Annotated in this window: 112 protein-coding genes, 1 tRNA gene and 5 pseudogenes (2 of these 118 cut by a window edge); 78 read left to right on the forward strand and 40 right to left on the reverse strand. The window is 44.9% G+C overall.

Annotation, left to right across the window (positions count from 1 at the left end):
• Positions 1–247 carry the 3' portion of a tRNA (guanosine(37)-N1)-methyltransferase TrmD gene (gene trmD / locus XZ46_RS04185; RefSeq protein WP_006621428.1) on the forward strand. 452 nt of this gene lie to the left of the window's left edge, so 247 of the gene's 699 nt are visible here — the last part of the coding sequence; its start codon lies beyond the left edge, outside the window; it ends in the stop codon at positions 245–247.
• A gap of 56 nt (positions 248–303) precedes the next feature.
• Entirely contained in the window at positions 304–657 is a 354-nt protein-coding gene (locus XZ46_RS04190; RefSeq protein WP_006621427.1) for a hypothetical protein, read from the forward strand.
• A 9-nt stretch (positions 658–666) separates the two neighbouring features.
• On the opposite strand, the gene XZ46_RS04195 is transcribed toward XZ46_RS04190, so the two are convergent.
• Entirely contained in the window at positions 667–2,085 is a 1,419-nt protein-coding gene (locus XZ46_RS04195) for a glutaredoxin family protein (RefSeq protein WP_006621426.1), read from the reverse strand.
• 376 nt (positions 2,086–2,461) lie between these two features.
• On the opposite strand from XZ46_RS04195, the gene XZ46_RS04200 reads away from it, so the two are divergent.
• The 3 genes from XZ46_RS04200 to XZ46_RS34960 all read left to right on the forward strand — a co-directional run bounded on the left by XZ46_RS04200 (position 2,462) and on the right by XZ46_RS34960 (position 6,799).
• Positions 2,462–4,225, forward strand: coding sequence for an alpha-amylase family glycosyl hydrolase (locus XZ46_RS04200; RefSeq protein WP_008057264.1), 1,764 nt, complete (start codon positions 2,462–2,464; stop codon positions 4,223–4,225).
• A 111-nt stretch (positions 4,226–4,336) separates the two neighbouring features.
• Positions 4,337–6,406 carry a cation:proton antiporter gene (locus XZ46_RS04205; RefSeq protein WP_008057262.1) on the forward strand — a complete coding sequence of 690 codons (2,070 nt, stop codon included), beginning with the start codon at positions 4,337–4,339 and terminating at the stop codon, positions 6,404–6,406.
• Between the two features lie 237 nt (positions 6,407–6,643).
• Positions 6,644–6,799 (forward strand): hypothetical protein, encoded by a 156-nt coding sequence (locus XZ46_RS34960; protein WP_006669093.1) that lies wholly within the window; start codon positions 6,644–6,646, stop codon positions 6,797–6,799.
• Positions 6,800–7,417: 618 nt separating this feature from the next.
• Here the strand turns inward: XZ46_RS34960 and XZ46_RS04210 are convergent.
• Positions 7,418–8,488 (reverse strand): IS4-like element ISAtsp3 family transposase, encoded by a 1,071-nt coding sequence (locus tag XZ46_RS04210; protein ID WP_006667986.1) that lies wholly within the window; start codon positions 8,486–8,488, stop codon positions 7,418–7,420.
• Between the two features lie 936 nt (positions 8,489–9,424).
• Here XZ46_RS04210 and XZ46_RS04220 point away from each other — a divergent pair.
• The 4 genes and pseudogenes from XZ46_RS04220 to XZ46_RS28200 all read left to right on the forward strand — a co-directional run.
• Positions 9,425–9,496 (forward strand) — tRNA-Gly (locus tag XZ46_RS04220).
• A 309-nt stretch (positions 9,497–9,805) separates the two neighbouring features.
• Positions 9,806–10,501 (forward strand): annotated as a pseudogene (locus XZ46_RS04225) (IS630 family transposase); the annotation flags it as partial.
• Between the two features lie 165 nt (positions 10,502–10,666).
• Positions 10,667–11,543 (forward strand): IS630 family transposase gene (locus tag XZ46_RS31620; protein ID WP_157883423.1). Its coding sequence is split into 2 segments (ribosomal slippage): positions 10,667–10,996 and positions 10,998–11,543, totalling 876 coding nucleotides; the frame shifts between segments, so codons are not numbered across the junction.
• Positions 11,544–11,561: 18 nt separating this feature from the next.
• Positions 11,562–11,705 (forward strand): annotated as a pseudogene (locus XZ46_RS28200) (IS1 family transposase); the annotation flags it as partial.
• A gap of 85 nt (positions 11,706–11,790) precedes the next feature.
• On the opposite strand, the gene XZ46_RS04240 reads toward XZ46_RS28200, so the two are convergent.
• From XZ46_RS04240 to XZ46_RS04260, 5 genes are all read right to left on the reverse strand, one after another.
• Positions 11,791–12,756: a cation diffusion facilitator family transporter gene (locus XZ46_RS04240; protein WP_228116479.1), complete on the reverse strand. Its 966-nt coding sequence runs from the start codon at positions 12,754–12,756 to the stop codon at positions 11,791–11,793.
• Between the two features lie 90 nt (positions 12,757–12,846).
• Entirely contained in the window at positions 12,847–14,307 is a 1,461-nt protein-coding gene (locus XZ46_RS04245; RefSeq protein ID WP_006621409.1) for a DASH family cryptochrome, read from the reverse strand.
• A gap of 63 nt (positions 14,308–14,370) precedes the next feature.
• Complete coding sequence (locus XZ46_RS04250) at positions 14,371–15,276, reverse strand: succinate--CoA ligase subunit alpha (RefSeq protein WP_006669086.1); 906 nt, start codon at positions 15,274–15,276, stop codon at positions 14,371–14,373.
• A gap of 98 nt (positions 15,277–15,374) precedes the next feature.
• Positions 15,375–16,520: an ATP-grasp domain-containing protein gene (locus XZ46_RS04255; RefSeq protein ID WP_008057300.1), complete on the reverse strand. Its 1,146-nt coding sequence runs from the start codon at positions 16,518–16,520 to the stop codon at positions 15,375–15,377.
• 10 nt (positions 16,521–16,530) lie between these two features.
• Positions 16,531–18,147 carry a glycosyltransferase family 2 protein gene (locus XZ46_RS04260; protein WP_228116480.1) on the reverse strand — a complete coding sequence of 539 codons (1,617 nt, stop codon included), beginning with the start codon at positions 18,145–18,147 and terminating at the stop codon, positions 16,531–16,533.
• 435 nt (positions 18,148–18,582) lie between these two features.
• On the opposite strand from XZ46_RS04260, the gene XZ46_RS04265 reads away from it, so the two are divergent.
• The 4 genes from XZ46_RS04265 (at position 18,583) to pirA (ending at position 21,575) form a co-directional block, all read left to right on the forward strand.
• Positions 18,583–19,596: an RRXRR domain-containing protein gene (locus XZ46_RS04265; protein ID WP_006621405.1), complete on the forward strand. Its 1,014-nt coding sequence runs from the start codon at positions 18,583–18,585 to the stop codon at positions 19,594–19,596.
• 78 nt (positions 19,597–19,674) lie between these two features.
• Positions 19,675–20,061: a type IV pilus biogenesis protein EbsA gene (gene ebsA / locus XZ46_RS04270; RefSeq protein ID WP_006621404.1), complete on the forward strand. Its 387-nt coding sequence runs from the start codon at positions 19,675–19,677 to the stop codon at positions 20,059–20,061.
• Positions 20,062–20,138: 77 nt separating this feature from the next.
• Positions 20,139–21,206, forward strand: coding sequence for a phosphotransacetylase family protein (locus XZ46_RS04275; RefSeq protein ID WP_035758720.1), 1,068 nt, complete (start codon positions 20,139–20,141; stop codon positions 21,204–21,206).
• A 216-nt stretch (positions 21,207–21,422) separates the two neighbouring features.
• Positions 21,423–21,575, forward strand: coding sequence for an arginine synthesis PII-interacting regulator PirA (gene pirA, locus XZ46_RS35200; protein WP_006669082.1), 153 nt, complete (start codon positions 21,423–21,425; stop codon positions 21,573–21,575).
• A gap of 103 nt (positions 21,576–21,678) precedes the next feature.
• Here the strand turns inward: pirA and XZ46_RS04280 are convergent, their stop codons facing one another.
• The 4 genes from XZ46_RS04280 to gcvH form a co-directional block, all read right to left on the reverse strand.
• Complete coding sequence (locus tag XZ46_RS04280; RefSeq protein WP_006621401.1) at positions 21,679–22,017, reverse strand: type II toxin-antitoxin system HicB family antitoxin; 339 nt, start codon at positions 22,015–22,017, stop codon at positions 21,679–21,681.
• 161 nt (positions 22,018–22,178) lie between these two features.
• Positions 22,179–22,499: a type II toxin-antitoxin system HicA family toxin gene (locus XZ46_RS04285; protein ID WP_006621400.1), complete on the reverse strand. Its 321-nt coding sequence runs from the start codon at positions 22,497–22,499 to the stop codon at positions 22,179–22,181.
• Between the two features lie 179 nt (positions 22,500–22,678).
• Entirely contained in the window at positions 22,679–23,446 is a 768-nt protein-coding gene (locus XZ46_RS04290) for an RNA polymerase sigma factor SigF (protein WP_006621399.1), read from the reverse strand.
• 290 nt (positions 23,447–23,736) lie between these two features.
• The gene (gene gcvH, locus XZ46_RS04295) at positions 23,737–24,126 is read right to left on the reverse strand and encodes a glycine cleavage system protein GcvH (protein WP_006621397.1); all 390 of its coding nucleotides are present in this window, start codon (positions 24,124–24,126) and stop codon (positions 23,737–23,739) included.
• A gap of 18 nt (positions 24,127–24,144) precedes the next feature.
• On the opposite strand from gcvH, the gene XZ46_RS04300 reads away from it, so the two are divergent.
• From XZ46_RS04300 to XZ46_RS04325, 6 genes are all read left to right on the forward strand, one after another.
• Positions 24,145–24,975 (forward strand): alpha/beta hydrolase, encoded by an 831-nt coding sequence (locus XZ46_RS04300; RefSeq protein WP_008057290.1) that lies wholly within the window; start codon positions 24,145–24,147, stop codon positions 24,973–24,975.
• A 96-nt stretch (positions 24,976–25,071) separates the two neighbouring features.
• A complete protein-coding gene (locus XZ46_RS04305) occupies positions 25,072–25,422 on the forward strand; it encodes an SH3 domain-containing protein (protein ID WP_006621395.1) in 351 nt (116 codons plus the stop codon).
• Positions 25,423–25,628: 206 nt separating this feature from the next.
• Positions 25,629–26,000 carry a hypothetical protein gene (locus XZ46_RS04310; RefSeq protein ID WP_008057286.1) on the forward strand — a complete coding sequence of 124 codons (372 nt, stop codon included), beginning with the start codon at positions 25,629–25,631 and terminating at the stop codon, positions 25,998–26,000.
• Between the two features lie 60 nt (positions 26,001–26,060).
• Complete coding sequence (locus XZ46_RS04315) at positions 26,061–27,188, forward strand: cupin-like domain-containing protein (RefSeq protein ID WP_008057285.1); 1,128 nt, start codon at positions 26,061–26,063, stop codon at positions 27,186–27,188.
• Positions 27,189–27,378: 190 nt separating this feature from the next.
• On the forward strand, positions 27,379–28,197 hold the full coding sequence (egtC, locus tag XZ46_RS04320; RefSeq protein ID WP_008057284.1) for an ergothioneine biosynthesis protein EgtC: 819 nt from the start codon (positions 27,379–27,381) through the stop codon (positions 28,195–28,197).
• Positions 28,142–29,404: an SUMF1/EgtB/PvdO family nonheme iron enzyme gene (locus XZ46_RS04325; protein ID WP_008057283.1), complete on the forward strand. Its 1,263-nt coding sequence runs from the start codon at positions 28,142–28,144 to the stop codon at positions 29,402–29,404. Before egtC ends, XZ46_RS04325 begins: the two co-directional genes overlap by 56 nt.
• A 523-nt stretch (positions 29,405–29,927) precedes the next feature.
• Here XZ46_RS04325 and XZ46_RS04330 read toward each other — a convergent pair.
• Entirely contained in the window at positions 29,928–30,842 is a 915-nt protein-coding gene (locus tag XZ46_RS04330) for an alpha/beta fold hydrolase (RefSeq protein ID WP_006621390.1), read from the reverse strand.
• A gap of 28 nt (positions 30,843–30,870) precedes the next feature.
• Positions 30,871–32,439 (reverse strand): hypothetical protein, encoded by a 1,569-nt coding sequence (locus XZ46_RS04335; RefSeq protein WP_035758717.1) that lies wholly within the window; start codon positions 32,437–32,439, stop codon positions 30,871–30,873.
• 588 nt (positions 32,440–33,027) lie between these two features.
• Between XZ46_RS04335 and psaA the strand changes: the two genes are divergently transcribed.
• The gene (gene psaA, locus XZ46_RS04340; protein ID WP_006670108.1) at positions 33,028–35,283 is read left to right on the forward strand and encodes a photosystem I core protein PsaA; all 2,256 of its coding nucleotides are present in this window, start codon (positions 33,028–33,030) and stop codon (positions 35,281–35,283) included.
• An 80-nt stretch (positions 35,284–35,363) separates the two neighbouring features.
• On the forward strand, positions 35,364–37,589 hold the full coding sequence (psaB, locus tag XZ46_RS04345; protein ID WP_006621387.1) for a photosystem I core protein PsaB: 2,226 nt from the start codon (positions 35,364–35,366) through the stop codon (positions 37,587–37,589).
• 84 nt (positions 37,590–37,673) lie between these two features.
• Here the strand turns inward: psaB and XZ46_RS04350 are convergent, their stop codons facing one another.
• On the reverse strand, positions 37,674–38,381 hold the full coding sequence (locus XZ46_RS04350; RefSeq protein WP_006670106.1) for a riboflavin synthase: 708 nt from the start codon (positions 38,379–38,381) through the stop codon (positions 37,674–37,676).
• 311 nt (positions 38,382–38,692) lie between these two features.
• On the opposite strand from XZ46_RS04350, the gene XZ46_RS04355 reads away from it, so the two are divergent.
• Together XZ46_RS04355 and XZ46_RS04360 are read left to right on the forward strand one after the other, a co-directional pair.
• Complete coding sequence (locus tag XZ46_RS04355; protein WP_006619830.1) at positions 38,693–39,199, forward strand: bifunctional nuclease family protein; 507 nt, start codon at positions 38,693–38,695, stop codon at positions 39,197–39,199.
• An 8-nt stretch (positions 39,200–39,207) separates the two neighbouring features.
• Positions 39,208–40,332, forward strand: a complete 1,125-nt coding sequence (locus XZ46_RS04360; protein WP_008057426.1) for an aldo/keto reductase — start codon at positions 39,208–39,210, stop codon at positions 40,330–40,332.
• Positions 40,333–40,362: 30 nt separating this feature from the next.
• On the opposite strand, the gene XZ46_RS04365 is transcribed toward XZ46_RS04360, so the two are convergent.
• A complete protein-coding gene (locus XZ46_RS04365) occupies positions 40,363–41,145 on the reverse strand; it encodes a helix-turn-helix domain-containing protein (protein WP_006670104.1) in 783 nt (260 codons plus the stop codon).
• A gap of 146 nt (positions 41,146–41,291) precedes the next feature.
• The gene (locus XZ46_RS04370; protein WP_048894928.1) at positions 41,292–42,362 is read right to left on the reverse strand and encodes an IS4 family transposase; all 1,071 of its coding nucleotides are present in this window, start codon (positions 42,360–42,362) and stop codon (positions 41,292–41,294) included.
• A gap of 380 nt (positions 42,363–42,742) precedes the next feature.
• On the opposite strand from XZ46_RS04370, the gene XZ46_RS04375 reads away from it, so the two are divergent.
• From XZ46_RS04375 to XZ46_RS04385, 3 genes are all read left to right on the forward strand, one after another.
• Positions 42,743–43,465: a hypothetical protein gene (locus XZ46_RS04375; protein WP_008057424.1), complete on the forward strand. Its 723-nt coding sequence runs from the start codon at positions 42,743–42,745 to the stop codon at positions 43,463–43,465.
• Between the two features lie 65 nt (positions 43,466–43,530).
• Positions 43,531–43,977, forward strand: coding sequence for a hypothetical protein (locus XZ46_RS04380; RefSeq protein WP_008057423.1), 447 nt, complete (start codon positions 43,531–43,533; stop codon positions 43,975–43,977).
• Positions 43,978–44,071: 94 nt separating this feature from the next.
• On the forward strand, positions 44,072–44,842 hold the full coding sequence (locus XZ46_RS04385; protein ID WP_228116481.1) for a hypothetical protein: 771 nt from the start codon (positions 44,072–44,074) through the stop codon (positions 44,840–44,842).
• A 65-nt stretch (positions 44,843–44,907) separates the two neighbouring features.
• Here XZ46_RS04385 and XZ46_RS37935 read toward each other — a convergent pair whose 3' ends face one another.
• From XZ46_RS37935 to XZ46_RS04415, 7 genes are all read right to left on the reverse strand, one after another.
• Entirely contained in the window at positions 44,908–45,105 is a 198-nt protein-coding gene (locus tag XZ46_RS37935; protein ID WP_369076468.1) for a hypothetical protein, read from the reverse strand.
• Between the two features lie 212 nt (positions 45,106–45,317).
• Entirely contained in the window at positions 45,318–47,246 is a 1,929-nt protein-coding gene (locus XZ46_RS04390) for a hypothetical protein (RefSeq protein WP_008057421.1), read from the reverse strand.
• An 83-nt stretch (positions 47,247–47,329) separates the two neighbouring features.
• Entirely contained in the window at positions 47,330–48,730 is a 1,401-nt protein-coding gene (locus XZ46_RS04395) for an ABC transporter substrate-binding protein (RefSeq protein ID WP_008057420.1), read from the reverse strand.
• A gap of 56 nt (positions 48,731–48,786) precedes the next feature.
• The gene (locus tag XZ46_RS04400; protein ID WP_008057418.1) at positions 48,787–49,914 is read right to left on the reverse strand and encodes an RNA-guided endonuclease InsQ/TnpB family protein; all 1,128 of its coding nucleotides are present in this window, start codon (positions 49,912–49,914) and stop codon (positions 48,787–48,789) included.
• A 191-nt stretch (positions 49,915–50,105) separates the two neighbouring features.
• Positions 50,106–51,521: a serine/threonine-protein kinase gene (locus XZ46_RS04405; RefSeq protein WP_008057416.1), complete on the reverse strand. Its 1,416-nt coding sequence runs from the start codon at positions 51,519–51,521 to the stop codon at positions 50,106–50,108.
• An 88-nt stretch (positions 51,522–51,609) separates the two neighbouring features.
• Complete coding sequence (locus tag XZ46_RS04410; protein WP_006670096.1) at positions 51,610–52,548, reverse strand: LysR family transcriptional regulator; 939 nt, start codon at positions 52,546–52,548, stop codon at positions 51,610–51,612.
• A gap of 61 nt (positions 52,549–52,609) precedes the next feature.
• A complete protein-coding gene (locus tag XZ46_RS04415) occupies positions 52,610–53,605 on the reverse strand; it encodes a LysR family transcriptional regulator (protein WP_008057411.1) in 996 nt (331 codons plus the stop codon).
• A gap of 121 nt (positions 53,606–53,726) precedes the next feature.
• On the opposite strand from XZ46_RS04415, the gene XZ46_RS04420 reads away from it, so the two are divergent.
• The 3 genes from XZ46_RS04420 (at position 53,727) to XZ46_RS04430 (ending at position 56,568) form a co-directional block, all read left to right on the forward strand.
• Entirely contained in the window at positions 53,727–54,440 is a 714-nt protein-coding gene (locus XZ46_RS04420) for an NnrU family protein (protein WP_048895370.1), read from the forward strand.
• 48 nt (positions 54,441–54,488) lie between these two features.
• On the forward strand, positions 54,489–54,872 hold the full coding sequence (locus tag XZ46_RS04425) for a thioredoxin family protein (protein WP_008057407.1): 384 nt from the start codon (positions 54,489–54,491) through the stop codon (positions 54,870–54,872).
• Positions 54,873–54,978: 106 nt separating this feature from the next.
• Positions 54,979–56,568 carry a polysaccharide deacetylase family protein gene (locus XZ46_RS04430; protein ID WP_008057406.1) on the forward strand — a complete coding sequence of 530 codons (1,590 nt, stop codon included), beginning with the start codon at positions 54,979–54,981 and terminating at the stop codon, positions 56,566–56,568.
• 37 nt (positions 56,569–56,605) lie between these two features.
• Here XZ46_RS04430 and XZ46_RS04435 read toward each other — a convergent pair whose 3' ends face one another.
• On the reverse strand, positions 56,606–57,244 hold the full coding sequence (locus XZ46_RS04435) for a transaldolase family protein (protein WP_006670093.1): 639 nt from the start codon (positions 57,242–57,244) through the stop codon (positions 56,606–56,608).
• A gap of 17 nt (positions 57,245–57,261) precedes the next feature.
• Positions 57,262–57,642 (reverse strand): hypothetical protein, encoded by a 381-nt coding sequence (locus XZ46_RS04440; RefSeq protein WP_228116482.1) that lies wholly within the window; start codon positions 57,640–57,642, stop codon positions 57,262–57,264.
• Between the two features lie 225 nt (positions 57,643–57,867).
• On the opposite strand from XZ46_RS04440, the gene tkt reads away from it, so the two are divergent.
• The 3 genes from tkt (at position 57,868) to purH (ending at position 62,378) form a co-directional block, all read left to right on the forward strand.
• Positions 57,868–59,877, forward strand: coding sequence for a transketolase (gene tkt / locus XZ46_RS04445; RefSeq protein WP_008057402.1), 2,010 nt, complete (start codon positions 57,868–57,870; stop codon positions 59,875–59,877).
• Between the two features lie 298 nt (positions 59,878–60,175).
• Positions 60,176–60,685, forward strand: a complete 510-nt coding sequence (gene rnhA, locus XZ46_RS04450; RefSeq protein WP_006621371.1) for a ribonuclease HI — start codon at positions 60,176–60,178, stop codon at positions 60,683–60,685.
• Between the two features lie 145 nt (positions 60,686–60,830).
• Positions 60,831–62,378: a bifunctional phosphoribosylaminoimidazolecarboxamide formyltransferase/IMP cyclohydrolase gene (gene purH / locus XZ46_RS04455; RefSeq protein WP_006621370.1), complete on the forward strand. Its 1,548-nt coding sequence runs from the start codon at positions 60,831–60,833 to the stop codon at positions 62,376–62,378.
• A gap of 74 nt (positions 62,379–62,452) precedes the next feature.
• Here purH and XZ46_RS04460 read toward each other — a convergent pair whose 3' ends face one another.
• The 4 genes and pseudogenes from XZ46_RS04460 to XZ46_RS04475 form a co-directional block, all read right to left on the reverse strand.
• On the reverse strand, positions 62,453–64,321 hold the full coding sequence (locus tag XZ46_RS04460) for a glycoside hydrolase family 9 protein (protein WP_006621369.1): 1,869 nt from the start codon (positions 64,319–64,321) through the stop codon (positions 62,453–62,455).
• Between the two features lie 133 nt (positions 64,322–64,454).
• A complete protein-coding gene (rpaB, locus tag XZ46_RS04465; protein ID WP_008057398.1) occupies positions 64,455–65,216 on the reverse strand; it encodes a response regulator transcription factor RpaB in 762 nt (253 codons plus the stop codon).
• A 110-nt stretch (positions 65,217–65,326) separates the two neighbouring features.
• A pseudogene (locus XZ46_RS04470) lies at positions 65,327–65,722 on the reverse strand (zinc ribbon domain-containing protein); the annotation flags it as partial.
• Between the two features lie 156 nt (positions 65,723–65,878).
• Positions 65,879–66,814 (reverse strand): RNA-guided endonuclease InsQ/TnpB family protein, encoded by a 936-nt coding sequence (locus tag XZ46_RS04475; protein WP_198449141.1) that lies wholly within the window; start codon positions 66,812–66,814, stop codon positions 65,879–65,881.
• Positions 66,815–67,214: 400 nt separating this feature from the next.
• On the opposite strand from XZ46_RS04475, the gene XZ46_RS04480 reads away from it, so the two are divergent.
• Entirely contained in the window at positions 67,215–67,442 is a 228-nt protein-coding gene (locus tag XZ46_RS04480) for a YlcI/YnfO family protein (protein WP_006670089.1), read from the forward strand.
• A 99-nt stretch (positions 67,443–67,541) separates the two neighbouring features.
• On the opposite strand, the gene XZ46_RS04485 is transcribed toward XZ46_RS04480, so the two are convergent.
• The 4 genes from XZ46_RS04485 to cimA form a co-directional block, all read right to left on the reverse strand.
• Positions 67,542–69,341, reverse strand: a complete 1,800-nt coding sequence (locus tag XZ46_RS04485) for an SLC13 family permease (RefSeq protein WP_008057390.1) — start codon at positions 69,339–69,341, stop codon at positions 67,542–67,544.
• A 159-nt stretch (positions 69,342–69,500) separates the two neighbouring features.
• Positions 69,501–71,585: an elongation factor G gene (locus tag XZ46_RS04490; RefSeq protein ID WP_008057388.1), complete on the reverse strand. Its 2,085-nt coding sequence runs from the start codon at positions 71,583–71,585 to the stop codon at positions 69,501–69,503.
• A gap of 384 nt (positions 71,586–71,969) precedes the next feature.
• Positions 71,970–73,703, reverse strand: coding sequence for a biosynthetic-type acetolactate synthase large subunit (ilvB, locus tag XZ46_RS04495; protein ID WP_008057386.1), 1,734 nt, complete (start codon positions 73,701–73,703; stop codon positions 71,970–71,972).
• A gap of 164 nt (positions 73,704–73,867) precedes the next feature.
• Positions 73,868–75,529: a citramalate synthase gene (cimA, locus tag XZ46_RS04500; protein ID WP_008057372.1), complete on the reverse strand. Its 1,662-nt coding sequence runs from the start codon at positions 75,527–75,529 to the stop codon at positions 73,868–73,870.
• Between the two features lie 393 nt (positions 75,530–75,922).
• Here cimA and XZ46_RS04505 point away from each other — a divergent pair, with 393 nt between their 5' ends.
• Entirely contained in the window at positions 75,923–76,888 is a 966-nt protein-coding gene (locus XZ46_RS04505) for a glycosyltransferase family 2 protein (RefSeq protein WP_008057367.1), read from the forward strand.
• A gap of 176 nt (positions 76,889–77,064) precedes the next feature.
• On the opposite strand, the gene XZ46_RS04510 is transcribed toward XZ46_RS04505, so the two are convergent.
• On the reverse strand, positions 77,065–77,826 hold the full coding sequence (locus XZ46_RS04510; protein WP_006670086.1) for a peptidoglycan-binding domain-containing protein: 762 nt from the start codon (positions 77,824–77,826) through the stop codon (positions 77,065–77,067).
• 70 nt (positions 77,827–77,896) lie between these two features.
• Here XZ46_RS04510 and XZ46_RS04515 point away from each other — a divergent pair, with 70 nt between their 5' ends.
• The 5 genes from XZ46_RS04515 to XZ46_RS04535 all read left to right on the forward strand — a co-directional run bounded on the left by XZ46_RS04515 (position 77,897) and on the right by XZ46_RS04535 (position 81,921).
• Positions 77,897–78,202: a LapA family protein gene (locus XZ46_RS04515; RefSeq protein WP_228116483.1), complete on the forward strand. Its 306-nt coding sequence runs from the start codon at positions 77,897–77,899 to the stop codon at positions 78,200–78,202.
• Positions 78,203–78,286: 84 nt separating this feature from the next.
• Positions 78,287–79,882, forward strand: coding sequence for a hypothetical protein (locus tag XZ46_RS04520; RefSeq protein WP_008057365.1), 1,596 nt, complete (start codon positions 78,287–78,289; stop codon positions 79,880–79,882).
• A gap of 88 nt (positions 79,883–79,970) precedes the next feature.
• Positions 79,971–80,294, forward strand: coding sequence for a hypothetical protein (locus tag XZ46_RS04525; protein WP_006621354.1), 324 nt, complete (start codon positions 79,971–79,973; stop codon positions 80,292–80,294).
• Positions 80,295–80,399: 105 nt separating this feature from the next.
• Entirely contained in the window at positions 80,400–80,660 is a 261-nt protein-coding gene (locus XZ46_RS04530) for a hypothetical protein (protein WP_008057363.1), read from the forward strand.
• Positions 80,661–80,757: 97 nt separating this feature from the next.
• A complete protein-coding gene (locus XZ46_RS04535; protein WP_008057362.1) occupies positions 80,758–81,921 on the forward strand; it encodes a cupin domain-containing protein in 1,164 nt (387 codons plus the stop codon).
• Positions 81,922–82,009: 88 nt separating this feature from the next.
• On the opposite strand, the gene XZ46_RS04540 is transcribed toward XZ46_RS04535, so the two are convergent.
• A complete protein-coding gene (locus XZ46_RS04540) occupies positions 82,010–82,873 on the reverse strand; it encodes a hypothetical protein (protein WP_008057361.1) in 864 nt (287 codons plus the stop codon).
• Positions 82,874–83,014: 141 nt separating this feature from the next.
• On the opposite strand from XZ46_RS04540, the gene XZ46_RS04545 reads away from it, so the two are divergent.
• The 3 genes from XZ46_RS04545 to XZ46_RS04555 all read left to right on the forward strand — a co-directional run bounded on the left by XZ46_RS04545 (position 83,015) and on the right by XZ46_RS04555 (position 85,677).
• On the forward strand, positions 83,015–83,404 hold the full coding sequence (locus XZ46_RS04545) for a NirD/YgiW/YdeI family stress tolerance protein (RefSeq protein WP_006617600.1): 390 nt from the start codon (positions 83,015–83,017) through the stop codon (positions 83,402–83,404).
• A 132-nt stretch (positions 83,405–83,536) separates the two neighbouring features.
• The gene (gene rppA / locus XZ46_RS04550) at positions 83,537–84,214 is read left to right on the forward strand and encodes a two-component system response regulator RppA (RefSeq protein ID WP_008057360.1); all 678 of its coding nucleotides are present in this window, start codon (positions 83,537–83,539) and stop codon (positions 84,212–84,214) included.
• A 20-nt stretch (positions 84,215–84,234) separates the two neighbouring features.
• Positions 84,235–85,677: a sensor histidine kinase gene (locus XZ46_RS04555; protein ID WP_008057359.1), complete on the forward strand. Its 1,443-nt coding sequence runs from the start codon at positions 84,235–84,237 to the stop codon at positions 85,675–85,677.
• Positions 85,678–85,688: 11 nt separating this feature from the next.
• Here the strand turns inward: XZ46_RS04555 and XZ46_RS04560 are convergent, their stop codons facing one another.
• Together XZ46_RS04560 and XZ46_RS04565 are read right to left on the reverse strand one after the other, a co-directional pair.
• Positions 85,689–87,086, reverse strand: coding sequence for a hypothetical protein (locus tag XZ46_RS04560; RefSeq protein WP_228116484.1), 1,398 nt, complete (start codon positions 87,084–87,086; stop codon positions 85,689–85,691).
• Positions 87,087–87,103: 17 nt separating this feature from the next.
• The gene (locus tag XZ46_RS04565; protein WP_006621346.1) at positions 87,104–87,403 is read right to left on the reverse strand and encodes a putative quinol monooxygenase; all 300 of its coding nucleotides are present in this window, start codon (positions 87,401–87,403) and stop codon (positions 87,104–87,106) included.
• Between the two features lie 768 nt (positions 87,404–88,171).
• Between XZ46_RS04565 and rplC the strand changes: the two genes are divergently transcribed.
• The 33 genes from rplC (at position 88,172) to XZ46_RS04725 (ending at position 109,820) form a co-directional block, all read left to right on the forward strand.
• Positions 88,172–88,861 carry a 50S ribosomal protein L3 gene (rplC, locus tag XZ46_RS04570; protein ID WP_006670976.1) on the forward strand — a complete coding sequence of 230 codons (690 nt, stop codon included), beginning with the start codon at positions 88,172–88,174 and terminating at the stop codon, positions 88,859–88,861.
• Between the two features lie 19 nt (positions 88,862–88,880).
• Positions 88,881–89,513: a 50S ribosomal protein L4 gene (gene rplD / locus XZ46_RS04575; RefSeq protein WP_006621342.1), complete on the forward strand. Its 633-nt coding sequence runs from the start codon at positions 88,881–88,883 to the stop codon at positions 89,511–89,513.
• On the forward strand, positions 89,503–89,814 hold the full coding sequence (locus XZ46_RS04580) for a 50S ribosomal protein L23 (protein WP_006621341.1): 312 nt from the start codon (positions 89,503–89,505) through the stop codon (positions 89,812–89,814). The genes rplD and XZ46_RS04580 overlap by 11 nt, the downstream gene beginning before the upstream one ends.
• 181 nt (positions 89,815–89,995) lie before the next feature.
• On the forward strand, positions 89,996–90,859 hold the full coding sequence (rplB, locus tag XZ46_RS04585; protein WP_006621340.1) for a 50S ribosomal protein L2: 864 nt from the start codon (positions 89,996–89,998) through the stop codon (positions 90,857–90,859).
• Between the two features lie 152 nt (positions 90,860–91,011).
• Positions 91,012–91,290 (forward strand): 30S ribosomal protein S19, encoded by a 279-nt coding sequence (gene rpsS, locus XZ46_RS04590; RefSeq protein ID WP_006617591.1) that lies wholly within the window; start codon positions 91,012–91,014, stop codon positions 91,288–91,290.
• Positions 91,291–91,499: 209 nt separating this feature from the next.
• A complete protein-coding gene (gene rplV, locus XZ46_RS04595) occupies positions 91,500–91,850 on the forward strand; it encodes a 50S ribosomal protein L22 (RefSeq protein ID WP_006621338.1) in 351 nt (116 codons plus the stop codon).
• Between the two features lie 107 nt (positions 91,851–91,957).
• The gene (rpsC, locus tag XZ46_RS04600; RefSeq protein WP_008057354.1) at positions 91,958–92,686 is read left to right on the forward strand and encodes a 30S ribosomal protein S3; all 729 of its coding nucleotides are present in this window, start codon (positions 91,958–91,960) and stop codon (positions 92,684–92,686) included.
• Between the two features lie 110 nt (positions 92,687–92,796).
• Positions 92,797–93,216, forward strand: a complete 420-nt coding sequence (gene rplP, locus XZ46_RS04605) for a 50S ribosomal protein L16 (RefSeq protein WP_006618093.1) — start codon at positions 92,797–92,799, stop codon at positions 93,214–93,216.
• Between the two features lie 53 nt (positions 93,217–93,269).
• Entirely contained in the window at positions 93,270–93,485 is a 216-nt protein-coding gene (rpmC, locus tag XZ46_RS04610) for a 50S ribosomal protein L29 (protein WP_006621336.1), read from the forward strand.
• A gap of 120 nt (positions 93,486–93,605) precedes the next feature.
• Positions 93,606–93,854 carry a 30S ribosomal protein S17 gene (gene rpsQ, locus XZ46_RS04615; RefSeq protein WP_006621335.1) on the forward strand — a complete coding sequence of 83 codons (249 nt, stop codon included), beginning with the start codon at positions 93,606–93,608 and terminating at the stop codon, positions 93,852–93,854.
• Positions 93,855–93,910: 56 nt separating this feature from the next.
• A complete protein-coding gene (rplN, locus tag XZ46_RS04620) occupies positions 93,911–94,279 on the forward strand; it encodes a 50S ribosomal protein L14 (protein WP_006621334.1) in 369 nt (122 codons plus the stop codon).
• Between the two features lie 3 nt (positions 94,280–94,282).
• Positions 94,283–94,639: a 50S ribosomal protein L24 gene (gene rplX / locus XZ46_RS04625; RefSeq protein ID WP_006670296.1), complete on the forward strand. Its 357-nt coding sequence runs from the start codon at positions 94,283–94,285 to the stop codon at positions 94,637–94,639.
• Between the two features lie 129 nt (positions 94,640–94,768).
• Positions 94,769–95,314: a 50S ribosomal protein L5 gene (gene rplE, locus XZ46_RS04630; protein ID WP_008057353.1), complete on the forward strand. Its 546-nt coding sequence runs from the start codon at positions 94,769–94,771 to the stop codon at positions 95,312–95,314.
• A 23-nt stretch (positions 95,315–95,337) separates the two neighbouring features.
• Complete coding sequence (rpsH, locus tag XZ46_RS04635; RefSeq protein WP_006621331.1) at positions 95,338–95,739, forward strand: 30S ribosomal protein S8; 402 nt, start codon at positions 95,338–95,340, stop codon at positions 95,737–95,739.
• Between the two features lie 68 nt (positions 95,740–95,807).
• Positions 95,808–96,347, forward strand: a complete 540-nt coding sequence (rplF, locus tag XZ46_RS04640; protein ID WP_006621330.1) for a 50S ribosomal protein L6 — start codon at positions 95,808–95,810, stop codon at positions 96,345–96,347.
• 3 nt (positions 96,348–96,350) lie between these two features.
• Positions 96,351–96,713, forward strand: coding sequence for a 50S ribosomal protein L18 (gene rplR / locus XZ46_RS04645; RefSeq protein WP_006621329.1), 363 nt, complete (start codon positions 96,351–96,353; stop codon positions 96,711–96,713).
• A 50-nt stretch (positions 96,714–96,763) separates the two neighbouring features.
• The gene (rpsE, locus tag XZ46_RS04650) at positions 96,764–97,294 is read left to right on the forward strand and encodes a 30S ribosomal protein S5 (protein WP_006618084.1); all 531 of its coding nucleotides are present in this window, start codon (positions 96,764–96,766) and stop codon (positions 97,292–97,294) included.
• Between the two features lie 77 nt (positions 97,295–97,371).
• Positions 97,372–97,842: a 50S ribosomal protein L15 gene (gene rplO, locus XZ46_RS04655; protein ID WP_006621328.1), complete on the forward strand. Its 471-nt coding sequence runs from the start codon at positions 97,372–97,374 to the stop codon at positions 97,840–97,842.
• Between the two features lie 52 nt (positions 97,843–97,894).
• Positions 97,895–99,211 (forward strand): preprotein translocase subunit SecY, encoded by a 1,317-nt coding sequence (gene secY, locus XZ46_RS04660; protein WP_006621327.1) that lies wholly within the window; start codon positions 97,895–97,897, stop codon positions 99,209–99,211.
• A complete protein-coding gene (locus XZ46_RS04665) occupies positions 99,211–99,789 on the forward strand; it encodes an adenylate kinase (protein ID WP_006621326.1) in 579 nt (192 codons plus the stop codon). The genes secY and XZ46_RS04665 overlap by 1 nt, the downstream gene beginning before the upstream one ends.
• Before the next feature lie 221 nt (positions 99,790–100,010).
• Positions 100,011–100,235, forward strand: a complete 225-nt coding sequence (infA, locus tag XZ46_RS04670; protein WP_006618080.1) for a translation initiation factor IF-1 — start codon at positions 100,011–100,013, stop codon at positions 100,233–100,235.
• Between the two features lie 502 nt (positions 100,236–100,737).
• Positions 100,738–100,851, forward strand: a complete 114-nt coding sequence (gene rpmJ, locus XZ46_RS28205) for a 50S ribosomal protein L36 (RefSeq protein ID WP_006618079.1) — start codon at positions 100,738–100,740, stop codon at positions 100,849–100,851.
• A gap of 349 nt (positions 100,852–101,200) precedes the next feature.
• Entirely contained in the window at positions 101,201–101,584 is a 384-nt protein-coding gene (gene rpsM, locus XZ46_RS04675) for a 30S ribosomal protein S13 (RefSeq protein WP_006621324.1), read from the forward strand.
• 90 nt (positions 101,585–101,674) lie between these two features.
• Positions 101,675–102,067, forward strand: coding sequence for a 30S ribosomal protein S11 (gene rpsK / locus XZ46_RS04680; protein ID WP_006618077.1), 393 nt, complete (start codon positions 101,675–101,677; stop codon positions 102,065–102,067).
• Positions 102,068–102,207: 140 nt separating this feature from the next.
• Positions 102,208–103,152 carry a DNA-directed RNA polymerase subunit alpha gene (locus XZ46_RS04685; protein WP_006621323.1) on the forward strand — a complete coding sequence of 315 codons (945 nt, stop codon included), beginning with the start codon at positions 102,208–102,210 and terminating at the stop codon, positions 103,150–103,152.
• Between the two features lie 103 nt (positions 103,153–103,255).
• Complete coding sequence (gene rplQ, locus XZ46_RS04690; protein WP_006621322.1) at positions 103,256–103,606, forward strand: 50S ribosomal protein L17; 351 nt, start codon at positions 103,256–103,258, stop codon at positions 103,604–103,606.
• Between the two features lie 56 nt (positions 103,607–103,662).
• Entirely contained in the window at positions 103,663–104,499 is an 837-nt protein-coding gene (gene truA, locus XZ46_RS04695) for a tRNA pseudouridine(38-40) synthase TruA (protein ID WP_006621321.1), read from the forward strand.
• A 15-nt stretch (positions 104,500–104,514) separates the two neighbouring features.
• Positions 104,515–104,973 (forward strand): 50S ribosomal protein L13, encoded by a 459-nt coding sequence (gene rplM / locus XZ46_RS04700; RefSeq protein ID WP_006621320.1) that lies wholly within the window; start codon positions 104,515–104,517, stop codon positions 104,971–104,973.
• Positions 104,973–105,383 carry a 30S ribosomal protein S9 gene (rpsI, locus tag XZ46_RS04705; protein ID WP_006621319.1) on the forward strand — a complete coding sequence of 137 codons (411 nt, stop codon included), beginning with the start codon at positions 104,973–104,975 and terminating at the stop codon, positions 105,381–105,383. The genes rplM and rpsI overlap by 1 nt, the downstream gene beginning before the upstream one ends.
• 195 nt (positions 105,384–105,578) lie before the next feature.
• Positions 105,579–105,830, forward strand: coding sequence for a 50S ribosomal protein L31 (gene rpmE, locus XZ46_RS04710; RefSeq protein WP_006621318.1), 252 nt, complete (start codon positions 105,579–105,581; stop codon positions 105,828–105,830).
• A 344-nt stretch (positions 105,831–106,174) separates the two neighbouring features.
• On the forward strand, positions 106,175–107,290 hold the full coding sequence (prfA, locus tag XZ46_RS04715) for a peptide chain release factor 1 (RefSeq protein WP_006621317.1): 1,116 nt from the start codon (positions 106,175–106,177) through the stop codon (positions 107,288–107,290).
• A gap of 197 nt (positions 107,291–107,487) precedes the next feature.
• The gene (locus XZ46_RS04720; RefSeq protein ID WP_006621316.1) at positions 107,488–107,898 is read left to right on the forward strand and encodes a response regulator; all 411 of its coding nucleotides are present in this window, start codon (positions 107,488–107,490) and stop codon (positions 107,896–107,898) included.
• Positions 107,899–108,110: 212 nt separating this feature from the next.
• A complete protein-coding gene (locus tag XZ46_RS04725; RefSeq protein WP_006621315.1) occupies positions 108,111–109,820 on the forward strand; it encodes an ABC-F family ATP-binding cassette domain-containing protein in 1,710 nt (569 codons plus the stop codon).
• Positions 109,821–110,018: 198 nt separating this feature from the next.
• Here XZ46_RS04725 and XZ46_RS04730 read toward each other — a convergent pair whose 3' ends face one another.
• Positions 110,019–110,207 carry a hypothetical protein gene (locus XZ46_RS04730; RefSeq protein WP_006621314.1) on the reverse strand — a complete coding sequence of 63 codons (189 nt, stop codon included), beginning with the start codon at positions 110,205–110,207 and terminating at the stop codon, positions 110,019–110,021.
• A 454-nt stretch (positions 110,208–110,661) separates the two neighbouring features.
• On the opposite strand from XZ46_RS04730, the gene XZ46_RS04735 reads away from it, so the two are divergent.
• Entirely contained in the window at positions 110,662–111,384 is a 723-nt protein-coding gene (locus tag XZ46_RS04735; protein WP_006621313.1) for a response regulator, read from the forward strand.
• Positions 111,385–111,441: 57 nt separating this feature from the next.
• Here the strand turns inward: XZ46_RS04735 and ccmS are convergent, their stop codons facing one another.
• Positions 111,442–111,876: a beta-carboxysome assembly chaperone CcmS gene (ccmS, locus tag XZ46_RS04740; protein ID WP_006621311.1), complete on the reverse strand. Its 435-nt coding sequence runs from the start codon at positions 111,874–111,876 to the stop codon at positions 111,442–111,444.
• Positions 111,877–112,178: 302 nt separating this feature from the next.
• Here ccmS and XZ46_RS38515 point away from each other — a divergent pair.
• Positions 112,179–112,760, forward strand: a pseudogene (locus tag XZ46_RS38515) (calcium-binding protein); the annotation flags it as partial.
• Positions 112,761–112,921: 161 nt separating this feature from the next.
• Here XZ46_RS38515 and XZ46_RS38520 read toward each other — a convergent pair.
• A complete protein-coding gene (locus tag XZ46_RS38520) occupies positions 112,922–113,812 on the reverse strand; it encodes a hypothetical protein (RefSeq protein ID WP_498366211.1) in 891 nt (296 codons plus the stop codon).
• On the opposite strand from XZ46_RS38520, the pseudogene XZ46_RS38525 reads away from it, so the two are divergent.
• Positions 113,742–115,343, forward strand: a pseudogene (locus tag XZ46_RS38525) (Calx-beta domain-containing protein); its annotated part runs 300 nt beyond the window's last position; the annotation flags it as partial. The gene XZ46_RS38520 and the pseudogene XZ46_RS38525 sit on opposite strands and share 71 nt — an antisense overlap.

Genomic DNA, 115,343 nt, shown 5'->3' on the forward strand with positions numbered 1-115,343 from the left:
GCGCCTGCGACCGGGTACTGTGGGTAAGGTTGAATCCCTCAAGGCGGAGAGTTTTGAGGATGGACTACTAGACTATCCCCACTATACCCGCCCGGCTGAGTTTCGGGGAATGCGTGTCCCTGATGTTTTGCTCTCTGGTAATCATGCTGATATTCAACAATGGCGACGAGAACAACAACTTCAACGCACACAACAGCGCCGTCCTGACCTGTTATCGGGTCTGGAACTTCCTAAGCCGGAAAATTGAACTGACAAAACCCCTAACCCTCTCTTAAAGGCGATCGCAACTATCTGTGAAATCCCATGAATCACTCACCTGAGCAATATATTACCGCCATCGATCGCGCTTTGAGTCAGGATAATTTCCATCAAGCCGCAGATTTAGCCTGCGAAGCGTTTAAGTCTTATCCTAACTCGGACAAAATTAAACGATATATGCAGCTTTTTGGACCGAAAACCTTGGAGTTTCACCGCTTACCACCTAACCCTGAGATGTCTTTGAATTTTAACTGGGTTGTCCAAAACCGCCAGGGCTACCGAGGTAGATGGGTAGCCCTCAAAGGCGGGAATTTGGTGAGTGATGCAGCCTCCCTAGATGAGTTAAAACAAAAACTGGGCGATCGCGTTAAGTTTTTGTTCTGTACGGTGGTATATTGACGGGTGGCTCTATCCTAAGACCAGTAATTCGGGTTTAGCAATCATCACTAATCCAAAGAATACCATAAAGGCTCCCGCAAATAGTTTCAGTAATCGCCCTTTTTCTTCGGTTAGACGATAGGATGAAAAAGAGTAAATAAAACTGATGAGAATCCCCAATAGCGGCAGAATATAGACTACAGCATAAAAAGCCGTCCAGAGACTATAACACAGTAAAACATTAGTCTGACAATAGTTGACTAGGGTTGCCATATATACAGTGGGTAAAATGGCTGTACATCCTAACTCTACTAGGTTGACGAAAATTGCTAATAAAACTGTAGCCAATAAGGCGGCGGCAAATTTTCGGCGATCGCTTTTAGCTGATTGTAATTGGTTGACGATGTTTCGGGCTTTTTTGGTAATCTCAATTTGCTGTTCTTGGGATAAAGACAGAGACACAGATTTTTTGAACCAAAAGAAGTCTTTAATGTTAATTAAACCAGCAATGGTGATCACAGCACCCAATATAATCATCACTATTTGACCATATCTATCGATGAAAATTGAGCCCACTAATACCATAGCCATGATAAACACAAAATACATGACTCCTGATGTCACCACAAAGGTGGAACCTACTATCGCCATATCTCGCCTACTTTTAGTATAGGTCAGCAGGGATAATAGGATAATTAACACTGTAAAAGCACAGGGGTTAAAGCCGTCTGCTAAGGCGATGATAAATACAAATAGGGGAAAGGGTAAAGCCGCAGCAAATCCTCTAATTACTGCATCTGGGGTAAATGCGATCGCCAAAAATAGACTAACCATAATTACACCGGTTAGCCCCCCCAACCATAATCTCTTCGTTTCGACTGGTTTATCTTTAATGCTGAAAATTGGGTAGGTGACTACATAAGCTAGGGGTAAAAATGATAAAACCCAGACAGGTATACCTTGTGGTGGAGGCGTTGTAGTGGGTGTCGGCTGTACATTAACCGTTTGACCGGGAATGATCACAGCAGTTCCTAACTCGGCTTGAATAGCATTAATAATTTGGTTCTGATAGCCTATATAAGCCTGATAGGATGGGATAAATTCCAACTCTCCTGGGTCTGGAGAAAAACCGATAAAGGATTTATCACCAATTATAGTTCGGGGAACCGCGCGACTACTGATGTTATTCTCATCAAGAAATTCTTGGAATTTTTCCGGCTGGTTGTCAACATCAACCATGGTTAGGCTGATATTGTCATTCGCTTCGACTACGGGGAGTAAAAAGGCTTTTTGTTGACGACAATAGGGACAGTTTTCGCTGGTAAAAAATAACACATCTACGGAAGTCCCATCATTGGCGGATATCGCTCCGGCTGTTACGGTTAGTATTCCCAGTAATAGGGAGAAACAGAAGATGAGAGTTGGACGCAACCAGTTTTTCCTCAACATAAGACTTAGCCTGTTAATTGATCAATGCTTCAAATGGCGATCGCTCCTCAAGTGGCGGACGCTTCAACCAAAATTGCTGATCCCCCTAGACGATTATGGAAAAATCGGTTATGCTTAAAAGCTGGGGATAGTTAGCCTACTACAAACGGTAGCATGATCAGGCCAAAGCATCTACTAAGAACTTGACGCAAATTTGCACTGACTGTTCTCTGCATTTACTATAACTTAATTTACTGTTAAAATGCTAAATTTTAACCTTTCTTAACCTAGGCGCAATTCTCAATATCCTCAGCCCCAGGAGAATTAAGTTGATATTTAATCATCTACTGTATACTGGCTAATTGCTCTCAACAATCGAATCCACAGAGGAAACAATATGAAACCCACGCGATCGACTTATAGTGATTATCAATATTTTTGTATGCGCCTCCAGCCCTTGCTAGAAATCGCTTACGAACCCGCCACAATTCCGAGTATTTTAGACCGTCTATTTGCCGTAATTGGCGAAAATTTATATATTCCCACTGGCTATGAAAACCCCAACAAATGGACAGAAAACAACGTGACATTAATCACCTATGGGGATAGTATTTACAGCCGTCATACTGACCGAAAACCCCTAGAAGTTTTGGCAAAATTCTTAGGAGAAAACCTGAAAGATACCATCACCGGTGTGCATATTTTACCCTTTTTTCCCTATACGTCCGATGATGGATTTGCGGTCAGTGACTATTTAAGCGTTAATCCTCAACTCGGAGACTGGGAAGATATCAAAACCATTGCTCGTCAATTTAACTTAATGGTAGATGTAGTGCTTAATCATGTTTCCAGTAAGCACGATTGGTTCCAACAATTCCAAGCCGGGAAAAAACCAGGCTGTGATTATTTTATAGTGGTTGAACCGGGCAAAAACCTATCAGAAGTTGTCAGACCCCGCAACAGTCCAGTATTAGTCAAAGTAGAGACTGTTGATGGAGAAAAGCACGTTTGGGCGACTTTTAGCGAAGATCAGATTGATGTTAATTTTGCCAATCCTGATGTCTTAATTGAGTTTTTAAAAATCATCAGATTTTATATAGTCAGCGCCAAAGCCAGATATATTCGCCTAGATGCCGTGGGTTTTCTGTGGAAAGAAATCGGCACATCTTGCATTCATTTACCCCCAACCCATGCGATTATTAAACTACTGCGGGAACTGGTAAATATGATAGATCCAGAAGTAGCTGTGATTACGGAAACTAACGTACCAAACCGGGAAAATCTGAGCTATTTTGGCAATCGAAATGAGGCGCACATGATTTATAACTTCAGCTTGCCGCCACTGTTGTTAAATGCGATGCTTCAGGGTAAATCAGACCATCTCAGAACCTGGATGATGAGTATGCCACCGGCACCCCTAGGCTGTGCTTATTTTAATTTTACGGCTTCCCATGATGGCATTGGTTTACGTCCCGCCGAGGGTTTACTTTCCGATGAGGAATATCAAAGCCTGTTGACGACTATGGAGAAATTTGGCGGTAAAATTAGCATGAGGAAAAAGCCAGATGGTAGTGAGAGTCCCTATGAAATTAATATTTCCTTATTTGATGCGATGAAAGGCACAGTTAAGGGAGAGGATACCTGGCAAATTCAGCGATTTATTTGTTCCCAAACTCTGATGATGTCTTTAGAAGGGATTCCCGCATTTTATATTCATAGTTTATTGGCTACTCCCAATGATTATGAAAGGTTACAACAGACGGGAATGAATCGGTCAATCAATCGCTATAAGTGGCAGATTGAGGATTTACAAAAGGATTTAGAGGACCCCCATTCTCCTCGATCGCTTGTATTCCGCGAAATCTGTCGGCGCATTAAAATCCGTCGCCAACAGGGTGCTTTTCATCCTAACGCTACTCAATACACCCTACAATTGAAGCGATCGCTATTTGGGTTTTGGCGACAAAGTATGACCAGAGACCAAAGCATTTTCTGTATCTTTAATTTGACCGATAAACCCCAACAACTGAATTTAAGAGATGTCAACCTGATCTGTATCGATCCTTGGTTAGATTTAATCAGTGGGGAGATGATTACCGACATTTACTCTAAATACATATTACAACCCTATCAAGCGGTGTGGATTACTAACAAATTCTAGCAGAGGTTGATGATAGTTGGCGATCGCTCACAATTTTGAGAGTTAATGGTGCAATCTGTGATAACCTAACAAAACCCGCCTAAAACCCGCCTAACTTACTTAACAGTTGATATGGAACAATTTCTAAACCTGATTCCAGAGAGTCCCATAGTCCCATTTACAATTCTGATCCTAGTCAGTTTAACCATTCCTCCCATTTTCGAGCGTCTTCGACTCCCCGGTTTGGTAGGTTTATTATTTGCGGGAGTAGTATTAGGACCCAACGGAATGCAAGTTTTGTCTCCTGACTCCGAAATCATGAAATTGCTTTCGGATATCGGCAAAATTTACCTGATGTTTGTCGCGGGTTTAGAAATTGACCTAGAAGAGTTTAGACGCAAACGAAATAGATCCCTATCTTTTGGTTTGATGACCTTTGCTTTTCCATTAACAGTAGGAACTGTAATTGGTTTATCAGTTGGCTATAGTCTAAACACATCAATTTTGATGGGGTCTTTACTAGCTTCTCATACCTTATTAGGTTATCCTATTGTAGCACGATTAGGAGTGGTTGCCAATGAAGCGGTAGTCGTCACTATTGGAGCCACAATTTTTACTGATATTGCCGCTTTATTGGTTCTGGCTATTTGTATTTCCATTCATGGGGGAGATTTTTCGGCGACTTCCATAATTGTACAATTAGCAGCTTTAGGGATTTATACTGCTATAGTTCTGTTTGGTTTAGATTGGGCTGGAAAAGAATATTTTAGGCGTACAGGGAATGAAGAAAGTAATCAGTTTCTGTTTGTCATGCTGGCAGTTTTTTTGGTCTCTGTAGGCTCACAAATTATCAATGTTGATCAAATTGTCGGTGCATTTTTAGCAGGTTTGGCGGTTAATGATGTGATCGGTCATAGTCCGGTAGAGGAAAAAGTGGAGTTTGTAGGTAGTACCCTATTTATTCCCTTTTTCTTTGTGGGGATGGGATTACTCATTGATGTTCCGGCTTTTATTCAAAGTTTAACAACTGGTATTGGCTTAACTTTAGCTATTGTTTTAGGCTTACTAGGTAGTAAGTTAATGGCTGCTACTGGGATGAAATTACTGTTTCGTTATAACTGGAACGAAACGATGACTATGTGGGCTTTATCCGTTCCCCAGGTGGCTGCTACCCTCGCCGCTGCCTTAGCCTCTGTGCGGGTAGGGTTGATATCTGAGCAAGTCTTTAATACGGTGATTGTGCTAATGTTGGTCACTTCAGTTTTGGGACCAATATTAACCGCTCGTTTTGGGAGTCGATTATCTATCCCTAAACCTAATTTACAAGCACCCAATGAGGCTTGGATACCTCAAAAAAAATCAGAAATAGGCTTAGAAAATCCCGGGAATAAATTTACAGTTATTGTGGCTGTATCTAACCCTATGTCGGTGCGGTATTTAGTGGAAATGGCGGGTTTATTGGCGCGTCATGAGTCGGGTTTAGTGGTCCCGATCACAATTACCCAAGCTCATCTACAAATGGATGAACCTCAGTTAGATGTTACCTTGCGTCAGAGCGATCGCCTTTTGGAAAAAGCCGCACAAGTGGCTCAGGAGTTTGGTGTCAAAACTGAAACAAGACTCCGCATTGATGATGATATTGCTGAAGGAATTAGCCGCACCGCTAGGGAATTTGACGCGAGTTTAATTGTGATTGGTTGGAATTATAACACTAGCTTACGAGCCAGACTTTTGGGGAACTTGATTGATAATGTATTTTGGTCTTCCCATTGTCCGGTAGCGGTCTTAAAGCTATTGGAAGCACCTATTGACATTCATCGGATTTTGGTTCCGGTTAAAAATATCACCCCCCAGGCGATTAGAACTATTCGGTTTGCTCAACTGTTTGCTGATAGTAACCAAGCTGAGGTAATGTTATTGCAAGTTTGCGATCGCCGCACTTCTAGGGAACAGGTGAATGAGTTGGAGTCGGAATTATCCACAATTCTAGCATCAGGACCCCAGGTCAAATCTGATATTCAGGTCTTAGTCCATGACAATGTATCTGATGCGCTTCTGAAAGCCTCTCAGTCCTTTGATTTGGTGGTATTGCGATCGATGCGTCGTCGCACCGCTGGGGGTCTGGCTGTAAGTGATGTCACCACGGAAATGATTAAGAGTTTGACCTGTTCCTTTATCCTATTTGGTGAACCACACTCTTGATTTTTGGCGAGGAACCTGCTACAATGACTCTCAGGTGTGCGAGACGTTCAGGTATGAAATAAGGTTGAGATGCCTAAAATAACTACTTGGTAGGGACTTCAACCCCTAGGTTGGATATAAGGAGCGCACTCCTGACCATCCCTATAACTTTTTATATGTCCCGACGCTTGGAGAAATCTAAGCAAGGCAGGGAACTCAAGGTCATAAACAAACTGAGAAATCAGGGAGTAGAGAGTAATGGCGATAGCCACCCCCAATTTTGGGATTCACACCCCAGTTGAAGCGGGGAACGGAAGGCGTGAAGTAGAACCTACTACCAGAAGCGACCACTGCCAACTATCTATGATTAGGGAAACCGAATGTCCGGCTTTAACCATCGTAATCACTAAGTAGCAAAATAGGTTGATACGCTGCGTTCAAAAGAACAAGGGGAAAAGTAGGAGTTTGTCTGTACTACCTACACAGACCTTTAAAAGTACCCCGGTGGAAAGGACAAATCTAACGATAGAATGCCCGTATAAATGGAACGTTGTAACCCCTCTAAGACTCAGCCCACAACAAGGCAGTAGTGATAAGTGTAAACGCCAGGTGTGAGACGTTCGGGTATTAAATAGGGCTGAAATGCCATAAATCACTAGCCGGTGAGGATTCCAGCCCCGAGTTTGGATATAAGGAAACCTCTCCTGATAATCCTCATAACTGTTTATATGTCCCGACGCTTAGCGAACTAAGCAAGGCAGGGAACCCAAGGTCCTAAGCGAACTGAGAAATCACAGAGCAGAGGGTAACGGCGATAGCCACCCCTAGTTTTAGGACTCACAACCCTAGGACTAAAGCGGGGAACGGAAGGCTCCGAGGTGTAACCTAATACCGGAATCGAGACCACTGCCAACCATCCATGATTAAGGAAACTGAATGTCCGGCTTGAACCATCGTAATACACTAGCAGCGAAATAGGTGGACACGCTGCGCCCAAAAGGGCAAGGGGAAAAGTTGGGGGTCCTTGCGACTCTAAGTACAGGACAAAAGTTGTAGAGCCTGGTGAAACCGCCCTGAAAACAAAGGCAGATTAGAGAAAGTGCGGCGTAGAAAATCGAAGCCAGTGCGGAAAAGACTCTGGGAGCGTCGTCCGTGAGCCTTCAAAGGAATGGGTGAACCTTGGTGAATCCACAAACCCACCTTCATAGCCCAAGTAAAAGCCAGGCTAAGCAAAGCCAATAAACGGCTCAAGCGCTCAGGGTCCTTAAAGTGAGTCGATTCGAGACAGAAGCCCCGAGTCTTCAAGGCTCCGAAGAGGTTTTCAATACCCCAACGCCGAGCATAGTCGGGGAGGGCCGTTTCGGGGCAAGCGTTAGTGATGAGAATCAACAACTCCCCCGAATCAGCCAGACGAGAGCCAATGACGTAAACCTGCCGTCCCCAAACCCAACGGCGACCCGAAAGCTGGCGAAATTCTCCGGGTCGCAGAGAATCAAATATTCGTTCGCCGCTACGCCGAGTTCCTCCTAACTTAGGACTAATCAGCTCGCTGTGGCGGATGCGTAGGCGGAAAGGAACCTCGGGGTCGATGAGAAGATACGAGAGCCAATCTCGCCCCACAAATTCCCGGTCAGCGGTCAGACAAGCCACCTCCACGTCAGGAAATAGTGCCTCGAAGCGGTCGAATAAGTCCATGCGTTCGCCACTGTTGCTATTGCCCTTTTTGTCAAGCATCGTCCACAGCAGGGGAAAGGCAATCCCCTCGTGGACGACTGCCAACATCAAGATGTTGAAATGGGTTTGACCGAAAGACCAACAGGTGCGGTCGAGACTAAGAGTCCAAGGTTGGGGAATGTCAATGAGGCTAACGACGAAACGGGCAATCTCTGCCCGGTCAAATTTGAATTGCCGAAAAAAACGTTGTAATCGCTGGTAATTTGAGGAAATTTGCACAGGATTTGCGAATACAGTCGCTATTTCCATCAGATTAACCGTCTTTGTTTGGAATAGCGCCATCAGGAACAGGCAGACAAAGTTTAATCTCGCCCCGTGCCAGGGCAAGTGAGGGCGCAAAGTGTCTCGTAATCGGTTAAGCTCGTTCATGAGAGGGAAGTTTGGTTTGTGGTAATTCCGATGTAACCCTCTCACCCCAACTTGGCGCTACCCCCCCACCCCTCGACTTTCACCTCAGCCCGGAGCGCCCCCTTCAGAATTTTCGGCTAGATTCCCTTTTGGCTAAGACTTTCAGCTTTTTTGTCCTGTACTGAGCTTGCGACTACCTACACAGACCTTTAAAAGTACCCCGGTTCTGAGGACAAATCTAACGATGGAATGCCCATATAAACGGAACGTTGTAACCCCTCTAATGCTCTGCCTATAAACAAGTGAGTAATGCTATTCACAAGGAAGTAGTGAAAAATGTAAGCGCATGGTTAGAGGGTGAAGGATGTGACCAGAAGCTAAAGCCCAATTGTCATGGTGGGGATATGCCCACAGGTCACGGTGTGGATATAGATACTGCAATTATTAGGAGTATAGTGGCGAGAACGAGTTGAAAGACTACGTGCTGCATAAAGCTCTGAACATTGAAGTACGAAAGCAGGGGGTAGTAACCCTGTTCCGATGACAAAAGGGTATCCACATCAGGAGCCGTGTGATGGGAAACTATCAAGCAAGGTTTTGAATGGGAGGGGGTGAAGGTGACTTCACTCTCGACCCCTACCTCTTAGAGGGTGAAGGATGTGACCAGAAGCCAATGCCTAACTGTAATGGTTGGGATATGCCCACAGGTCACGGTGTGGATATAGATACTGCGATGAGTAGGAGTACATTGGCGCAAAAGCAAGGCTCAACCACTTGCTGCATAAGGCTCCGAACATGGAAGTACGAAAGCCGGGGGTAGTAACTCTGTTCCTTTGACAAATAGGGTATCCACATCAGGAGCCGTGTGCTGGGAAACTCGCAAGCACGGTTTGAAATGGGAGTTGGGGAAGGTGACTTCCCTTTCGACCCCTACCTAGAGATTAATAGCTAACCATTGCGGACGTAATTCAGTGGTAGAATGTTAGCTTCCCAAGCTAAACATAGTGGGTTCGAGTCCCATCGTCCGCTTATTTTTTAAGCCTTATTCTTACTGCGATCATAGTGAAACACTTAACCCGATAGTCGCACCGTTACACACAAAATGCACTCAATTCAGTCTTAGCATACGGGACAATTAGTGCATATCCCTTAGCAACAAATCTTAATTATTGACGGGTTAATCAATAAGCAGTTATGGTCGAAAGGGAAGTCGCCTTCCCCAACTCCAATTCAAAACCGTGCTTGCGAGTTTCCCAGCACACGGCTCCTGATGTATAGCACCAGACAGGAAAGTTAGGACGTATAATCGAGAGGACGAGATGACTAAGAAGACCCAAAATGCCAGCCCCCTATAGTTACGACCTCAGACAAAAAGTTATTGATGCAATTGAACTAGACGGTATGCCCAAAACAGAAGCCAGTCAAGTTTTCCATGTCAGCCGGAACACCATTAATCTCTGGCTGCAAAGAAAAGCACAGACCGGAGACTTCCTCCCTAAACCTAATCACCCACCTGGCAATAACCACAAAATTACCGACTGGCAAAAATTCAAGGCTTTTGCCCAAGAGCATGGCGACAAAACCGCAGCTCAGATGGCTGAACTTTGGGATGACGACATCTCTCCTCGCACCATATCCAGAGCCTTGAAGAAAATTGGCTTCACCAGAAAAAAAACTTACGGCTACCAAGAACGTGATGAGCAACAGCGAGAGGAGTTTATGGCTCAGATTGAACAGATGGAGCCGGAAGAAGTGGTTTACCTCGATGAAGCTGGCATCAATAGTCAAGACTCGGATTATCCTTATGCTTACTGCCAGGAAGGACAACGCTTCCATGCCCTCAAATCAGGGAAGAGGCAGGGCAGGGTGAGCTATATGGCGGCGTGGTGTCATCAACAACTCTTAGCCCCCTTTACCTTTGAGGGTTGTTGTAATCGGACAGTGTTTGAGTTGTGGTTGGAGTTCATCTTAATTCCAACATTGAAGCCAGGTCAAACTCTAGTACTGGACAATGCAAGTGTGACACGTTTAGGAGTCAAATAAGGCTGCAATGCCTGAAATAACCTCTTAGTGGGACTTTCACCCCTTGGTGAAATATAAGGGACTCGTACCCTGACCATCCCACAACTGTTTATATAGCACCAGACAGGAAAGTTAGGACGTATAATGGAGAGGACGAGATGACTAAGAAGACCCAAAATGCCAGCCCCCTATAGTTACGACCTCAGACAAAAAGTTATTGATGCAATTGAACTAGACGGTATGCCCAAAACAGAAGCCAGTCAAGTTTTCCATGTCAGCCGGAACACCATTAATCTCTGGCTGCAAAGAAAAGCACAGACCGGAGACTTCCTCCCTAAACCTAATCACCCACCTGGCAATAACCACAAAATTACCGACTGGCATAAATTCAAAGCTTTTGCCCAAGAGCATGGCCACAAAACCTCCGCTCAAATGGCTGAACTTTGGGATGACGACATCTCTCCTCGCACCATATCCAGAGCCTTGAAGAAAATTGGCTTCACCAGAAAAAAAAACTTACGGCTACCAAGAACGTGATGAGCAACAGCGAGAGGAGTTTATGGCTCAGATTGAACAGATGGAGCCGGAAGAAGTGGTCTACCTCGATGAAGCCGCCATGAATAGTCAGGACTCGGATTACCCTTATGGTTACTGCGAGGAAGGAAAACGCTTCCATGCACTCAAATCAGGGAAGAGGCAGGGCAGGGTAAGTATGATAGCCGCATGGTGTCATCAACAACTCTTAGCTCCCTTTAGCTTTGAGGGTTGTTGTAATCGGACAGTGTTTGAGTTGTGGTTGGAGTTCATCTTAATTCCAACATTGAAGCCAGGTCAGACTCTAGTATTGGACAATGCAACGTTTCATAAAGGGGGGCGGATTGCTGAACTGGTGGAGGCAGCTCAATGCCGTTTACTCTATCTACCACCTTATTCGCCAGACCTCAACAAGATAGAGAAATGTTGGTCGTGGCTGAAAGCCCGTATTCGCCACTGCATTGAGCAGTTTGATTCTCTCCATGATGCCATGGATTCCGTTCTCAAAGCTGCGTCCTAACCACCTTGACTAATGCTATACATCGAAAGGTTTAACAATACCTTGAGACAACGAGTGTCTCGCTTAGTACCCAAGACCTTGTCCTTTTCCAAGTGTTTGCAGAATCACATTGGTGGCATTTGGTATTTTATCCATCACTACAAGGCATCATTACCTCTTTAGCACTACCCTAATATTTTCACAGAAAGTCGTCCTACAAGGACGGGGTTGAAAACCTAATTTTTCTGATAAGTATTTGGATCGATCGCTACTGGTGCAAACGTTTGTCGAGAGGGATCTGCATTTCTTTCACTCCTAGGGGCTGATTTACCTGGACTGGGCTGATTATCGATGCGAGGCTGGTCTGTCCTATTTCCCAGAAACCCAGTTTTGGGGGAGATAATACCTGATCTAGTTGGCAGCGAATATCGTCAATGCCGAATTTTTGGCTGAGGGTAGCCTGAATTTGGGTGAGTAAACGATCGCCTTGTTTTAGGTCTATATCTACTTTTAGGGTGGCTTCCACGGCATAATAACCTGGTGCGATCGCTATAATCAGCAAATCTTCGACGGCTACAATTCCCGGAAAGTTGGCGATCGCCTCTCGGACTAACTCCCGATCTACCCCCACCGGAGATATATTTAACAAAATCGCCAAACTGTGGCGGATCACAGGTAGCGAACCCAAACCCACCAACACCGACACCCCCAAACCGACGGCACCATCAGCCCAAGTACAATCTGTTAACCAAATAGCGATCGCTGCCACAATAGCGCCAACAGAACTGAGGGTATCAGCTAAGATATGAAGCAAAACCCCCCGCATATTCAGGTCCTGTTGACCATCTCGGTGCAACAGCATGATATTACAGCCATTGACCCCCAAACCAATGATCGCAACTACCAACATAGGTAAACTCAAAATGGTTTCCGGGGGATTTTGTAGGTGTCGGATCGCCTCCAGACCAATGGCGATCGCCATTACCAAAAGTCCCACCCCATTCAACAAAGCCGCCCAGACCTCAATTCCCCGATAACGTCGCGCCACAGAAGCCGCTAAAATCGCTAAAGCGATCGCCAACCCATCCGCCGCCATGTGACCAGAGTCAGCCGTCAAAGCCATACTATGACTAACCCATCCCACCACCGCCTCTACCCCAGCAAAACCCAGGATCGAAATTAAAGCTATCCCCAACAGGCGCAACTTTTGGGGCGACTTGGAAAACCTCACCATTTCACAGCAATCACAACTCACCGACTGTATACCCTCCATTTTGACTTTTTTTTAATTCACACCAATCCCATAGTTATTTCAGGTCATTTGTCAGGATTTCTCATAAATCCGGCGATTAGCTTCTACCGACCTTTGCAGATCCACCATAGGATAGGGATAATCCACCCCCAAACGCATCCCAAACCTGATCTGTTCTTGATTAGATAAACGCCAGGGAGAGTGAACCTTACCATGAGGAATAGACGCTAATTCTGGTAGCCAATGTTTCACATAATCCCCCATCGGGTCATAATCCTGGGACTGTTTAGCTATATTAAAATAGCGAAATCCCCTGCCATCATTACCCACCCCCGCCGTATAATTCCAATTACCCCAATTACTACAGACATCATAATCAATCAGGAGAGACTCAAACCACTCCGCCCCCATTTGCCAATTTATGCCCAAATTCTTAGTTAAAAAACTCGCCACATTTTGCCGTCCTCGATTAGACATAAACCCCGTAGCAGCCAACTCTCGCATATTCGCATCTACCAGGGGAAACCCCGTCAGTCCATCACACCAACTCTGGAACTGTTGCCAATTTTCTCCCCAGGGAATTTTGACACCCTGTAAACCCGATTTATAGAACACCTTACGCCCATGTTTCAGACAAATAAACCGGAAATAATCCCGCCATAATAATTCAAAAACCAGCCAATAAGTGGAATCATTTTTAACTCGTTGTTGTTCATAATCGCACACCTGTTGATAAATCCATCGAGGAGATAGACAACCATTAGCTAACCAGGGAGAAAATTTCGACGAATAATCAGAGCCTAACATCCCATTACGAGTTTGTTTATAGTTTTTGAGACAATCTCGCTGCCAAAAATAATCATTTAATCTGGTTAAACCCGCCGTTTCTCCACCGACAAAATCCAAGACAGCCCGGCTATCAAAGGGTAATTTTGTGATACCAAGTTCCGCCAAAGTTGGGATTTCTCCTGGTTCAATATCTGGGAATGTCGGTAATTGCTTAGGGGGGGTATATGGCGGGTAAATAATTGATTTTTTCTCGACCTGTTTACGGAAGTTGGTAAAAAGTTCCGGTAGTTTTTCAATGGGAAAGGGTAATTCTTTGGGATGATATAATGTGGCTCCCCAGAAAGATTTTACCTCAACTCCCAGGGGGGTTAAGGCTTTCTCTAATGCCCTTTCTACTGCTAATTCTTCGGTGGTAACTTCTTTATGGTAATAAACCGCATCAATATTTAATTGTTTAACCAGGTCAAATATAACCGTTTCTGGCTCACCTATTCTTACTAATAAGTTACTACCAATTTTTTGCAAATTATGGCGTAAATCCGCGACACTTTCTAACAGAAATTTACCCCGAAATCCCCCCATTTTCGGGAAACCAAAGGAAGTTTTGGCAAACTGTCTGGGGTCGAAACAGTAGAGGGGGATAATTTGCGCTTGAGTGGAGGTAGCCAAATCTAGGGGTTCATGGTCATGTAACCGCAGATCATGCCGATACCATAGGATGATTTTTTGAGGATTAGCAGCCATTTAATTGCTAGTTAAAAGTTGACATTTTCTCCTATTATACATCATCCTAAAGCCGTTGGAGATTTACTTAGAGGCGCGATTTTTTTTAAGGCACTTTTTCAATAACTCAGGCAGGTGATAGGGACTAGAAGCCACGGGGATTTTAGCTTTTTCAAATACGGAAATTTTACTCTGAGCCGTCCCTGGGTGAAGGTCTTGGGTAAATCTGGAAGTGATAATTGTACTAGCATGACTAATCAATTGAGCTTTAGGAGTATGGAGACCGGTAATATAAGCTACCACGGGTTTATCAATAGTTTCGGCAATATAAGAGGCTGCTTCTTCTTCACTAGAGCCGCCAACTTCTCCCACCAAAACAATGGCATCTGTATGGTCATCTTCATCTAAAATCTGGAGCCATTGAATAAAGGAGGAACCGACAATTAAATCACTACCAATACAGACACTAATAGACTGCCCCAATTTGGCATCAGTCAAGGCTTGAGCGACTTCATAAGTGAGGGTGCTACTGCGACTAATTAAGCCAATAGAACCGGGGGTATAAAATTGAGGAGGATGGGTTCCCAATAATAGTTTACCGGGGACAATAATACCAGGACAATTAGGACCGACAACTAAAGTTTCGGTGGCTTCCGCCTTTCTGACCAAACGCACCATATCGAGGGGTGGCATTCCTTCAGTAACAATTACAAGCTGTCTAATTCCGGCATCAATAGCCTCTAATGCCGCATCAAGAACGTCATAAGGGTGAACCAAAATGACGCTAGTATCTACAGGTCCTACGGCGGCTTGAGCCTGTTCTACTAGGTCAAAAAATGGGATTTCATGGATGATATCCCCACCTCTTCCGGCGCTGACACAGGCGACGATATTAGTGCTATATGCTTTCATATTGAGGGCTGCCTTTAGGGAAGGTTCAGAATCCCTCAACCCCTGAATAATGACTTTACTATCTGGAGTTAAATTCATATTTTTTCAAGCTATAATTAATCAGAAACCATGCAGCTATGTCCGGGCGGGTTCAGTAAACAGCCTCTATCTACAGGAGATTATTTCTGAACCCTTACCTACCGAGATAAAGCGACGGTTCGTTTAACCGCATCATCGAAATTTGCCACAATTTCCACAGGTAAATCAGCAAATTTAGCTAGGTGACTCTCTGGTTCAGTGACTTGCAAACGTAGGACAAAATGCGGGAGAGTATTGCTCTGATTTTGGCGCTGTAAAAAGTTGGCGATCGCCTCAGCCAGTTGATCAGTAGTAGTCTGGTGTCCCAGCCAGTTAATCATCACGACTTTAATGCGATCGGATGCCATGACCAATGTTAGTCCCTCATAGAAATTCTGCAACAGTGTTTCGGTCAGGTCAAAATGATCTTCTCCTCCCAAGTTGAAGAAATTAGCAGGTTTTCCCTTAGTTGCTATAATCTGATCTAGGGTAGTCATAGTTAAAGCAGCCCCATTGCAGATGATACCAATATTGCCATCAAGTTCGACAAAATTGGGTTGATTAGTGGGTAAATCCGTTGGCTCAATTGCGCTAGTATCTGAACATTGTTCATTAACCAACAGAACTAAATCCGGGTGTCTCTCCAAAGCCTGATTATTAGCGACCACCTTCCCATCAAGAGCCATTAACTCGCCCGTGGAACTAATCCCCAGGGGGTTAATTTCCACCAAATCTAAGTCTTTCTCGACAAATAGCCGATACATTTTCTCCAAAATGTTACTGACAGATAGGACATGGTGTTCTTGTAATCCCATTTTCACCGTCAGACGGCGAGCATAAAAAGGGGAAAATTCCTGATCTACGACGACCTTTTGAATATGGAACATGGTAGCCTCAACGTTAACTCCCCCCTGCACAGACCCCAATAATAGGGGGCGGCGAGTCACCGGATCAAGAATCACCGCCAGATATACTTCTTGATCGGCATCATATTTAGCTTCAGCCAGTAGGACTTGGGGATATTCATCTTGAATAGCCAGATTAAAAATACATTGAGCCGCAGCCACTGCATCAATGGTATTTTCCACAAACTTGATACCACCAGCTTTTCCCCGTCCCCCAGCCCGAACTTGGGATTTGAGAACCACAGGATAGGGGATGGTTAATCCTTTGAGGTCATGAGCAAAATCAATTCTCTGGGAAGGCAATACGGGAATTGCCATCTGACGAAATAGGGTTTTAGCTTGGTACTCTAGCAAATCCATGGGTGGTTCCTCATTGATGGTTTAGGGTTCCTTGATGAACCGTCTTCACCCATTTCAGGCGTTTGGGACGCACACTGATCCGGGCCGTGGCACTGGCAACGACAATGAACCAATGAAACATATACACGGTACCACGCAGGGTTTGGAACAATGTCGTCATGTAGGAAAGTGGGGGATAATATTTGCCTAATGACTCGGTAGCCGCTTGGCGATCGCCATCTGTGGTTAAGTTATCAGGTGAATTAGTTTTCTGGGATGGCATATTTCCACGGCTAACAGTACGCCGCAAGCCGATAAACATTCCGATCAGCGACAGACTAACTGCTAATAGAGTCAGGGGGCTGGTAATGGGGGGGCGACGGAGAATCAATGACATGAATAAATCGGGAATGGCAGCCATGGGTAAGATGTACTGGGTAATCAAAAACCCGAATAAATCAAAGGTTTTGCCAACTCCCATACGGTTAGCGATGATGAATTTCCCATAGTCGAGATATCTTTGATATCCTCCCTCAGCCCAACGGTTCCGCTGATGCCAGAGGGCGACCCAATTGGTAACTCCTTCTTCAAAGACGACGGAAGTATCCAGAAATTCGATATCCCAATGGTCTAAGTGCAGACGAATGGTTAAATCCAGATCATCAGTAATGGTTTCTTCACACCATCCGCCACAGCTTTCGAGGGCGGCGCGACGAATAAACTCCCCATTTCCCCGCAGTTCCCCAATACCGCCCACAGCTACTCGCTGTTTCTGGAAAAAGGCATCTAAAGCCATCTCTGAGGCTTGACAACGGGTTAAAAAGTTGAAGTTGCTATTGGCGATCGCCTTTTGGAGTTGAACGGCTCCCACTTGTTCCGCCTGAAATTTGGGAATCACCTGTTGTAGCAGATCTGAGTCCACAGTAGCATCGGCATCAAAAACCCCTAGTATTTTACCACGGGTGAGGGGTAGGGCTTGATTGAGTGCGCCCGATTTGCCACCAGTGGCGTTTTCGTCTCGGTGCAGAATGTGCAGTTGTTGATACTCTTTGGCTAATTCCTGGAGAACTATGGGAGTGCGATCGCTACTATTATCATCAATCACCCACAGTTCATAGCAATGGCTAGGATAGTTGAGATTGCAGAGATTCTTGACTAAATTGGCAATCACAGCCTCTTCATTTTTAGCAGCCACCAGTAGGGAGACAAAGGGCAATTCTTCTGGCCTATGTTCCGGGTTAATATCTAACCCACGGTGGCCAGCCCACACAATGCGGATAGCTTGAATTACTAATAACCCCGTTAATCCCAGAATTAACCAATATCCCCAGGAAATCAAGTGCCCGATAATCATCAGACTCCAAATCAGGCTTAGGGCGATCGCTGCTTTGCCTCGCCGATTCTGATAACATTCTGGGGGGATATTAAGTTTATTAGCTTGCTCAGGTTTCTGGGGTTGAGACCCCCCCCATCCCCGCCGACGGGAAAGAAGACGAAAACGCCTAATCCCCGGAGGGAATCTATAATTTTGACTATTGGAGTCTGTAACTCCCGAATCACGATGGTTATGGTGCATATCAAATAACTCCGTTGCACCTCTACTGGTTTGATGTTGACGCTGACGGTTCAGCCAAGATTTCTCTGGCATTGATAAATTTGACTTCAATTGTTCTCTATCATTGTGCAGTATTTCACCTTTTTGCAGCCATTGATCCAAGAATTTGCTCCCCACGGAATAATTGCCAGACCAGGTGGTTGGCCCGATGGGGTGGGACAACGCTCATAACCAATTCCCCTTAACCTCTACCCCCTTAACCTCTATACCGAGTTTCCCAGAACCGCTAAGATGGAGTGATACAATGAGCAGGAATTTAATTGTCATGTACCCCGCTCTAAAGAGACGGGGCTTGAATAAGCTCAAGCCATAGAGCAAGTTCAGGTTAAACACGAGGACTAGACTACGCCACAAGGCAAACTGAACGACTTAGCGCGTGGCAGCGCAACCAACACTAGAGACACTTCTCTAATCCCTAGTCCCTTGAGTCGTCAGCGTCGAAGAGATGTACATTAACGGCTTACCGCCATGCAATCTGTACCAGTTGTCGATATAAATCAGCGTCCACTAATGCCCACGACCTTGAACCGAGCAATTCGGTGGAACAAGTCAGGCAAAGCAACCTTGTTCTACAAGAAAGGCGTACTGTGTGCCCGTCTGAATGTAGAGCCATCATCACGATTCACTCAACCTCTTGCGGTTGGGATGGCTCCAGGTTCAAAGCGTGAAGGCTTTACGGTGAAGTCAAGAACGAGAACCTATCTCAATATCCAGGCTCATGCAGTGGATTGGGTCAAGAATGCCGTCGAAGCGAAGCGCAATGCTCGGAGAGCGCGAAGATACCGTAATACTCCTTGCCGGAAGAATTGCCCAAATCGTAAGCGAGGCGGAATCCCACCTAGCACGAAAGCGCGATGGCAATGGAAATTACGAATCTGTCACTGGCTCACCAAGTTATTCCCGGTTACTGCCTTTGTTGTCGAAGACATCAAAGCGCGGACGTTCAAGAACTGTGGCCAGTGGAATGTTTTATTCAGTCCGATGGAAGTGGGCAAGAAGTGGTTCTACTCAGAGCTAGAGCGAATTGCAATTCTTCACACTCTGAAGGGACACGAAACCGCAGAACTTCGGAATCAGTTAGGACTCAAGAAATCAAAGCAGAAGCTTTCAGATAAGTTTTCTGCTCACTGTGTTGATAGTTGGGTCTTAGCAAACTGGTACACCGAAGGGCACGAGCAACCCGATAACAACGAACTGATGGTAGTGATTCCGCTCCGATTTCACCGTAGACAGTTGCATCGATTTCAACCCAGTAAAGGCGGAACTCGTTCACCTTATGGTGGGACGATTTCAGAAGGGTTTAAGCGAGGTGGAATCGCCAAGCATCCCAAATATGGCATTGTCTACATCGGCGGTGCGTCGAAAGGGCGAGTGAGTCTACATTCTCTGGAAACAGGTAAGCGATTGTGCCCAAACGCGAAGCCTTCAGATATCAAGTTCTTGTCATTCAATTCATGGAGATTTCAATATGCTGCAAGCTAGTAGGCGGCTAAAGCCGCACGAGTCACTTTTCCTCCCAGGTCTAAAGACACTGGGTTTCCAAGCTCCCGGAGGTTTCTGATGAGTGATTCGGCTGCTATTCTCAAAGACCTCAAACAGGCTGAAAAACGGGACTTGGTGGTTTATCTACCCTATTATGATGAAAAGAGACGGCGATATTTGCCTTGGTCTATGAGCCTCTACCAACACAAGAGTTTGGAGGGGGCACGGAAAATCGAGGGGGGTGAGGATATTCCTTTTGTGGCCACCTGGAATACTTCTATGCTTCCGGCTGACCTTACTCGATGTCGGGTGATGTTTGAGCATAATGCTGATCTAACTTATGAAGTGATGATGCCCAATTATGAGTTTATGAAGCACTTGATTCAGGTGGTCTACAGTTTCAAGCATCATCATGTGATTGATTTTTCCCAGGAATTTTATAAAAAATTGCTACACATGGAATGAAATAGATACACTCACGTTGACTGTGCGTTAAGCGTGTCAAAATTAAATCTGATTTGATAAGTTTAGGAGTTACTGGTGTGGCTAAACTCGTTAAGTATGTATTAATTGGATCAATTGAGCCTTCTAGTGGTAAGTCTGCTGTCACCCTCGGTTTAGTACCTCAGTTGCGGAATCTGGGGTTTGATATTGCTTACGGGAAACCTTTGGGAACTGATTTTGATGATGATTGTGATCATCAAGTTGATGCTGATTGTGACTTTATTGCTCAGACTTTGGGGCTTTCGGAAGTTTATATGCGATCGCCTATCTTAATGCTTGATCAGGTAACAATTGATAAACATCTATATCATCAAGACCTCAATTATTATCACCAGGCTTTGACTAACTATCGCCACGAAATGGCTGGGGATTTGGTTTTACTTGAGGGTCCGGGAACTTTGCAAGAGGGGAGTCTGTTTAATTTATCTGTACCCCGCATGGCTGAGGTTTTGGATGCGGCGGTTATGTTGGTGGTTCGTTGTCACTCCCATAGTCTCTTGGATGAGGTACTATCGGCGAAAGAACGTTTGGGCGATCGCTTAATCGCAATTGTGCTTAATGATGTCACCGACCAACAGGTTGCTAAGGTCGAAACTCAGATTAAGCCTTTTCTGGAAAATGCGGGGATTCCGGTTTTGGGTATCCTTCCTAGAAATGCGCTGCTTCGTAGTGTCACGGTGCGCGAGTTGGTGGCGCAGCTTGAAGCCCAGGTGGTTTGTGGTCACGAACGTTTGGATTTGATTGTGGAAACTCTCAGTGTGGGGGCGATGAATGTTAGTTCCGCCATGAAGTATTTTAGCCAATCACATAATATGGCGGTGGTGACAGGCGGCGATCGCACTGATATTCAAATGGCCGCTTTGGAACAGTCTACCCATTGCTTGATTCTCACCGGTCAACTTCCCCCAGCTCAAATTGTGATTACCCGCGCTGAAGAGTTGGAGATTCCCATTTTGTGTGTTGACCTCGATACTCTCACCACCGTGGAAAGCATCGATCGCGCTTTTGGTCGCGTCCGTATCCATGATCGGGTTAAGGTTGACTGTATGACCCAAATTATGGCGGAAAAATTCGATACTACCCGATTGCTCCAACTGCTTCAATAGCACACTATCCGGCGATCGTCCAGCCGTAACCCAGTCCCATGGCCCCTTTTTGAGCAACGATAACCACCCTCATACATTTTGCCAGTTCAAAAACTGTGTCCTAGGTTACGAAACATTAAATTTTTCGGGAGGCGATCGCTGATTCTCCGTTGAATAGAGATATAATAATAGAGGAGGCAGGATTAAACCATAAACTTGACATCAAAACCGCTTATCATGAACAAAGATTTTAGAAAAGAAGTCAACCAGCTATCCCAAACCCATCGCGCTAACATCCAAAAACGTCTGGAATATAGACTTGAGGTAGCTAGAGCCAAGGGAGATGAAAATTTAGTCCGAATGCTTGAAGCTGAAATGCGCCAAATGTAGCAACCTTGAACCCCTGAATGGATCATCAAAATCCCTCTCTGGCCCCCTCTCACTCTGGGAGAGAGCCGGGAGAGGGTTTCCGCTATCTGATCAAAAACTTCCATTAGTTCTGGAAAGTACGATTAGCTGCATCTTTTATAACCTCTTCCATCCAAGCATTAATGCTTTTTCCCGCAGAAGCCGCCGCCAGAAAAATTTTTCGGTGTAGATCCGGTGTCGTCCGAAACGGCAATTTTCCAGAGAAAGGCTTATCAGGTTTTTCCCCTAACTCTTCGCAAAACTCCAGATAATCATCAACCGAGTCACGAAAGGCTTGACTCGCTTCCTCAACAGTTTTTCCCTGAAAAGTAATCGTATCCCTAATATCCAAGACGCGACCAAACAGGATGCCGTTTTCTATATCAACTTCAATTTGACCACTGTAACCCTTATATGTCAGCATATTTCCCTCAGTTCTTGACCGTCTAAATGGTAAAATTAAGTTTCTAGGATAATCTGTAGAATTCTGTGGCACGATCCGGCAATGGCTGGACTGGTTAGTATATTTTGGAGTCACTTTGGGTAGGGGTAACATTGCTCGTTACCCCCTTTCTAATAGATATCTTAGTCAGACATGGGGGCAACTCCCGCGTTTTCTAAAAATTCCCGGACGCTTTTAACAGCACCCTTACCCATCTCTTTTTCCGGGTGTGGTTCGTGAAAAACAGCTTTGACACCGTTCAAGGCCACCCGTACCCGAGATCCTCTCCCTTCGCGGGCGATCGCGCCCAGCGCTATAAACAGACTTTCAACATCAGTCCAGACAATATCTGACCGAACCGGGTTTGTGTAAATTGCCTTAAAAGTGCGACGATGTTTCCCATTTAACCCACCTACCACTTGGAGTTCTCGATATTGATTAGTCTTTGGAGGAAGTGTCTGCATTATCACCGATGTTGATAACAGTTAATTGATATCATTAACTGATATCAGTTGTCAAGGGGTACGCTGAGAAAACCGCAAAACCACCATTCCCCATTGACGAAAAAAGCCCGGTACGCAATGGATCGGGCTTTTGTGAATTATTTGGGGCTACCTATGCAGGCTACCTATACAGAATCGGATCAGCCATTCATCATGGTTTTGAGCAGGCTTAAACCCCGTTTAACTCGCCGAGAGACTGTAACCGCACTAATTCCCAATTTTTCCGCTGTTTCTTTTTGGGTGAGGTCATAGAGAAACACAAACTCTAAAACTTTGCGAGTCCCGTCTTCTAAATGTCCCAGTGCTTGCTGGAGACGAATTTGATCTTCTTGGGCTAGTTGGAAACTGCGGTAACGAGTATCTGGAACTAAATCACCAAGGCTGGTTGATCCTTCTTCTTCGTCCTGAATGGGGGCGTCTAAACTCAACAGAGATCTATTTTGGGAAGCAAGTTTAACCTGGTTCCATTCCTCTACAGAAATTTCTAGGGCTGAGGCTATTTCCGCATCGGTCGGCTTGCGTCCCAACTTGACTTGTAAATCTTGAATACATGGGGTGGCTTTACGCAGTAGAGTTAGCCACTGACGGGGAACTCGGACGGAGGGACTCTTATCACGCAAATAGTGCTGAATTTCCCCGCGAATGTAGGGAATAGCAAAGGAGCTAAAGGCATGACCTTTAGACATATCAAACCTTTCTATGGCTCTAATCAAGCCAATACAGCCCACCTGTAACAAATCATCATAGCTTTCCGTACATTGGTTGAGCCAGTGGTGGACTTCTTTACGGACCAATCCAATGTTGATTTGGACAAGTTGATTACGGACACTGTTAGACGGGGAGTGCTGGTACTCGCGCAGCAACTCCAGGCTTTCAGATTTGAGTTGGTTACTAACTGTGGTCTGCATGGCGAGATCCTGAATTAGGTTAAAGCAGGGGTTATGGTTGGGCTGTATTGATTATAACCCAGTTAGAACTAAATGGCAAGCGAAAACTGTTTTCAATGTCGCAGTTTTCAGAAACCAAATACTAGCGATTGATCTGGCTTGACTTACGCAGAAGCGATCGCCATAGCCACAGCATAGACAATGAAAACTCATGCTAATGTTCTATTTGATAGGGCAGTCTAAATCCAAATGGGAAAAATTGCAAGTTCTGCCCCGCAGTCTTAGACTAGGTAGGTAGGTTTTTGGCAGATTCATTCCCCTTCGACTAAGGCCCTATATTCATCAGCAGATAGGGCATCATCAAGGTCTGATTCATCGCCTATGCGGACTTTCAGCAGCCAGCCTTCTCCATAGGGGTCATCGGCTAATTCTTCCGGTGCTTCTACGATCGCATCATTACGTTCCACAACTGTACCACTAACGGGAGCCTTGAGTTCCTCAACGGCTTTGACCGATTCCACATTACCAAAGGTTTCGCCTTTCTCTAAGGCATCATTGACATCGGGCAATTCTAAGAACACAATATCACCTAATTGGTCAACGGCGAAGGCGCTAATACCAATGGTAGCAATTTCGCCATCAAGACGCACATACTCGTGGCTATCTAAATATTTGAGGTCGTCGGGAAATTCCATGGTCATTTATGGTCCTCATCATCTATGAATAATGCCAAAATCAAAAAATGGGTTATTGGAGACTTTTCTCTGCGCCGGATAGTTACTTCAATCTTGGCGATTTATATAATAGTGGGTGTTTGGGCATATTTTAAAAGCGATCGCCTGATTTTTTTGCCTCGTCCCCCCAGTTATGAGAAAACCCAGGATCTCACTTTCCTGACGACCGCTGACGGAGTACCCATTGCTGCTTTGTATCTTCCCAATCCCACCGCTAAGTATACCATTCTCTACAGCCACGGTAATGCTGAAGATTTGGGGGATATTCGGTCTCGCCTGGAAAATCTACGGGATATCGGTTTTTCTGTATTCGCCTATGACTATCCCGGTTATGGGCTTAGTGGCGCCACACCCTCGGTGGCGGGCGCTTATCAAGCCATAGAAGCCGCTTATTACCATCTTACCCAAGTTTTACAGGTTCCCCCTGAGCGTATTATTGTCTACGGGCGATCGGTCGGTAGTGGTCCCTCAACCCACCTGGCGGCGCGGGAATTAGTGGGGGGGTTGGTGATTGAAAGTGGTTTTATTAGTACATTCCGGGTGGTAACGCGGATTCCTATTTTTCCTTTTGACCGTTTCCCCAATTTGGCTAATCTTCAAAATGTCGAGGTTCCGGTTTTGATTATACATGGCGATCGCGATCGGGTGATTCCCTTTGACCACGGACAGAGGCTTTATTATGGTTTTGACGGTCCGAGAATGTCTCTCTGGGTTGAGGGGGCTGGTCATAATGATTTGCTGGAGGTCGCTGGCGATCGCTATGGGTCAACCTTGCTCAAATTTGCCGAAATGTTATCCAAAAAATCAGATAATTAATTTGGGGAGATTTGATTTATAATTCAGATGGTCAGTTTTCAATCCTTTTCCAGGTGCATTTACCGCTTCATTAACCTACAGAAGGAGTGTTGAACCATGAGTAAATGGCGGCGGATTGGAATAGGATTATTATTTTTAGGGGTTGTTTCTCTGCTGACTATTAGCCATAGTGTGGCGGTAGCCAGAGAGTCGATTTGGCAAAGGTATCGGGATGAAAGCAGTAGCCAGACACAAGCAGATCAGAGGTCAATCGCCCGCGTCTGTATTGTCGCTGATCCGACTGATACTCCCCTGAATGTTCGGGCTACCCCTCGTGGTAGAATTATTGGTAGTCTGCCGGATGGTGTTGAGGTGGAAGTGTGGGAACGATCGCCTGATGGTAAGTGGGTTTATATCTATACCCCTGTCATGGAAGGATATGTTTGGGAAAATTACCTAAAATGCTAGTTTCCAGATAATCCCTAACAGGTAAGGGCAACTATTTATGGTTGCCCGCCTGAATAGTTACCTTAATCTATAATTGATCACAACTTCCCAGGCTGGCTGTGTCTTACTGGCTGTCTGGGTCGGTCTGGCTTTGGAAATAGATCTAAACTATGGAAAATCCCTCATCTCCAATAATCCCACCAGCGTGGATAGCTGGTATCATTTGGATGTTCGCAGGTATGGGTTTATTAGCGATCGGTGCAATTCTATGGTTTCACCTGCCCTATCTGCTATTCTTAGATGAATGGCACGCTTTATGGGCGATGGTTTCCCTGACTATCGGATTATTTACGGGTCAAGTCCTGTTCGATCGCCTAGTTGACTGGATCAGAGAACCTCAAACCGATACGCTCCATCCTATTTTAGCACGATTTGGATGGATTACCTTAGCTATTCTGTCCGTGGCGATCGCGATCGGTTTCACCATGAAATTAATAGGGTGGGGAAACGCCATGATTGGTTTGCTTAACCTCAGCTTTGGCATAGCTTTTCTGTGGAGTAGTCGTCAATTTTGGCGATTTGATACCACTAATAATTAATCCTAAAAATCCCGACAAAATTGATAGATAAATTCCACCCTTGCAACTCCATATAAAGTGATGAATCAACCGGAAATTAAACAAATTACCTTACCTCCCCTTAATATCACCATACACGCCGACCAAAAAGTTAGCTTAGAGTGGCTGCATCAACAGCCTCTTCCCGTCAATAATCAACCCCCATTACCCAAATTATCTGACCATTGGCAACAGTGGATAGCCGTCAATAAACTCCTGGAATTTCCCGATCATGTTTTAGTCGAGAAAATGGTAGAAAAGGGCATCGATGTAAAACTAGCTTTAGAGGCAGTTAACCAAGCCAGCAATCACCCATATTTACAAGCAGGAAAGCAGTTTGTCCAACTCTTGCAAAAAGTCGAGTCAATGCTGACCATTCAGAGTCAATTAGCGTCTCTCTCAGAAGCATCTCCAAGCATTGACCGCAAACCCTGGGTATCTCGGTCGGAATTTTTGGAGAGTTACTATTCCCAAAATACCCCCTTAATTTTAACTGATATTCTCACAAACTGGCGCGCATTAGAATTATGGACTCCAGAATATCTTAAACAGAATTATGGACAAGCTATGGTCGAAATTCAAGCAGGAAGAGAAGCCGACCCCGACTATGAAATCAACCTACAGCGCCATCAAAAAACTGTGCGATTTGCTGATTATATTGATTGGGTTGTTTCCGGTAAACAAACCAACGACTATTATATGGTCGCTAATAATAAAAACTTAGACCGTCCTGAATTCAAAGGATTGTTAAATGACCTGGAAATATTCACAGAGTATTTAGACCCGACACAAATATCAGGTTGTATCTTCTTTTGGTATGGACCCGCCGGAACTGTTACCCCCTTGCATCACGACCCAGTTAATTTATTATTAGCCCAAGTTTCTGGTCGTAAATTCATCAGAATGATTCCTCCCTATCAAGTACCTTTTTTGTATAACCATATAGGAGTTTTCAGCGAAGTAGATTTAGAAAATCCTGACTATCGAAAATATCCATTATTTCAAAAGGTGAGACCCATTGAATTTATTTTAGAACCCGGAGAGGTAATTTTTATTCCCGTGGGTTGGTGGCATCATGTTCGGTCTTTAGAACCCAGTATCTCCGTTTCTATGACCAACTTTGTGTTCCCCAATACATACGAATGGAAATATCCACAAGTCAAGCGATAGACAATGACAATTAGTATGGTATACTTGACTGGTGATGTCGAATTATGCTATAATCAAAGGATTGGTTTTTGTCTTGGTATGGGGAAGCATTAATCAGGCTGTTAATCAGTCTAATTAGTGAACAATGAAAGCTGACAGCATCACCTAATCTCTGGTTTGATTTTTACTGGTTATCCTTGAATTATTAACTATGTGTCGTTTACTGGGCTATATCGGATATCCGATTCAACTTGAACAAATTTTGTGCAAGCCTGAACATTCCTTAATTGTGCAAAGTTACCAACCCAAGGAAATGCGGGAAGCCTTGCTAAATGCCGATGGTTTTGGGATTGGTTGGTATCATCCCACCGCCGACACCGAACCCTATCGATATCGTAATATTCAGCCAATTTGGAGTGATTTAAACTTAACTCCTCTCAGTCGCTATATTGAGTCAGGGCGAATTTTAGCTTATGTTCGCAGCGCCACTCCTGGTCAAGCCGTCAACTTGAATAACTGTCAACCTTTCCAGTCAGGAAAACTGATGTTTATCCATAATGGTTATATTCAGGATTTCCGAGAAACTCTATATAAACCCATTCGCGATCGCCTCACAGATACAAGCTATCGTTCCATAGAAGGAAACACCGACTCAGAGCATTTATTTGCCCTGTTTAAAGATAGCCTACAAAGTCAAGGAATAGCTGGCATAATGTCTGCCTTAGAACAAACATTATATACCATTGACAAAATCGCCCATACAATGCAGGTGCGAGTTCTGGCTAATATGATTATTTGTGATGGAAAGCAAATCGTAGCTTCCCGCTATGCTGTAGCAGGTATTCCTCCCAGTCTTTACTGGTTAAAAAATGATAAAAACTTCCCAGAATCAGTTATCATTGCTTCGGAACCTTTATTTCCAGGAAAGTGGCATCTTTGCCCAGAACAAAGTATAATTAGCGTCGGAGAAGATTGTGATATCCATATCCACCCCCTCACTCAAACAGACCATTTATCACGCCCTGCATGAATGCCGTCTCGGCACCTTAAAACTCATTGAAAGAATTGATCGAGAAACCCTCTGTGCCCAGCCTCACCCAGACTTTAGCCCTGTAGGTTGGCATTTAGGGCATATAGCCTTTACCGAAGCCTATTGGCTATTAGAAGAATGTGCAGGCTATCAACCATTATATCCAGAATATAGGCAACTTTTCACTGCTGATGGTCTCCCCAAAAATCAACGAGTTCAGCTTCCGTCCCTAGAGTTTATTTTAGAGTATTTATCCTTGGTGAGAACCCAAGTTATCAAATACTTAGAAACCGCACCCATAGAAACACAGGAAAGGCTATGGCGGTTTATTGTCCAACATGAATCTCAACACGGAGAAACCATCGCCATAGTCCTACAATTATATAGATTTGAGGTACAAAACAGCAATTTTTCCCTATTTTCTGATGTTCCTATGTTGTCAGTTTCCGAGGTCGAAATACCCGCCGGAGAGTTGACCATGGGAAATGAAGCCATTGACGCAATGGATAATGAACGCCGCCTTCATAGTTGTTATTTAGATCAATATTGGATTGATACTTACCCCGTCACCTGCGGTCAATATCGCCAATTTATCGAGGCGGGAGGCTATCATAAAGCTAAATGGTGGTCTAATGATGGTTGGGAGTGGCTTAAACATAACCATTACCAACAACCTCTTTATTGGACTGATAACCCTAGTTTAGATAATCACCCCGTTTGTGGTGTGAGTTGGTATGAAGCCGAAGCCTATTGTAATTTTGTCGGGAAGAGACTTCCCATAGAAGCCGAATGGGAAAAAGCCGCTAGTTGGGATAGGGAAGCTGGAAAAAAACGCACTTATCCCTGGGGCGAAGAACCCCCTACACCCGAAAATTGTAACTGTAACTCCCTGGGAAAAAATATTACTAATCAACCCCTAACTACCCCCGTGGATAGGTATTCTTCAGGAGTTAGCGCCGCTGGAGTTTATGATTTATTAGGTAATGTGTGGGAGTGGACTAGCAGTAATTTTATGGGTTATGAAGGATTTGAGTTTTATCCCTATCGTGGTTATTCTGAAACTTATTTTGATAACCAACATAAAGTTTTGCGCGGTGGTAGTTGGATAACTCGTCCCTGGGCTATGCGTTGCAGTTTTCGCAATTGGTATTATCCCCATGTCCGCGAAATTTTTGCCGGGTTTCGTTGCGCCAGAAGCAATAATTGATAATTAATAATTAATAATTAATAATTAATAATTGGGTAGGGGCGGGTTCCGCCGTCAATTGGGTGATTAATGGCGGTCTAAATAAACCCGCCCCCAACCATGTATAATGGCAATGTAGGGGCGGGTTCCGCCGTCAATTTGGTATTCAACGACGGTCTAAATAAACCCGCCCCCAACCATCGTGAATTGTGGTGATTAATGGCGGTCTAAATAAACCCGCCCCCAACCATGTATAATGGCAATGTAGGGGCGGGTTCCGCCGTCAATTTGGTATTCAACGAAGGTCTAAATAAACCCGCCCCCAACCATCGTGAATTGTGGTGATTAATGGCGGTCTAAATAAACCCGCCCCCAACCATCGTGAATTGTGGTGATTAATGGCGGTCTAAATAAACCCGCCCCCAACCATCGTGAATTGTGGTGATTAATGGCGGTCTAAATAAACCCGCCCCCAACCATCGTGAATTGTGGTGATTAATGGCGGTCTAAATAAACCCGCCCCCAACTTATAGGGGTGGATGAATTAATTTATATTATTGACAAAATCATGGGTAACTTTGACAAAACTTTCGGTTTTTTCGTATGGTAAAACATTACGACCCGGAATTACTATAGACTTGGATTTTTTCCATCCTTTTTCGTAGAATTGCCCACGATTATCTACTGTTTCTGACTTCCCACTGCGACTAATACTAGAGGCTTTTTCGCCAAACACCACCAGGGTCGGCTGAGTCAAATTTGCCATGTCTTGGGTATAGTCTTGTCGCCAAAATCCTGCTAAAAATGAAAAGACTGCATAGCGACTTTTGGGGTCTTTTGAACCTATTGCTAACAGGTCTAACCATTCGCGATCAACATCTTTGGCTTCAGCAAATAATTGTTTAATTGAAAAAGACTGTAAAAACTGTTCCCGACAAGCATAATTCCAAAATAGTCGCCCAGCTGGGGTATCAAAAAATAGGTTCCACAATAGACGCTGTTTAGTGGGTGATGAAGTCTCGGTCATGACTCGCCAAGCTGGGGGACCTGATAACACTATTCCCCGCACACTTTCTGGGTATGTTTTACTGAGGGCGATCGCCACTGGTAATAAAGCACCCTGTGCTACTAAAATCACTGGCTGCTTGATTACTGTTTCAATTAAACACTGTAGTTGTTCCGCCCAGTCTGTGGTTTGATAAGCTACTGCTGGTTTATCACTTTCCCCACACCCCAGCAGGTCTGGGCTATATATGGGGTTATTATATCCCTGCCATTTATCACAAAATCTATACCAAAAACGCCGAGATAATCCTACTCCAATAGGATGGATTAATAGTAGGGGAATATCTGCGGATTTTTCGGAAGATGAGGGATGAAATTCATAGGCGCATTGATACCCACGCCATTGGTAGTATTCTATGGGTTTTTGAGTCGGTTGGGAATTACTCATAATCATGATAGTAAGTGATGTTTATGGCGGCGGTTTACTTGAAGCGATCGCTTGATTCGCTCTCGGTTACAGGTGCTTCCCTGGTTTCAGTTTCTGGTTGGTCTCGCACAATTTTAGGTAAGGCGGCTGGAGTCCCCGGTTTCGTTTCTATTTTAGTTAATCCGGGAATCTCAAAGCTGCTGAAAAAGTTTTTAATTTTCTCTAAAATTGGCGTTTCCGAGTCGTTATTGGAAGATTTGGGTAGTTCCAAGTTTTGCCCAAGTTTCTGTAATTGGTTTCCGGCTACTGGTTCGGAACTTTCTGATGTGGGATTTTCTGGGGGTAAAGGTTCCCTTGGGGCTACAGGTTCAGGTTCTGAGACTTCCTCTTCCTCAACTACAGGTTCAGGTTCTGAGACTTCCTCTTCCTCAACTATAGGTTCAGGTTCTGAGACTTCCTCTTCCTCAACTACAGGTTCAGGTTCTGATATTTCCTCTTCCTGTTCCTCAACTATAGGTTCAGGTTCTGATATTTCCTCTTCCTGTTCCTCAACTATAGGTTCGGGTTCTGAGACTTCCTCTTCCTCAACTATAGGTTCGGGTTCTGAGACTTCCTGTTCCTCAACTATAGGTTCAGGTTCTGATATTTCCTCAATTTCAGGAGAGGGGGCTAAAGTTGGACTGGTATAGTTCGCATCAACTAAACTTCTAGCTTGGGATAGGGATAATTGACCGCGAATCAGTTTAGATAGAGTATCTTGGTTTTTGGGGTCGTAGGTGAGAACTCTCGCGGTGTTGTTGTAGACGTTATTAAGGGGTTCTCCGAGTTCGCCTAAAAATTCCAGTTGTACCCAGTTTTTACCGGGTTGGAATCCTTTTAAATATATGGGTTCCCAGCGATCGATAATAAAACTTTCGCCGTTGACGGTGACGCGGATACGCCAATCGATGATTTCATCTTCTGGATCTTCCTGGGCGATTAAATGTAGGGGGGCGTTGTCTAAATAGAAGTCCAGCAAAATGGGTTCAGCACCATAGGTTCCTTGGGGACGGTTATAGGTAAGTAAGGGAAGGTTGGGATCTGGGTTGTTATTGGGGGTTTTGGTGTAAATGTGAAATGTGGCGATCGCACTTGAACCATCATTTTTGAAACTTTCGCCCCAGGGATAGACCGCAAAAACTCGCAGGGTATGGGTTCCTGGTTTGAGGTCTGATAGGATAATCGGTTCCGTGGGATTGTAAATATCGCGATCGCTGTCGTTGTCGATAATTAAATGTAAGTGGGGACCATCACCTAGTTTTTCGTCTCGGAAGGTGGGGAAGTCCAAAACTTGTAGTTGGACTGTGACATTATTATCCTCTAGCAATTGGTCGGGTTGAGGACTAAGAATTTGGACTTGAGGTTGATAGCGATCGAGGGCTGGGTGTAATTTTTGAATGATATCTGGGGGTGATACTTCCGAAATACTCTGCTTAACAGTTTTCGCTGATGATGGAGTCTGGGTAATTGATGGATCGGTGGGTTCAGAGTCACCACACCCAGTCATCTGAAACGTGATTACTGCGACGAGTAAAATAGTCAGCAGTTTTTTGATGGGAGTCCACCAGAACTTGTTCACAGACACAATTAAATAAACTCCTAAAACCCAAATCGTGCAAAGAAACCGTATTGTATGCAACTATAGCCCAAAACAGATCCGATCCTTAATATATATGTCAAACACATATTGATAAAATGCTGATTATCCTTAACATTTTTATCTATGTCCAGGAGCTGCCATGATCCAGCGACTGGTCCCGCTACCAACTGTATATAAAAGTAGTTGATGGCAGCAAATTTTAAGTTTTGTAACGGTTCAATGCAGATCTTTACAGAGTTTTTCGGCTGATATGGGCTAAATCCAAGATTTTATAGGGGTTTTAGGAATTCTTAATTATTGTTACCGACTCCCCCATGTGACTCGGAAAGATGATATACAATTTACAGACAGCAGCAGCTGACGGCAGAATCAAAAACTGTTGTAGACAGCAGCTACAGTTGTCGTTATAATATGCCTTTAAATGCCCAAGGCAAAACTAAGGGTTTGTTGTTGCCCCCAACAAAGGTTAAGAACACTCTAAACTTTTGTGAAGGATGATGAAGGGGCTTAAAAATCCCGTTTCAGAATCTGCAACAATATTTTGTTATTTGTGATACGGAGAGGAGAGTCTAAATGACCATCAGTCCTCCAGAGCGGGAGGTAAAAGCCAAGGTCACGGTAGACAAAGACCCAACTCCTACCTCTTTTGAAAGGTGGGGAAAACCCGGTCATTTTCGCCGCGATCTTGCCAAAGGTCCAAGTACGACAACCTGGATTTGGAACCTGCACGCCGACGCTCACGACTTCGATAGTCATACCAGCGATTTAGAAGATATTTCGCGCAAAATCTTTAGCGCTCACTTCGGCCATCTGGCAGTAATCTTCATTTGGCTGAGTGGTGCATATTTCCACGGCGCGAAGTTTTCCAACTACGAGGCTTGGTTAACAAACCCAACAGGGATTAAACCGAGCGCACAAGTTGTATGGCCCATCTTTGGCCAAGAAATTTTGAATGCCGATGTAGGTGGTGGCTTCCAGGGCATCCAGATCACTTCTGGATTGTTCCAATTATGGCGAGCTTCCGGTATCACCAACGAGTTCCAACTCTACTGCACAGCGATCGGTGCATTGGTGATGGCGGGTCTAATGCTGTTCGCTGGTTGGTTCCACTACCATAAACGTGCTCCCAAACTGGAATGGTTCCAGAATGTGGAGTCGATGATGAACCATCACCTAGCTGGACTATTGGGCTTAGGCTGCTTGGGTTGGACTGGACACCAAATTCATGTGTCTTTGCCAATTAACAAGCTGCTAGATGCCGGGGTGGCTCCTAAAGACATCCCCTTGCCCCATGAGTTCATTCTGAACTCCAGCTTGATGGCGGAACTGTATCCCAGCTTTAAGCAAGGACTAACCCCATTCTTCACTTTAAATTGGGGAGTTTACGCAGACTTCCTAACCTTTAAGGGTGGTTTAAATCCTCAGACTGGCGGTTTGTGGCTGTCCGATACAGCTCACCACCACCTAGCTCTAGCAGTTCTATTCATCATTGCCGGTCATATGTACCGGACGAACTGGGGTATTGGCCATAGCATGAAGGAATTATTAGAAGCTCACAAAGGCCCCTTCACTGGAGAAGGTCACAAAGGGCTCTATGAAATTCTGACAACTTCTTGGCACGCTCAACTAGCTATTAACTTAGCGATGTTGGGTTCCTTGAGCATCATTGTGGCTCACCACATGTATGCCATGCCTCCCTATCCCTATATCGCAACAGACTACCCCACTCAACTGTCTCTGTTCACTCACCATATGTGGATTGGAGCATTCTGTATTGTGGGTGCTGGTGCTCACGCTGCCATCTTTATGGTGCGGGATTACGATCCGGCTAAGAATGTTAACAACTTGCTAGACCGGGTAATCCGTCATCGGGATGCCATCATCTCTCATCTAAACTGGGTTTGTATCTTCCTGGGCTTCCATAGCTTTGGGCTGTACGTCCATAACGACACCATGCGTGCCTTTGGTCGTCCCCAAGATATGTTCTCTGACACAGGAATTCAACTGCAACCTATCTTTGCTCAGTGGGTGCAAAACCTGCACACCCTAGCACCGGGCAATACAGCCCCCAATGCCCTCGCCAGCGTTAGTCCTGCCTTTGGCGGTGATGTAATTGCTGTGGGTGGCAAGGTCGCAATGATGCCGATCGCATTGGGTACGGCGGACTTCATGGTTCACCACATCCATGCGTTCACCATTCACGTGACCGTTTTAATTCTGCTCAAAGGTGTTCTGTACTCCCGCAGTTCTCGCCTAATTCCCGATAAAAGCGAGTTGGGATTCCGCTTCCCCTGCGACGGCCCTGGTCGTGGCGGCACCTGCCAAGTATCTGGTTGGGACCATGTATTCCTTGGCTTGTTCTGGATGTATAACTCCCTGTCAATTGTGATTTTCCACTTCAGTTGGAAGATGCAGTCTGACGTTTGGGGAACCGTCGCCTCTGACGGCACGATTAGTCACATTACCAATGGCAATTTTGCCCAAAGTGCTATTACCATTAATGGATGGTTGCGTGATTTCTTGTGGGCGCAAGCCTCTCAGGTAATCAACTCCTATGGGTCAGCCCTTTCAGCCTACGGCTTGATGTTCTTGGCGGCTCACTTTGTCTGGGCTTTCAGCCTGATGTTCCTGTTCAGTGGCCGTGGCTACTGGCAAGAACTAATCGAGTCTATTGTTTGGGCACACAACAAGCTCAAAGTGGCTCCAGCCATCCAACCTCGCGCTCTGAGCATCATTCAGGGTCGTGCGGTGGGAGTAGCTCACTACCTTCTGGGGGGAATTGTCACCACCTGGGCATTCTTCCTCGCCCGCATCATCTCCGTAGGATGAGGGTTCTTCGCTCGGGAATCGGGGTAACTACCTCGATTTCCCAGGGCGGACTTAATGAGAACACCATTTAGTTAGGACTTATGGCAACGAAATTCCCAAAATTTAGCCAGGATTTGGCTCAAGATCCGACCACTCGTCGGATTTGGTACGGGATTGCCACAGCCCATGATTTTGAGACTCATGATGGAATGACCGAGGAGAATCTTTACCAAAAGATTTTTGCCTCTCACTTTGGACACATCGCCATCATTTTTCTCTGGACTTCTGGCAGCCTGTTCCACGTCGCTTGGCAAGGCAATTTTGAACAGTGGATCAAAGATCCCTTAAATGTACGTCCCATCGCTCACGCCATTTGGGACCCCCAATTTGGGCAACCCGCTGTTGACGCATTTACCCAAGCTGGCGCTTCTAACCCGGTTGATATCGCATACTCTGGTGTTTACCACTGGTGGTACACCATCGGGATGCGGACCAATGGAGACCTCTACCAAGGTTCTATCTTCCTGCTTTTACTGGCTGCAGTGTTCCTGTTTGCTGGTTGGTTGCACCTGCAACCCAAGTACCGCCCCAGTCTGTCCTGGTTCAAAAACGCTGAATCTCGTTTGAACCACCACTTGGCAGGTCTGTTCGGTGTTAGTTCCTTGGCTTGGACTGGTCACTTGGTTCACGTCGCTATCCCCGAATCTCGCGGACAGCACGTGGGTTGGGATAACTTCTTGAGCACTCTGCCTCACCCGGCGGGTTTGGCTCCCTTCTTTACTGGTAACTGGGGAGTTTACGCTCAGAATCCTGACACCGTTCGTCATGTGTTCGGTACTTCTGAAGGTGCAGGGACTGCAATTCTGACTTTCTTAGGTGGATTTCATCCCCAAACCGAGTCCCTGTGGCTGACCGATATGGCTCACCACCATCTGGCGATCGCAGTGATTTTCATCATTGCGGGTCATATGTACCGGACTAACTTCGGAATCGGTCACAGCATCAAAGAAATGTGCGATGCCAAAGACTTCTTTGGTCGTCGTCTCGAAGGTCCTTTTAATATGCCTCACCAAGGCATTTATGAGACCTATAACAACTCTCTCCACTTCCAGTTAGGATGGCACTTGGCTTGTCTGGGTGTAATCACCTCCCTGGTTGCCCAGCATATGTACTCCATTCCTCCTTATGCTTTCATTGCTAAGGACTACACCACGATGGCTGCTCTTTACACGCACCATCAGTACATTGCTGGCTTCTTAATGGTCGGTGCTTTTGCTCACGGCGCTATCTTCCTGGTTCGTGACTATGATCCTGAGCAAAACAAAGGTAACGTTTTAGCTCGCGTTTTGGATCACAAAGAGGCAATCATCTCTCACCTGAGCTGGGTGTCTCTGTTCCTCGGATTCCACACCTTAGGCATTTATGTCCATAACGATGTTGTGGTCGCCTTCGGTACTCCTGAAAAGCAAATCCTGATTGAGCCTGTGTTCGCTCAGTTCATTCAGGCTGCTCATGGTAAAGCGGTTTATGCAATGGATGTGCTGCTTTCCAATCCTGAAAGCATTGCCACCACTGCTTGGCCTAACTACGGTAACGTTTGGTTGCCTGGCTGGCTGGATGCCATCAACTCCGGCACTAACTCTCTGTTCCTAACCATCGGCCCTGGCGATTTCTTGGTTCACCATGCGATCGCTCTCGGTCTGCACACCACCACCCTGATTCTGGTCAAAGGTGCGTTGGATGCTCGTGGTTCCAAGCTGATGCCCGACAAAAAAGACTTCGGCTATGCCTTCCCTTGTGATGGCCCCGGCCGTGGCGGTACTTGCGACATCTCCGCTTGGGATTCCTTCTACCTAGCTATGTTCTGGATGCTCAACACCCTGGGCTGGTTAACCTTCTACTGGCACTGGAAGCACCTGGGTATCTGGCAAGGTAACGTTGCTCAGTTCAACGAATCTTCTACCTACTTGATGGGATGGTTCCGCGATTATCTGTGGTTGAACTCTTCCCAGTTAATCAATGGTTACAACCCCTTCGGAACTAACAACCTCTCTGTTTGGGCCTGGATGTTCCTGTTCGGACACTTGGTTTGGGCAACTGGTTTCATGTTCCTGATTTCCTGGCGTGGTTACTGGCAAGAACTCATCGAGACCATTGTTTGGGCTCATGAGCGCACTCCTTTGGCGAACCTGGTTCGCTGGAAAGATAAGCCAGTGGCTCTGTCCATCATTCAAGCTCGCGTTGTTGGTTTAGCTCACTTCACGGTTGGCTATATCCTCACCTATGCAGCCTTCCTAATTGCCTCAACTGCTGGTAAGTTCGGTTAAACTGAACCCTAATGTTAGGTAATTAGTTGCAAGTCCTCCACCATTGGTGGGGGGCTTTTTTTTGACTAATAATTAATTGATGGACTAATTAAAACCATGTTCGCTGAGAAATTCTGGGGTAATTTCTGGGGTGGCTGTGAGAGATTGCTGATGATAAATATTCAGGGAATCGGTGGAATTTATACTGAGAAGTTTGGCGACATATTTACCCAAAATATCGGCTTCCAAGTTGACTAAACTACCAGTTTCCAAGGTGCAAAGATTAGTATTTTGGTAGGTGTGAGGGATAACAGCGACTGCAAACCAACGACTATGACGATCGCATTCGGAAATAGTCAGACTCACCCCATTAACAGCAATACTACCCTTAGCAACCAAATAGGGAGCAATCTGTTGATTCCACAGACCAGCATCACTGGGGGGAACAAAACGCATTTCCCAGGAATTCCCCACAGACACCGCCGCCTCGAGAGTGGCGATCGCATCAACATGACCCGTAACAAAATGTCCTCCCAACTTACTTCCCGCACGCAGGGAAGCCTCCAAATTCACATAACCATTTAAATTACTACCCAAAGTAGTCCGACCCAAAGTTTCCGGGGAAGCCTCCGCCACCAAGCCACGGGGCATAATTTCCACCACTGTTAGACAAACCCCATTAACCGCGACACTATCACCGATCGCCAAATCCCCCAAAATCAGATCAATTGCACCCACCTGACAATCGATCTGAAAACGCGATCGCCCCAAACTCTCAATCGTCCCCAAGGCCTGAATTAATCCGGTAAACATAACTTTTTTCCCGTATCAAGTGAACGTTAAACAAACAAAACCAATCACCGAGGTGGTAATTCCCATGACCACCAAAACCCCTAGCGATTACCTTCCCGGTAAGCTAGAATCCCCATTACACCTAGATTTTTAGGCTAACACCAGTTAATTATGCGGCATTGTTTGACCATATTCACATCCGGGCTGTCCACAATTTCGGAGCAATTGTCGTCAATTCGGGTAAAAATCAAGGCATACTGGAATTGCTGGATTCTTACTGGCGGGTCTAACCACTTGTTGTTTGTCTATCGTATTTTATCGAGGCTGAACCGATGATTGAAATGAAAGTCGCCGGAATTGCACTAGACGCTACCACACGCAGCCCTATTGTTTTACTCAGAGATGCGTCTGAGCGACGAGCCTTACCTATTTTTATCGGTCAGGATCAGGCTAAATCGATAATCGGCGCTTTGGAAAACCATCAACCCCCCCGACCCCTAACCCATGATTTATTTGTCAATCTCATGGAAACCTGGGATATGGTTTTAGAGCGGATTGTGATTCACTCCCTCCAAGACAATACATTTTATGCTGTCTTGATTGTACGTCAAGGGGAGAATCGTAAAGAAATTGATGCGCGTCCTTCTGATGCTATTTCCATTGCACTGCGTACCGATAGCCCCATCTGGGTCATGGAAGAAGTCATCGCTGATGCTTCTATCCCTGTTGATCGTGATGCTGACGAAGCCGAAAGACGCGCCTTTCGCGATTTTGTCGCTAACCTGAGTCCAGAAGAGTTGATTAGACGAGCCGATTTTCGCAAAGACGAAGCTCAATAACTAAAATCATGCGTTATCGACGCTTTGGTAAAACCAATTTATCCCTATCAGTATTTTCCCTGGGGACGATGCGCTATTTAGCATCCCCGGAAAATGCCCACCAAACCATAGAAAGGGCAGTTTCTATGGGAATTAACCATATAGAGACTGCCAAAGGTTATGGCAAAAGTGAGGAGTATCTGGGAGCGAGTTGGCTGGGTGGTCTACCTGTGGAGCGATCGCAGCTTTATATTACTACCAAGATCCCACCCATGTCTGATCCTGATGCTTTAGAAAAGGCGATCGATGATTCCCTAACTAGGCTGAATCTTGACTATCTCGATGGTTTGGCGATTCATGGTATTAATACCCCCGAACATCTCACGGAGGCGATCGCTGGTATTGTGGGTATTGACAGAGCCATTGCAGATGGACGGGTCAGACATCTGGGGTTCTCGACCCATGCTCCGGTTGAGGTGATTCTGGAAGCCATTAATAGCGATCGCTTTGAGTTTGTCAATCTCCATTATTACTATTTTTTCCAGCGCCATGCTCCCGCCATCACCCTAGCATCTCAAAAGGATATGGGGATTTTCATTATTTCCCCAGCCGATAAAGGGGGAAGACTCTACACCCCCCCAGCTAAGTTAACTCAGCTATGCGACCCATTTTCACCCCTGCACTTGAATTATCGATTCCTATTGAGCGATCGCCGCATTACTACCCTCAGTTTAGGAGCCGCTAACCCTCAAGAATTGGATTTACCGCTGCAAGTAGCCGATTCTGTAGAATCCCTCACGGAGTCGGAACAAAGCACCTTCATGGCTCTGGAAACCGCCTTAGAGGAAACATTAGCAACCGATACCTGTAAACAGTGTTATGAATGTTTACCATGTCCTGAACTGATTAATATCCCGGAAGTCCTGAGATTGCGAAATTTGGCGATCGCCTACGATATGACGGAATTTGGTAAGTATCGCTATGGTATGTTTGAGAATGCCGGACATTGGTTTCCTGGACGTAGAGGCGATCGATGTACCGACTGCGGCGACTGTTTACCCCGCTGTCCTGAAAATTTAGATATTCCCCGTCTGTTGCGAGACACTCACCAACGATTGGGAGGATCTAAAGGGCGACGTTTGTGGGAATCTTAGGGTTTTTAGGATATGTTTTATTAATCGATTTTAGGCTTGCATCAAAAGCTCTAAAAACTCTATGACAACGAGATCAGGCTTTTCGGTACATTCAGTGATATCATAATGCTGGACAATGCAAATACCCTGCGACTGTAGAAGAAAATCCATATTGGTTTCGCGATCGCGATCGTCTACATCTACCGCTAAAATACCCAGTTTTGTTTTGTAACAGACCAGGAAATGAGGAGATGGGTTTTGCTTTCCATCTGGGGTAGTCAACCGGGCTTTAGCATTTGGGAAAAACAAAACATCGGCGCGATCTAGTGCTTCGGCAATATTCACTTCTGCTTGAGAGCGAAACTGCCAGCCATTCCAAGAATAGGTTAAAGATTGATAGTTGAACTCCTTTTCCGATTCAGCATTTGTCTGTTTTTCTGATTCTTCATAGCTTTGAGCCTTATACAAATCTGCTTGACAAAAGTTGGATTCATATAAGTTTCCCACAACTCTTGTGCTATCAAGATTGGTTCCAATAACATTAACCCCAGTCACCTTATTACGGTGTACGATAATTTGATGCCGCCGTAAATATCGCTTCAGAACAGATTTTAAATTACCTTTTTTTACCTTTTCTCCAAAGGCATTAGTCAGCATTTGCCAGAGTTTCGCGCCTGCATCCTTGAGGTAATCCTCTGCATAGCCAGTGCTTTTAGCCATTTCACGGTAAGATAAACCTTCCCAAGCCTGACGAAATACGACCTCTTGAACATCGTTGAGGCGTTCATAATCGAGTACGGCTTCCACAATTACCAGTGCTTCGTCAACTATCATCACTCAAAGTCCCTCAAAAGGTAAGCACTTGTGAGCAAAAAGCTACACATTGATCAAATGCAACTTAGGCAACCACATATAGCTACTTGCCAAAAGTTAACTACTGTTTTTCTATGATACTCGAAAAACGTCAACTTAACCAGCAACTAAGTACAGGACAAAAGTTGTAGAGCCTGGTGAAACCGCCCTGAAAACAAAGGCAGATTAGAGAAAATGCGGCGTAGAAAATCGAAGCCAGTGCGGAAAAGACTCTTCGAGCGTCGTCCGTGAGCCTTCAAAGGAATGGGTGAACCTTGGTGAATCCACAAACCCACCTTCATAGCCCAAGTAAAAGCCAAACTGAGCAAAGCCAATAAACGGCTCAAGCGCTCAGGGTCGTTAAAGTGAGTCGATTCGAGACAAAAGCCCCGAGTCTTCAAGGCTCCGAAGAGGTTTTCAATACCCCAACGCCGAGCATAATCGCGAAGGGCGGTTTCGGGGCAAGCGTTAGTGATGAGAATCAACAACTCCCCCAAATCAGCCAGACGAGAGCCAATGACGTAAACCTGCCGTCCCCAAACCCAACGGCGACCCGAAAGCTGGCGAAATTCTCCGGGTCGCAGAGAATCAAACATTCGTTCGCCGCTACGCCGAGTTCCTCCCAACTTAGGACTAATCAGCTCGCTGTGGCGGATGCGTAGGCGGAAAGGAACCTCGGGGTCGATGAGAAGATACGAGAGCCAATCTCGCCCCACAAATTCCCGGTCAGCGGTCAGACAAGCCACCTCCACGTCAGGAAATAGTGCCTCGAAGCGGTCGAATAAGTCCATGCGTTCGCCACTGTTGCTATTGCCCTTTTTGTCAAGCATCGTCCACAGCAGGGGAAAGGCAATCCCCTCGTGGACGACTGCCAACATCAAGATGTTGAAATGGGTTTGACCGAAAGACCAACAGGTGCGGTCGAGACTAAGAGTCCAAGGTTGGGGAATGTCAATGAGGCTAACGACGAAACGGGCAATCTCTGCCCGGTCAAATTTGAATTGCCGGAAAAAACGTTGTAATCGCTTGTAATTTGAGGAAATTTGCACAGGAGTTGCGAAGACCGTCGCCAATTCCGTCAGATTAACCGTCTTTGTTTGGAATAGCGCCATCAGGAACAGGCAGACAAAGTTTAATCTCGCCCCGTGCCAGGGCAAGTGAGGGCGCAAAGTGTCTCGTAATCGGTTAAGCTCGTTCATGAGAGGGAAGTTTGGTTTGTGGTAATTCCGATCTAACCCTCTCACCCTAACTTGGCGCTACCCCCCCACCCCTCGACTTTCACCTCAGCCCGCAGCGCCCCCTTCAGAATTTTCGGCTAGATTCCTCCTGAGCAAAGACTTTCAGCTTTTTTGTCCTGTACTGAGAACCAGCAAAGCTGGTAGCATAGATTCCAGTTCAGCTATATGACCAGTCTTATTGTCTATATCCAAACATTAGCGTTCAGCATAATCATCAATATATTACTTTATTATTACTTTATTATTACTTTAGATTACTTTTTGTTTACGCTAAAGATGTATAATGAGCAAAGATGTTTTAGAACCATGTTTAATTATTATTAATAAATTAATCAAAAATAATGTCAAATGATACTCAAAACAAAGACAAATTATTCAGCAAAAAAACAAGTTTTTATAGTATTTTTGAAAAATACTTGGAAAATTCATCCGTTGTTAAACATCCTATGTATCAAGAAAAAATCAAAACTTTATCGCCATATATTTGTGAGATGGATCAGCTATATCAAGGAAAGCATGATCTAGATAATTTAGAATTTAGTCAAACACTAAAAACCCTAATTTCTAACTTTTTGGAATTAACCAAACAATATTTTTCGGGAATAGATAACCAAAAAATTACACAGGGACTTGAAACTTTATCAAAAACTTTTGAATTGCCAGGTACAAAAATCAATCAACCTGTGACAGAATTACGACATGAATTTCTACAATGTTGGGATAACTTTATCCAAGAAATACTAATAACTTTAGAAGATAAAAATAATCAACAAAAATTGAAAAACAGCCAAAATAATTCGACTAGTAAAATTTTTGCTTTCATGGTAATACTAAGTTTATTGCTCGGACTTCCTTTGGCTTTTATTATAGTAGAATTACAAACTTCATCTAATGAATTGCCCCACAGAGAAAATCAATCATTTCCCGAAGACAGTAGCTTGGAAAATGATGCACAAACAGAACATTTTTTGCCAGAAAAACGTGATAAAAGTTATGATGCTTCACCTGATTCTAAATTCCAGGACTTCAAGGAAAAGGAAATTGATCGACTTCCTTCACCTTGATATCAATTTTGCTTAGTCAACATCTATAAAATTAACAATCTTTCCTCATAATTAAACGGAACCAAATGAATATAAAAACTATCTTGATTTGTGCTTTATTTTTTCCAATGGTCTGGGATGTAATTACCACTGCACTTGGTATAGTTGGTATTTTAGGAACCAATATTATAGCATGGGGAATTGCTGTTGTTGTGGCTATTACTATTGCATCTGTCAATCTTTGTACTAAAGGTATTTTGAAGTTGGCTCGTTCTGGAACGAATGATTTGACATTGTTTTTGCCGGTAATATTAGTATTATGTATTTTATTTGATTTTACCACTTCACTAAATGGTAATGCTCGTTATCTTATATTGAGTAATGTAGCGGCTGGTAAAGATATGGGCATCATGGAAGTCCTACAAAAAGCTGAGACTGGAGAGCAGTTTTTTTACATTATATTAGTCACAATAATTACCACAGCGAGCCCTGCAATTGTTGGATGGTTAACAGATATAGATTGGTTGGATTAAACATTTAGATTTAACATTAATCATGTTTTGGCTGATATTAGTCACATCTTTTTCAATAGCCACTATCTTAAGCTTTTCCGTAATATTTATGGGAATGATATCAATATTAGGATATAATAATTTTTGGAATTACTTGATATCAGCCATCGTATCAGGAACCATAATCTGTTTTTTTCTGGAAAGTAGAAAACTTTACCAATACTTGGGATTGGGTAATTTTTGGAAAAAGTTAGCATATTGGATTGCGGGTTTATTGTTAACAATTGTTAATATTTTTATTGCTTTAAGTGGTATCACTTATTTTTTTAATATAAAAAATGATAAATTTGATTTTTACCAGATATTAACCCATTGGCGTGAATATAGTTTTGATAAAATAATCATTATATTTTTCATCATCATTTTAGCTGTAATCAGTCCTATTGTTGTCAGTAAATGTATCACCATAAAACCATTATTTCCTACTTATCAATTTTTATTTTTAATGTCTTTATTTTCCTCTGTTTTAGTATATCACAATATACCCAGCTATTCGTCTATGGAGAATATCCCAAATATGGAATCAACAAATTACCAATTTCCCCTCAATAGCTGCGGAGATTTCACGGCTGGAGGCGCTAATGTATGGTATCCAATTTGGGTTGAATATAGCTACATAAATTTACAAAATATTCGCAGAAAATTTTGTTGTGATGCTTGGCACGACCCGGAAGTAAATAAAATTCAGGTCGCTTCTTTTTATCAGGTATCTAAAGCTAAATCTTTCGTCATTTTTTTGCAAAAAAATGGTTTTCACAATGCTGAAATTGGTCATGGCAGATGGATCTATACTTATCCTTCATTAAAAATAAATTATTGTGAATAAATATCAGCAAGCGATCGCATTTTTTTGTATAGTATAGGCAAGAATTTCATGTTCATCACCAAAATTTAATTGGAGATATTTTTACAATTATCGGTTAAATCTGATGGACGGAGACAGTCACAGTCGCGATTTAATAATTCATCGATATTTTCCGCCTTGCAAAGTTTAACGGTTCCGTCAGCAGAAGCTGAAACTATCCGATTACCATCAGGGTTAAAATTAACGCTACTAACTAAAGCATAATAGCTATTAAGTATATTGATTTACCCAATATCTCATAGCATCTTATGGAGAAAATAAATAGACTGTAATGTGGGATATTGAGGTTTTGATGGTACTTTTTTTTAAAAAAAATATCCAATTTTAGCGAAAAGCCATAGCACCTCCAATTCTTTATTAAAGTCAAATTGACGCATTGCTAAACGATAATAATTATCGATTTTGGTGGCAGCGGTAATATTGCAAACATCCGATTTTAGTCAAATTCATCTGGGAAGTGTGCGGGTTTTAGCGCCGGAGTGTCGGGGTCCGGTGGTGCGGATTCAACGTTATTGATTTTGGCTTGGTCTAAAAAGTCAATTAAAATATATTCTACTTCTTGGATAGTCTCATTATTTTTGAGTTCGGAACGTAACACATCTAAAAAACGGTTAACTAATCGCTGTTGCAATTCTTGCGCGATGGGATCTGGTTGTTTATTTTGTGAGGCATAATAGGATTTTAGTGGCTGCTGGGAGATAATGGCGGCGATGCGTTTGACCAGATTATCACTCACCTGTTCAGGAAGTTTCCGAATCACCGGAATTTTCTGTAAACGGCGATAAATTCCTGATTGTTTAACAGACTGACTGACCTGATAATGAAGATAGGCTTCTAAGTCCTGTTGAATTTCTGGTAAAACATGACAAGCAGTAACTTTTAATAATTGTTGGCTAATTACTTTGACTTGACTCGGACTCTCTGGCTTGGTGATACTCATCGATTTTTGTTGAGATTTAAAAATCATTTTTCGCAGTTTTCCGCTGCTGACAGTTGCTTTGAGTTGGCTAATGCTTTGGTTAACTACTACCTGGATTAATTCATTCCCAAAACTAGCAATAACTTTGAGTTTAATTTGAGCCCTCAGTGTAGCCATATTAGGTAATTTGGCTCTTTCTAAGTGAATGATAACTGGAATTATCCGAATTAGGCGAATAACCCCAATCAGTAAAAATAGGTCATACCAGATCATCCTAATACATGGCCATAACCCTAGTTGGGGATGGCGACGACGAATAAAGGAGAGTTCCACGAGAAAAATCAGCCAAAAAACGATTACCCAAGGGAAATCAACTAGCCAAAAACGGTCGATAAATTCGCCATTTATTCCCAGGTGGCGGAAATACATCTGACGCATTAAACTAGCTATTTGACTGTCAAAAAAATCTAGTTCTGTTTCCCATCCTTTTTGGCTGAAGTTATCAAGACTCCAGAAGGTGCTAAAGGCTTCTCTTGAGGACTGCTCTACCCAAATAACTTCGGGTGCAAGGATACTTAACACCCTAATTGAATACAAAAATTTTAAGGTGGGTGTTAAGTGATTAGTCGTGGATGGATCGCTACTGTGGATATGTTCGACCATCCTATATTTGATATGAGTGATTAACCCTAAAGTGTTGTCAATTTGGGGGATATAACTGCGGTCTATCATCTCAGTGCTGAGTTGCTGAAGCTGCTGTAATAAGGGTTCAACTTGGGGGGATTCTAAACCCTCATATTCTAAGATGGCTTTCAGGTCTGCTACAATCATCAGATAGCTTTGGGAGGGTCGATAGGCTTCGACTCCCTTAATTATATCATAGCTTAATTGGGGTTCATATAGTGTAAATAGATGTCGTAAATTGATATTAAAAAATCTCAGGGAATTTTCCCAACCATTATCAGTGAAATATGCTCGACTCCAAAAGGTATTGATGGCTGTTTCTAGGTCATCGGTGTTGAGATGTTCCCGGAGTCGGTTATTAATAACTGCTAAAGTTCCGTGGGAGTCTTGAACCCGAAATGGTGGTTGTTTTATGAGAATTTCGATGCTAGATTGTCTAATTTCGGATAAGATAGGGTCAACTTGGGGAGAGTTTAAGCCTTCCTGTTCTAGGATGGTCTGGAGATTATCTACGAGTTGTAAATATTTCCTTTGGGGAGTGTTAGATATTTGTTGGCGATAATCATCGATGCGTATATATAAATGGCGGTTTTTGAGGTAGATAAAGTCAAAAACTACTAAGCTGAGGTTGGCGAGAATTAAGATAGCGATCGCCCTATCAATGAATAGCCGAAAATGCGATCGCCAAACCTTTCTGTCGAGATCAGATTTTGGTCGGAACCCAGATAATGATAGAAAAGAAATCAGTTGGCGACCAAACAACCCCCATCTCCTTGTTTGTTATTGATGACTATGCCCAAACTATGCTATCAGTAAATTATACCGAAAAACGCACGGGGTTAACATCAAGGAAGTGGCACAAAATCATAACCCAATCCCGATCGCCTTCCGGGTTCAACCTTAACCAATTCTGCGGCTTGGTTGCGATCGCCAGAAGGTAAAAAACGGATATTTCCGCCACCCCCCTTAGGGGAAAAACCGGGTTCTGATAGTGTCCTTTGGACTCCCTGGCGGCTAGAATCTCCAGAAATACCAGCAATCAAGGCTTTAGTGGCATCATAAGCCATAGTAGTCCGCCAGTTAATATCACCACCCCATAACTGAGTCGCCGCGTCTGGAAACGCGGAATTAGTGTGGCTAAGAATATGCCAGGGAATAGCGACCACCATGCCTTCACTATCGCCTCCGACCTGTAAAACTTCAGGTCTGTAGAGACTATCTCCCCCCAACACAGGTAAGTTTCTAGCATTAACACGCACGACCTGTAAAGCCTGACTAACAGTTTCGGTATTAGCCAATAATACGATCGCCTCTGCACCCTGTCGCGTAGCTGATTCTACGGCATCAAAGCTATTAAAATTCCCCTCAGCCAGATTAATCTCTGCGACGACTGCGCCGCCATCTCCATATAAAGCGGTAGTAAACTCATCTTTGAGGGAACGACTATAACTACTATCCTGGTTATAAAAAATAGCCGCCTGGTTCAGATTCAGGGTATCTACCATATATTTAGCCAGGGTATTAGCGGTAAAGCGATCGCTGGGAACAGTCCGAAAAATGAAATTCCCCGCCCTAGATAACTCCATCGAGGTACTGGTGGGAGAAATCGCCACTAATTGACCCCTTTCATAAATGGGGGATGCAGCCAAAGTCACATCACTAGCAAAATGCCCCACGACTCCCAAAACCTGGTCATCTGCGACTAGAGACTGAGCCACTTGTTCAGCGACACTAGGGTTATTAGCATCATCAGCAATCAGCACCCGCAGGGGAACGCCGTTAATACCCCCGGCTTGGTTAACTTCATTTTGAGCCTGGGCTACTCCCCGCAGGATTTCCTGGGCTGCATTTTCTGCGGTAGTGATAGGAACAGAAACGGCTATTGTATGGGACTGTCCAGCACCAATGCGGGCATTATTGAGATAAATTAGGGCTTCTGGATCATTGCGATTTTGCTGTAGGGAGGCTTCCAACTGGGAAACAGCCCTAGAATAATCTCCGGCAGCGATCGCCTCAATTCCCTCTTGTTTAGCGGGGGAAGTTGTGCTGGCAACCAATAACTGTTGCCCACCACTAATCGCCCTAGGTCGGGAGTCATTCCTAGCTGTTGGGGAAGTCGGAGATGTTGTCATACCTGCCTCTGTTTGTGATTGCCACTGGGTAAAGGCAAAATACCCGACGGCTAATAATCCTCCCGTAAGCAGCAAGGCTACAATCAGAATGGCTGTTTCGTTCTTTTGAGACATGATCAAATCTGCTCTATAAAACTTAAACAAAACCGGACATAGCCGGATCTTGATGTTTATTTCTTGCTTCGTCCGGGACTGTCGGCAGCACCCCGTCCACAAGTGTAATCGTCTGAACCAGGCGATTTTTCTAAATTTATACTGGCGTTCAAATCTCTATCAATCTTCAGGCCACAGTTTGGACATTCAAAAGTCCGACGGACTAGGGGCATTTTTTGACGATAACCGCAATTAGAACACAGTTGACTGGATGGATAAAATCTATCGGCAATAATCAACTTTGAACCATAACGTTCTGCCTTGTAACCTAGTTGACGACGGAACTCATAAAATGAAGCATCAGCGATAGAACCCGCCAAACCATGATTTTTCAGCATACCTGACACATTCAAATCTTCAATGACGACTTGGCTGTGGTTCTTAGCCAAGAAAGTAGTTATTTTATGAATGGTGTCCCGCCGAATGTTTGCTACTCTTTGATGTAGCTTTTGAACTTTTAAGAGACATTTGGCCCAATTTTTCGAGCCTTTGACTTTGCGACTTAAATGACGTTGTAATTGAGCTAGTTTTTTGGTCGTTGCTTTATAAGCCTTGGGATTAGAGAATTGGGTCCCATCGGAGCAAGTCGCCAAATTGTTAATTCCTAGGTCTACCCCGATTCTCTCTCGGAATTTCGGTGTGATTTCTGGTGTGATTTCTACGAAAAAGCTCATATACCAGTCACCTGCTTGGCGCGTTATAGTGACTTTCTTAACCCAACTTTCGGGTTGTGCCTCAAATGTAGAAACCCAGCCCACAAAAGGCAGCTTATGGCGAGTTCCTGACAACTTGAATGGCTTTCCGGAATTGTCAAGGGTAAAGCTATCATGGTGGCCTTTCTTCTTAAATTTAGGATAACTGCTTATTCCCTTGAAGAAGCGCTTAAAGGCATCCCCTAGATTAATGAAGGCATATTGATAAACTTTAGAAGACAATTCGGACATCCAAGGATATTGAGGTTTCACATAATGAGTAAAAACCTTTTTAATGGAGTTGATATTAGGCTTGAGTCCCTCTTCATAAGCTGACCTCCATAAGTGTAATCCCCAATTAAACACGAACCGAGCATAACCCGCGTGTTTGGCCATCAAGGTGGCTTGACGGTCATTGAGTTTTAGTTTTGTCCGGAAAGCTTTGTAAGGCATGATTGGATTTTACCATGAAGAATCCGACTTGATGAGTATGTCGTCAGGGAAATTTGGCATGGTCTGGGGTTTGACCGTATACTCATTATTGAGTTGCGAATCTTTGGGGGTATTGTACCTTATTGTCATAAGATGTCAAGCAAATCTTGGATTAAATTCTGGCTCCAATCCCGTTTTTGTTGTAGTTCAACTCAAGAAATGAGCCGTTTGAGAATCCCGTAAATTAGACGAAATAGGGCAGTTACGGCGACGGCTGATAGTGCTGTCAATATTGGTAAAATGATGACCTGGGTAACTTCAAGATTACCGGGTCCAGTGCCAACCCAAAAAATGATCGCAAAAGATATCCCAGCAATAATCAGCAGATCCCATTTTTCTACCCAACGGCGCACTTGAGCTAATAGTAACCCCGCTAACAGGAAGCCAGCAATCCCCAAAATCAAAGGTATTGTATCTAACAACGACCACAACACCATCACCAGTAATCCCCCCTCAAAGCCGGTAAATGCTGCTGAGGCTAGAATTTCCAGGATGGAAAAAGGCCGCCTGACGGTGGGGGTTGGCGGTTGAATTTGAGTAGCTAGTGCGGACACTGGGGCGCTTTGAGGAGTTACAGAAGGCGCAGGAACTACGGGAGGAGGTGGCGGTGGCGGTGGCCGCGATATCATGGCATTGAGGGCTGTTAATACCTCGGTAGCGGCTCCAAAGCGATCGCTAGGGGTAGGTTGTAACATCCGGTCAAGAATATTAGCCAGGGAATCAGAAATTGTCACCTGATCTTTCCAAATCCAAGCATTGCTGTAGTTATCAAACAAATCTTCAGGGTCTTTGGCTGTTAATAACATAATTGCTGTGACCGCCAAAGCATATAAATCGGTAGATGGATATACACTGCGACCTCGCATTTGTTCTGGGGGAGCAAATCCGGCAGAATAGATTCCGGTGGATTTATTTCCTGGTGCTTGGGTGACTTCCTTAACCGCGCCAAAATCGAGCAAATGGAGAGTGCCAGAGCGATCGCGCATAATATTAGAGGGCTTAATATCGCGGTGGATGACATCTTCCCCGTGGACAAATTCCAGGATATTCAGAATTTCCCGCATTACTTCCAGCACTTCCGTTTCGGAAAACGGACCCCGGCTTGATAGTTCCTGTTCCAGGTTCTGACCGTCGATATATTCTTGAACTAGATAGAAAAATTGCTGAGGGGTGCGAGTTTGCCAACCTGTTGCTTCCAGGGGAAAATAGGCTAACAAATTGGGGATTTGAGGATGTTGGTGTCCGAGGCGATCGAGAACCTGGGCTTCCCGTTCAAATAATCCTTGGGCGATCGCTAATTGTTGGGGGCCCAAGTCTCCGGCGGGGAGAAACTGCTTAACAACACAGGTGCGTAAACTTGGCGATCGGCGATCGCGCGCCAAAAACGCCGCCCCAAACCCCCCCTGACCCAATAGACGTTCCGTGAGGTAGCGCCCATCTAAAATCAGGGGCATACCGCAGGTGATACAATACTTCTGTTGTACTGTTTTGAGGTTGGCATGATCATCAAGGTCAGGATATAAGTTTTCTGGCTTGGGACAACCGGGGCGAGTACAGTAGATTTTCATCGGAAGTTAGGTTGGGCTTATCGCCTGAGTTTATTTTCACTAAAAAAGTGCGGCTACCCTAGGATTTTGGCAAAAATGCACCTGATGGTCAATTAATCTGCGGATCAGAATGAGAAAATAGGGGTAAGATCTCACGGCTGAAGGCTTCGGCGGCTTTGGATTGATAGCGATTAGGATTAACAATTACTGATAACATCCGTTTAACCGTTACTGAATCAATGGTAGCCCGATGCAGCATCCCCATTTGGATCTCTTTTTCAATAGCCGAGGTAGAAACAAAAGCGGCTCCCAGTCCGGCTTGTACAGTATTTTTAATAGCCTCAATGGAGTTAAGTTCCATTTCTATCCGTAAGCGACGCGGATCAATATCATAGCGACTGAGGACTTGATCAATCACCTTGCGAATAGTCGATTGAGCATCTAGGGCGATAAACTTTAGGTTATACAGGTCTTCCTTTTGAATAAAGTCTTTTTCAGCCAAGGGGTGAAATACAGGTAAAACCAGGGCTAGTTCATCCTCAATATAAGGCTGAACCTTGAGACAGTCCTGCAATTCCGGCGGGATCTTTCCCCCAATGATGGCTAAGTCAATTTGTCCGTTAGCAACACTCCAAGCGGTGCGACGGGTAGAGTGGACATGAAGTTGCACGGCCACATCTGGGTATTTTTGCCGAAACATCCCAATCATCCCCGGTAGGAGATAGGTTCCGGTAGTCTGGGAAGCACCAACAATTAGGGTTCCCCCTTGTAGGTTTTGTAAGTCTTCGATCGCACGACAGGTTTCTTGACATAGGGAAAGTATCTTTTCCCCATAACTAATCAGTAAATGTCCGGCTTCGGTAAGTTTAGCGCGACGACCAGCGCGATCGAACAGAGGAACATTTAATTGTCGCTCTAAATTCTGTACTTGTAGGCTGATCGCAGGTTGGGAGACATAGAGACTATCGGCGGCTCTTTTAAAACTCCCTTCAGAGGCGATCGCCTTGAGAATTCGTAATTGATCCAGGGTAAACGGAACGTCTGACATCAGTAAATAAAAGTGCTATTCGATGTGCTAGTGTGTTGGAAGTCGAACCCCCCACTACAGACTACAAGGGCATCTGTTCTGAGGTCGCTTCGTTAACCTCCACAACAGAAATCTCTAAGTTTTCCGGTGGGAGTTGTGTACTAGAGAAATTGGGTAAAATCTCCTGCATGAATGCAGATGCTGCTTTTGATCTATAGCGATTAGGGTTATAAATCACTGATAACATCCGTTTGATAGTGACTCGATCAATTTTAGGAATTTGCAATACTTCCATTTGTAACTCTTTCTCAATGGCTGATGTGGAAACAAAGGCCACCCCCAAACCCGACTGCACCGCATTTTTGATCGCTTCAATAGAACTTAGTTCCATTTCGATTTTGAGGCGACTGGTATCAATCCCAGACCGACTCAATACCTGGTCAATCACTTTGCGGATAGTCGATTGAGCATCAAGGCTGATAAACTTCAACTCGTATAAATCATCATGTTCGATAATCTCCTGTGTGGCGAGGGGATGGGAAACCGACATAATTAGAGCTAGTTCATCTTCTGCGAAAGGAATTACCTCTAATGACTGCGCCAATTCCGGGGAGATCTCCCCCCCGACGATCGCTAAATCAATTTGTCCATTCACCACACTCCAAGCCGTGCGACGGGTAGAGTGAACATGAAGTTGTACCGCTACTTCGGGATATTTGGAGCGAAACATCCCAATCATCCGAGGTAGCAAATAGGTTCCCGTAGTTTGGGAAGCACCGACAATTAGGGTTCCTCCTTGCAGGTTTTGTAAGTCTTCTAGCGCACGACAGGTTTCCTGACACAGGGAAAGCACTTTTTCCCCATAACTCAATAATAGATGACCCGCTTCTGTCAGTTGGGCGCGACGACCTCCCCGATCAAATAAGGGTACATTTAATTGGCGTTCCAGGTTCTGCACTTGCAAGCTGACCGCAGGTTGGGATACATATAGGCGATCGGCGGCTCGCTTGAAACTTCCCTCGGAAGCGATCGCTTGCAAAATGCGTAACTGATCTAAAGTGAATGGAAGATCGGACATGGTGTTAACCTCATCGGCAGACAAAAGATCCGAGAATAGGTAGCTGAGGATCGTCTTCTTTGAGCATACTGCGAGATGATCTGTATTGGAGTTAACTTTATTATCCGTTGAAGAGGTCAAAATGTCTGATCAATGGCTCAGTCTTAGCCATTTTGTTATGGTGGGGCTACTTCTATGCTTTGCGATCGCCCATAGTGGTCTAGCCGCCCTCCGCCCTGTTGTCGAACAGGTCATCGGTCCCCGGTTGTATCGCATTTTTTTCGCCCTCGTCAGTTTATCCCTGGCTGTGGTCTTGATTATCTATTTCTTTAATCACCGCTATGATGGCCTACAACTCTGGCAAGTTCAGGGTGTACCCGCCGTTAAACCTATCGTTTGGGTCCTCTCGGCTATCTCCTTTCTGTTTTTATACCCCTCTACTTTCAATCTACTGGAAATTGCTGCGATCGCTAAACCAGAAGTCCATCTTCATCAAACTGGCATTATCCGTATTACCCGACATCCCCAAATGGTCGGACAAGTTATCTGGTGTATTGCCCATACTCTCTGGATTGGTACCACCTTTACCCTCCTCACCTCCATTGGTTTGGTTTTGCATCACCTTTTTGGAGTCTGGCACGGCGATCGGCGTTTACAAGCCCGTTTTGGCGAATCCTTTGAAACCCTCAAATCCCAAACCTCCGTCATTCCCTTTTTGGCAATTATCCAGGGACGGCAAACCCTCCTTATACAGGAATTTCTCCGCCCCGCTTATCTGGGGGTTGGGGTTTTCATTATCCTACTTTGGAAAGCTCATCCGCTATTAATTCGTGTCACAGGTAACGTAGGCTGGTAGCATGATCCCAGAGATATAAAATGTTCGTTAATAAAATTTAGAGGCATCATGCTTTTATCGGTCAGTGAGCAGCAATTTTCTAAAGAGGTCTTGAGTGCTTCTACACCTATTCTCGTTCACTTCTGGGCTCCCTGGTGCGGCCTGTGTAAACTTATTGTCCCACAATTGGAACAGTTCCAGACCCAGTGGACAGGTCAGGTTCAGGTATTTGGTATTAATGCTGACCAGAATTTAAAGCTGGCCAGTACCTATCGACTTCAGAATCTACCTACCCTAATTCTCTTTCATCAAGGAGAACCACTCTACCGCATTGAACACTTACTCAGACGCGAAGACCTACTCAAGACCCTTAATGGTTTCATGCTTAACTATCAACATGACTGCTACACCCGTCCTTTGAAAACTCCTGAATATCTCCAGTTGGAAGCCTAATGGGGTTGTCAAAATCTACAATTTGTTGAAACAAATTTAACCGGGTTTCTTATACATGGCTATCGGAAATCCGGTTTTTTTCTTGAAGGTGAGATTCAATTGCGTTATGTTTACCCCTCTGTTCCCCAAAACTTTATCCGGTTTTAGCCTCTTATTTGTCCTGACTGCCTGCCACAATGTCAATAATTTATCATCTGATTTATCCCCTTTATCCCCATCAATTGCACCCCACAACAACCCAGAAACCCCAGTTAAATGGGAACTAAAAACCGTTAATCAGCACGGCGGCTTTTTCTGCTCTAATGGTGAGATAGCTGCCGGACCTATCACCCAAAACATGATTAATAAATGTCTCCAATGGGGCGGCGGTTCCGCCTGTTTTAATAACAAATGGTCAGAAACATTATTTCGCCAAGCATACGGCAATAATATCTGTCCCGATGGTTCTCATCTTAACGCCATTACTGGTTATTGTATGGAAGCGAATGACTCCTTGGGGCCGTTTCCTCAAGATTTAATTACTGCTTGTCAACAAGAAGGCGGCGGTAATTCCTGCTTATCTAATCGTTGGGATTCACATTTTTTATTAAGTTTAATTCGTCAAGCAGGCTTGATTAATCTCCCTAGTCGCCCTCCTCAATTTGTCTTGCTGGCTTTTGACGGTTCCCGTTCCCTGGAAGCATGGAAAAAATCTCGCCACTTTGCTAAAGATAAGGCTGCTCAAAATATCCCCCTCCGCTTTACTTATTTTATCAGTGCTGTCTATTTTGTCAATACTGGCGATCGCCAACTTTATCAACCACCTGGCGGTCACCGGGTCGGTCATTCGGCGATCGGTTGGGGAGGAACCCCACCAGAAGTTAAACAACGCCTAGAACAGCTAAATTTAGCCTATCAAGAAGGTCATGAAATTGCCTCCCATGCAGTAGGTCATTTTAATGGTAGTCGCTGGACTGAGGCGGACTGGACGCGAGAATTTAACTATTTTGATAAGTTTATTTTTCAATCCCACCAAATTAATAACCTAGAAGGTAGTCTCGCCTTTGACAAAACCGCCATTCAAGGATTTCGCGCCCCCGAATTGGGTCAGGGTCCTGGTTTATATCAAACCCTACAAAAAAAAGGTTTTCGTTATGATACCAGTAAAGTCGCTCAATCTAACTACTGGCCACAAAAACAAAACGGCATCTGGAATTTCCCCCTCGCTAGTTTAACTACCGCTAAAACCCGTAAAAATGTCTTGTCAATGGACTATAATTTTTATTATGCTCATTCTCAAGCCAAGCCTAACCCTGCTAATGCTCAATTCTACGAAGAAGATACTTTCCAAACCTATCTAAACTATTTTCAAGCTAACTATACAGGAAATCGCGCCCCTATTCACATCGGTCATCATTTTTCCGCCTGGAATAATGGCGCTTATTGGAATGCTATGTTTCGCTTTGCTGAAGCCGTTTGTGGTCAGCCAGAAGTTAAATGTATCACCTATCGAGAATTGGCGGATTTTATGGATTTACTCACCCCAGAACAAATTGCTACCTATCAAAAAGGTGACTTTCCCAAATGGTCGGCTAACGAGTCAGTTGACACGGCTTTAATATCTAGTGATTTATCGGGTTTGGGGGTTAATAATCCTCAATTTTCTGCCGATGATTTTTGCGGTACAGTAGGAGTATATCACGCTAACCGAAGATAATGTAACGCCCTCTGGGTGAGGGCTGTACCCTAGCCGATTAACTGAGTAAACCACGACCATTTTGGTGAAATTCTTGTACAGTTTTATTGGAGAGTTCATGGGTGGTTAAAGATTGCAGAATATCCAAGGGTAGGGTGAGGTGATAAGCACCAGCTTTGAGAGTGGCGACGGCTTCCTCTGGGGACTTGATGCTGGCGGCGAGAATTTTGGTTTCACTTCCGGCGAGAATTTCAGCCATATCTTTAACTAGGGTGATTCCATCTCCTAAAAATCTGGTGGCGCGGTTGACATAAGCGATCGCATATTTTGCCCCCGCTTCTTGGGCGACAGCCGCTTGATATGCACTATAAATCCCCGTCACAGAACAGGCAATTTTAGGCGATAGATGAGCCACTACTTGAAAGCCTAAGCTAGTGGCTGGAACTTTTAAAACTGTTTGTTCTCCCAAAATATTATAAGCTGCCCAAGCCTCCTCCAGCATATTCTCAAAATCTAAGGCAGTTAACTGATAGTAAATCTCCCCCCGGAACAGTTGTTTAAGTCCTTTTAAAGTTGCCTCTGGGGATAGGTCACTTTTAGCCAGTAAAGTGGGATTAGTGGTGACTCCTTTCACCCACCCCCATTGACTAGCTGCTTCAGCTTCCGACAGAATAGCAGAATCGAGATATAAAGCCATGATTTCTGTTTAATAATTTAACCGATTACCAGTTTTGACCGAGACTCTCCGACAATATCTATGGAAATTACCACAATGGCAAGTGGCGATCGCTCCGGGATGTGTCCAGGGTAGACTGGTAGGGTCCGCTGGCCGTTTGGCTGAGTAAATACCACCCCCCCCCCGACAAGCCGCGCCGCCACGCCGATAGGGTCAGCTACGATGTCCCCAAAATTGATAGATACATCGTTGATGGTATGAGATACATCCTTGATGGTATGATAGATGCACCCGACATGGCAGTAAATAGCGACAACCAAGCTAAACACAAAACCAGCATTTGTACTTCCATGTTGATGACCTGTGGGACGCGGGGGAAAGCCGATCGCCAAACCGTAAGACCCAATAGTAGAGGGCAAACTGCTATCTCCTGGTTTGGTGGGTAGGAAGCCCGGGCTGTAATCTTCGATTCAGCGTCGGGTAATTCACTAGAAAGTCCCTTGCCTGATAGTCCCTCAAAATGAGATGATCTCAGATGCAGTCTGAGGGCGATTCCAGAGCAATTCTGAAAATAGAACCATTATCATCTGGTTTCTCTACTCCGGCACTCACACTTTAGAGCGATTATATAGAAAAATACAACTATGGCTGTTGCAACTCAATCACTTGAACAACTCTGCATTAACTCAATTCGTTTTTTAGCTATTGACGCAGTAGAGAAAGCGAACTCAGGCCACCCCGGACTTCCTATGGGTGCGGCCCCGATGGCTTTTGTACTCTGGGATCGCTTTATGCGTTATAACCCCAAAAACCCTAAATGGTTCAACCGCGATCGCTTTGTGCTATCCGCCGGTCATGGCTGTATGCTACATTATGCCCTTCTGCATCTGACGGGCTATGATAGCGTCGGCATCGATGATATTAAACAATTTCGTCAGTGGGGGTCGAAAACTCCAGGACACCCAGAAAACCACGTCACCGAAGGGGTGGAAGTAACTACCGGACCCCTAGGACAAGGTATTGCTAACGCTGTGGGTCTGGCTTTGGCTGAGGCTCATCTAGCCGCGCGTTTTAACAAGCCTGATTGTACTGTGGTAGACCACTATACCTATGTCATCCTAGGCGATGGCTGCAACATGGAGGGTATTTCTGGAGAGGCTTGTTCTTTGGCGGGACACTGGGGCCTCGGTAAGCTGATCGCCTTCTATGATGATAACCATATTTCCATTGATGGCTCTACGGATATATCTTTCACAGAAGATGTAGCCAAGCGCTTTGAAGCCTATGGCTGGCACGTTCAGCACGTTGCTGATGGTAATACAGATTTGGAGGCGATCGCCACTGCCATTGAAAAAGCTAAGGCCGTCACTGATAAGCCTTCCTTGATTAAAGTTACCACCACCATCGGTTTTGGTTCTCCCAACAAAGCTAACAGCCATGACGTTCATGGTGCCGCTTTGGGTAAAGCAGAAGTACAGGCTACCCGCGATCATCTGGGTTGGAGTTATCCTGAATTTGTGATTCCTGATGATGCAATTAAGCATTTCCGCAAAGCAGTCGAGCGGGGTGCGAATTATGAGGATGAGTGGAAAGCCGCTTTGGAAACCTACAAATCTAAGTATCCTGAAGAGGCGGCGACTCTCGAACGCTTGCTGAGTGGGAAACTTCCCGAAGGATGGGAAAAATCTCTGCCTACCTATACCCCGGAAACTAAGGCTGATGCAACCCGTAACCAGTCCGGTGTGACTCTAAATGCGATCGCTGGAGTCCTTCCTGAATTGGTTGGCGGTTCTGCTGATTTGGCTCCCTCTAATAAGACTTTACTCAAAGGTTTGGGAGATTTCCAAAAGGGTCAATACCAAAATCGTAACCTCCGCTTTGGGGTGCGTGAACACGCTATGGGAGCCATTTGTAATGGTATCGCTCTGCACCGTTCGGGTCTGATTCCCTATGGCGCGACCTTCCTGGTGTTTACCGATTATATGCGTAATTCTATCCGTTTGTCGGCTCTGTCGGAAGCTCCCGTGCTGTGGGTGATGACTCATGATTCTATTGCTTTGGGTGAAGATGGTCCGACTCACCAACCCGTTGAACATATCGCTTCTCTGCGGTTGATTCCTGATTTGACTGTCATTCGTCCCGCTGATGGTAATGAGACTTCTGGAGCCTATAAGGTGGCGATCGAAAACCGTCACTATCCCACTTTGATGGCATTCTCTCGCCAAAATCTGCCTAACCTGGAAGGTAGTTCCATCGACAATGTGGCTAAGGGTGCTTATGTCCTTAGTGATAACAGTGATGGTACCCCTGATATTATTCTGATTGGTACTGGTGGAGAAACTTACCTCTGTGTTGATGCGGCGGTTAAACTCCGGGAAGAGGGTAAAAAAGTCCGCGTGGTTTCTATGCCTAGTTGGGAACTGTTTGAGAAGCAGGATGCTGCTTACAAGGAGTCCGTTTTCCCTGCCTCTGTTAAGAAGCGTTTGGCGGTGGAAGCCGGTGTTAGCTTTGGCTGGTGCCGCTATGTGACTGATGAAGGTGCTACTATCAGTATTGACACCTTCGGCGCGTCTGCTCCTGGCGGTGTGGTATTGGAGAAATTTGGCTTCACCGTTGATAATGTGGTGGCGAAAGCTAAGGAACTTCTTGGTTAATTAATTACCTAGGTGCGTCAGTCAGAAGAGTTTGTCAGCATTTCATCATCAACATTCTCGCGGTCTGACGCACCCTACCGTCTTAATCGGCAAGGGTGCAACATTGTTTGTACCCTTGTTTTTTTATTTCTACCCGTGAGTATTGATTGATTAACACTGATAAAATATGGAATAGGGCAGGGAAGATTATACAGAGCGATTAATCATACATATTTTAGATATGGTTTAGATAAATTGTGAACTGACCAAACCGACAATGATATGATTTATGATGGAATAAATTATATAATCAATTATTATGAATATGGGCATAACTAAGGTGACAATTTATACGGACGGAGCCTGTAGCGGGAACCCTGGGAAGGGAGGATATGGGGCTGTGTTGATGTGTGGTAGTCACCGGAAGGAAATATCGGGAGGCTTCCGACTAACTACTAATAACCGCATGGAAATGATGGCAGCGATCGCCGCCTTACGAGCCCTCAAATTTCCCTGTTCTGTGACCCTCTATAGTGATTCTAAATATCTCGTAGATGCTATGACCCTGGGATGGGCTAAACGTTGGCAAAAGAATGGATGGCGACGTAATCAGAAGGAATGGGCGAAAAATCCCGATTTGTGGGCGCAATTATTAGGTTTGTGCGAGGAACATCAAGTCCGGTTTGTCTGGGTTAAGGGTCATGCAGGCGATCGCGAAAATGAAATTTGCGATCGTCTTGCTGTAGAAGCTACTCATAGAGATAGTTTACCGCCAGATGCAGGATACGAAAACCCACCCCAACCTCAAGACATCGATTCTATGAGTTAATGTGATCTTAGTGTAATCTTAATTTAATCTCGTGGTTACTCTGTAGAAATTGCCGATAATTGGCTAATCAATTGGCTATAGTTTCTTGAACTGGAATGGTCTGTTGACTTTAAGATAGGGAAGTTGCTTTGTAAATCTTGGAAAAATGGCCCGTTTAGCCCTATTAAGTGTATCTGACAAAACTGGACTGATTGACTTAGCCCGATCGCTTGTGGAAGAATTTGGCTTTGACCTGATTAGTAGTGGGGGAACTGCTAAAGCTATCCAAGAGGCGGGACTACCTGTGACTAAGGTTTCTGACTATACCGGATTTCCTGAAATTCTGGGGGGACGAGTCAAAACCCTGCATCCTCGCATTCATGGCGGTATCCTCGCGCGTCGGGATATTCCCCAGGACGTGGAACAATTACAACAGCATGAGATCCGCCCTATTGACCTGGTAGTGGTTAATCTGTACCCGTTTGAACAAACTATTGCATCCGAAAACGTTACCCTACCAGAGGCGATCGAACAAATTGATATCGGTGGCCCTACCTTACTGCGGGCTTCTGCTAAAAATTTCGCCCATTTGACCGTCCTTTGTCACCCTAACCAATATGGGGACTATCTCCAAGAAATGCGAAACAGCAGCGGCGAACCGAGTTTAGAATTTCGTCAAGGCTGCGCTTTACAAGCCTTCCGTCATACTGGGGCTTATGATCGGGCGATCGCTAATTATTTAGAACATCAAAACACCACCGAAACTAATCCCCTCCCCACCACCTACACTGTCGCCGGAAACCAAATACAAGCCCTCCGCTACGGCGAGAACCCCCACCAACCCGCCGCCTGGTATCAAACCGGAACTGTCCCTAATGGCTGGTCGGCGGGTAAAATTTTGCAGGGAAAACCCCTCAGTTACAATAACTTGGTGGACCTGGAAGCCGCTAGACGGATTATTTGCGAGTTTACTGATGAACCGGCGGCGGCTGTTCTGAAACATACTAACCCCTGTGGGGCGGCGATCGCTAATAGTTTATCGGAGGCTTATCAACGGGCTTTTGCTGCGGACTCCGTTTCTGCTTTTGGGGGTATTGTTGCGCTCAACCGTCCCATTGATGCGGCGACCGCTACAGCCATGACCAAAACTTTTTTAGAGTGTATTGTCGCCCCCGGTTGTGAACCAGAAGCCGAGGCTATTCTCAGGAAAAAGGCTAATTTGCGGGTGTTGATTTTGCCCGATTTAGTTTCTGGTCCCAAGGAAACTATTAAGCTAATTGCTGGGGGTTTTTTGGTGCAGACCTGTGATGATGAAATCGATATCCCTGACCATTGGCAATTAGTCACCGAAAAGAAACCTACCTCGGCACAATTGGCTGAGTTATTGTTTGCTTGGAAAATTGCCAAGCACGTTAAATCTAATGCGATCGTTGTCACCAAAAACCGCACAACTCTAGGGGTGGGAGCCGGACAAATGAATCGCGTAGGAGCCGCTAAAATTGCCCTAGAACTAGCCGGAGAAGATGCTAAGGGCGGATTCCTTGCTAGTGATGGTTTCTTCCCCTTTGATGACTCAGTAAGGACCGCTGCTGCTGCTGGTATTGAGGCTATTGTTCAACCCGGCGGCAGTATGCGAGATCAAGATTCCATTAATGCCGCTAATGAATTAGGTCTGGTCATGGTAATCACCGGAATGCGTCATTTTCTCCATTAAAATAGCCATTCCCCATTGATGTACATCTAAACTCCCCTCTCCCAACAATGGGGAGGGGTTAGGCGTGAGGGAATTTACTGGCTAGGGGAACTGACAAAGTTAGACAAAAGTTTGATATAGCCACTTTGATAATAAATAGCAGGTTCGGTAATTTCCCAGGCTTTTTGGCGGGGGTCATTTTCATCAAAATATGCCTTCATGGGAGGCTCACCAACAGGGGGTTTAGATGAACCAGTATAATATTGATTTGGTCCCCCTACTAAATAGCCAGGAGCCGGACCGCTGGGAGAGTTTAAAGCATGATCATAAATGCCGCCGCCGAACCACTGATGATACATTTTGTTAGCGGATTTTTCCGCTCCGTATTCATACATATTGCTTAAATAAACCATGCTTAATGGGTTGACACCGTGGAGATAATGGAGATGGTCTAAGGCTCGGATTTTATAGCTGTCCGCGTGGTCTGGGTCTACCTCATACAACAAGACATCGTAGTTGGTATTACCATAGTTGGATTCCACTAGGTTACTACCCCAATGATATTGAGGGTCGCTCATATAAGCACGGTAGGGGTCGAGGTCAGAATTACCGTAGGAGGCCTTATTACTTAGCACCATTTCCCGAAAGCGATCGCTTATTTGTTGTTGGATATTTTTATCGCCATTGGCTAGTTTAGTGTATAATAATAGGGCATCCCCTTCATGGGGGTTATACCTCGACCAAGTATCATCTTTAAAGGGTTGAGTTTCCGTTAAATTGGCACTTATATATTGATTATATTTGGTGTCTCCGGTCAGTTGTAATAAATAAACCGCCGCCGTTACAGTTGTCCCTTTTTGTTCCCGTTCGGTTCTATCTGCATCCCCAGATTTAATCGTCTGGGAATCACAATCAGTCCGTTTTGGGTTAGATTGAAACCAGTCCCAAGCAGCGATCGCTCTATTTTGCAGGTCTTCTGCATAGTCCTTCAGAGGCGGAAATTCCCGAAAAACTAACGCCGTATGGGCGAACATTCCCGCCGTCGAGATACTAGCAGAAGAACATTTAGGAGCATAATAACGGGGACGTTTATCAAGACTAGGAAGCTCTGGATTATTATGATCAATCGTACCCAGTTTAATAAACACTCCCCCATCATCATCCTGCATCCGTTTTAACCAATCAATTTCATACTTAATTTCATCTATAATATCTGGGAGATTATTCCCCGATTCGGGAATGTTAAAATCATCAGTCCAAATCTCCCGATTGTGGGAGTAAGCATCCAAAAGTTGATGAATTACCGGAGTCGCAAAAGTTACATATTTATTAGTATCTCCCGCATCAAACCAACCGCCACGCATATCGCGAGCTAAAGCCGGATTATCTGGGTCATAAATATAGCGAGCTTCTGTATCCTGTCCGGGTCCTAAAAAAGCCGCACCATCAGTCCATCTAGGGTCAGCATAAGGGGGTTGTTTAGGAAAGCCACTACGCTGATAAAAAAAGGTACGCATAGCAGTTATCAGAACCTGTTTATAGACATCATCCCTAATCTCAAATTCAAAAGAACGTTGTTGATTTTCGGAATCTATGATATAATAGGAGCCGGGTTTATTGACCGGGGAAAAGTCAAACCACCAAGCGCGATCGCCTGATTGATAATGAATGTTACCATCCAACCAAGGCTGAATTTGACCCCCATAAACTTGTTGATGAGAATTAGCATCCCAAACTTCGTAGGTAGTTCCTGGTGAGAACGATTCCTGGGCATTAAAACCCACTTCGGGAGTAGTAATTACAGCGACTTTATGATCCTGGGGACGATAGCCAAACTGATCAACTTTGATATATTGTCCGGGTTTTATATCAGCTCTGATATTGGGCTGACTCGAAAGGTCAGCATCGCTGATGACTACTATCAAAGCAATAGTTAGCAGGAAACAGACAAACCACCTTAGCATTTAGCTCACCAATTCACCCTAATTCGATCTTATCACTTCTCGAAATTAAAGCCCACCCTGGTTATGATATAGCCAGAATGGGTTATTGTTAAGTTTGATTCAAATTGATTTTCTTTTCGGGGATTGATATTAATTATGCGCCAATTGCTTCTTCCACTGCTGCGAGTCGCTGGGAAGAGTAGCCAATACCGCGAACCGTGAGAATATACTCCGGGTTACGCTGATCAGTCTCAATTTTAGCTCGTAGGCGAGCCACATGAACATCAACAACGCGCATATCAGCAATGCGGCGGGGGGTGTAACCCCACAATTGTTGCAGAATTTCCGAACGAGAAACCGCCTCACCCGATCGCTTAAACAACAGTTCGAGCAAGTTAAACTCGATATATGTTAGGGGCAACAATTTATCGCCTTTGTAAACCCGTCGTTTAATGGTGTCAATGCGGAGGGTGTCAACTTGGATAACTTCAGGACTTAGATCATGGGAAGATGCGTTATCTTTGAACCGACGCAGGATAGCATGAATGCGGGCTTCCAATTCTTTGGGAGAAAAGGGTTTAGTTAAGTAATCATCAGCCCCCAATTCTAAACCAGTGATGCGATCGGCGACATCTCCCAAGGCGGTTAACATAATGATGGGAATATCAGAAATTTCTCGAATTTTTTGACAAACCCCGTAACCGTTCAGCCTTGGCATCATCACATCCAAAACTACCAGGTCTGGACTTTCGCGATCGAACATTTCAATAGCTTGTAAACCATCTGCTGCTGCCACAACACTGTAACCGACCATTGACAGACGGGTTGTCAAAATACGTCGAATTGCAGACTCATCATCGGCAATGAGGATTTTTTCAGGATTGCGCCGTTCGTCAACTCGTGCTTTTATGGTCATGTTTGCTCCCAGTAATTTTTATGGATCGGCTTTTGAGCAAAACCGGCTACGGACTCTCTCAGTCCCCGGACTCAGTTGGACAGGAAATATGTTTGTTGACACTGATACATTTACGCGACATTTTTCCGGTTGTTCCCGGACAATGCGACGATAGCACTATTACCCGTTAAGGTAACAGAGGCGGTATCCCGCAAAGCTTTTAGAAAGATTCCAAAAGCACCGTTCCAGTCCCTGGGTAGAGTGAACCCACACTCCGGACATCGGAACACTTTTGAGCCACCTAGCTGGGAATGCACATGACCACAGTGAGTACAGGTTTTGCTGGTGTATTCTTCCGTCACATCTACAACTGTGGTTCCAGTTATTTCCCCTTGATGTCTCAGGGTTAGTTTGAATCGATAATGCGCCCATGTCAGCATGGCGCGGGCAGTCTTAGACCTGATTAGACGCTTCACCTTGGCAACCATATTGGAAGTCTCGAAGGTGGGCAAAAAAATCAGGCTGTGTTATGGGATGGTTAGGGATGCGACCCAATCAACCAAGGGGTTGAAGTCCTCACCGGGTAGTTATTTCGCCCATTTCAGCTCTATTTCATACCCGAAGGTCTCGCACCATACTTGGTATTGTACCGTATTGCCGTAAAATGTTAACCTAATTTGAGATTAAATCATGCTCTCGCACAAGGCTTTCAGTTTAGCTCTCAAGCTGGCGTGCGGAATTTGAAGGAAGTTCTGATTATTGGGGCTGGCGATATTAATCTCCGGCTTGATGCCGACGTTGAAACCGACCACAATTTTCGCGATTCGGTTCTTGATACCGTGATTAACAATGTAACGGGCGGCTTTGTTGAGATAATCCCTAACCTTGTTATGGCGATTCCGCGTTACCCTAATCTGGCGATCGGTTATTCCCTCGATTTTCTGCAAATCTTTAATCGATTCCAGTCGGGCGTTCTCTGTGTTGTACCAACGGTTAAGGGATTTCAGTTTTTTGCCATCCACGATCAAGGATGCCCCGTTGGTATCGACGCAAGTAGCCAGATTGTCCAGTCCCATATCGATCGCTAGAGCCGTATCGGGTTCGGTGGGAACGGGAGTTTCTTCCTCCTCGTAAATAAACTCGACTTCAAAAAAACGGGCGTTATATCGAGGGTGAATCCGAACTTCCTGGAGAGTATCGGGAGCGATTCTTTCCGGGAAAGGAATCCAAATTTCGCCCCGCAAGTTGCCCAAGTCGCGAGACACGGGAACTCTAAACTTTCCGTCCTTGATTTGAACCCTCGGCATAATCAGGACAAAATAACCGTCTTTGGGCAGATAGTCAGGGAGTCTAACTTTCTGTGGAAAGGTCCCCTCTTTGAGGGCCTGGCTCAAACGGTAGAAGCTCCGAAAAGTGCGATCGACTACTTTAAGAGTTTGTTGGGCTATATCGGTATTCAAGCGTTTATAGTTCTCGTTTCCCTTACAGTAGTGATAGTTGGACTCGTAGGGAAGGTGTTTCCGAGCCTGGAAGTAATACTGCCATTGAGTGTCAAGTCCTACATTGTAGAGATTTTTACTCAGTCGGCAGAGTTCCCGCAAGGCCTTAAACTCTTGCACTTGAAGTCCTCGTATCTGGTTCTTTTGAGTCAGGTACATAGCTTCTCACTACAACTACCTCTATTTCTGTCTCAAAGGTACAGCCGTGCTGGAAGCACGGGGTTGGAAACCGATGATTTCCGATGATAACATAGATTTTCGTAATGTTATCAATTTATCTTTAAGGTTCTTTACAGAACTTTGGGTTACGCAAAAAAACTTTACAAAAAACCATTTACAAGAATGGGGGTCTTAGCTTTACTGTTAAGAAATTAACATATAAGACCAAGATTCTTTTAACTCGATGTCAAAAGAAGTCCCACACTACGCCGTTGGGTTAATGATAGGCAGTGTAGCAAGAGACTGATATCATTAACACACTATTGGCATTCATTGTCAAAAATGTAATCTTATTGAAACTATGCCCAATCCATTCCTAGGTGTCAGGATTCCTTCTGAGGTACACGAAGCACTCATGGCGCGGGTAAAAATCACTGGACAATCCAAGTCCGATCTGGTCATTGATGCCTTGAGATCCTATCTGGGAATATCACCTCAGCAGGAAAAACTTGATCAATTAGAAGTCAGACTATCGGCCTTAGAATTTAAATTGGAACAGTTGGGGGAAGAATCCCATTCAGATGATTAGACCTACCATGAGCCATTTTAATCTGCTCAAATCGGGTGATTCTGGGCGGTTTTCATCTGCCAAATTTTTGGGTTTGATGTTTCCTAATTTGAGGGATTATCAGCTAGGGTAAAGACCGTAAAATAGGATGACCAATGAAGGAACAGCAATGGTCATTAAGAGGGTGAGAAGAAAGCCAACTCGTGTAAAGTCGGAGAATTTATAACCTCCGGGACTATAAACCATGGTATTAGTTTGGTAGCCAATGGGGGTCATAAAGCTACAGGAAGCGGCGAGAGTGACTGCAAACATAAAGGCATAGGGATTTAATTGCAGGGTTTCAGCTACTCGGACAGCAATGGGAATCATGAGTACTACGGTGGCATTATTGGAGAGAATTTCTGTTAATAAAACTGTGATGATAAAGAAAAATGTTAACACCCAATACCCGGAAAGATGACCCCCGACAGACACTAAATTCTTAGCCAGCCATTCAGTTGCGCCGGAATTTTCCATAGCAATTCCTAGGGGAATTAATCCGGCTAATAGAAAAATTACATCCCAACGAACAGCACCATACATTTCACCGGGTTTTAGACATCCAGTGGCGACCATCAAAATCACTCCGGCTAAAGCACTAACTAAAATGGGAACTATGTTAAAGGCTGCTAGTGCAATTACGCCTAAAGTAATGCCAATGGCGATCGCAGCTTTATCGGTGCGTAAGTTTTCGAGCTCTCTCTCTTCTAAGACTAACAGTTCCCTAGTGGTTTGTAAACCAATAAAACTCTGTTTTGGGCCTTGGACTAATAATAAGTCACCAAATCTGAGTTTGATTTTTCCTAAGCGTCCTTGGACTAATTCGGCACCGCGACGTATGGCTAATACGGTGACATTATACCGCTGTCTAAAGCGTAAATCTTTGAGGGTAGTACCAATTAGACGGGAGTTGGATAAAATCAAGACTTCGGCGATTTTTTCTTCTCCAGAACTCAGGACTGTTTCTAGGGATTGTTCCCTAAATTTGACATCAGGTAAAAGATCTAAACCTCTTTCGTTTTTAATTTTGAGTAAATCTTCACGGGTGCTACGAATAATCAGAATATCTCCGGGTTTTAAGACTTTATCGGCTACGGGTTGGGGGAGGTGAATTTTGTTGCGAACTAACTCTAATACGTCTAGGTCAAATTTGCGTTGAATTTCACTTTGGCGGAGGGTTTGTCCGACTAAGCTGGATGTATTAGTGACGACTACTTCGCTGAGATATTCCTGCAAATCATAGCTGTTATCGATGCCACTATTCATGCGTGATTCTCGTTTGGGTAGAAGTTTGGGGGCAACGAAGGAAATGTATAATAAACCAATGATAAAGGTTAATAATCCGACACTGGTAAATTGGAAAATATGAAAGTTCTCATAACCTAATTGTTCAGAGATGCCACCAGCGAGGATATTAGTTGATGTGCCAATTACGGTAATCATTCCCCCTAGAATTGAAGCGTAAGAAAGAGGAATCAGGAATTGAGAGGGGGAAGTTTTTTGCTGTTTACACCAATCTTCGATGATGGGTAGAAAAATAGCGATGACGGCGGTATTATTAATAAAGGCAGAAATAGGTCCGACTAAGCCAACCATCACAAAAAGCTGTTGATTGATGCCGTTTCCTCCCCATTTAATTAGTCGATCGCGTATAATTTGAATGACTCCGGTGCGGGTAATTCCGGCGCTGAGGATAAACATAGCCATAACGGTAATGGTGGCTGAATTGCCAAAGCCAGAAATTCCCTGTTCGGGAGTGACTAAACCCAGGAACATTAATAAAACTGTAACAGCGATCGCCGTTAAATCTACCGGTAGCCATTCAACTATAAAACTAATCAGGGCGAGAACAACTATAGACAGAGTAAGAAAAACTTCCATGGGTGAAGATATGGTAAGGTGGCTGTTCACAAAGGTAACGTTTGATCATACAGCCAATTAGAACAGGTGTCAGGTATAGGGGAGTGAATAACCCTAGACCTGCGAAAAAGGACGATCAGTAGATCGTCCCTTGGGTTAAAGGCTGGGGGCTACAATGAGTTAATTTTTGGATTTGCTATTTCCGCCGCCATTGCTATCATCAGCAACAGTAGCTAAAACTCTTTGGGCTAGTTGTTCGGGGACTTCCTGTAAATGGTCAAATTTCCAGTTAAAGTAACCGACCCCCATAGTTAGCGATCGCAATTCTACAATCAGATCTTGCATTTCCGCCTGTGGTAAATAAGCCGACACCTGATCCCAACCTTTCCAGTCAGCCACAGGTTCATAGCCCAAAATTTGACCACGGCGAGTAGTAATCAATTGGAACAGTTGAGAGGTAAAGTCATTAGGGGCGCATACTTCCACCGTAACAATAGGTTCAAGCAAAGTGGGGTTACATTTAGCCATACCCGTTTGCATAGCCAGCCTGGCGGCTTGTTTAAAAGCCTGTTCGGAACTATCCACAGAGTGATAGGAACCATTAGTCAGGGTGACAGAAACATCAACGACGGGGAACCCTAGGGGACCTTGTTGGAGGTATTCTCGCACGCCCATTTCCACGCCGGGAATGTATTGTTTTGGCACCGCGCCGCCGACAATGGTTTCACTAAAGTTAAAACCTTCACCGCGAGGTAAGGGGGTAATATCTAAATAAACATCACCAAATTGTCCATGTCCGCCGCTTTGGTGTTTGTAGCGCCCGTGGGAGTTGGTATTAGAACGGATCGTTTCTTTATAGGGAATTTGAGGCGGCGAGGTAACTATGGGTAAGTTGTACTTGCGGCGTAGGCGATCGAGGGTTACTTTTAGGTGAATTTCTCCCTGTCCCCAGAGGATAACCTGGTGAGTGTCGGTGTTTTGTTCCCAAGTTAGAGAGGGATCTTCCTCGATCATTTTGGTGAGGGCGGCACTGAGTTTTACTTCATCTTTGCGATTTTCTGGGGCGATCGCAAATGCCAATACTGGTGGCAAAACCTGGGCTTTCGGTAACGGTGCTTTGAGGCGATCGGGTTGAGCGGTCAAAGTATCCCCGGTTTTGATGCCTTCCATACGCGCCAAGGCGACAATTTCCCCGGTTTTGGCAACTTGCACGCCCTGGGTTTGTTGTCCCAGCAGACGGTACATTCCGGCTGCGCGTATACCATTAAGAACAATGCCCTCGGTAAGTTCTCCCTGCCAGACTCGCACTAGGGAGAGTTTACCACCTTGGGGGGTGTAAAAGGTTTTCAGGACTTGGGCGATCGGGATATCGCTGGTTCCTTTGAGTCCCCGACGTTCGGCGGTTAAGCTGGGTTCTGGGGCTTCTCGGACTAGGGCATCAAGAAGCGATCGCACTCCATATTCTAATTCAGCCGCTCCGAAAAATACGGGAACAATCAAATCCGCGCCCAATTCCATTTTTAGGTCTTTGACAATTTCCTCCGTGGGCGGTTCAATTTCTTCGAGAAGTTCTTCCAAAAGGTGATCATCAAAGTTAGATAATTGTTCTAACATCTCCTGGCGGGCGGCGTGTTCCAGGTCTTTTAGTTCTTCCGGCATGGGAACCGGATCTGAGGCGGCACCAGGATGGTAGTTATAGGCTTGTTCTGTGACCAAATCGATAAAACCAATTAATTCTGAACCTTTGGCGATCGGATATTCTTGGGGAACTATGGGGCGACTCGATACAGTTTTCAGGGCATTTAATAACTCTAAAAAGTTGAGGTTGCAGCCTTCTTCATCAGAGAAAGCCCGATCCATTTTATTAATGAACACAATATGGGGAATTTCCCAATCATCCAAAAATTTGAATAACGGGGATAGGGTGAGGATGCGTAATGGTTCCGGTTCACAAACCACTATTGCTAATCCTGCACCCATCAGGGCGTTATAGGTTTCTTGGGCAAATTCTACCGAACCTGGACAGTCGAGGAAGGTAAAGTTAATGCCGCCATATTGAGTATAAGCGGCATTGATTTCTACACTCATATTGCGATCGCGAGCCTCAGCTACGCTATCCCCGATCCGATTGCCTTCTTTAGCCGTACCTTTACGGGTAATCGTTCCCGTCGCAAACAGCAGACTTTCTAGCAGCGCTGTTTTGCCACTCAAATAGGGGCCGACAATCGCGACATTACGATTTTCTGATGCAACATTATTTGTCATCTGACGCTCTCCTGAAACCGGATAAATCAATCATTATAACACGGTGGCAATTGTGATTTTTTGAACGAGAAATCATCTCTCGGAAAATCCAGATTTTTTCAACAATTCACAACCGGGATACCGTGGGACTTTGCTGCTCTCAGTTTCCCTTAGTCTCCGGCTCATATTAGGATAGATACTTCCGGTTAGGGATTGAGAGTGAACTACCTTTTAATTTAGGATATTTTGTCACCAATTTTACACCTAGTTAATCAAACAAAACATTATTAATTTTTGCGAATTTTTGTAAATCAATATGGCGTTTTTTCAGGTTAATTTAAGATTTGCTCTCAGACAGAACACCCCCCCCATAAAGCACTAAGGGGGGGTGAGGGGTTAGAGCAACTAACTGGATAAACCCATCATGTCGCTGTTATCGTGACCGGGGGCTACCATCGGGTAACAGTCCTCATCACGGGTAACCCGAACATCTAGGATCATCGGACCCTTGTGAGATAGAGCTTTAGCGATCGCCTTTGGTAAATCTTCCCGTTGGCGGACTGTCATAGCCTCAATGCCATAAACATCAGCTAACCGGGCAAATTCTGGGGTTCCATCTTCCAGGTTAGTAGCCTCATAGCGGTCATTATAAAACATATGTTGCCACTGGCGCACCATTCCCAACCAGCCATTATTGAGAATAATCACCTTAACCCCAATACCATACTGAGCAATAGTTCCCAATTCTTGCATATTCATTTGGAAACTACCATCACCGCTAATACAGATAACCGTATCATCAGGATGAGCCACCTTAACCCCCACAGCAGCAGGTAAACCGTAACCCATAGTCCCTAAACCGCCGCTAGTCATCCAACGTCGGGGGCCATTTTTCACGAATTGCGCCGCCCACATTTGATGCTGACCCACATCAGTAGTATAGAAAGCATCAGGACATTGATGGCTAAGTTCCACAATCACCTCTTGAGGAGAGATACCATCTTCCGGGTGAGGAACCGTCAGGGGGTATTGGTTACGCAATTGATTAAGGTGCGAGTGCCATTCCTGGGTTTGTTCCGGCTTAATTTCCGTTCCCAACTGATAGCTACGTTGTAGCATATCCCCCAAAACCTGTCGCACATCTCCCACAATAGGAACATCAGTAGTGCGATTTTTGCCCACTTCCGCCGGGTCAATATCAATATGAATCACCTTAGCGCTATGGGCGAATTGATCTCCAGTACCCGCCACCCGGTCATCAAAGCGAACCCCCACCGCGATCAGCAAATCACATTCACTCACCGCAAAATTAGCATAGGCGGTTCCGTGCATTCCCAGCATTCCCAGAGATAGGGGGTGATTTTCATCAAAAGCACCTTTTCCCATCAAAGTGCTAGTAACTGGTATTTGGAAGCGTTCCGACAATTCGGCGATTTCAGCATGAGCCCCCGCCATAATTGCACCTCCCCCCACATATAGGAGGGGTTTAGTAGCTTCAGAAATCAACTGTAAAGCCTGATTAATTTGTCGAGGATTTCCCCGCACCGTGGGACGATATCCCACCCGTCGCACTGACCCTGGTTCTACCGGAATATAATCAATTTGAGCATTACCCACATCTTTGGGAATGTCAATTAACACAGGTCCCGGTCTGCCACTACTGGCTAGGTGAAATGCCTCAGCCACAATTCTCGGTAATTCCGAAGGTTCGCGGACTAGATAGGAATGTTTAACAATGGGTAGGGTAATCCCAAAAATATCAATTTCCTGAAACGCATCTGTTCCCAAGGCGCTGCGGGGGACTTGTCCGGTAATGGCTAACACCGGGACAGAATCGAGATAAGCAGTGGCTAGACCTGTCACTAAATTGGTGGCTCCTGGTCCAGAGGTGGCTAGACATACCCCCACCTTTCCGGTACTCCGGGCATATCCATCGGCAGCGTGAGCCGCTCCTTGTTCGTGCCGCACCAGATAATGTTTGATTTCCCCGGCTTGTTCGGCTCTATATATTTCGTCGTAAATGGGTAAGTTTGAACCTCCTGGATAGCCAAAAATATGCTGCACACCGTGGCGGCGCAGGCTATCAATCAGGGCAAAGGCTCCTGTTACTCTTTTTACGGCTTGTTTTTGGTCCTGCATAACATTCTCCATCTCTGATGCCTAGGATAAATTATGGTTGGGATTACCTGAGCAATTGTCATCAATTTTTTATATTTGTGACAATTTCTGATTAATACTCTTGCCATTATTGCCATTTTATGCTATGCCAATAATGCCATCCCTAGCTGATTATCACTGCTATTTTACAGTGAGGATTCTGCTAATATAACTGAATTGGATGGGGTTTGCTGTTGCAACATTAAGCCATATTCTAAACCTTCTACGACGGCTTGATAGGATGCGTCTAGGATGTTAGTAGAGACTCCCACGGTAGTCCAACGCTGATGACCATTACTAGACTCTACCAATACACGAGTTTTGGCAGAAGTTCCGGCTTTACCATCTAAAATCCGCACTTTATAATCGCGCAGTTGAAATTCGGCTATTTCTGGGTAGAAATTTTGCAGGGCTTTCCGCAAGGCTGCGTCTAAGGCGGAGACGGGTCCGTTACCTTCGGCTACTTCTAAAAGTTCGCGATCGCTTACAATTACCTTAACCGTAGCTAGGGAGTTACAGGTCGCCAGACTTGACTTGTCACAATGCACTTGAAAACCGCGAATTTCAAACCACTGTTTCCGAGTCCCCAAAGCTGACCGCATCAATAACTCAAAACTCGCCTCCGCCGCCTCAAATTGATAACCTTGATTTTCCAATTCTTTCAACTGTTGCAAAAGTTGCCTACTGGTTGGATTATCCCGTTCTAGGTTAATACCATAGTTCCGCGCTTTCGCCAAAACATTGCTTAATCCCGACTGGTCAGAAATCACGATTCGCCGTTTATTTCCCACCTCTTCCGGGGCGATATGTTCGTAGGTTAACGGGTTGCGTTCCACTGCCGAAACATGAATCCCCCCCTTATGGGCAAAAGCTGATAATCCCACAAACGGGGCATGGTCATCTGGAGCTAGATTCACCACCTCACTAATAAATCTACTAGACTCCGACAGTTTACTTAATTGTTCATTGGCTATGCAAGAATAGCCTAATTTTAACTGTAAATTAGGTATCAAAGTACACAAATCGGCATTGCCGCACCGTTCCCCATAACCGTTAATGGTCCCTTGAATCATGGTAGCGCCTTCCATGACTGCTGCTAAAGCATTAGCAACGGCGGTTCCTGAGTCGTTGTGGGTGTGAATGCCTACCTGTACTGAGGTTTCACCCCAATTGGCTAGGGCTGTAACTACGGTTTTGGCGATCGCTGTTACCTCGTGGGGTAGTGTACCACCATTAGTATCACATAGCACTAACCATTCTGCCCCCCCGGCTACAGCCGCTTTTAGGGTTTCTAGGGCATATTCTGGGTTGTTTTTATAGCCATCAAACCAATGTTCAGCATCATAAATTACCCGCCTCCCTTGGCTGCGGAAAAACTCGATTGTATCTTGGATCATTGCCAGGTTTTCCTCTAGGCTGGTTTTGAGGCTTTCCGTAACGTGGAGATCCCAAGATTTGCCAAAGGTAGTAATCCAGATGGTTCCGGCTGATAAAATCGGTTTGAGGCTAGGATCTTCTGCTGCTTTGGTATGGGGGCGGCGGGTCGAACAAAAAGCCACTATTTCCGCTTGGCTGAGGGGTTCTTCCTTCAGTCGCCAAAACAATTGCACATCTTTCGGGTTAGCACCTGGCCAACCACCTTCAATAAACGGAATACCTAGTTGGTCTAGTTTCCGCGCTATCTGGAGTTTATCTTCTAGGGAGAGAGAGAGTCCTTCGCGCTGGGCTCCGTCTCGTAGGGTTGTATCATAAATCCAAAGTTGCTTACTCATAGTCTGTCTTTGGTAGTTGGTGCTGTTTTCAACCATGCGGTGGTATTTTATGCGATCGCTCTTTCCCTCCGCTCTCTAGTATGTCCCCAATTTACCCCATTGGTCTAATATCTAATCTTATTTTCACATTTGATCACCCCGTCGGTCCTTGGACTGTCCCCCTCCTCCTCGTAACCACTAACCCAGTTACAGCCTGTTCAGAAATCATCTGATCACATCTCAAAGTCCCTCTCCCAGAGAGGGAGAGGGATTTAGGGTGAGGGCAATGTATTAAGCGACTGGTGAACAAGCTGTAGTCGCCATTACCCCGAAAAATTACAGCTTTCCCGTAGCGTCAGAACCCGACTAGATCAATCTACTACCGGATAATTATACCCTGACGCACCACTTAATTAATACAATTTTAGTTAATATCAATTTATTTTTACCGTGTTGCCACCATCAGCAAAACCCACCACAGTTCAACTCTCAATTATCGCTCCCTGCTACAACGAAGAACCTAACCTCGATTACTTATTATCTAGGTTGCTGGCTGTGATTGAACCTTTGCAGATTACCTATGAAATTATCTGTGTTAATGATGGCAGTCAGGATGATACTCTCGCCAAACTCATTAAACATCACCATTCCAATCATAACATTAAAGTGATTAACCTGTCAAGGAATTTTGGCAAAGAAATCGCTTTAACGGCGGGTTTAGATCATGCTAAAGGTGAAGCGGTCATTCCTATTGATGCTGACCTACAGGACCCACCGGAATTAATTGTAGAAATGCTGGAAAAGTGGCGAGAAGGTTATGATGTAGTTTACGCCAAAAGGCGATCGCGACAGGGAGAAACCTGGCTTAAACAGATAACCGCCAATGGTTTTTATCGAATTATGCAAAAGATGACTCCGGTTCGCATTCCCCAAGATACTGGAGATTTTCGACTGATGGATCGTCAGGTAGTGGCAGCCTTAAAACAACTCCCCGAAACTCATCGATTTATGAAAGGTTTATTTGCGTGGGTAGGGTTTAAACAAACCGCCCTAGAATATGACCGCTTACCGAGATATAAAGGTCGGACAAAATGGAACTATTGGCAATTGTGGAATTTGGCGATCGAAGGGATTACCTCTTTTAGCGCCCTCCCCCTAAAAGTCTGGAGTTACATGGGATTATTTATCTCATTGGCGGCTTTTCTTTACGCCCTATTTTTAATCATCAGAACTTTGATTTTTGGCATTGATGTTCCCGGTTACGCTTCCTTAATGGTAGCCATTCTATTTATGGGAGGAGTCCAACTTATTAGTTTAGGCGTAATTGGCGAATACTTAGGCAGAATTTATGCGGAAGTCAAAAGAAGACCTCTCTATCTAATTCGAGATACCTATGGCATTGTTGATCATGAATAAAGGTTGGTTAAATTCCATCTGGGAGAGGGTGGGGATAATGGAATCCCCAAAAAAAGCTGCCCAAACCAAGGCAGCTTGTGAATTACTTGAGGTTATAATGGATTCTTGCTAATTTAATCATCTAACATGGTCGGAAGTGGGGCATCATGCGATCGCATGACCTGATCGGGTGATATTTAATAACTGACTGATCCTAACAGCCACTTATTTCTCGCCCAACGATCCAAACGCTTACGCAGTGACAAATCAGCAGTTTTAGTTATGGGTAATCCTAACTGCTGCTGAAACTTACCCACATATTCCTCAGTCCGATGATCATAAATCTCGCTGTAAGGAATCAGAGGACGAGGTTGGAAGATTAAGTTTAAGTTGTGCTGAAGATTCCGAACAATTTTCGCTAAAATTTCCTGGGTTTCTGGGTTAGCTGTCCCGGTTTGAGGTATATCATAATCTCGCTGAAATGACGAAATATTAGCATATCCTAAGCCTTTAATTGTCTCGGCAAAATCTTTAGGTAAATAAATAGGCTTAACTGGATCTGGTTGGGGTCGATTTTCCCACCAATAGGCTGTATCCTCTAACTTATCGCGGACATAGGTATCAGCCACCCCAGTTACGGGTAAATCATACCTTTTCTGAAAATCCTTAACGGCGGCGGTAGTTTTCGGACCATAAAACTGATTTCCGGGTAAGGGAGGATTCGGCCGCACTACAATATTAAGATGATTATGCAGACTACTGACAATGGCAGCCATCTCGGCTTGGGTCTTGTCTCCGACAATTCCATCAACAACCAAATTGCGATCGTGTTGGAAGGCGCGAATGCCTTGTTGAGCGATCGCATCTGTGGGAGAATCATTATTGACTGGGACACCATAGCCCAAGCCATAAAGAACAAAACGTAGTTCTCGGTTCGTATAGTTGCGCCAATCTACCATTGGTCTAGCCTCACGGTTTGTATAATATGATTCAGTTTAAACCCTCAGCAATACAGGCGATCGCGATCGGGTGACTGAAACCCTGGAAGTCTTCTGCAAACTTCCACGGACCGCCCCCGGAATATTTCTGCCTTTTTGTTGCTATACTGCTACCCAAATTACCATGAAAGCACTATTTCCCTTCACGACCAACCTCATTCTCGCAGTGGCGATCGCCGCCGTTGCTATATTATCGGTCCAAAATGCCACCCCGGTTTCCCTACAGTTTATGATATTCGAGTCAATTAACATACCTGTAGGGGTAGTTTTGGCCTTCAGCTTGGCGATCGGCTTAATTGCGGGTGCGATCGGTATATTTATCTATCATCAAAGGTAAACTCTCCAAATTTCCCAATTGTCATATTTAGGTCATCTTTCTTTAATAAGGTATATTTCAACCCCCAAGAAAGAAACAACTGAGATGGCTTTTAGCGAGTTATTCCCCCTTGATCACAACTTTATTCCTGGTGCGATGGTTTCTGGGACTGTCGGTAGCCTAATTGATAACGGCGATGACTTTCTATTCTATCCTATCAACGGTTCAGAAGTCATTGTTGATGTCTCCCCTCTCCCCGCATGGCAACTTGGTTTAATGCCTGGAGAAATCATCACTCTCCAAGTAGGAGAATGGAATGGTCGCGAAATCGACACTAACAATATTATCCGTCCTGATGGGTCTACGGTGTTAGGTTTATCTAACATTCCCCCCATGACTGTACCACCTAATATAGACCCTTTAACAGGTGTCGGATTAACTACTCTCTCAGGTACAGTAATTAGCCAAGCTGAACCGGATAGCTTTTTCTTCCAAAGTGATATCAGACCTATTTTAGTAGATGCTATTCCTCAAGGGGAAGGAATGGTAAGTGTAATTCCGGGAGAAATATTAACCATTGTTGGCAATTTTGATGACTATGATTTTGATGCTTACAGTTTGACCCGTCTGGACGGTTCGGCGGTTGTGCCATTACAGCCAATGATGGCTTTTCCACCGGCTTCTATTCCTCCCGTAACTCCAGAATTTCTGACTCTCTCAGGTACAGTAATTAGCCAAACTGAACCGGATAGCTTTTTCTTCCAAAGTGATATCGGACCGATTTTAGTAGATGCTATTCCTCAAGGGGAAGGAATGGTAAGTGTAATTCCGGGAGAAATATTAACCATTGTTGGCAATTTTGATGACTATGATTTTGATGCTTACAGTTTGACCCGTCTGGACGGTTCGGCGGTTCTACCATTACAGCCAATGATGGCTTTTCCACCGGCTTCTATTCCTCCCGTAACTCCAGAATTTCTGACTCTCTCAGGTACAGTAATTAGCCAAACTGAACCGGATAGCTTTTTCTTCCAAAGTGATATCGGACCGATTTTAGTAGATGCTATTCCTCAAGGGGAAGGAATGGTAAGTGTAATTCCGGGAGAAATATTAACCATTGTTGGCAATTTTGATGACTATGATTTTGATGCTTACAGTTTGACCCGTCTGGACGGTTCGGCGGTTCTACCATTACAGCCAATGATGGCTTTTCCACCGGCTTCTATTCCTCCCGTAAATCCAGAATTTCTGACTCTCTCAGGTACAGTAATTAGCCAAACTGAACCGGATAGCTTTTTCTTCCAAAGTGATATCGGACCGATTTTGGTAGATGCTATTCCTCAAGGGGAAGGAATGGTAAGTGTAATTCCGGGAGAAATATTAACCATTGTTGGCAATTTTGATGACTATGATTTTGATGCTTACAGTTTGACCCGTCTGGACGGTTCGGCGGTTCTACCATTACAGCCAATGATGGCTTTTCCACCGGCTTCTATTCCTCCCGTAACTCCGGTATTATCCAATCGTATTCAGATGGAAATTACTGATATTAATAATCCCGGATTTGCGCCAATTAATAACATTCCTAACCCCCCCTTAAATCCGGGTAATAGGACATCCCCAACAGTAGGCGATCGCGATTATGATTATGATCGGCCTGATTTTGACTATGACCACGGTAGATCTCGTCGTTTTAACTAATAGTTGCAGCCACTCTCATCTATAAACCAATCCCGGTTTTTCATTTAACACAAAAAACATTGATTTAATTAATTTAGGAGATCCTTCGATGAAACCTTCCTGGAAAATTGCGACCCTGTTATCCTTTGCTGCTATTATCGGTTTTGCTGAAGCTGGTCAAGCTGCCATAAATCCCCCATCACCAACCCTCGTAAATCGGATTGAGATAGACATTGAAGACCTACCCAATATCTTACCTAGGGAGGATGCTAATTTACTAGCAAATCGTTTTAATAATAGCGATCGCGATTTTAATTATGACAATGATCGAGGTCGGAATTCCCGCCGAGTTCGTCGTCCTAATGCTGGTCGTTTTAATGGTCAAACTCCCCGCCGTGTTAACCGTCCTAATGCTGGTCGTCGTCAAAGATAGTCACCACTTGATAAACATTGATAAATTTGTCAATTTAGGCTATACTTAGGGTAATCATAAATTACCATCTCAATACTCAAATTTAACTCTTTAGGAGATGCTTCGATGAAACCTTCCTGGAAAATTGCGACCCTGTTATCCTTTGCCGCTATTATCGGTTTTGCTGAAGCTGGTCAAGCTGCGATAAATCCCCCATCATCAACCCTCGTAAATCGGATTCAGATAGACATTGAAGACCTACCGAATATCTTACCTGGAGAGGATGCTAATTTACTAGCTGATTCAGATCGGGATAATGATGTCGATTATGACTATGATAATGATAGGGGTAGTGCTTCCCGTAACCGTCGTCACAGATGGTCTTAACTAAATTATCAGCCTTTAACTGTTGTCAATGGCGGCTATACTTAGGGGGATTAATCGTCCCCCATAAGGTTAGTAAAATCTCGTTTTCTATCTATCAATGCAGACCTTAACCGAATTATTACACCCTTTACCAATTAGCGAATTTTTCGATAAATATTGGACTGAAAAAGCTGTGCTAATTCCGGGTGATAATCATCAAAAATTTGCCGATTTGTTTTCCTGGCAAAAACTCAATAATTTACTCAACTATTATCCCTTAAAACACCCAGAAATCAGATTAGCTAAAACTGGGGAAACTTTGCCAGAAATTACCAACAATGAACAGATAATTAAACAATGTCAGGAAGGTGCTACTCTCATTATAGATCGACTTCATGAAAAAATAGAAGCGATCGCCAAAATGGTAGCCTTATTACGCATAGAAATCGGACATCGTAGCCAAGTCAATAGTTATTGTTCATTTCCCGGACATCAAGGCTTTGCTTGTCATTACGACTCCCACGAAGTTTTCATCCTGCAAATTTCCGGTAGAAAACACTGGCGAGTTTTTTCAGATACCTTTATTTATCCCCTGAGTGAAAATCGATCTTCCCAGTTTTCTCCCCCTGATACTCAACCCTATATAGACGCAATTATTAACCCTGGCGATCTGCTTTATATACCCCGTGGACATTGGCATTATGCGATCGCAATTGATGAACCTTCTTTGCATTTAACCCTAGGAATTGACTGTCAAACTGGTATTGATTTTAGTGATTGGTTAACCAGTCAATTGCAACAACATCCACAATGGCGCAAAAATTTACCTTTATTAAATAAATCCCATCGAGAAAACTGTCGCCAACATCTACAAAACCTAGTCCAAAACTGGCTAGAGATATTAGAGTCAGAGGATTTAATTAATCGCTATTTAGATGAACAACTTTTACAAGGACAACCCGACTTACAATTAGGCTTTCCCAGTCAAATTGGCTATGATATCTTCCCCCAAGGTCAGGAAACTAAATTCTATCGTCCTCAACAACCCGTCTATATTACGCAATTAACTCCCACGGGTAAATTTGAAATTAAAACTGGGGGTAAGAAAATATCTCTGACCGGACTTGACCAACATATATTAGAGAAAATTTTTACATCCACAGAATTTAGTGGCTTAGACATACAACAATGGTTACAAGATTTTGACTGGGATACAGAAATTGTTCCCCTACTGTCGCGTTTGGTTAAAGCTGGAATTTTGCTGGTTATCTCCCATCCATAAACGGCGTTTATTAATCACTGCTTTTGGGTTGAAAAACCATTATATATGCCGGCACATTTTCCCATGATAATATAATAGAGCAAGTCGGCTAGTTTGTCAAGAGGAAATCATCGGAAATTTGGGGAGGATAAACGTGATCAATTTCGGCGACCAACCAAGAACCAAAAGTTGCCAAAAAATCGACAATTTCCTGGGGTGAATTAAGGGGATTAATTGACCAATTTAAGGCTTGATACATGAGTGTTTTTTGTGCGGGATAATATTCGGAAAAAATCTGATAACAAGGATATAAATCACGGGTATAACATTGATGACGTTCCATGACAATTTCTAAGCCAGACCGGAGGATCCTTTTCATAATCCACTGACCGAGTTTATGAACATAAGCAGTTTGTTCATTAGGTGGCTTTTGAGGGGTTGTATATAATAGGTCAAAACTGACTTCCTGGATATCTTCGGACAAATCAAAAGCATGACTAACCGCATCGATATCAGGCTTAAACTTTGGCAATTCTGGGGAGATATCTTGTCCGTAAACACAGGCGGCTTGAGTGACAATTAGCATTCGCAAACCCCCATAACCATAATCATCAAAATCCCGTAAGCGATCGCCTGAAATAGGTGACAATTCGACTCCCTTACAGAAGGGATATTTTGGTCTAACGTGCTGATTAAAACCATCAAACCAATGGCGATCGCAGTCTTGATAATTCCCGGAAACCACGGCGAAACTATCAACATCAGAAATGAAGGGAATAGCTTGTCCTACAGCGACAGACCCGCGAATATAAATGTTATGAACTTGGTCAGACCAATGATTAAGATAAGCTGTGACAATTTCATCAACTAGCGATCGCCAAGGTTCCACAATTTTGTCAATATTAGCTTTCCGAATAATAAAGCCTTGTTCATCAACTCCCAAAACCGAGCCAATTTTAGCAATTTTAGCCATAGTTCAATCATCCCGTAGGTATAGTTAATATTATCACCCAAGTTAATCATAACTGTAATGCTGATCACCAATTAGCCGCCGTCATTTTTTGGTCATATTTGCAGTTTACTATGTAGGGTAGTGCAGTGGCCATCAAATCTTATGAAAGCAACTATTACAGCCTTACTAACTTCCGCACTATTAACGATAGGGGTTCCAGCCGCGAATGCACAAGTTTCTATTCAAAATTTACAGCGTCATTCAGGAGTGACTATATCTGGTACAATTCGCAGTGTTGTAGGTAATGACTTTATCTTAGACGACGGAACTGGACAAATTATTGTTGATGCTGGACCCATGCGCCATCATCAACTGAATTTACAACCCGGAGAACAGGTCACAGTCACAGGTAAATATGATGACTATGACTTTGATGCTTTCACTATTACTCGCAGTAATGGCGAAGTGATTTTTATTCGCGATCCACAGGGTCCCCCACCTTGGTCAGGTGGTTACAGAAGACGGAATTCTGCTTCCCAAAGCTCTCGATAACAACAGTTCATAAGCATTAATTACCGTCAATTCCTGTCCTCTCCCTCACCGGGAGGGGATGGCTTGACGTTGCTGCCAAAATTTAGCTATTAATATAATAACTATATATGGTCTATTTTGGTATAGGTAAAAATGCGGATTTTATTGGTAGAAGATGATCCAGAACAACGGGAGCCAATTCATGCAGCTTTAACTCGTTATGGACATATTGTTGATGGGGTAGAAGATGGCACAACCGCCTTGTGGTTAATGAATGAAACCGAGTATGATCTGTTGATTTTAGATTGGATGTTACCGGGAGAAGATGGTATTATTTTATGTGAAAATTATCGCCAAATGGGGAAAACATCACCAGTGTTAATGCTGACAGCTAAAGATACGACGGCTGATAAAGTTATGGGACTAGACGCTGGCGCAGATGATTATTTAGTTAAACCAGTAGACCTACAAGAATTGTTAGCTAGAATTAGAGCTTTAAGAAGGCGATCGCCTCTTTGGGTGGGGGATATATTAGCAGTCAAAGGATTATCATTAAATCTCGATACTATGATTTTAACATGGGGGAATGATAGCTTAAAGCTGAAAAGTCGCGACTTTCAACTCTTAGAATATATGATGCGTCACCCCCACCAAGTTCTCACTCATAATCAAATAGAACAAGCACTCTGGGAATGGGGAGAAGAACCGGAAAGCAATGCGGTAGTAGCGAGAGTTAAACGACTGCGTAAAACCCTGAAAGCCATAGAAATTGACAGTTGGATTGAAACGGTTTATGGTATGGGTTATCGTCTCGAGCCTCGGACAGATTAAAGATTAAATAATATATATCTATGGTTAAGCTAATTACCAAACTCCAAAAACGTTGGCTATCTCTACCGATTAAATGGCGGGGTACAGCAATTATTGCGATTCCCGTGAGTTGTTTATTGATAGTATTGTTAGCCTTTTCTTGGTTGAAATTTCACATAATTGAAGACGAGGCTTGGGTACAACATACCCAGAATGTTAGATTAGAAACTAAACAACTTTTAAACGCTTTACTTGATGCGGAAACGGGGGTGAGGGGATATGGACTGACTCAACGAGATGAGTTTTTAGAGCGTTATCATCATGCTAAAAGTAGAATTCCTCGAGTTTTAGACACTTTACAAGATTTGGTACAAGACAATGCTGAACAATCAGAATACTTGGAAGATGTCAGGTTTTATATTGATGAAAATATCGCTAATTTTGAAAAAAAAATAATCCTCCAACAAGAATTAATTAGGATTCGCGGACAAAATGATACTTTAGTACCCATCGAGTCTTTATATGATTGGCTGGCTAAAGGTCAAGAAACGATGAATCAAGCACGTCAAGCTATTGATATCTTTGCCGAAAATGAAGAAAAGCTACTAATTGAACGCATCCAACATCGAGATGAGTATCGACAATTAACCTGGATTTTCTTATGTTTTTCTGGGGTAATTAGTGCGATCGCTACTATGTTTACTATTCATCTTTTCTCTAACTTAGAACAAGAATTATCCCAGAGACAAATTAACTTGAAAGTCACCAATCAACGTTTGGAAAATGTTTGTGACCAACTGCAAAGATTTACCGCTAATGCTTCCCATGAATTAAGAGCGCCTTTAGCGGCTGTATTAAGTAATGCTCAGGTGGCTTTACTAGAATTAGATGATGTGGATGAAATCCCCCCATCATTACATCGAAGACTGGAAAACATCGTCAAAACTACTAAACAGATGAGTTCCTTGGTCAGTGATTTATTATTTCTCGCCAGACATGAAGGCTTACTAGCACCTGAGTCTATACAAAAAGTCAATGTCAATCAACTGCTATTGGCGATCGCCTCGGAGTGGATAACTCCCCTCAAAAGTCAATCATTAGAATTAATAACTAACCTACCATTAACCCCCGTTTGGGTATTAGCCGATCGCAGTTTATTAAAACAAGTGATCACCAACCTTCTCAGCAACGCTAGTCGCTACACTCCCCCCGGAGGAATTATTAAAATTAACTTGCACAACTCGGAAAAATATGCTATATTCGAGGTGGAAGACTCTGGAATTGGCATTGCGGCTGAAGCATTGCCTCATGTGTTTGAGCGATTTTATCGAGCGGATTTAAAGCGTTCTAAAGCCTCCGGTGGTTGGGGATTAGGATTAGCGATCGCCCAACAAATTGTCGAGGCTCATGGGGGCGAAATTAGCGTAGTTAGTACCCTAAATGAAGGTACTAAATTTACGATAAAATTGCCCCGGATCCACTAATTGAGTAACTCCTAAGACTTCAAGCCGGGTAAACCCCAACTCTGAACCACCTTAGCGATCGCATCCCTGGTCGCTTCCGCCCCAAAACCCCAAGCCATGAGAGTAAAATAGTCCCGAGAAGGGTTAGCGCCAAAAGTCGAATTTGCCACATATAACTCAGTAAAACCGGCTCCGGCTAATAGCACCACCGCCAACACATAACTCGTCCAAACAAAGGCTCTAATCCGCAAATTTGCGGACACTGCTTGTTCACTCCAAGAAGCGTTGTAATGAGTAGCCGGAGGGAGAGCCACTAAAGACAAACCGGACATAAATCCTAATCCTTTAGAAACCAAATCCGACTCAGCCAGACTTTGTTCATCTACCTGAACCTTTAGCTGTTCTAACTGACGACCGACAGTTTCATCTTTTTGTAACTCCATGGGGGTTAAACGGTCAACCTGGCGATCGAGTTGGCGAATAATTGCAGCCAGAGGCTTTTGGTCATCATCAGTTTCAACGGGGAGGCGTTTTTGTAGTTCCTCAATATCCTTTTTTAAAGGAGCATAACTGTTAATTTGTTTGGCGATCGCCTCCAACTTCTCGCGCAATTGAGGCGGACCTTCCAACTCTGGCGCAGTGTTCAGAGCATCATCCAAATCCCAGCTTACCATCCGCACAAAGGTAGTGGTAGCATCATAATCCTCTAACTTCTGCTTGAGGCGATCGCTATATTCAAACTGCGCCAACCAATCAGACCTTCCCATCACCCAACGTCGCCAAGTTCCCTCAGCGCGATCAATAATCAGCGCCGCCTCTTCCCAGCGTTCCCCCTGAAGTTCCATCTTCACTTCAACTAAATAAGCATTGATGCGACCCTTAAACGCCTTAGCCTTCTCAAGATCTGGGTCTTCCTCCATCTGAGCATAAACCTGTCCTACCCGCATCAAAATCTGATCTCTCGGTCGTCCTTGGTCGCGATAAGCAGAGATGACAATTCCTAATCCTGTCCCAAATACCAGCATTACCAGCGGTAAAAACCAATGATCCTTAACCCTTAACGTCACCGGAATCGCCAGTTGTCCCCCAGAGTAACTTAGGCGCACAGTTCCCACAAATTCACCACTATCAGGAGCCTGGCGTAAATTAAACTCCACGGGTACAATCACCTCATTCGCCTTACCCAGAATTGGCTGTATTTCTCCGGCGGCGATGGCTGCCCCAGGAAACACCGATACCCCATTAGTTCCATTCAGGTCAAACGGAAGCACCTGTAAATCTCTGACGGCGCTATCGGTTCTAATATAAAGCTGGCGGACTTGTTTGGTGGTGCGATCGCCAGCAATGGTCAACTGATCCGGTTCCACAGTCTGAGCGATCGCCACATTTCCCGTCAGCAAAGCCATGGCTGGAATTAGACAACTAGTCAAAACAGATTTAAACGACTTCATCCTAGATTACCCTCAAGCGTCCATAAATCAATATCCAGCTTTTCGATGAAACCTTCTGTATTTTCCCGGAATATTTTAATATGCTCGGTCGCCATGTGTTGTTCCCACAACAAACGACTTTCCCAATTCTCATAGAACAAAAATAAAGTCGGATCATCAATCGACCGATGTAAATCATAATTTAGACATCCACTTTCAGCTAAAGTCAGCGGAATTAGTTTCAGTAACTCCTGATGAACTGTCTCTTCTACTCCGGCTTTAGCTTTGATTCTCGCGACAACTGTTAATTGACTCATGGCCAGCGTTCCTTATAGTTAAGACTTACCCAAAGCTACCCACAAAGCCGCTTTGGTCTCTAAGATAGCTTGTACTAGGGGTGATAGTTAGCGCTCACCCGCCGCCAAGATCGGCGAACCTTAAATAAATAGCACTCCCCCCCCAGCAGAAGGTCGGCTGTTTTCCCCAAAGGCTTCGGCATACGCACCTCCCCTTCTATCATTCCCCAAAATGCGATCGTCATAGAGCCAGATCATAAATGTTAAAAATAGACTTGACGAAAGCACAGATATCACATACAATCAAGAATCGTGATCAAATTGCAGCATAACTGTTGGAGTAGGGATAGCTAACCTATAGGATCTGCCAAGCAGATACAACCCTATAGTGAGAACTTCTCATAAGACATCAATGGCTTTAAGCTACAGCAGCTTCGCCGAACTTGCCAAGCGCCAACAGTAAACTGGGTCAAACCTGATGCTAGTTTGACCCTGAGCAACAGAAACGGATACTGAGTAGATATCTGCTCAAGTCCTAGCGACATCGGGCCGCACTGGGGCTTATGCTTCAGTCTGGGAACAGCTTAAACAAGTTGATAGCCTGAAATACTTCCAGGCAACCAAGCACGTCTATCCTTGCTCCTGAGCCGGAAAGACGGTCGGTTTGCCTGCCCAAAATCGGGTTTAAATTATGATGCCACAAGCATCGTTAACTGGCGGGTTAACCATGATTTAGTCAGTGGAAAATTCCGCCCTATTGTAATGCGTAGAAAAGAGAGGCCAGTTTAAGTGTCTGTAGGTATCCTCGGCACCAAGCTAGGCATGACTCAGGTATTTGACGCAGAGACAGGAAAAGCGATTCCCGTCACCGTAGTTCAAGCCGGGCCATGCACAATCACCCAAGTGAAGACCGAAGCCACCGATGGCTATACGGCCATCCAGCTAGGTTATGGTGAAGTTCCTAACAAAACCCGGAAATTAAACACCCGAAAATCCCCAGACAAAGAGGTTAATAAATACCTCAGCCATGCTGAACAGGGACACCTAACCAAATCTAACAGCCCCTTAGTTCGTCACCTTAAAGAATATCGGCTAGAAAGTACCGATAACTTTGAACTAGGTCAGGAAATCAAAGTAGATACCTTTGAACTCGGACAAATGGTAGATGTGACGGGCATTAGCATGGGTCGGGGTTTTGCGGGAAACCAAAAACGTAATAACTTCCGACGCGGACCAATGGCTCACGGTTCCAAAAACCACCGCCTACCAGGTTCCATCGGACCCGGAACCACACCAGGGCGCGTTTATCCCGGCAAAAAAATGGCGGGACGTTATGGCGGGAAACAGATTACTACTAGGAAGCTGACTATCGTGCGGATAGACCTAGAAAGGAACCTGTTGCTAATTAAAGGATCAATCCCCGGCAAACCCGGTGGCTTGCTTAATATCAAACCAGCCAACCTGGTGGGTGGCAAGTAGAGAGAAGACAGGGGGAAAAATGGTTGACTGTGTAATTCGCAACTGGGAAGGGGAAGAAGTCGGACAGACTACCCTGGAACTAAAAGTTGCTAAAGAAGAAAATGCCTCCCACATCGTCCATAGAGCCTTAGTACGTCAGCAGGCGGCAGCCAGACAGGGAACAGCCAGCACCAAAACTCGCTCAGAAGTGCGAGGCGGTGGCCGTAAACCCTGGAGACAAAAAGGAACAGGACGGGCAAGGGCAGGTTCAATTCGTTCTCCACTATGGCGCGGTGGTGGTGTGATCTTTGGGCCAAAACCGAGAGATTACAGCGTCAAAATGAACCGCAAAGAACGTCGGTTGGCTTTGAGAACGGCGTTTCAGAGTAGGGCAGAGGATATCGTGGTGGTGGAAGAATTTGTGACGCAACTGCCACGTCCTAAAACTAAAGACTTGACAGATGCTTTGGCACGTTGGGGAGTTTCACCAGAAGCTAAAGTGCTGCTGGTACTACCTGAAAAACAAGAAAACGTCTATTTGTCGGGTCGGAATGTGGCGAAAATTAGAATTTGTCTGGCAGATAGCTTGAATGTCTATGATGTTCTGGCAGCAGACAAAATAGTAACCACTGCTAATGCCCTGGCGAAAATTCAGGAGGTTTATGGTGACTGAGTTTAAAACCCGTGATTTAGCTGATGTGATCCGACGACCAATTGTAACTGAAAAAGCCACAATTCAAATGGAGTTGAATCAGTTTACTTTTGATGTGGATCCTAGGGCGGATAAACCAACTATTAAGGCGGCAGTTGAACTGCTATTTCCAGTTAAGGTTTTGAGTGTTAATACCCAGAATCCTCCCCGGCGACGACGTAGGGTCGGCCGTTTCGTCGGGTACAAACCTCGCTATAAAAGAGCGATCGTTACCCTGGAAGATGGGGAAGCCTTGAGAAAAGTCCTCTTCCCTGAAGTTTAATGGTGTCGGGTAAAACGCGGGTGTGCCACCTTCTGAATAACTATCAAAAAAAAGCGGCACCGAGAACCCACCTTTACCCTGGTAATTATTGAACACCGACATGAAGGGCGATCGAGTTTTCTTTCCCTATCCAGAAATCTAGATCTCTAACTTCCACAGAAACAGACATAGGATCGACTATATGGCAATTCGTTCTTACCGACCTTATACCCCAAGCACACGCCAACATACTGTCTCGGAATTTACAGAAATTACTAGATCCGAGCCGGAAAAATCCCTAACCGTCTCTAAACACCGCCTTAAAGGTCGTAATAATCGCGGTGTGATTACCTGTCGCCATAGGGGTGGTGGACATAAAAAACTATATCGGATTATTGACTTTCGCCGGGATAAACATAATGTACCCGCTAAAGTCGCTGAGATTGAATACGACCCCAACCGTAACGCCAGAATTGCCCTACTTAACTATGTGGATGGCGAAAAACGCTATATTCTCCACCCTGTAGGCTTGGCTGTCGGGACTGTGGTTATATCTGGACCTGATGCCCCCATTGAAGTGGGTAACGCTCTCCCCCTATCCCACATTCCCTTGGGTACATCAATCCACAACGTGGAAATGATTCCCGGTAAAGGCGGACAAATGGTGAGAGCAGCCGGAGCCTCGGCTCAGATTATGGCTAAAGAAGGGGATTATGTAACCCTGAAACTGCCATCTGGTGAACAACGGAAAATCCCCGCCCGTTGCTATGCGACGATTGGACAAGTGGGTAATGTGGATGCCAGAAATATCAGCATTGGTAAGGCTGGACGTAATCGCTGGTTGGGTAAACGTCCCACCGTGCGCGGTAGTGTTATGAACCCTGTTGATCACCCCCACGGTGGTGGTGAAGGACGCGCCCCCATTGGTCGCAGTGGCCCGGTTACGCCTTGGGGTAAACCAGCCCTGGGAGCGAAAACCAGAAACAAGAAAAAACGCAGCACTGCTTTAATTGTTCGCCGTCGTCGGAAATCCTCGAAACGAGGCAAAGGTGGCCGTCAGAGCTAATCGCCAAGCCTTGCAGACTGCTATCTGGCTGCATTCCTGGTAAAGGCATCAAAAGAAAATCGGACTAAGCCCCCCACCCCTACCCTGCCCAAAGGGTAATGGGTAGCCTCCGCCCACAGCCTAGATCACCATTGGAATCCTAAACATATACCATGTCTCGATCGCTCAAAAAAGGTCCATTTGTGGCCGATCATCTGCTCGTCAAAATCGAAAAACTCAACGCTGACAATCGTAAGGAAGTGATCAAAACTTGGTCGCGCTCCTCCACCATTGTTCCCCAAATGGTTGGTCATACTATCGCTGTTCATAACGGCCGTCAGCACGTCCCTGTATTTGTTAACGAACAAATGGTGGGACATAAATTGGGAGAATTTGCTCCCACTCGGACATTCCGAGGTCACGCTAAAAGTGATAAAAAAGCTCGCCGATAAGCGGCGCTTCGTTCGCCTGTAGGACTGTGGAGTAGCGGCGGATTATGCGGTATTTTCGGAAAAAACGCGGCTGGGGCTGGTTCTGCCCGTAACCTTAATTCCCCAAAGCGTGTTTTGAGAAACCCGCCCAAGTCCAAAGCGCCCTGACAATTTCTGGGTTGAGCGACCCTAAACCACACCTACATCACGCCCGAATCAAGGAGAAAGATATGGCTAGTTCCAACTCAGAAGTAAAAGCGATCGCTCGTTACATCAGAATGTCCCCATCAAAAGTCCGGCGGGTACTTGATCAAATTCGCGGACGTAGCTATCGCGAAGCCCTGATTATCCTGGAGTTTATGCCCTACCGCGCCTGTACTCCTGTCTTGAAAGTTCTGCGATCGGCTGTTGCTAACGCTGAACATAACCAGGGTTTAGACCCCGCCACTCTCATCGTTTCCCAAGCCTTCGCCGATGCCGGACCAAGCCTTAAACGCTACCGCCCTCGCGCCCAAGGTCGAGCCTATCCCATTCGCAAACCCACCTGTCACATTACCGTGACCGTCGCGGAAGCCCAATAACAACTCCTAGCTTCCCCAGGGTCAGTGGGTTAAGCATTAAACCCTTACCTTGCATGGATAAGCGCCTATCTGGTCGTTTTATGTACAGACTAAATTATTAAGCTGCTATGGGACAAAAAATACATCCAATTGGTTTCCGCCTTGGAGTTACCCAAGAACACAAATCTCGCTGGTTTGCCGATGCTAGTCAGTATCCGCAACTGTTGCAGGAAGACCACACCATCCGTAAGTACATTCAGAAAAATCTCAGCAATGCTGGCATCTCAGATGTTCGCATTGAACGCAAAGCTGATCAAATTGACCTGGAAGTGCTAACCGCTAGACCGGGTGTGGTAGTTGGTCGTGGTGGTGCCGGAATTGACTCCCTCCGCCAAGGACTTCAGAAAGAACTGGGCAGCAATCGCCAGATCCGCATTAACGTTGTGGAAGTGTCCCGCGTTGATGCTGATGCTACCCTCATCGCTGAAAATATCGCCGCTCAACTTGAAAAACGGGTTTCCTTCCGTAGAGTTGTCCGCCAAGCTATTACCCGCGCCCAAAAAGCTGGCATTGAAGGCATTAAAATCCAGGTCAGTGGCCGCTTGAACGGAGCAGAAATTGCTCGGACTGAGTGGACCCGTGAAGGTCGTGTTCCCCTACACACCTTACGAGCTGATATTGACTATGCCTACTGCACCGCTCTCACTATTTACGGCATCCTCGGTGTCAAAGTTTGGGTGTTTAAGGGAGAAATTATTCCCGGTCAGGAAGAAACCCCCGCACCTAATACAAGAGCGCCGAAAAGTCGCCGTACACCCAGACGGCAAAAGTATGATGACCGGTCTAGTGATACATAAAAAGTTCTAGTAGGCGCGATCTCGATAGGTTCATAACCCAAAACCTAACACTTATCTCCCTCATGGGTACGCCTCTGTCTCATTAACTTCACTCACTACTATTTGCGATCATGTTAAGCCCAAGAAGAACTAAATTCCGCAAACAACAGCGGGGTCGAATGCGGGGTCAGGCAACTCGCGGCAACAATATCAACTTTGGTGATTTTGCCCTACAAGCCCTTGAACCCTCTTGGATTACCTCCCGCCAAATTGAAGCAGCCCGTCGGGCAATGACTCGTTATATTCGCCGGGGTGGGAAAATCTGGATTCGTGTATTCCCTGATAAACCTGTCACTATGCGTCCCGCAGAAACCCGTATGGGTTCCGGTAAAGGGGCCCCTGAATACTGGGTCGCTGTTGTTAAACCTGGACGCATCATGTTTGAAATTGCAGGTGTTTCTGAAGAGGTCGCCCGCGAAGCTATGCGCCTAGCCTCCTTTAAACTCCCGATTAAGACTAAGTTTCTCACACGGGAAGATTCACAGTCCTAATACTGATTGCATTGACCTGAAAACTGCCCGCTAATTGTACCGAGGAGATAATTATGGCTCTTTCTAAAATTGAAGAAGCCCGACAGTTAAATGATGATGACCTCTCTGAGCAAATCCTGGAAATTAAAAAACAACTCGCTAATCTGCGCCTCCTGAAAGCTACAGGACGCTTGGAAAAACCTCATGAAATTAGACACACACGACATCGATTGTCACAGTTACTCACCGTGGAGAGGGAACGACAACTTCCAAATCAAAGTCCGGCTTAGTATTCCCTAATTCATTAGTCTAAGGCCCTAGGGAATAGGAAATGGGAAATACTGGTCAGTAATACCCATTACCCATTACCCATTACCTAAACAATCATTCATCTCTTATTTCTCACAATCATGGCAGTTAAAGAAAGAGTTGGCGTAGTCGTCAGCAATAAAATGCAAAAAACTGTGGTGGTAGCTATTGAAAACCGCTCCCCTCACCCTAAATATGGGAAAATTGTCGTTAATACTAAACGATATAAAGCCCACGATGAAGACAATACTTGTCAAGAAGGCGATCGGGTTCGCATTCGAGAAACCCGCCCCCTCAGTCGCACTAAACGCTGGAATGTAGTTGAAATTATCAACAAAAATAACCAGTAATTCTCACCGGTTTCTGTTTATCTTGAACCCCAAATTACGCTTACAGAGACAATACCATGATTCAACAGCAGTCCATACTTAATGTGGCAGATAACAGCGGCGCGCGCAAACTTATGTGTATCCGCGTCCTGGGTGGGGGGAATCGTCGCTACGGCACTATTGGTGATGTCATCATCGCTGTCGTTAAAGATGCAATTCCCAACATGGCCGTCAAAAAATCCGATGTCGTTCGAGCTGTCATTGTTCGCAGTCGCCAAGGACTACGCCGAGATAGCGGTATGAGTATTCGCTTTGACGATAATGCAGCCGTTATCATTAACCAGGATGGCAACCCCAGGGGAACCCGTGTATTTGGACCTGTGGCACGGGAACTACGGGACAAAAATTTCACTAAAATTGTTTCCCTTGCACCGGAGGTACTTTAAATTATGCCCAAGCGTCAGCGCAAATTAGCTCCGCCCCGGGGCTACAAAATGCACGTCAAAAAAGGGGATACTGTTCAGGTAATTGCCGGACGAGATAAAGGAAAAGTTGGGGAGGTGATATCCACTCTACCTAAATTGAGTAAAGTAGTTGTCAAAGATGTTAACGTCCGTACCAAGCACGTTAAACCTCAACAAGAGGGTGAAGGGGGCCGTATTGTCAACTTTGAAGCTCCGATTCACAGTTCTAATGTGATGCTGTATTCGACCAAAGAAAAAGTCGCTAGTCGTATTTCCTACACCTTTACGGAAGACGGGCGCAAGGTCAGAATGCTCAAAAAAACCGGGGAAGTTATTGATTAATCAATGGCACACTTTCTCCCCCGGGGCGGGTTTCCCACCAGCCCTGACTGGACAGGTGGACTCTGTTAAACACTCGTTTTGATTATCCCTGACCAAGCCCAGGGAATGTATTTAGGACAGACAGCAACTATGACATCTCCACTCAAAACCATCTATCAGGAAACCATCGTTCCTAAATTGATGGAACAGTTCAAATATGAGAACATCCATCAGGTTCCCAAGGTTGTTAAAGTTACCATTAACCGAGGACTGGGCGAAGCATCCCAAAATGCCAAGGCTCTGGAATCTTCAGTTAATGAATTGGCGATTATTACCGGACAAAAACCAGTAGTGACCCGCGCTAAAAAAGCGATCGCCGGCTTTAAAATCCGTCAAGGAATGCCCGTTGGGGTAATGGTGACACTCCGTTCTGATCGGATGTATGCCTTTATGGAACGTCTAATTCACCTAGCCCTACCTCGCATTCGAGACTTTCGTGGCATTAGTCCCAAAAGTTTTGACGGTCGGGGTAACTACAGTCTGGGGGTCAAAGAACAACTGATCTTCCCAGAAATCGACTACGATCGCATCGATCAAATTCGAGGTCTGGATATTTCAATTGTCACCACAGCCCAGACAGATGAAGAAGGGCGTGCTTTACTTAAAGAAATGGGAATGCCCTTCCGGGAGAACTGAGGCAGTAAAATAACGAGACAACTATGGCGACGAACGACACTATTGCAGATATGTTAACGCGCATCCGCAACTCTTGCATGGCGCGGCATCAAACCACAGAAATTCCATCCACCAAAATGACCCGCAGTATTGCCAAAGTCCTCCAGGATGAAGGCTTTATTGCCAACTTTGAAGAAGCAGGTGTTGGTGTCAAAAAACATTTAGTGGTTTCACTAAAATACAACACCAAAACCCGCACCCCCACAATCCGCACCCTTAAACGAGTGAGCCGTCCAGGTTTGCGCGTTTACAAAAACCGCAAAGAACTCCCCCGGGTTTTAGGTGGAATTGGAATTGCGATCATTTCTACCTCCCGTGGGGTAATGACCGACCGAGAAGCCCGCCTTCAGGGCTTAGGCGGAGAAGTGCTTTGCTATGTGTGGTAAATCCATTACCCACAGCCTCGCACTCCGCAGACCCCTAAACACTGCTCATCGACCATTAAACAAGGATTATGTCTAGAATTGGTAAGCGTCCAATTCCGATTCCCGCCAAAGTTACCCTAACCTTAGACGGCCAAAAAGTCACAGTCAAAGGACCAAAAGGGGAGCTTTCCCGCGTATTACCCAACGAAGTGATCCTCTCCCTCGAAGAAGACACACTAATCGTTAAGCGTCGGGATGAATCCCGAGTCGCCCGTCAGCGTCATGGTCTCTGTCGCACCCTGGTAGCCAACATGGTGGATGGAGTTTCCCAAGGATTTGAACGGCGACTGGAAATCCAAGGAGTGGGATATCGGGCTCAGGTTCAAGGTAAAAACCTGATCTTAAATGTCGGCTACAGCAAACCGGTGGAAATGGTTCCCCCTGAAGGTTGCAGCGTAGCCGTTGAAAATAACACCAATGTGATTGTTAGCGGAATTAATAAAGAACTCGTCGGCAACATGGCTGCGAAAATTCGCGCCGTGCGACCCCCTGAACCCTATAAAGGCAAGGGCATTCGCTACGCCGGAGAACAAGTCAGACGTAAAGCTGGTAAGGCAGGGAAAAAATAGATCATGAAACTTACTCGTAACGATTCCCGTCAGCGCCGTCACCGTCGAGTTCGGCGCAAAGTCCTAGGCACTTCAGAGCGTCCTAGATTGGCTGTGTTTCGCTCTCACAAGCACATCTATGTACAGGTGATCGACGATAGCCAGCAACACACCTTAGTTGCCGCGTCTACCTTAGACCCCGAAATAACTGCCGACTTAAAAACTGGGGCCACCTGTGATGCCTCTGTTAAAGTTGGTCAATTAATCGCTAAACGCTCCCTATCTAAAGGAATTGAGCGCGTAGTATTTGACCGGGGAGGTTACATCTATCACGGCCGCGTTAAAGCCTTGGCAGACGCAGCCAGAGAAGCCGGGTTAGAATTTTAATAAGCTGACGGGCAATTTATAATTGCCCTTAACAATCAGGAACTAAAAGTATGGCAGAACAGCAACGTCGTAAAAAAAATACTCGCACCAAAGAAAAAGAATCCGAATGGCAAGAACGGGTTGTTCAAATTCGCCGTGTAACTAAAGTAGTTAAAGGCGGTAAAAAACTCAGCTTCCGTGCCATTGTTATCGTCGGCAACGAAAAAGGCCAGGTGGGTGTCGGTGTCGGAAAAGCAGCAGATGTCATCGGAGCCGTCAAAAAAGGTGTCGCCGATGGCCGCAAAAATGTCGTCGAGATTCCCCTAACCAAATCTAACTCTCTACCTCACCCCGCCAATGGTGTGGGAGGCGGAGCCCAAGTCATTGTTAGACCCGCTGCCCCTGGTACAGGGGTAATCGCTGGGGGTGCTGTCCGCACCGTGCTAGAACTAGCCGGGGTTAAAAACGTTCTAGCTAAACAGCTAGGCTCCAGTAATCCCCTGAATAACGCCCGCGCCACCATTAACGCTCTATCAGGATTGCGGACCCTATCGGATGTGGCTAAAGAACGGGGCATCCCCATCGAACAGCTTTATGCTTAATCATAAGTGGACCATCGGGGCAATTCCTCAATTGCCTCTCACTGATAACCCATCAATTGCAATGCACTGAGACAACCATGAGATTACAAGACGCAAAGCCCAAAGCTGGCTCTCAAAAACGTCGCCGTCGCCTTGGTCGTGGGGTTTCTGCCGGACAAGGAGCTAGTTGTGGCAAAGGAATGCGCGGTCAAAAATCGCGTTCCGGTGGCAGCACCAGACCCGGATTTGAAGGAGGTCAAAACCCCCTCTATCGACGACTACCTAAATTAAAAAGCTTTCCTCTGGTCAACCGAAAACAGTACACTACCATTAATGTGGGTCGTCTGGATTCTCTGAGTGTCAACAGCGAAGTAACTCTATCCTCTCTCATTGCGGCCGGAATTATTACTACTGACCGGGGACCGCTCAAGATTTTGGGAGATGGAGAACTAAATGTAGCACTTCAGGTTAAAGCAGCAGCCTTCACCCAAAGCGCTCGATCTAAAATTGAAGCAGCCGGGGGAAGTTGTGAAGTCTTAGGAGCCAGAAACACCAGCCCGGAAGGTTAAGCATTAGCTTGCTCTGTACATTCCCAATAGTGTTTTCAAGAGGTAGTCCTTCATGGTCGTCAGTCGAGAAAAAACGCCAACTGCACAGGAAACATTCATGCAGATGGCTCAGGCTGCTGGTTTACGGGGTCGTATTCTCGTAACCATTGGTCTGCTCATTCTAGTTCGTTTGGGCGTGTTCCTGCCTATCCCAGGCATTGATCGGCAAGCATTTAGCCAAAATATTCAAAACACCCCCTTTATCGGTTTTCTGGACCTATTTTCCGGGGGTGGATTTTCAGCCCTGGGTATTTTTGCTCTGGGAATTCTCCCCTATATTAACGCCTCCATTATCATGCAGTTGATGACGGCGGCTCTCCCCACTTTAGAAGATTTGCAAAAAAACGAAGGGGAAGCCGGACGGCGGAAAATATCTCAAATTACCCGCTATGTGGCCTTGGGGTGGGCTATCTTGCAAAGTATTGGTATTGCCATTTGGGTCAGCCCCTTTGCTCAAAACCCCAATCAACCACAGTTCATAGTCATGGCTGAAGTAGTCCTGGCTCTGGCTGCTGGGTCTATGTTTGTCATGTGGGTATCGGAACTGATTACAGAACGCGGTATCGGTAATGGCGCTTCCCTGCTCATTTTTATCAACATCGTAGCGGTTCTACCCCAATCATTGGGCAGTACCATTGAATTAGCTCAAAGTGGTGATAGCGCTATTGTAGGACGAGTTGTGATCTTGTTATTGATTTTCCTAGCAATGATTGTTGGGATTGTTTTTGTACAAGAGGGAACCCGTCGTATTCCTATTGTTTCCGCCCGCCGACAAGTGGGTCGCAAACTTTATCGCGAAAAAAGTAGCTATCTACCTTTGCGTCTAAATCAAGGCGGGGTGATGCCGATTATCTTTGCTTCGGCAGTTTTGATTCTTCCGGCTTCTATCTCCCAGTTTGCTAATAATCCGGTTCTGGTACAAATTTCTACTTATCTGAGTCCCGGAGGACCTGCTCCTTGGCTCTATATTGCCTTTTACTTGCTGATGATTCTGTTCTTTAGCTATTTCTACGCTTCTTTAATTATGAATCCCGTAGATATGGCTCAGAACTTGAAGAAAATGGGAGCTAGTATTCCCGGAATTCGTCCAGGTCGCGCCACCAGTGAGTATATTGAGCGGGTTCTGAATCGCTTAACCTTTTTGGGAGCGGTTTTCTTGGGTTTAGTAGCAATTATTCCTACTGTAGTCGAAAGCGCTACCAGAGTTCCTACTTTCCGAGGCTTTGGTGCTACTTCTCTACTGATTCTGGTCGGGGTTGCTATTGATACCGCCAAGCAGGTTCAGACCTATGTAATTTCTCAAAGATATGAAGGGATGGTGAAAAAATAATGCGGGAATTGATTTTTTTGGGGCCGCCTGGTTCGGGAAAGGGAACACAAGCGGCTCGTATGGCTGAGATTATGAAAATTCCTCACATTTCTACTGGAGAGATTTTGAGGGATCATGTCTCTAAGCAAACTCCCCTGGGTCAACAGGCTAAAACCTATATGGATCTGGGTGATTTGGTTCCGGATCAACTGATTTTGGATATGGTGACTCACCGTTTATCAGAGCCTGATGCTGAAACGGGTTGGATTCTCGATGGGTTCCCTCGTAATGTCAGCCAGGCTCAGTTTGTCCAAGAGCATTTGTTGTCGGTTGATGAGAAAACGGGCAAAATTCCAGATAAAGATCACGTCTGGGTCATTAATTTAGAGGTTCCAGATGATGTCATCCTGAAACGATTGCTGGTGCGAGGTCGTGAAGATGACCATGAAGAAACGATTTTACATCGCCTTCAGGTTTATCGGGAACAGACGGCTCCCTTGATTGAATTTTACAGCAGTCGTAACCAACTGCATCATATCAATGGCGATCGCACCATGGAAGAAGTAACCGATAGTTTAAAAGAGGTAATTACCAGCTAATCATTGGCATGGAGAATCCAGGTTCACCAATCTGGGCACCAAATCTCCCCCCGGCGGTTCCCATCGTGGCTTAGTCATTTGTGTTGATGACATGGATGATTACCAGATTTTGATAAGATATGTTAACACGCTCAGGCCCTAGCCCGGACGCTATTCTGCCTGGTTGGATGATTTTAGTCGCCTACTGGGGGGTTTATTTACCGAATTGAGGAACTAACAGTTTGTCTAAACAAGACTTAATAGAAATGGAAGGAACTGTTACCGAGTCCCTTCCCAACGCTATGTTTCGAGTCGATCTCGATAATGGTTTTAATGTACTAGCACACATTTCGGGTAAAATCCGGCGCAACTACATTAAAATTCTACCGGGCGATCGCGTCAAGGTAGAATTAACCCCCTACGATCTCAGCAAAGGTCGGATCACCTATCGACTGAAAAAGAAATAGGTTCCCCTCATAGCTGAATCGCTCCAGGTTGATTTACCTCAATCCTGGCTAAAAATTTTTAGCCTGTGGTATAATTAAGAATTTGTTGTAAACTACTATTAGTAGTTAGTGTCGTTCTATATAGCGTTAGCATCCCCCTGTAAAAACCAGGCTGGTCAACAGCCATGTTTCCGGGGAACTAAGTTATGGACAATAGTTGAATTTCCTAGGGGATAGGGGGGTCGCTAATCTCAAGCACTAAAACCTAAGAGTTAAAAATCAACAAGGGGACTACCTGCGCGTAGGGCTGAGTTGTCAAATAATACTCTGGGGAAAGTACCGCCGACCAGTAACACCATAGTAGCGAAGTAACTTTGTGCTGAAAACAGCCTAAATCAGGCTAACCATAGAAAGATACAGCACCTCTGTCTTTCTTCCCCAGTAGGGTAAGGCAAATTCATGAGCCATAAAATTGTAATCGGCCAGCTAAATCTAGTGGTTTCCCAACTCCCATGAGGTTGACATGAAAGTTAGAGCATCAGTGAAGAAAATTTGTGAAAAATGTCGCGTCATTCGCCGTCGAGGGCGAGTGATGGTGATTTGCTCGAATCCCAAACATAAGCAAAGACAAGGATAGTGATGATGAAGGTAGTGAAGTGCGTCAGAGAGGCAGAATGCACGCAGATTCAATGATTATTAATTGGTCTGGCGCACCCTACCCATATTAACTGTTGATGTCTATTGTACACAGAGGGAAGAAAAGCAAAGTAGCGGGAAAGCTAAATTAAGTATCCCACTAACCCAAGCCAGTGATACCCTCGTCAAACGCACTTAATGGCTGTTATGATGGCCGCGCGAGGCGGCTCAGTCACTAAGCTAGGAAGTGTGAAGTTAGCCTTCACGGTCTGATCACTGGCAGGATTAAATAGAACAACTCGGCACTGTAATTAATTTTGGCACAGCACGATTATTAGGGAGAAAAAAACGTGGCACGGATAGCCGGAGTAGACCTTCCACGCGATAAGCGTGTTGAGATTGGTCTGACCTATATCTACGGAATTGGATTATCTCGCTCCAAAGAAATCTTAGCGGAGACGGGTGTCAACCCCGACACTCGGGTTAAGGATTTAACTGATGCGGACGTAGCAGCTTTACGTTCTGTAATCCAAACTAACTACCAAGTAGAAGGAGACCTGCGGCGCTTAGAAGCGATGAGCATCAAGCGTTTAATGGATATTGGTACTTATCGTGGTCGTCGTCACCGAATGGGATTACCGGTTCGGGGTCAGCGGACGAGGACGAATGCCAGAACCCGGCGTGGAGTTCGCCGAACTGTAGCAGGTAAGAAAAAAGCCGCCTCCAAGAAATAGTCTATGGAGAGGCTTTCCATGGGCCAACTGTATTAATCAATTATTCAGTAGGCAAGTTAATCAACTCAATAGGTCGTTAAAGAGACAACTATGGCGCGACAAACTAAAAAAACTGGACCAAAAAAGCAAAAACGGAATGTCCCCAACGGGGTAGCTTACATTCAGTCTACGTTCAACAACACAATTGTTAGTATTACGGATCAAAATGGGGAAGTAATATCTTGGGCTTCCGCCGGGTCTACAGGATTTAAGGGAGCGAAAAAAGGAACTCCCTTTGCAGCCCAAACAGCGGCTGAAAGTGCTGGCCGTCGAGCGTCCGACCAAGGTATGCGCCAAATTGAAGTAATGGTCAGCGGTCCTGGATCAGGTCGAGAAACAGCAATTAGGGCATTGCAGGGAGCGGGACTAGAAATTACTCTCATTCGTGATGTCACCCCAATTCCTCACAATGGTTGTCGTCCCCCCAAACGTCGTAGGGTGTAAAAAAGCCTGGTGGCGTGCGCCCAAACTAAAGCCGTAACAGGTTTTGAAAAATGAGAAGTTACATCCCCGATACTTTTCATTTTTCATTGGTAATGGGTTAGGTCTAATTTTTGGGGTAAGAGTCGAACGGAGGTCAATCGGTGGCGCAGTTTAAGATTGAGTGTATTGAATCCAATATAAGCACTGACCGTAGTCAGTATGGCAAATTTGTCCTGGGACCGTTAGATCGTGGCCAGGGAATAACCGTTGGAAATGCACTAAGGCGGGTGCTGCTGTCAAATTTAGAAGGGACTGCCATTACAGCGGTCCGAATTGCTGGCGTTAACCACGAATTTGCAACGATTGAAGGGGTTCGGGAAGATGTCCTAGAGATCATGCTGAATTTGAAAGAAGCAGTTCTCAAAAGCCATACCTATCAGAAGCAAATTGGCCGTCTCTTGGTGCAAGGTCCAGCAACCGTAACAGTCGGCCATTTTGATTTACCCTCGGAAGTGGAGGTGGTCAATAAAAATCAATATATTGCTACCTTATCCCCGGGGGCAACTCTGGAGATGGAATGTCAGATTGAAAAGGGGACAGGGTATCGAGCGGTTGATAGACATCGGGATGATTCTGCGGCTTTGGATTTTCTCCAAATTGATGCAATTTTCATGCCGGTACGGAAGGTAAACTACACTGTAGAAGATGCCCGCGATGGTGGATCTTTGGAGAAAGATCGGCTGACGTTGGAAATCTGGACGAGTGGCAGTTTGACTCCCCAAGAAGCGATCAGTCAAGCGGCTGCGATTTTGGTGGATCTATTCGGTGCCCTGAAAGATATCAACCTAGAATCAATTACGAGCGATCAAAGGGATGATATCGATCCTACCAGCCAGATCCCGATTGAGGAGCTACAACTTTCGGTTAGGGCTTATAACTGCCTAAAACGAGCGCAAATCAACTCGGTGGCGGACTTACGAGATTATACAGAGGAAGATCTCCTAGAGATCAAAAATTTCGGTCAAAAGTCTGCTGAAGAGGTGATCGAAGCTCTCCAAAACCGCCTAGGAATTACTTTACCTAAGGAGCGAGCAGCTAAATCTTGAGTAGGTGAGTGCCATAGAAGGTCACGGCTCGAAATGAGTTGTGAGTGCCTGTTTATGGCTGGTTTCGGAACTAAATCTAAGTAACTTATCTAAATAATTTGTCATGCGTCATCGTTGTCGTATTCATCAACTTGGTAAACCTGCGGACCAGCGAAAAGCCCTTTTGCGATCGCTGACTACCGAACTCATCCGTCATGGTCGTGTAACTACGACGAAAGCACGAGCTAAAGCTGTGCGCTCTGAAGTAGAACGGATGATTACTCTAGCTAAAGATGGAACACTCGCCTCTCGTCGCCAAGCGATGGGCTATATCTATGACAAACAACTGGTTCATGCGTTGTTTGAAGGAGCAGCCCAGCGCTATGGCTCCCGTAAAGGGGGATATACTCGCATTGTGCGAACGGTTCCTCGCCGGGGAGATAACTCGGAAATGGCAATCATTGAGCTGGTTTAAGGCGATTGTCAGGGAGCCGGTGACTCAAGCTGAACTCAAGGGAAGGCGGATTGTCAATGACTGATAAACAGCGCATTGCTCTGATTATCCAATACGATGGAACCCACTTCCACGGATGGCAACGGCAACCCAATCAGCGCACGGTTCAGGAGGACATAGAAACAGCTATTGGCAAGGTTTTAAAGCAGGAGCGAGTCCCCCTCCATGCAGCAGGTCGCACGGACTCTGGAGTTCATGCAGCAGCCCAGGTGGCTCATTTTGATGCCCCAGCCCATATTCCTGCCTATCGGTGGGCAACCATTCTCAATAGCCGATTGCCAGCGGATGTCCTGATTAGGGCATCGGCTCCGGTAGCGAAGGATTGGCACGCCAGGTTTGACGCTCAATGGCGACGCTATCGCTATAGCCTTTACACGGATGCTCGACCTAACTTGTTTATCCGTCGGTTTACCTGGCACTACTATCATCAGCGGTTGGATGAAAGCCTAATGTTGGCAGCTCTCAAACCATTACTGGGCTATCACCATTTATCAGCATTCCAACGAGCTGGTTCTAGTCGCCCCCATGCTTGGGTGGATGTCCAGGATGTGCAATGTTGGCGGAGCGAAGCATTTATTCATATTGAAGTTCAAGCGAGCGGATTTCTGTATGGAATGATGCGATTACTGGTGGGGCTGCTGGTACAGGTGGGGGCGGGGGAGCGATCGCTAGAAAACTTCCAAGATATCTGGGTCAACGAACGTCGGGAAATTGTCAAATCGGCAGCCCCTCCCCAGGGGTTGTGCCTACTACGGGTAGGCTATCCGAATTTCCCCTTTACTCCTGATATCTGGTTCGATACTTTTCCTAAATTTATCCTAGGAAAAACTGAACCACAATCACCATTAACTTAGGAGAACTGCAAGATCATGATGACTAAAACCTATCTGCCGCCGGTTGACTCCATTGAACGAAAATGGTACGTCATTGACGCGGCGGATCAAAGACTGGGCCGCCTGGCTACAGAAATTGCTCAAATCATTCGTGGCAAAAATAAACCCACTTACACCCCCCACATGGATACAGGGGATTTTGTAATCGTGGTTAACGCTGACAAAGTGGCAGTAACTGGCAAAAAAGGGGAGCAAAAAATCTATCGTCGCCACTCGGGTAGACCGGGAGGGATGAAGACAGAGACTTTTGATCAACTGCAAAACCGAGTCCCGGAACGAATTATTGAGAAAGCAGTTAAGGGAATGCTCCCCAAAAATGCTTTGGGCCGCCAACTATTTACGAAGCTAAAAGTTTATTCTGGTCCGACTCATCCCCATCAGGCTCAAGATCCTGAAGTGCTGAAAATTGACACAATTCCCACAGGAGGTAAATAATGCAGGCTATAGATACAGGTAAGGCAGTTTACTGGGGTACAGGTCGCCGGAAATCAGCGATCGCTCGTGTGCGTTTAGTTCCGGGCAGTGGCCAGGTAATTATTAATGGTCGCGAGGGCGAATCGTATCTGCAATTTAACACGAGCTATCTTTCAGCTACTAAAGCACCCCTAGAAACTTTAGGGCTAGAAAATGATTACGATGTTCTGGTAAATGTCCAAGGTGGGGGTCTCACAGGTCAAGCGGAGTCCATCCGCTTAGGTGTGGCTCGTGCTTTATGCGAGTTAAGTCCTGATAATCGCCAACCACTGAAAGCAGAAGGCTATTTAACCCGTGACCCTCGCGCTAAAGAGCGGAAAAAATACGGCTTGCGGAAAGCTCGCAAGGCTCCCCAATACTCGAAACGCTAGAGAGTTTTGGCTATCAATCCAGACTCAAGCGCGATCGTGTAAACTATCCTAGACAGGGGGTGGTAATATTGCCCATCCCCAGGTGGGTGCAGAATCTCAATTTATTAGGTTTTGTGACTCAGCCTGTCGCGAGCCAATTATGGCTATAATAGAAAGAAAGTAAAATTTGTTGATTTTGACTTGGTAGCTTAAACCATGCCTAAACCTGATATTCATCCCGAATGGTATCCAGAAGCTGAAGTAATCTGTAACGGCGAAGTCGTTATGAAAGTTGGTTGCACACAGCCATCACTGCACGTTGATATCTGGTCTGGAATCCACCCATTCTATACTGGAACTCAAAAGATTATTGACACAGAAGGACGAGTTGAACGCTTCCTGCGTAAGTATGGCATGATTGATGAGAGTCAAGCCACAGGAACGGAAGCGGATCAATCGAAAAAATAGCCGGGTTGTCGATTGTTTGTCGTCTGTTGTCCGTAGCGTCTGACTACTGGCAACCGACCGATTTTTGGTTTCCGGTTTATCCCTAATATTTAGCAGTGTAAAATAAGTTGTAAACCACCATTAAGTAAGGGTTAATGATGGTGATGGAGGTAATGCCAACGCCTAATTATCGAATATTTAATGATGTAAATCACCCACATTTACCGATAATTTTGATGGTAAAAAGCTGCAAAATTCCGATATTTAAGATATCTTTATACCCGGGGTTCAAGACGGAGACAAAGACAATTTAAGCTAAATTATGCTTCGACAACCGACTACTAACAAGAGGCAACCGAACCGCCATGGCAGAAACTTATTTACTAGATAAACTCAAATCCGTTGAGCAAACCTTTCAGGAGTTAACTTTACGATTAGCAGATCCTGAAATTGCGACAGATCCTGATGAATTTCAACGGGTAGCCAAAACTCGGTCTTCCCTGGAAGATGTGGTTAATGCCTATCAAGATTGGAAAACAACTCAGACGGAGTTAGCCGGGGCCAAACAAATCCTCCGAGAGACGGGGAATGATCCTGAACTCAAGGAAATGAAAGAAATGGCAGCTTTGGAGGTAGAAGAACTAACCACGAAGTTGCAAGAGTTGGAAACACGCCTGAAAATTCTCCTGCTACCCCAAGATCCTAATGATGATAAAAATATCATGTTAGAGATTAGGGCAGGTACTGGCGGCGATGAAGCGAGTATTTGGGCGGGGGATTTGGTGCGGATGTATTCCCGCTATGCTGAAACTAAAGGTTGGCGGGTAAGGCTACTGAGTGAGTCCCTGGCTGATATGGGGGGATTTAAAGAGGCGATTCTGGAAATTCAAGGCGATCGCGTTTATAGTCAGCTTAAATTTGAAGCGGGAGTTCATCGAGTCCAACGAGTTCCTGTAACGGAAGCAGGTGGGAGGGTTCATACTTCCACAGCAACGGTGGCAATTATGCCAGAAGTTGATGATGTGGAAGTGCAAATAGACCCGAAAGATATTGAGATGACTACGGCTAGATCCGGAGGTGCAGGTGGTCAGAACGTAAACAAGGTGGAAACGGCAGTTGATTTGTTCCACAAACCGACGGGTATTCGGGTATTCTGTACGGAAGAACGCAGTCAGCTAAAAAACCGGGAACGGGCTATGCAGATTTTGCGGGCTAAGTTATACGAAGCTAAACTGCGGGAACAACAGGATGCTGTGACTTCCATGCGGCGATCGCAGGTGGGGACAGGTTCAAGGTCGGAAAAAATCCGCACCTATAACTATAAGGATAATCGGGTGACAGACCATCGTCTGGGTCATAATTTCTCGTTAGCCCCAGTATTAGAAGGGGGAATAGGAGATTTGATCCAAGCGTGTATCATTCAAGATCAACAGGAACGATTGGCACAATTAGCAGAATCAACTGCTCCTGCATCTGTATAATAATGGCGATCGCTATTTTATGATTGGGGAAAGAAACCGGGTTGATGTGAGAGTTTTTCGTTTCTGATCAAAGATTTAACCAAGAAACCCGGTTTCTAGTTGGGGGGTTCTGCGATCGTGTTACGGGAAGCAGAGTTGAGTGGAAAAACAGCACCATTACTTCCGAGATAGCAAACAGTGCAGTCTGATGTTGAGAAATGGCTAAAAATAAACTCAAACTGATGGTAGTTGATGACGAACCCGATAACCTCGATTTGCTGTATCGGATATTTCGCCGCGAATTTCAGGTGTTTCGAGTAGATAGCCCAACGGCGGCTTTACAATTACTGGAAACTGAAGGGGAAATGGCGATCATAATTTCCGATCAGAGTATGCCAGAAATGACCGGACTTGAGTTCCTCAGTAAAACTGTGGCCCGTTTTCCCGACACAATTCGGATTTTGCTGAGTGGATACTCCCCAGAAACCCTAGAAGCATCCGGCGAAAATTTAGAGGCGGCGCAATTGTTTCAGTGTATTACTAAACCGTGGGACCCCACAGTGTTTGAGGCTACCATTAAAGATGCTAAAGCAGTTTACCAGCAGCGACAAGGTGCAGAAAATCCATAAACAACCAAGGCCTAATTTGATCACGTTTAGCCATGACTCCAGAAATGGTTGATTTTTGTTAAGATCCAATGCGGGTATGTAATTTTTGGCTTTGATGACAGTGTAGGGGGGTGATGCCATATCTTTCCAGGAAATGGATCTACGGTCGAACCTATCCTTACACGATTTCCTGACCCCACCCTTGAACATATTTTCGTCCTAGGAGACTGTTGATGCTGCGACTAGAACATATTAGCAAAATCTATCCCACAGGTACTATTCTTAAAGATATTAACTGGGAAGTTAAACCGGGCGATCGCATTGGTTTAGTGGGGGTAAATGGGGCGGGAAAGTCTACCCAACTTAAAATTATAGCCGGAGAAGTTGAACCCACATCCGGGGAAGTTATTAAGCCATCAAGTCTACATATCGCCTATTTAACCCAGGAATTTGAAGTTGATCCGGCGCGCACCGTCCGAGAGGAGTTTTGGAGGGTTTTTAATGAGGCTAACGCTACCCATGCAGCTTATGGTGAAGTTCAGCGAGAAATGGAAACGGCTGATCCGGATCGCCTGGATGAATTAATCCATAAATTGGATAAACTCCAACGGAAATTTGAATCCCTTGATGGCTACGGCTTAGAAGCTAAAATTGAGAAGATTTTACCAGAAATGGGGTTTGACTCGGAAGATGGCGATCGCTTAGTTAGCGCCTTTAGTGGTGGCTGGCAAATGCGTATGAGTTTAGGTAAAATTCTTCTGCAAGAACCAGATTTATTACTACTGGACGAACCGACAAACCACCTCGACCTAGAAACGATAGAATGGCTAGAAATTTACCTGAAGGGTTTAACTACCCCCATGGTAATTGTTTCCCATGACCGCGAGTTTTTAGACCGTCTCTGTACTCAAATTGTCGAAACCGAACGGGGAGTTTCTCGGACTTATTTGGGTAACTATTCCGCCTATTTGCTACAAAAGGCGGAAGCTGAGGCTGCTCAATTAAGCGCCTATGAACGTCAGCAGAAGGAACTCGAAAAACAACAGGAATTTGTCGAAAGATTTAGGGCGAGTGCCACCCGTAGTACCCAAGCAAAAAGCCGCGAAAAACAGTTAGATAAAATTGAGAAAATTGAGGCTCCTACAGCTTCTTTAAAAACGCTGAAATTCCACTTTCCAGAGGCTCCCCGTAGTGGCCGGGATGTGGTTAAAATTCAAGATTTGGTGCATACCTATGATGAGAAAATCCTGTTTTTGGGGGCAGAACTGCTAATTGAAAGAGGCGATCGCGTAGCTTTTTTGGGTCCTAATGGTTGCGGTAAATCTACCTTGCTTCGGATGATTATGGGGCTGGAAACCCCCAGCGAAGGAAGTGTATCTCTAGGAAAACATAATGTGATTCCGGGTTACTTTGAACAAAATCAAGCCGAAGCCTTAGACTTGACCAAAACAGTTATGGAAACTATCCATGATGAAGTTCCCGACTGGAAAAATGAGGAAGTTCGCACCCTCCTCGGTCGGTTTTTATTTAGTGGTGAAACTGTCTTTAAAAAAGTGGGTTCTTTGAGTGGTGGAGAAAAGGCGCGGCTGGCTTTGGCTAAAATGTTGCTCCAACCTGTGAATTTGTTGATTTTGGATGAACCAACTAATCACTTGGATATTCCGGCTAAGGAAATGATGGAATCAGCTTTACAGGAGTATGAGGGAACGGTTCTGCTGGTATCCCATGACCGTTACTTTATTTCTCAGGTGGCCAATAAAATTGTGGAAATTCGTGATGGTGAGTTTCGGGTTTATCTGGGAGATTATCACTATTATTTGGACAAGTTGGCTGAGGAAAAAGAACAGGAACGACAAGCTAAGTTAGCAGCCGAAAAAGCCGCGAAAAAAGCAGCTAAGGCGGCTAAGGCGGCTCAGAAAAAGGCAGCGGCTAAGGGTAGATAGTTTTATAAATCTGTAATTCCCCCTAGACCAATTTAGGGGGATATCAAACTCGGCTTTCGGGTGTTTATTAATTGGGTGGGGTTGAAATTATGCGATCGCTCTGTCAGGTTTCCTCGCTTGAGTACAACTGAGGTTAAGTTATGTTAAATTGGGTCTGTTGTAGTGATTTTTACCTATGGTGGCGATCGCATTGGCATCCTACACTTCTTTTAGACTCCAAGGGGGTGCAACTAAACTGCTAATTTTGTCAGCAACCATTAGTGTGTCGTAACTATCGCCATCAATTGTAAACAAAATTCCATCCACCAGCAGCCTAGGCGAATAGTCCCGCAGTAATTGAAACAAACAGGGTGAAACTTTATGAATTTCCAGTTTCAGTGTTTTCATGTCGTTGCCTCACTTGATAGTTTAATGAGCCATTAACACCTATTATAATTGATCCCTATGGTTTTGGGGGATTCTTGGGAAAGTATTAGTAATACTCAATTCGGCTATCTAAATCAGCCAATAAATTAATCATATAATCACCTCAAACCACAGTTTTCATGGTATAATAGCGTTTTCGCCTCATCAGCTATTTACTATTTCAGGCAACTGTGAAAAAAGCGTGAAAAGCGACATAATTTAATATTACGCTTCCCTGGTGGACCTGGTATTGATCAGATACAACTGTGCTGGAATTGGTAAAAGAGCGATCGTAAAGGGAACTAAACTGGGTAAACTATAGGTATTCGGAGAAGTTGGGTGCGTTACACCACCACTCATGGATCAACTCTTAAATAGGGAATTCAGGGTAGAGGTAGGTAGCGCACCATTTTTATTAAACTAGACCCCTCGTGTCATGAATACTGTCTTACTGGTTGAAGACTCCCTCACCCAAAGGGAATGTCTCTCCTACCAACTAACCTGGAGTGGTTTGGAAGTCATACCCGCCTCTGATGGCTTGGAGGCTTTAGATAAGTTACAGCAGGTGTGTCCAGATGTGATTTTGTTGGACGTGGTGATGCCTAAGCTGGACGGCTACAAAACCTGTCGTTTGATTAAATCCAACCCTGACACTCAAAATATCCCCGTTATATTTTTAACCGGAAAAGAACAAAATCTAGCCGTGTATGAAGGCATTAAACACGCCGAAGCCTATGTCAGTAAACCCTGGCGACCTAAAGAACTTTTGCAGACGATTAAATGGGTGACAGTTGCTGCTAAATCTCAACCCACAGTTAATTCTGCTCAAGCCTGGTTCAACTATTTTTTCTTAATTGTCAAGATTATTGATGTCTGTTTTATCTCTAAAGGTAAACCAGATAAGTATGCACTCCAAATAGTTAAACTTTATCAGTCGGCAATTCAAGCCCTTGAACATACCCTAACATTCAATCCTAATTATCCTCAAGCGCGTCAATATTATCGGATAATTAATCATAGATATAAACTTTTTACTAAAGAATTGCAGGCAAATCATTCCTGCCAAATATGTCACTATTTTTATGGGCAGGATGGCATCAATTGTGCAGTGCATCCTCAAGGATCAAAATCTGATAGGTGTCCTGATTGGGAATTGTAGGGGCGTAAAATTTACCAGGATTAAATTGAAAAATCCCCAAACTTAGCCCCACCAACTTTACATATTTTCTGGCAGTTGTATTAGTTCACTCATCGCTTTTTCGAGTTCGCTCATGAGAGACCTTTTATCTGTGGCTATTCTAGCATAACAATCCGGCGGTGCCAACTCCGGCTGGAAATAAATTAACTTAATCCGATTTGGACTAATGCAAATCATCAAAACTTCTATCTCTGGTTTATATCCGTCGATAATTCCCAGGATTTCCTGTAATTTATTATCCGCATTTTGGTTAAGGAGTTCAATGGCTGATTTCGGACAAAAAACAAAGTGAGGAGTTGGCTTGAGGTCAATACCTAAAGTTCCCTGTTCGCTTTCCCCTTCTAGGTGAACTCCCCAAGCTAAGGCGGCTAGTTGCGGATGGTGATTTTCCACAAAGTGATCGAGTTGTTTTTGCCAGCCATTTTGATCTACAGGGGTGGGGGTAATATTCATGGGACTAGAATTCCATTAATTTCTCAATCCATTGTATATTTATTCGTCCTAGGAGGGTATCCTAAGTTTTAGGGAATTGATGGTCACGCTTACATTTACAGTTACGCGGTTGCCCCAAATATTGATACTCCGCTTAGATGCTTGAGTATTTAACATAAAAAACCATAACTCATTCCCATTTCTATAACTCAACCGGAAAATTACGCCCACTAATTGTCCGGATCTATAGAGTGCAAGTTGAAAACGGAATTCAGCGCGATCGCTATTCTGTTTAGCTATTTAAACTTACCCATTTTGCACCCATGAGTTTTACTGCCTTTGAATTTGAAGACGTTAATTTTAATCCGGATCTTCAGTCAGATACTACGGGAATTTCTCCTGATCCGATTTCCACAGCAACTGGTATTCAGGCGCAAAATTCCATAACTGTCTTAACTAATGGTCAAATTTCATCAGAACCCACTGATAACTCGGATTTTATCCTAGGTACAGAATTCGATGATATCATCTTTGCTTTAGGGGGAGATGATACTATCTATGGTTTAGATGGCGATGATATTCTTGGTGGAAATGAAGGTAATGATTTCTTACATGGAAATCAGGGTAATGATACCCTCTATGGCGGTCAGGGGGATGATACCCTTAGAGGTGGTAAAGGCAATGATGTGCTATTTGGTGATCTGGGTGATGACCTCTTATTTGGCGATCGCGACAATGATACATTATTTGGAAATCAAGGTAATGATACCCTCTATGGCGGTCAAGGGGATGATCTCCTCTACGGTGGTCAAGGGGATGACTTATTATTTGGCGATCGCGGAAATGATACATTAATTGGCGATCAGGGTTCTGATACTCTCACAGGTGGAGAAGGAAATAACTGGTTTTATCTGGGTTTGAATACGGGAGGATTTACCCCTGACCGCAGCAATTTTATTATGGATTTTGATATTAATAAAGACTCTATTGGTTTGTTAGATAATCTTACTTTTGCATCTTTAAATATTTATCAAGGTGCCGGTATATATGCGACCGATACAATTATTCAAGACCGCGCTACTAATGAGTTTTTGGCGATTCTTAAAAATGTAAATAGCGATGGTTTCAAGGCTACCATCTTCCCTTCAGATGAACCTACACCGACACCGGAACCCACACCAGAATCGACAGTTTTACCAACTCCTGAACCGACTCCTGAGCCGACTCCTGAACCCGAACCAACTCCTGAACCAGAACCGGAGCCGGAACCTGAACCGACTCCTGAACCGGAGCCGGAACCTGAACCAACTCCTGAACCAACTCCCGAACCAGAACCGGAGCTGGAGCCAGAACCAGAGCCGGAACCCGAACCCGAACCGACTCCTGAACCGGAGCCGGAACCTGAACCCGAACCAGAACCGGAGCCGGAACCTGAACCAACTCCTGAACCCGAACCCGAACCGACTCCTGAACCGGAGCCGGAACCTGAACCCGAACCATTACCGGAACCTGAACCCGAACCATTACCGGAGCCGGAACCGACTCCTGAACCGGAACCAACTCCAGAACCCGAACCCGAACCGACTCCTGAACCAACTCCAGAACCGGAACCAACTCCAGAACCGGAACCGGAACCCGAACCCGAACCGACTCCTGAACCGGAGCCGGAGCCGGAACCAGAACCGGAGCCGGAGCCGGAACCGACTCCGGAACCGGAACCGGAACCCGAACCATTACCGGAACCATTACCGGAACCATTACCAGAACCAACTCCAGAACCAACTCCCGAACCAGAACCGGAGCCGGAACCAGAACCGACTCCTGAACCGGAGCCTGAACCGGAGCCTGAACCAGAACCGGAACCCGAACTTGCAGTTGTAGGGTTTACTATGGAGGAAATAGAAGTTGTTGAAAGTGACGGTAATATTATAATTACAGTCGAAAGAACAGGAGACACAAGTAGTACAGTAACTGTAGATTATGCGACAGTAGATGATACAGCGATCGCCGGAGAAGATTACATCGCTAGTAGCGGAACCCTAATTTTTTCTCCAGGTGAAACCATCCAAAATATTGACATCCAGATTATCGACGATAATCAAGTAGAAGATACGGAACAATTTAGGATTGTGCTGAGTAATCCTACTGGTGGTTTAACTTTAGGCGATCGCGATTCAATAATCTTGAGTATTATTGATGACGATGTAGAGCCGTCAGTTATCGAATTTAGTGATGCCGTTTTCAGTGTTAATGAAGATGGTACACCTATCTCCGAAATTACGGTAATACGAACTGGTGAAAGTATTGGCGAAATTAGTGTTGATGTCATCCAAACTGATGGAACAGCTACCGCTGGGGAAGACTATATTAATACTCCCATTACCATCACTTTTGCCGATGGAGATACCACACCGAAAACCGTCACAATTCCTATTATTGATGATGACATCTTTGAACCAACAGAAACCGTGATTCTGAGTCTGAGTAACCTGACAGGAAGTGCGAACTTGGGAACCCAAGAAACCGCTACTCTGTTCATTGTTGATAATGACTCTACCAATAACTTACAACTTGAAAGCGCAACCTATCTAGGAACACCTGGAAATGATAGTGCTAATGCGGCGGTTATTTCTCCTGTAGATTCGGCTATTATCATTGCTGGAAACTTTGACGGTGTGGGTCAGATTAAACGCTTGGAGGATGGAAATACAGAACCTTTATCAATTACCAACTTAGGAGGAAATGTCCGACATCTTGATGTAGACCGAGACAGTGGAGAAATCGTGGCTGTGGGTGATTTTGGCATTCGGGTTTATGATAGTACGGCGGCAAATATCTTGTGGTCAGACACGGGAATTTTTGACCGAGTTTCTATTGCTAACAATGGTACTATTGCTACCCTAACTAATAGTAGCGATACGGTGACTCTGTGGAGTTCGACAGGAACCCAACTGGCTACTACTACCCTGACCGGAACTGATATCCGTCCCGCAGATATTGCTATTGACCCCAATGGCGATCGCATTTTTGTCACCGGATTTAATCAAGTCACTAGCAACTTACAAACCCCATTTTTACGCGCCTTTGATACCGGATTAAATCAACTCTGGAATACCTGGGATTATAGCGCCTCTCAAATCACCGGACAGAATTTAGGTGCTGATACCCGTGGAGAACGAATTACCTTTGGACAAGATGGCGGACTCTATTTCCTCGGAAAAACCGATGGCGGAAATAACGTCTTTCAAAGGGATGGTCAAGACATCACCCAAAACCTATCAACTATGGTGAATGTTGATCAATTTAATAGCTTTTCTGGCGCGGGTGCTGGTTCCTTTACTTTCCATGCTAAAATAGATCCCAATAACGGAGATATCGAACGCGGTCAATTTATTGTTACCCGCACTGCCACTGGTGCTAATAGTTTTAACCCTAGCTCTATTACCGCTGATGAATTTGGACAGGTCTATATTGGTGGTTCTTCCGCA

This window comes from Limnospira indica PCC 8005 (assembly GCF_000973065.1).
In the GTDB taxonomy this organism is placed as follows: Bacteria; Cyanobacteriota; Cyanobacteriia; order Cyanobacteriales; family Microcoleaceae; genus Limnospira; species Limnospira fusiformis.

Excerpts from the sequence above, each read along its gene's own strand:
- XZ46_RS04190 (WP_006621427.1), top strand. The coding sequence starts at position 304 with ATGAATCACTCACCTGAGCAATATATTACCGCCATCGATCGCGCTTTG.
- XZ46_RS04195 (WP_006621426.1), bottom strand. The coding sequence starts at position 2,085 with ATGTTGAGGAAAAACTGGTTGCGTCCAACTCTCATCTTCTGTTTCTCC.
- XZ46_RS04200 (WP_008057264.1), top strand. The coding sequence starts at position 2,462 with ATGAAACCCACGCGATCGACTTATAGTGATTATCAATATTTTTGTATG.
- XZ46_RS04205 (WP_008057262.1), top strand. The coding sequence starts at position 4,337 with ATGGAACAATTTCTAAACCTGATTCCAGAGAGTCCCATAGTCCCATTT.
- XZ46_RS34960 (WP_006669093.1), top strand. The coding sequence starts at position 6,644 with ATGGCGATAGCCACCCCCAATTTTGGGATTCACACCCCAGTTGAAGCG.
- XZ46_RS04210 (WP_006667986.1), bottom strand. The coding sequence starts at position 8,488 with ATGAACGAGCTTAACCGATTACGAGACACTTTGCGCCCTCACTTGCCC.
- XZ46_RS04240 (WP_228116479.1), bottom strand. The coding sequence starts at position 12,756 with ATGGTGAGGTTTTCCAAGTCGCCCCAAAAGTTGCGCCTGTTGGGGATA.
- XZ46_RS04245 (WP_006621409.1), bottom strand. The coding sequence starts at position 14,307 with ATGGCTGCTAATCCTCAAAAAATCATCCTATGGTATCGGCATGATCTG.
- XZ46_RS04250 (WP_006669086.1), bottom strand. The coding sequence starts at position 15,276 with ATGAATTTAACTCCAGATAGTAAAGTCATTATTCAGGGGTTGAGGGAT.
- XZ46_RS04255 (WP_008057300.1), bottom strand. The coding sequence starts at position 16,520 with ATGGATTTGCTAGAGTACCAAGCTAAAACCCTATTTCGTCAGATGGCA.
- XZ46_RS04260 (WP_228116480.1), bottom strand. The coding sequence starts at position 18,147 with ATGCCAGAGAAATCTTGGCTGAACCGTCAGCGTCAACATCAAACCAGT.
- XZ46_RS04265 (WP_006621405.1), top strand. The coding sequence starts at position 18,583 with ATGCAATCTGTACCAGTTGTCGATATAAATCAGCGTCCACTAATGCCC.
- ebsA (WP_006621404.1), top strand. The coding sequence starts at position 19,675 with ATGAGTGATTCGGCTGCTATTCTCAAAGACCTCAAACAGGCTGAAAAA.
- pirA (WP_006669082.1), top strand. The coding sequence starts at position 21,423 with ATGAACAAAGATTTTAGAAAAGAAGTCAACCAGCTATCCCAAACCCAT.
- XZ46_RS04280 (WP_006621401.1), bottom strand. The coding sequence starts at position 22,017 with ATGCTGACATATAAGGGTTACAGTGGTCAAATTGAAGTTGATATAGAA.
- XZ46_RS04285 (WP_006621400.1), bottom strand. The coding sequence starts at position 22,499 with ATGCAGACACTTCCTCCAAAGACTAATCAATATCGAGAACTCCAAGTG.
- XZ46_RS04290 (WP_006621399.1), bottom strand. The coding sequence starts at position 23,446 with ATGCAGACCACAGTTAGTAACCAACTCAAATCTGAAAGCCTGGAGTTG.
- gcvH (WP_006621397.1), bottom strand. The coding sequence starts at position 24,126 with ATGACCATGGAATTTCCCGACGACCTCAAATATTTAGATAGCCACGAG.
- XZ46_RS04300 (WP_008057290.1), top strand. The coding sequence starts at position 24,145 with ATGAATAATGCCAAAATCAAAAAATGGGTTATTGGAGACTTTTCTCTG.
- XZ46_RS04305 (WP_006621395.1), top strand. The coding sequence starts at position 25,072 with ATGAGTAAATGGCGGCGGATTGGAATAGGATTATTATTTTTAGGGGTT.
- XZ46_RS04310 (WP_008057286.1), top strand. The coding sequence starts at position 25,629 with ATGTTCGCAGGTATGGGTTTATTAGCGATCGGTGCAATTCTATGGTTT.
- XZ46_RS04315 (WP_008057285.1), top strand. The coding sequence starts at position 26,061 with ATGAATCAACCGGAAATTAAACAAATTACCTTACCTCCCCTTAATATC.
- egtC (WP_008057284.1), top strand. The coding sequence starts at position 27,379 with ATGTGTCGTTTACTGGGCTATATCGGATATCCGATTCAACTTGAACAA.
- XZ46_RS04330 (WP_006621390.1), bottom strand. The coding sequence starts at position 30,842 with ATGATTATGAGTAATTCCCAACCGACTCAAAAACCCATAGAATACTAC.
- psaA (WP_006670108.1), top strand. The coding sequence starts at position 33,028 with ATGACCATCAGTCCTCCAGAGCGGGAGGTAAAAGCCAAGGTCACGGTA.
- psaB (WP_006621387.1), top strand. The coding sequence starts at position 35,364 with ATGGCAACGAAATTCCCAAAATTTAGCCAGGATTTGGCTCAAGATCCG.
- XZ46_RS04350 (WP_006670106.1), bottom strand. The coding sequence starts at position 38,381 with ATGTTTACCGGATTAATTCAGGCCTTGGGGACGATTGAGAGTTTGGGG.
- XZ46_RS04355 (WP_006619830.1), top strand. The coding sequence starts at position 38,693 with ATGATTGAAATGAAAGTCGCCGGAATTGCACTAGACGCTACCACACGC.
- XZ46_RS04360 (WP_008057426.1), top strand. The coding sequence starts at position 39,208 with ATGCGTTATCGACGCTTTGGTAAAACCAATTTATCCCTATCAGTATTT.
- XZ46_RS04365 (WP_006670104.1), bottom strand. The coding sequence starts at position 41,145 with ATGATAGTTGACGAAGCACTGGTAATTGTGGAAGCCGTACTCGATTAT.
- XZ46_RS04370 (WP_048894928.1), bottom strand. The coding sequence starts at position 42,362 with ATGAACGAGCTTAACCGATTACGAGACACTTTGCGCCCTCACTTGCCC.
- XZ46_RS04375 (WP_008057424.1), top strand. The coding sequence starts at position 42,743 with ATGTCAAATGATACTCAAAACAAAGACAAATTATTCAGCAAAAAAACA.
- XZ46_RS04380 (WP_008057423.1), top strand. The coding sequence starts at position 43,531 with ATGAATATAAAAACTATCTTGATTTGTGCTTTATTTTTTCCAATGGTC.
- XZ46_RS04385 (WP_228116481.1), top strand. The coding sequence starts at position 44,072 with ATGATATCAATATTAGGATATAATAATTTTTGGAATTACTTGATATCA.
- XZ46_RS04395 (WP_008057420.1), bottom strand. The coding sequence starts at position 48,730 with ATGTCTCAAAAGAACGAAACAGCCATTCTGATTGTAGCCTTGCTGCTT.
- XZ46_RS04400 (WP_008057418.1), bottom strand. The coding sequence starts at position 49,914 with ATGCCTTACAAAGCTTTCCGGACAAAACTAAAACTCAATGACCGTCAA.
- XZ46_RS04405 (WP_008057416.1), bottom strand. The coding sequence starts at position 51,521 with ATGAAAATCTACTGTACTCGCCCCGGTTGTCCCAAGCCAGAAAACTTA.
- XZ46_RS04410 (WP_006670096.1), bottom strand. The coding sequence starts at position 52,548 with ATGTCAGACGTTCCGTTTACCCTGGATCAATTACGAATTCTCAAGGCG.
- XZ46_RS04415 (WP_008057411.1), bottom strand. The coding sequence starts at position 53,605 with ATGTCCGATCTTCCATTCACTTTAGATCAGTTACGCATTTTGCAAGCG.
- XZ46_RS04420 (WP_048895370.1), top strand. The coding sequence starts at position 53,727 with ATGTCTGATCAATGGCTCAGTCTTAGCCATTTTGTTATGGTGGGGCTA.
- XZ46_RS04425 (WP_008057407.1), top strand. The coding sequence starts at position 54,489 with ATGCTTTTATCGGTCAGTGAGCAGCAATTTTCTAAAGAGGTCTTGAGT.
- XZ46_RS04430 (WP_008057406.1), top strand. The coding sequence starts at position 54,979 with ATGTTTACCCCTCTGTTCCCCAAAACTTTATCCGGTTTTAGCCTCTTA.
- XZ46_RS04435 (WP_006670093.1), bottom strand. The coding sequence starts at position 57,244 with ATGGCTTTATATCTCGATTCTGCTATTCTGTCGGAAGCTGAAGCAGCT.
- tkt (WP_008057402.1), top strand. The coding sequence starts at position 57,868 with ATGGCTGTTGCAACTCAATCACTTGAACAACTCTGCATTAACTCAATT.
- rnhA (WP_006621371.1), top strand. The coding sequence starts at position 60,176 with ATGAATATGGGCATAACTAAGGTGACAATTTATACGGACGGAGCCTGT.
- purH (WP_006621370.1), top strand. The coding sequence starts at position 60,831 with ATGGCCCGTTTAGCCCTATTAAGTGTATCTGACAAAACTGGACTGATT.
- XZ46_RS04460 (WP_006621369.1), bottom strand. The coding sequence starts at position 64,321 with ATGCTAAGGTGGTTTGTCTGTTTCCTGCTAACTATTGCTTTGATAGTA.
- rpaB (WP_008057398.1), bottom strand. The coding sequence starts at position 65,216 with ATGACCATAAAAGCACGAGTTGACGAACGGCGCAATCCTGAAAAAATC.
- XZ46_RS04480 (WP_006670089.1), top strand. The coding sequence starts at position 67,215 with ATGCCCAATCCATTCCTAGGTGTCAGGATTCCTTCTGAGGTACACGAA.
- XZ46_RS04485 (WP_008057390.1), bottom strand. The coding sequence starts at position 69,341 with ATGGAAGTTTTTCTTACTCTGTCTATAGTTGTTCTCGCCCTGATTAGT.
- XZ46_RS04490 (WP_008057388.1), bottom strand. The coding sequence starts at position 71,585 with ATGACAAATAATGTTGCATCAGAAAATCGTAATGTCGCGATTGTCGGC.
- ilvB (WP_008057386.1), bottom strand. The coding sequence starts at position 73,703 with ATGCAGGACCAAAAACAAGCCGTAAAAAGAGTAACAGGAGCCTTTGCC.
- cimA (WP_008057372.1), bottom strand. The coding sequence starts at position 75,529 with ATGGTTGAAAACAGCACCAACTACCAAAGACAGACTATGAGTAAGCAA.
- XZ46_RS04510 (WP_006670086.1), bottom strand. The coding sequence starts at position 77,826 with ATGGTAGATTGGCGCAACTATACGAACCGAGAACTACGTTTTGTTCTT.
- XZ46_RS04520 (WP_008057365.1), top strand. The coding sequence starts at position 78,287 with ATGGCTTTTAGCGAGTTATTCCCCCTTGATCACAACTTTATTCCTGGT.
- XZ46_RS04525 (WP_006621354.1), top strand. The coding sequence starts at position 79,971 with ATGAAACCTTCCTGGAAAATTGCGACCCTGTTATCCTTTGCTGCTATT.
- XZ46_RS04530 (WP_008057363.1), top strand. The coding sequence starts at position 80,400 with ATGAAACCTTCCTGGAAAATTGCGACCCTGTTATCCTTTGCCGCTATT.
- XZ46_RS04535 (WP_008057362.1), top strand. The coding sequence starts at position 80,758 with ATGCAGACCTTAACCGAATTATTACACCCTTTACCAATTAGCGAATTT.
- XZ46_RS04540 (WP_008057361.1), bottom strand. The coding sequence starts at position 82,873 with ATGGCTAAAATTGCTAAAATTGGCTCGGTTTTGGGAGTTGATGAACAA.
- XZ46_RS04545 (WP_006617600.1), top strand. The coding sequence starts at position 83,015 with ATGAAAGCAACTATTACAGCCTTACTAACTTCCGCACTATTAACGATA.
- rppA (WP_008057360.1), top strand. The coding sequence starts at position 83,537 with ATGCGGATTTTATTGGTAGAAGATGATCCAGAACAACGGGAGCCAATT.
- XZ46_RS04555 (WP_008057359.1), top strand. The coding sequence starts at position 84,235 with ATGGTTAAGCTAATTACCAAACTCCAAAAACGTTGGCTATCTCTACCG.
- XZ46_RS04565 (WP_006621346.1), bottom strand. The coding sequence starts at position 87,403 with ATGAGTCAATTAACAGTTGTCGCGAGAATCAAAGCTAAAGCCGGAGTA.
- rplD (WP_006621342.1), top strand. The coding sequence starts at position 88,881 with ATGGTTGACTGTGTAATTCGCAACTGGGAAGGGGAAGAAGTCGGACAG.
- XZ46_RS04580 (WP_006621341.1), top strand. The coding sequence starts at position 89,503 with ATGGTGACTGAGTTTAAAACCCGTGATTTAGCTGATGTGATCCGACGA.
- rplB (WP_006621340.1), top strand. The coding sequence starts at position 89,996 with ATGGCAATTCGTTCTTACCGACCTTATACCCCAAGCACACGCCAACAT.
- rpsS (WP_006617591.1), top strand. The coding sequence starts at position 91,012 with ATGTCTCGATCGCTCAAAAAAGGTCCATTTGTGGCCGATCATCTGCTC.
- rplV (WP_006621338.1), top strand. The coding sequence starts at position 91,500 with ATGGCTAGTTCCAACTCAGAAGTAAAAGCGATCGCTCGTTACATCAGA.
- rpsC (WP_008057354.1), top strand. The coding sequence starts at position 91,958 with ATGGGACAAAAAATACATCCAATTGGTTTCCGCCTTGGAGTTACCCAA.
- rplP (WP_006618093.1), top strand. The coding sequence starts at position 92,797 with ATGTTAAGCCCAAGAAGAACTAAATTCCGCAAACAACAGCGGGGTCGA.
- rpmC (WP_006621336.1), top strand. The coding sequence starts at position 93,270 with ATGGCTCTTTCTAAAATTGAAGAAGCCCGACAGTTAAATGATGATGAC.
- rpsQ (WP_006621335.1), top strand. The coding sequence starts at position 93,606 with ATGGCAGTTAAAGAAAGAGTTGGCGTAGTCGTCAGCAATAAAATGCAA.
- rplN (WP_006621334.1), top strand. The coding sequence starts at position 93,911 with ATGATTCAACAGCAGTCCATACTTAATGTGGCAGATAACAGCGGCGCG.
- rplX (WP_006670296.1), top strand. The coding sequence starts at position 94,283 with ATGCCCAAGCGTCAGCGCAAATTAGCTCCGCCCCGGGGCTACAAAATG.
- rplE (WP_008057353.1), top strand. The coding sequence starts at position 94,769 with ATGACATCTCCACTCAAAACCATCTATCAGGAAACCATCGTTCCTAAA.
- rpsH (WP_006621331.1), top strand. The coding sequence starts at position 95,338 with ATGGCGACGAACGACACTATTGCAGATATGTTAACGCGCATCCGCAAC.
- rplF (WP_006621330.1), top strand. The coding sequence starts at position 95,808 with ATGTCTAGAATTGGTAAGCGTCCAATTCCGATTCCCGCCAAAGTTACC.
- rplR (WP_006621329.1), top strand. The coding sequence starts at position 96,351 with ATGAAACTTACTCGTAACGATTCCCGTCAGCGCCGTCACCGTCGAGTT.
- rpsE (WP_006618084.1), top strand. The coding sequence starts at position 96,764 with ATGGCAGAACAGCAACGTCGTAAAAAAAATACTCGCACCAAAGAAAAA.
- rplO (WP_006621328.1), top strand. The coding sequence starts at position 97,372 with ATGAGATTACAAGACGCAAAGCCCAAAGCTGGCTCTCAAAAACGTCGC.
- secY (WP_006621327.1), top strand. The coding sequence starts at position 97,895 with ATGGTCGTCAGTCGAGAAAAAACGCCAACTGCACAGGAAACATTCATG.
- XZ46_RS04665 (WP_006621326.1), top strand. The coding sequence starts at position 99,211 with ATGCGGGAATTGATTTTTTTGGGGCCGCCTGGTTCGGGAAAGGGAACA.
- rpmJ (WP_006618079.1), top strand. The coding sequence starts at position 100,738 with ATGAAAGTTAGAGCATCAGTGAAGAAAATTTGTGAAAAATGTCGCGTC.
- rpsK (WP_006618077.1), top strand. The coding sequence starts at position 101,675 with ATGGCGCGACAAACTAAAAAAACTGGACCAAAAAAGCAAAAACGGAAT.
- rplQ (WP_006621322.1), top strand. The coding sequence starts at position 103,256 with ATGCGTCATCGTTGTCGTATTCATCAACTTGGTAAACCTGCGGACCAG.
- truA (WP_006621321.1), top strand. The coding sequence starts at position 103,663 with ATGACTGATAAACAGCGCATTGCTCTGATTATCCAATACGATGGAACC.
- rplM (WP_006621320.1), top strand. The coding sequence starts at position 104,515 with ATGATGACTAAAACCTATCTGCCGCCGGTTGACTCCATTGAACGAAAA.
- rpsI (WP_006621319.1), top strand. The coding sequence starts at position 104,973 with ATGCAGGCTATAGATACAGGTAAGGCAGTTTACTGGGGTACAGGTCGC.
- rpmE (WP_006621318.1), top strand. The coding sequence starts at position 105,579 with ATGCCTAAACCTGATATTCATCCCGAATGGTATCCAGAAGCTGAAGTA.
- prfA (WP_006621317.1), top strand. The coding sequence starts at position 106,175 with ATGGCAGAAACTTATTTACTAGATAAACTCAAATCCGTTGAGCAAACC.
- XZ46_RS04720 (WP_006621316.1), top strand. The coding sequence starts at position 107,488 with ATGGCTAAAAATAAACTCAAACTGATGGTAGTTGATGACGAACCCGAT.
- XZ46_RS04725 (WP_006621315.1), top strand. The coding sequence starts at position 108,111 with ATGCTGCGACTAGAACATATTAGCAAAATCTATCCCACAGGTACTATT.
- XZ46_RS04730 (WP_006621314.1), bottom strand. The coding sequence starts at position 110,207 with ATGAAAACACTGAAACTGGAAATTCATAAAGTTTCACCCTGTTTGTTT.
- XZ46_RS04735 (WP_006621313.1), top strand. The coding sequence starts at position 110,662 with ATGAATACTGTCTTACTGGTTGAAGACTCCCTCACCCAAAGGGAATGT.
- ccmS (WP_006621311.1), bottom strand. The coding sequence starts at position 111,876 with ATGAATATTACCCCCACCCCTGTAGATCAAAATGGCTGGCAAAAACAA.